This window comes from Micromonospora sp. NPDC047187 (assembly GCF_040643355.1).
GTDB lineage: Bacteria > Actinomycetota > Actinomycetes > Mycobacteriales > Micromonosporaceae > Micromonospora > Micromonospora salmantinae.
Genome location: NZ_JBEYUF010000001.1, coordinates 435,192 through 549,070, shown reverse-complemented (window position 1 = coordinate 549,070; position 113,879 = coordinate 435,192). Strand labels below are relative to the sequence as shown.

Sequence of the window (113,879 nt, the reverse complement as noted above, 5' to 3'; positions counted from 1 at the left end):
GGTTTTCCCCCATCCCACCCCCCAACGCAATGGGCTAGGGGGGTTTTTGGTGGCATTGGGCGGCGGGCGGCCCCTATCTTATTAGGCCCCCCCGCCGATCGGATCCGCCACGGCACACCCGGTCCTACCGGGGCGGATACTGACAAGGAGTTGGCAGATCAACCGCGGTGGGACGGGTCACGAAAGGACCTCGAAGGTGAAGGTCTTGGCGCCTGAGCTGACGGTGGCGCCGCTGGAGGCGAGTTTGCCGGTGACTTCGAAGGTGACGGCGTAGGTGCCGGCGGCGTCGAAGCCCCAGTTGGCGTGGGCATGGGTGTTGTAGGTGACGTTGAGGCTGTCGGGCAGGCCGTTCCCGCTGTCGAACAGCACGGTGGGGGTGCCACCGGAGACGGTGTAGATGCTGAAGCCCGCGGGGCCGGAGACGCTCGTGAGTTTGAAGGTGACCCGGTTGTTCTGGAAGATGCCGCTGGGCACCTCGGTGGTGTTCCACCCGGCCCAGAGCAGCCCGGCGCTGCTGGACTGCGGCAGGACCCACGCTTGGCCTCCGGTGCCGAGGAAGGACCAGGCCGCGCCACCGGGCACTGTGATTTTGCCGGTGTTCGGCACCCGGAAGAGCACGTCGGCGGGGTTGCGTTCGACGCTGGTGGTGCCGGTTCCGTCCAGGACGTTGACGGTGAGCGCACCGGCGGCGTAGTCGACGTCGATCACGTCGACATGACCGCTGGAGAGCACCACCGGCGCCGCGCGACGGGCGTAGCGGTGCCGACGAGGAGTGCGGTCGTCATGATGAGGCCGGCGAAGAACCGGTTGCGGGTACGCATGGCGTTCATGCCTTGACCGTGAAGCGGAGCGTGGCGGGGGCGGAGGTCACCTGCTGGCCGGTGGCGGCCAGGGTGCCGGTGGCGCGCACTGTCACCCGGTAGGTGCCGGCCTCGTCGAACGCCCAGTTTGCGTGCGTGTGGTCACCGGCGGTGACCGTGATGGCGTCCGGCAGACCGTCGCCGCTGTCGGCCAGGATGGTTGGCTGGCCGACAGCGTTCTCGGTGTAGATCGCGAGCTGGCCGGGACCGGTAACCGACGTCACGGACAGGGTCAGTGCGTCGCCTGCGAAGACTCCGGCGTCGATCTCCTCGGCGGCGATGCCCGGCCAGATCAGGTTGGTGTTCTCGATCTGCGGCAGGACCCAGACCGGGGACACGCCTGGGGTGCCCAGGAAGGAGAAAGCGGGGTCGGCGGGGACGGTGACCTTGGCTTGGCGCTCGACGATCAGCCTGACCTCGTCGGCGCCGTACTCGATGTCGTTGCCCTCGTCATGGACGCCGACCTCCAGCGTGCCGGCCTCGTAGGCCAGGTCGACGAGGTCGAGATGGCCGGTGTTGAACACCACGGCAGACGTGGGGCCGGCCTGGGCGGGCAGGGCCGTGGCGACCAGTGCCACTCCCAGGACACCCGACGCCAGTAGATGACGGATGGTGCTGCGCACGAAGAGACTCCTCTCCCGCGAAGGTCCCGAGTGGACCAGCGCTTAATGGAAACGATAGTCGTTTTACTTTGCTTGCGATAGGGCTGGACGAGGGCTCGGATGCACGTCGCCGCCGAGTTCCTGCCCGCCGGGGCGTCGCCACCGTCGGGTCAGGAGGCCGTGCCGCGGGGCGAACAGCCAGGCGGCCAGGAAGACCGCGGTGGCGACCAGGACGATGGTGCCGCCGACCGGTGTGTCGTAGCTCCAGGACAGGTACAGCCCGACGGTCGCCGCAACGCCGCCGATCAGCGGGGCGAGCAGCATCATCACGCCGAGTCGGTCGGTGAGCAGACGGGCCGCCGCCGCGGGGGTTATCAGCAGGGCCAGGACGAGGATGTTGCCGATGGTCTGCAGGGAGATCACCACGGCCAGAGTGACCAGGACGTAGAGCACGATGTCGAGCCAGAAGACCGACAGCCCCATGGACCGGGACATCTCCCGGTCCAGGCAGACCGCGACGAATTCCTTGTGCAGGGCAAGCACCAGGCCGAGGATGACCAGGCCGGTGCCCCCGACGACGTACAGGTCCCGGTCCGGGATACCGGTGATCGAGCCGAAGAGGAACTGCTGCAGCGACCCGGCGTATCCGGGGGCCTGCGAGATGATCACGATGCCGAGGGCGAACGCGCCGACCAGGAAGACGCCGATGATCGAGTCCTCCTTGACCCGCCGGTTCTGCGAGAAGATCGCGATCAGCAGGGCGGTGGCGACACCGGCGACGGCGCCACCGAGCACCAGGCTGCCCTGCAGAACGAAGGCGACCGCGATTCCCGGGAAGACCGCGTGCGCCACGGCGTCGCCGATGAACGCCATGCCGCGCAGGACGACGTAGCAGCCGACGACTCCGCAGACGATGCTGGACATGACCGCGATCGCCAGCGCCTTGGGCAGGAACGCGAGGTCGGGGTTGAGCAGGTCGGTGAGGAAATGGGTGATCGACATCAGGTTGCCCTCACGAGCTTCAGTAGCGGGGAGGTTTCACTCACTCCGAAGGTCTTCGTCCACAACTCGGCGTCCTGCAGGTCCGCCGGCTGCCCGTCGGCGATGATCCGGCCGTTGAGCAGGACCAGACGGGTGCAGGAGTCCACTGCCGCGACGAGATCGTGAGTGGTCATCAGAACCGCGCGATCCTCTGCCGCCAGGCTGGTGAACAGGTCACCCAGTAGTTCCTGCGTGGGCATGTCGAGTCCGGTGAACGGCTCGTCCAGCAGCAGGATGCGCGGCGCGAGCGCGAGGGCTCGGGCGACCAGGACGCGTTGACGTTGCCCGCCGGACAACTCACCGACCGGCCGGCGACGCAACCCGGTCAGCTGCACGCGGTCCAGTGCGTCGCCGACTGCCCGCCAGTCAGCGACGCCAGGCCGGCGGAGCAGGCGGATGCGGCCGGTCCGACCGCTCATCACGGCCTGTTCGACCGAGATGGGAAAATCCCAGGTGAACTCGTGGCGCTGGGGAACGTATCCGATTTCGGAACGGCCGGGACGCGACGGCTTACCCTCCACAGTCACGGTGCCGCCGCGGGTGCGGGTCAGTGCCAGGACGGCGCGGAGCAGGGTGGTCTTCCCGGCGCCGTTGGGCCCGAGCAGCCCGACCAACTCGCCCCGGTCCAGGTGCAGCCGGATGTCCCGCAGTACCGGCCGGCCGCCGAGGTCCACGTCCAACCCTTCGATGTCGAGCGCTCTCACCGCTGGCCCTCCGACACCGTGGCGGCACGTTCCTGTTCGGCTCGGCGCTTCGCGCCGCGTCCGCGTAGCAGCAGGAGGACCAGTCCGACGGCGAGCAGGGCGGCCGCGCCCGCCAGCGCGATGAGCAGCAGTGGCGTGGGCCTGCCGGCAGGCTCGTTGTCCGCGGCTCGGTCCTCCCCGGTTGGTGCCTGCCCGGCTGCTGTGGGGAGGTCCGCGGTGGCGGCGAACGCCTCGTCGGCGCTGGTGGTGTCGCCCACGGCGATGCGCAGCGTACGGGTCGCCGAAACCGTCTCACCGTTGACCAGGTCGGCCGACGCCCGCACCGCGACCAGGTAGACGCCGGGCGCGGTGAACACCCAGTTGGCATGGGTGTGGGTGTTGACCTCGGCCCAGAACGGCTGCGCTGTGGAGTCGGCGGAGCGCCACAGCGGTTGGGGTGCGGCTAAGTTGCCCGACTGCAGATACGTCGTCAGATTCCCCGGTCCGCGTACGCCGAGCAGGGTCAGGGTGACGCCACGGTCGATGGTCTGCATCACCCTGGGGTCCTGGCTGTTCCAGCCGAGCCAGACGACGTTCTGGTTCTGGGTCTGCGGCACCACGTACACCCGCTTGCCGGCGTCGACGCCAAGGAAGGCGTACGTCGGGTCGTCGGGAACGGTCTGCAGCGCGGCGTCGGAGACCCGGAGCAGGACCTCGTCGGGGTTGCGCCACACCGGTCGCGCCTGCGTGCCGTCGTGGATCAGCAGCGTCCACTGGTTGTCGACGTAGCGGGGGCCGAGGTCGACGTGCCCGGTGGCGAGTTCCGCCCGGCCGGTGGCCAAGGGTTGGTCGGCGGCGATCGACTGGTTGAGGCCCGGTGTCGGCTCCTCGGCGCGGGCCGGGGTCTGCGTCGTGGCCAGCACGATGAGCGTGGCCACCGCGCATCGCAGGATGGCGCTGGTCGTGCGGGGGCGGCTTCGCGCCCGTCCTGCCGTCACTGGCTCCTCCATCACTTGTCCGTGGTCAGGCAGTCGTGCAGCGATTCGGCGTTGAACCGCATCATGTCGAGGTAGGTGGTGACGTCCCGGTCGAAGGTGTCGCCGTAGATCGGGCAGACCCGCAGCCCCTCCTCGCGGGCCACCTCGGTGAGGGTGGTGGATCGGGCCGCCAGGTTGGGCTCCAGGAAGACGGCGGGGATCTTCAGGTTGCGGATCGTCTCGGTGAGCCGGCGGCGGTCGGCGAGGCTCGGCTCGGTGGCGGGGTTCGGGGTGACGAAGCCGGAGATCCGGATCCCGTACGCCTGGCCCAGGTAGCTGAACGCGTCGTGGGTGCTGACCAGGTGGCGTCGTGACGGCGGGATGCGGGCGATGGTGTCGCGGACCTGGGTGTCGAGCGTCTCCAGTTCCCGGATGTAGGCCGAGGCGTTCGTGCGGTAGTCCGTCGCTCCTCGCGGGTCGACGCCGATCAGGGTGTCCCGGATCAGCTCCACATAGAAGATGGCGTTGCGGACGTTCTGCCACAGGTGCGGGTCGATCTCGCCGTGCACGTGCTTGCCGAGCACAGCCTGCGGAAGCTGGTAGACCTGGGTGCCGGGCCGGCCGAGGAACCGGAACCTGCGGTCACCGGGCACCTCCAGCAGTGCCTTGTTCGGCACCTCGATCACGGTCCTGGCCGGGTCGTACACCCGCTGGTTGGCTTCGCCGCTGCCCTCCGGGTCGGCGAACAGGTAGAGCCGCCGCTCGTCGAGGTCGACGGTGACGTCGGCGTGGCCGGAGTTCAGCACCTCCGCGCCCGCCATCCCTGGCACCGAGTGCGGGTCCACCCCGACGGCGAAGGTGAACACCTTCTCGCCCAGGGGCACGGGCGCGGTTTCGGGGGTCACCGCCAGGTGCGCCCGCATGGTCAGCCGGTAGACGCCGGGCTTGGTGAACGCCCAGCTCATGTGGGTGTGGGCGTCGGGTGGCAGCGTGGCGGTGTCGTCCCGGTAGCCGTTGGCGGCGTCGAACCCGTCGCCGGAGTCGACGTAGAACGACGGATTGCCGAACGACTCCGTCAGGTACGCCCGCACCCGGCCCGGCCCGTCCGCGGCGATCGCGGTGAGCAGCACGTCGGAGGCGCGGTTCGCCCCCTGGGCCACACCGGTGCCGCGTACCCGCATGCCCAACCAGATGGTGTCCAGCGACACGTCCTCGACCAGGGGGATGATCTCCGCGGCGTATTTCACCGCGCCCTCGGCCAGCGAGATGTTCGGTACGCCGTCGCGCAGGTTCGCGTCCAGCGCCTTGATGACGGACTGCTCTTCCAGGAGCAGGTAGTTGCTGAACGCCACGTCGGCGTAGACGACATCCCGGACGTCCCGCAGCGACGGCTCGTAGCTGTGCGGGTCGGCGTTGTCGGGCACCAAGGAGGTGACGGTCACCCGCCCCCCGCCGACGTTGCTCACCAGGTCCCGCAGGATGCCGGTGGTCGTGATGACCTGGACCCGGTCGTCGTCGGCGGTCAATGCCACCTCCGACCGGCAGCCGGCGATCAGCCCCACGATCACCAGCGGCAGGATCGCCTGCCGCAGCCGCGCCACGACCAGCGGCCTCATGCGTCCGCCGTCGCGAGGCCGGCGCGGCGGCGACGGGTCAGCAGCACCAGCAGCACCCCGACGGCGACGAAAACGATGCCAACCGCTCCGGCCATCAGCACCCAGCCGGCACCGGTGCGCGGGAGACGACCAGCACCGCCCTGGTTTCCCCCGTCATTGTCGCCGCCATCCCCCGTGCTACCGCCAGAGCCGAAGCCGCTGTTCGGGTCGGTGCTGTCGCCGACGGCGATGGTGAGCGTCTTCGTGTCGGTGACCGCCTTGCCGGCGCTGGTGGTGCCGTTCATCTGCACGGCGAGGCGGTACAGGCCGGGCTTGGTGAACGCCCAGTTGCCGTGCGCGTGGGTGTTCAGCGGAACGCTCAGTTGCTGCGGGAACGCCTTGGCGGAGTCGAACAAGACGTCGGCCTTGCCGAACGAGCCGGTCAGGAAGAGGGCGAACCGACCGGGCCCGTTGACGCCCTTCAGCGTCCACGTGACGTTTCCCTTCACCCCCGAGACGACGGACTCGTGCTGGGTGTTCCAGCCAGGCCAGACGATGCCCGCCTGTTGGGACTGCGGTAGCAACCACACGGCGTCGCCCTGCTTGCCGAGGAAGTCGGCGCCGGCGGGCACCGTGATCTTCGCGTTGTCCTTGACCTGGAGGACCACGTCGGCGGTTTCCCGCCAGACCGGAGGGCTGGTCCGGTCGTCCTTGATCCGGATCGTCCAGTTGTCCCCGGACAGTTGGGGGCCCATGTCGACGTGCCCGTCGGCAATCACCTGACGGGCACCCGTGGCGGTGGTGGCCGCCGCCTTCGGGGCCGCCGGTGCGGCCGCGGCGGGCTTCGGCGTGGAAGCGGGCTTCGACGCAACCGGGGGTGCGGCGAGTGCGCGCGCTGCCGACTGCCCGTCGGGGCGCGTCGCCGACTTGGCCGGAGCAGGTGGCGGTGCCTGCTCGACCGGACTGATCGCGGGGACCCGAACCTGATAGGTCGCTTCGGCGCTGATTTTCTGGCCGGAGCGCAGCGTGGCCGAGCCGGTCAGGGTCAACCGGTAGTCACCGGCTGCGTCGAAGGCCCAGACCACCCCGCCGGTACGCGTCGCCACCGGCAGCCGCACCGTCCGCTTCAACCCCGGGCCGCTGCCGAAGAGCGGGGTCGCCGCGCCGAGGCCGGACAGGGTGTACGCGGTGAACGTTCCCGGACCCTCGACCGTGCGCAGGGTGAGACCCACCGTGTCGTCGGTGACGACGCCGGGGCGTACCCCGGTGGTGTCCAGCGCGGGGAACCCGCTGTCGCCGGCGGACAGTGACCACACGGCGTGCCCCGGCGAACCGAGGAAGGCGAAGCCCTTGCCTGCCGGCACTCGGCCGGCGAGCCCGCCGGCCGGGCCGAGCACCACCTCGGCCGGGTCGTGTCCGGCCACGTCGCGGGACACCTGCTCGGCGTCGCGCAGCCGCAGCGACATCGAGCCACCGTCGAGCGCGACGGAAACCAGGTCCGCGCCGGCGGCGCTGACCGCGGCCGGTTCCGCGGCCGCCGGCGCACCCCCAAGGGCCAACGCCAGTACGGCTGTCGCAAGACCGGCGGCACCGGCACGCATGGTTCTCATCCTCATTGCCTGCTCCCCAGACGGCTTCGTAGTAGTTCATTCATTGACGTCGTGCCCGGCGGGGACCGCGGCCTCGCGGCCGTCCGAGGTCCGTTCGGTCTGCCGGCTGGCCTCGGCGCGACCCTCCTCCCGGGCGACGGCTACCGCCCGGGCGATCTGTCGGGCCCGCCGCCGCCGGGCGGCGACCAACGCCCAGCCGACGAAGGCGAGCAGGACCAGCAGGACCAGTTGGGGCAAGGGCACCGCCCAGACGGAGGCCCGCGCCGTGCCACTCTGCGGCGGCGGATCGAGGACCTGGTCGCCCACGGCGGCAGGCGTGACAGCGGCGCTCGCGCTCAGCCGGAACAGTGGGGGCACGCCCGTCATGCGGACGGTGGTGGTCAGTTCGCCGCCGGGCAGGATCTCCGGCAGGGCCGGCGCGTCGATCGCCTGCCGGCCGAGGCCGAATGGGCTGGCCGCGGCGAGCGTGGGCTGCCCGGTGAGCCGGACGTTGCCGGTGTTGCGGACGGTGAAGGTGGCGGTGAGCCTGCCACCGGCCAGGGGGTTGAGCGAGCCGGTGTGCCGTACCCGAAGGTCCTCGACGGTCAGCGCCGGTTGCAGCTCGCCGCTCACCCGCAGGTAGATCCGCGCGCCGACGCGGTGGTCGACGGCGACCTGGTTGCCCTGCGCGTCCGGCGCCGTGGCGGCGAGCGAGGCGACGATCCCGCCGGCGTGGTCCCCGGGCGTGGCGTTGTTGGGCACTGTAAGCGTGAACGGGATGTCCAGGCGGGACGTGGACGGGATGGTCACGGTGCCACCGGTGAAGCGGACCCAGGCGCCGACATCGGTGGGCTTCTGACCACCGGCCAGCAGGTCGAACCCGCCCTGCGCGGTGGTGAACGCGTCGCTGGCGTAGAGGTTCAGGGTGAGCGGGCGCGCCGAGTGGTTGGTGACCGCGACGTAGTCGGTCACCGTGGCGCCGGGATCGAGCTTGTAGGTGAACGCCGGCCGACCGTTCGGGCCCTTCGCACTCGACGGCGCCACCCCCCACGTCGCGGCAGACGTCGGCGGTGCCGGGGGCGCCGGCGTGGGCGGTGCCGGAGCCGCGCCGAGCAGGGCGATGCCGGTGGCGATGGCGGCGAACAGGCGCATGGTGGGGATGGGTTCCGTTCCTGGGTACGAGGGATGAAGCGGGGTGGGCGGGTCGCGGCAACGGCCCACCCACCCCGCGACCGCCCGGTGGCACGGTTCAGCGCCGGGCCACCGGACGGGTTCGGGCGATCAGATCGCGGTGAGGGTGAGGGTCGCGGAGTACGTCCCCGCGGCCGTCTCGGTGGGCAGGCTCAGCCGCAGACCCGCGCCCAGTTGCGCGGTGCCCCGCCCGGCACCGCCCGGCGCCGCTCCCAGCACCGCGCTGTTACCGAGACCGCCGCCGGACCCGACGACGTACGGCGTGACCTCCGGACCAGCGACGACACCCTGCCCGGAGCCCTGAGCGACAACCCGAGGGTTCCAGCCGAGGTAGCCGGAGCTGAACGTCGCACCGTCCGGCCCGGCGAAGTCCGCCGGGATCTGCCCGGACGCACTCCACCCCGGTCGGCCGGCGCGGGTGTCGGTCACCGTGACCGGGCGGAGCTCACCGTTGCTCTCCCACCGGTCACCACCGGCGGTGAGCTGCGCGGGCGGCAGCACCACGGCACGGTCGTCCGGGTTGACGCTGATCACCAGAGAACCCTGCGTCTCGTCGATCGACGCGGTGATCGTCTGCGAGGTGCCCGGCTCCTCCGGCGGGAACGCCACCCAGAGGGCGACCGGTTCGCTGGTCGCCACCACCTCGTGGGCGTCGCCGTACAACTTGACCACGTACTCGCAGGCGTTCAGCTCCCGGGTGGCCGTGAACGAGTACCTCGCTCCCGCCTCCCCCGCGATGATGGCCCAGTCGTCCGTGCCGGGGCACCTGCTGAACCAGTGGTAGTGGTCCAGCTCGCTCTGCGGCGTCTGCACCGCGTTGAGCGTCACCGTGTCGTTGGGCTGGTACTCGTCGGCCATACCGCTGACCGACAGACCGACCTCCGGCCCACCGCCGGACAGCTCGCCGACGACGAACGAGTAGTCGACCGGCCCGGTGCTGACCGTCGTGCCGTTGGTCAACGTCGCGTCGGCCTGGAACGTCAGGGTGTAGCTACCCAGCGCGCTGAACGCCCAGTTCGAGTGCGCGTGGGTGTGCACCGGCACGTCGATCGCGTCGGGCAGGCCGTCGTCGGCGCGGAACTTGATGATCGGACCGCCGAACGAGTCCTGCGTGAACAGCGTGACCGCGCCCGGCCCCTGCACATCGACCAGGCTGAGCCGCACCGTGTTCCCCTCGAACACCCCCGAACTGAGCGTCGTGGTGTTCCAACCCGGCCAGAGCAGATCCGGATCCTGGGTCAGCGGGAGCAACCAGACCTGGCTGCCCGCCGGCCCGAGGAAGGCGAACCGCGGATCGTCCGGAACGGCCATCGCCGCCTCCGGCAGAACCTGGAACGTCACGTCCGCCGGATCCCGCGTCACCGAAGGGCTGACCGTGTCGTCGTGCACCTTCAACGACAGCGCGCCATCCTCGTAGTGCACGTCGACAGCATCGGTGTGCCCCTTGGACAACACCACCTTCTCGGCCGCCGACGCAGCGGTCGGCGCCAGCACCGTGCCGGCGACCACCACCGCCCCGGCAACCAGGGCCGCGAAACCGCGAGCCCTCAGAATCGCATTCATACCTCCCCTTTCAGCACCGCGCCTACCTGCGCGCGGTGGTACATGTGCTGACATCACCAGGACGCCTTGCGCACCCCGGGCATCTCGCCACGCAGAGCCAGCTCGCGGAACCTCACCCGGGACAACCCGAACCGGGTGAGCACCCCGCGCGGACGGCCGTCGATCTGGTCGCGCGAGCGCAGCCGCACCGGGCTGGAATCCCGCGGCAGCCGGCTCAGCCGGCGCACCGCGTCGGCGCGTACCTCCGGGTCGGTGTCCGGATGGGCGACCAGCCGCTTCAGCTCCGCCCGCCCCTCGGCGTGCCGGGCCACCAGCTCCTCGCGACGCGCCTGCCGATTGACCAGGCTCTTCTTGGCCATCAGCGGGCCTCGCGGAACTCGACGTGCCGGCGGACGACCGGGTCGTACTTGCGCAGGACCAGCCGGTCCGGGTCGTTGCGACGGTTCTTGCGGGTGACGTACGTGTAGCCGGTGCCAGCGGTGCTGCGCAGCCGCACGATCGGTCGCACATCGGTCTGGCGGGCCATCAGAGCTTCACCCCCTGGGCGCGCAGCTCGGCGACGACCTTCTCGATGCCCTTGCGGTCCACGGTCTTCAGCGCCTTCGTCGTCAGGGTGAGGCTGACCCATCGCCGTTGCGACGGCAGCCAGTAGCGGTGGTTCTGCAGGTTCGGGTTCCACCGGCGGCGGGTGCGCCGATGGGAGTGGGACACGGCGTTGCCGAAGCTCGGCTTCGCGCCGGTGACGTCACAACGTCGGGACACAGTGCACGCTCCCTTGCTCAGGACAAACGATAACGACAACGGTTTTCAGTTCTACATCACCCGTTCGGTCAGACCCACCCCGGGTCGCTGCCGACGGCCTCGGCCAGGACCCGCCGCGCCCGTCGGGACCACCGTTCGCCTCGCCAACCTCCGTGTGCTTAGAATGACAATCGTTTTCAGTTAGCCTCGAGAGGAGTGCGATGTCGTCGTCACCACAGGCCCCGACCCACGTCGTCAGAACGGACGCGGACACCCGCCCGTCGTTGACGGTGCTGTCCGGGTTCTGGCCAGCGGCGACCTTCGCCGTCGCCCGGGCGTTGCTCGCCGCCGACGAGTCACTGCTGCTGGTGCGGCACGACCTCACCGGGATCCGCGACGGCGTCGTGCGTCGGGTGGTTCGCTCCGGCGCAGGCATCATCGAGGATGAGCAGGTCAACCTGAGGCACGGCTGCGCCTCATGCACACTGCGCGAGGACGTGCTGCCCACCCTCGTCCGACTCGCCCGCAGCCATCCAGGCCGCGACCTGGTGCTGATGCTGCCCGAAGTGGTCGAACCGGAGGCGGTCGCCGCCGCCTGCGCCCACTGCCTCGTCGACGGCGCACCGATCACCGCGCTCATCCGCGTCGACTCCTACGTCACCGTCCTCGACGCCGAACACCTCCTCGACGGCCTCGCCAGCACCGACGACCTCACCGCACTCGGCATCCAGGCCGCGGACAACGACGACCGCGCCCTCGCCGACGTCGTGGTCCGCCAGATCGAGTACGCCGACACCCTGCTGCTCTGGGGCCAGTCCCGAGAAGGTGCCTTCGACACCAGCCGCTTGTCAGTCCTGCTGCAGCGCATGGCGCCCTGGGCGGTGCACATCCGCGTCGACGGTGACCTCGTCGACGCCAGCACGCTGACCCGCCAACTACGCCACACCCACCGGCACCGACCGGAGACCCCCGGGCTGCTCGCCCGCGGCCTACAGGGCTACACGCTGGGCACACACGAGCCGGAATCCGACTGCGGTGTGGTCTCCACCGTCTTCCGCGCCCGCCGCCCGTTCCACCCGCAACGCCTGCACGACGTCCTCGAAGACGTCAACGCCGAGATGGTCCGCTCCCGAGGTCACCTCTGGCTGGCCACCCAACCCGACACCGTGGTGGCCTGGGAATTCGCCGGCGGCGGTCTGTCCATGGGCTCGCTCGGACACTGGCTGGTCAGCCTGCCCGAGGACCGCTGGGAGCACGTCGAAGACCAACGCCGCCTCGCCGCCGCCCTGGAATGGGACCCCTACTACGGCGACCGCCACCAACACCTGGTCTTCATCGGCCTCGACGTCGACCCCGTCGAGCTGCACCGCACCCTCGCCCACTGCCTGCTCACCGACGCCGAACTCGCCGACGGCGAAGAAGCCTGGCGCAGCTACCACGACCCGTTCGCCGGCTGCTTCCCCCTCCACACCGAGGAACTGGCCGACACCGACACCGAAGGAGCGCGACCCGCATGAAGCCCGGAATCCACCCCGACTACCGACCCGTCATCTACCGCGACAGAAGCGCCGACTTCGCCTTCCTCACCCGCTCCACCGCCACCAGCGACCAGAGCATCGAATGGACCGACGGCAACACCTACCCCGTCATCGACGTCCAGATCTCGTCTGCCAGCCACCCCTTCTGGACCGGCAAGCAACGCCTGCTTGACACCGCAGGCCGCGTCGAGAAGTTCCGTCAGAAGTACGCCCGTCGCGGGCCGCAGGGCACGTGACCATCGGAGTGCCGGTCGACTGGACCGACCGGCACTCGCCCTGGCCTAGAGAAACGATCCGTTGATCGCTCAGCGCACGCACTCGGCACAGGTGCCGAAGATCTCCAAGGTGTGACCGACGTCGACGAACCCGTGTTGCGCGGCAACCTGGTCGGCCCACCGTTCCACGGCCGGCCCGGCCACCTCGACCGTGCGCCCGCAGTCGCGGCAAACCAGGTGGTGATGGTGTTTGCTCTGGCTGCAACGGCGAAAGAGTTGTTCGCCGCCTGGCAGCCGAGTCGAGTCGATCTCGCCGGCATCTACCAGCAGCTGCAACGTCCGATAGACGGTGGTAAGGCCGACCCCTGCCTTGCGCGCCAGCAGCATCTGATGCAGTTGCTGCGCCGAGTGGAAGCCCTCCACCTCGCGCAACAGTGCCAGCACCTCTGCCCGCTGTCGGGTGTTCCGGGTTACATTCGGCATCGCCTGGTTCACCGTGGCCGCCATCCTCCCGTGATTTCGGCCGCCGTCGGCCTGCCGCTTCCGACACGTCGCCTCGCTGCCGGTCGGACCATTATGCGTCGCCGGGCGCCACCGCCGCCGTGCCTGCTCCTGACCTGCCGATTCGCCCGCCGCGAGGCAGTACGGATCAGCCCGTTGCGGGGAGCGCCAGCTCCAAGTGCGCGATAATGAAAACCGAATTTGGTACCGGTCGGCAGACACGACAGGCAGTCGCCACGACCGACAGTGGGCGGCTAACGACGCCTCGATCGCGCGGACAGCGACGACGGCCGAATTGGTCAGGGAAGCGGGCGCGGCCACGGCGGCCGATCTCGTCCCCACCAGCAGGGGCACGCCGACGATGTCACGGACAGATCACAACGTCGTGGCACCTATCGACAACGACTACCAACACCACGAAGGATTTGGTCACGGGTGCCCTGCCATCCCCTGATCCTCGCCACCACGAATGCCCGCCTCCCGTGTCTGGGGATCGACGGCGAGATCCCGGCAGGTGGCACTGGCGCCCGTCACATCCACATGCCCAGAGCAGAGAAGGGGACGGCGTGGCCGCATCCGAGCCCACCACCTCGTCGAGCGCCAGCACAGCCGCCGATGACCCGGCAACCCTCGACGCGCCCGGCGACGCACACGCCACAGCGCCAACCCTCGACGCCGCTCAGCACGACCGCGCTCAGCCGTCTCGGTTTCCCTTCGCCGGCCGGATCGGTTCGGTTGAGATCCTCGCCGCCGTGCTGGTGCTGCTCATCTTCCTGCGCGATCCCCTGGCGAGACTGCTGTCCGCGCCATCGCTGGCGACCTGGACGACGGTATTCGTCTCGGTGATGGTGCAGGCCGTACCATTTCTCGTCTTCGGAGTGCTCCTCTCCGCGGCGATCGCGGTCTTCGTACCCCGCTCGTTCTGGGCCCGGGCTCTGCCCAAGCACCCCGCCCTCGCGGTCCCGGTCGCCAGCGCCGCCGGTGTGATCCTCCCCGGCTGCGAGTGCGGGGCCGTGCCGATCGCGGGCTCCCTGATCCGCCGCGGCGTCACACCGGCGGCGGCGCTGGCTTTCCTGCTCGCCGCGCCGGCGATCAACCCGATCGTCCTCGTCGCGACGGCCGTGGCCTTTCCCAACAACCCTGAGATGGTCCTCGCCCGCGCGGTCGCCAGCCTCATCGTCGCCATGGTCATGGGTTGGCTCTGGCTGCGCCTGGGCCGCGCCGACTGGATCCGCCTCCCCCGCCGACCCGACCTTGACGGGCTCCGACGCGGGGAAGCGTTCTGGTCCGCCGTACGCCACGATGTGGCTCACGCTGGCGGGTTCCTCGTCATCGGCGCGATGGCCGCAGCCACCATCAACGTGGTCGTCCCGGAGCAGTGGTTGCAGACCCTTGCCGACCAGCCGGTGCTGTCCGTGCTCGCCCTGGCCGGGCTCGCCGTCCTGCTGTCGATCTGCTCCGAGGCGGACGCCTTCGTCGCCGCCTCACTGTCGCAGTTCTCCCTCACCGCCCGACTGGCCTTTCTGGTGGTCGGTCCGATGGTCGACCTGAAACTCATCTCCATGCAGGCCGGTATCTTCGGCCGGCGCTTCGCCGCCCGATTCGCGCCGGCCACCTTCACGGTCGCCGTCGCGGTCGCCGTCATCACCGGGATGGTGCTGCTGTGAACCAGATGGCCCAGGCCTGCGTCATGATCTTCTTCGGAGCCGCGGTGCTGCGTGCCAGCGTCACGGACCTCTACCTGCGCTACGTCAAGGAGGGGCTGCGACCGTTCCTCATCGCCGCCAGCCTGTTGCTGATCGCCGTCGCGGTGATGACCCTCTGGTACGAACTACGCCCCTACGCCGATGCGCCCGAGGACCGGAACGACGCTGAGGACCCTTCGAGCGGGAATCGGCGGCAAAGCGACGAGCAGAGCACGAGCGGATCAACGGCGGAAGATCTTCACGACGAACACGCCCACCACGAGCCACGAGTCGCCTGGCTGCTCCTCCTTCCCGCTCTTGGACTGTTACTTCTGGCTCCGCCCGCCCTCGGCTCGTACGCCGCCGGCCAGGCGGGCACCGCGCTCACCGCTGAACAGGACTACGGCTACGACTACCCTCCCCTGCCTGCCGGCGATCCGGCGACGACCAGTGTCTTCGACTACGCCGCCCGCGCCCTGTTCGACAAGGGCCAGTCGATCGGTAACCGGCGGGTCCAACTGACCGGCTTCATCACCCCGGGACCCGACGGACAACCGATTCTGGCCCGCATGATCCTGTCCTGCTGCGCCGCCGACGGCCGACCCGTCAAGCTCGGGTTGGCCGGTGACGTGCCCACCGGTCTGGCCAACGACACCTGGATCCAGGTCACCGGCCGCTACACCGACCGCGTCACCCGCGACCCCATCAATGACGAAGAGATCCCCTATATCGACGTCGAATCCTGGCGACAGGTGACCGCCCCCAAGGACCCGTACGAGTAGTCCTCCGCATCGCCGGGCACGGCCCCAGGCGAGTGGGCCGCCGAAGCGGCGCGGAGACCAGGGCTCCGGCGAGTAGAACGGACGAGCACGCGCAAGCCGGTCTCGTTTCCTACCGGCGATCGGTCACCCGCCAGAGCCCTCGGCCGCGCCGTCGGGAGTGAAGGCGCCTCCGCCGGGACCGGTGTCCAGGTAGACATGCTGATGGCCTTGGCCGGCATCAATGTTGACCTGATCGAGCTGGGTGGCCGCGATGGACCAGGCGGCCGCCGCTTGGACTGCCTGCCGCTTCGCCAGTTCGGTCAGAGCCGCCCGTTGAGTGGCCGGCCCGGTGACCGCGAGGAGATACGACTCGACAGCCAGGGAAGCCTGCTCCACTGCGCTACTCAGCCCCCCACGCGCCACGTTGGTCGCGGTAGTGCCCGACGGAGGATTCGCGAAGGGCTCCGCCGCCCGCAGCATGGTCTGTCGCCACTGGCGCGCCTGCTCAGGGCCTGGCTGCTGACCGGTTGGTGTCTCCGCGCGCAGAGCGCTGAGAATGGGAGAGATCTCCGCACGGAGGCTGCGGGCCGTTGCCGTCAGCTCGACGATTTGCTGACTATCGCGCTGCGCCTCGGCCTCGCGTAGGTCAGCGACAGCCGCGTCGACGCCGTCCGGTTGATTGGCCGTGTAACCGGCGGCACCTCCCACGAGAGCAGCCGCGAGCCCGATCGTCGCTGCGACGACGGCAATACGCGCCATACGACGGCGGCGCGTGTCAGGCGCGGACAGCTGATAGGAGGGCTTACCGGTACGGGGCGACACCACATCTCCAAGCCTCGATGAAAGCCTGGGCGAAGCCTAACCTTCCGCTCCGATGCCAGTCGATAGTCCGCATCGGTCGCGCAACCATTGCGCGGTAACGCAGGGCGGCCGGAAGCGACGTCGCGGATGAAGACGGTCGCACCCCAGGCGCTCCTGGCCGCCGACCGGCCGCCGCCGTCAGCGGCAGATCTGCGCACGGACCTCTGCGACAGCGTCGGCGAGGGCTGCCACCCCGTCGGTGATGGAGCGTTCGGTGAGGGTCGCGTAGCCGAAGATCAGCCCGCCGGGTCCGGCGGGGCTCAGCCGGTACCGGGAGACGCCCTGCACGACCAGTCCGCGCCGGGCGGCGGCAGCCACGACCAATGCCTCGTCGAGGTCGCGCGGTAGCCAGGCGACGACGTGTTGTCCCGCCGCGACACCGACCGGTTCCAGCTCGGGCAGGCGTGCGCGCAGCGCGGTCAGGAGTACGTCGCGGCGGCGGCGGTAGACCGGGCGCATGCGCCGTAGGTGCCTGTCGAATTCGCCGCGGGTGAGAAAGTCGGCGAAGGTCAGCTGATCGATGACGGGAGAGCCGCGGTCGGCCCGTACCTTGGCCGCCGTGATGTCGTCGACCAGGTGTGACGGCGCGAGCAGCCACCCGAGACGCAGCCCTGGCGCCAGGGTCTTGCTCGCTGTGCCGCAGTAGACGACGGAGTCGGGTGCCAGCCCTTGCATGGCGCCGACGGGCGAGCGGTCGTAGCGGTACTCCGCGTCGTAGTCGTCCTCGATCACCACGGCGCCGCGGCGCTGCGCCCAGCCGATGACCCGGGCCCGTGCGGTGGCCGACAGGACGCCGCCGGTGGGCCACTGGTGCGAGGGCGTCAGCACGACGGCGTCCGCGTCGGCCCGTTCGAGCTTCTCGACGAGGATGCCGTCTGGGCCGACCGGGACGCCGATCACGTCCAGGCCGAGGGCGGCCGCGGCGAGGCGGGCGTCGTCGTCCGCGGACGGGTCCTCGACGGCCACCCTGCGCGCGCCGCGCGCCGCGAGCACCTGGAGTATCAGCGCGACGCCTTGGCCGTAGCCACTGCAGATCACGACGTTCTCCGGGCGGGCCGATGTGCCGCGGACCCGGTTGAGGTAGTCGATCAGGGCTGCGTGCAGTTCGGGTACGCCACGCCCGTCGAGGTAGGCGAAGCGTTCGTTCGGCGTGCTGGTGAGGACCGTTCGCACCGAACGCAGCCAGGCGGCCCGGGGAAATGACGACACGTCGGTCCGGCCGTACCCGAAGTCGATCCGGGCCGCCGGCCGCTCCCCGCCGCGCCGATCCGCCGACGGCGGAACCGGCTCCACCGCGACCTGGGTGTAGCCGCCCGCCCGACTGGTGAGGTAGCCCTCGGCGACGAGTTGCTGGTAGGCCTCGACGACGACGCCACGTGAGACGCCCAGATCGGCTGCGATGGTGCGGGTGGGCGGCAGGGACGTCCCGAGGCGCAACCGGGCGGCCCGGATGCTGTCCCGGATCGAGGCGGCGATCTGCCGGTGCAGCGGTTCGGCCGCGGACCGGTCGACATGGATGAGCAGGTCCTCCGCCGTGCTCGAATTGGTCCTGATTCGACCCATGGAATCGGACCTTACCGGGTGTACCGATTTCCGTCAGGCTCAGACGTATGCCCACAACGACCAGTCCCCGCTTCGACGGCCGCCTCCTCAACCCGGGTGACCCGGGTTACGACGCGGCCCGCACCGTCTGGAACGCCATGATCGACCGTCGCCCGCAGATGATCGTGCAGGCCGCGAGCGTCGCCGACGTGGTGGCCGCGGTGCGCCTGGCCCGCGAACTCGACCTGGAGATCGGGGTGCGCTGCGGCGGGCACAACGTGGCCGGCCTCGCCGTTCCCGCGAACGGCCTGATGATCGACCTGACCCCGTTGAACGGCGTTCGGGTCGACCCGATCCCGCGACGCGCCCAGGTCCAGGGTGGCGCGATGCTCGGCGCACTCGACCGGGCGTCGCAGCCGTACGGCCTCGCCACGACCGCCGGCAACGTCTCGCACACCGGGGTCGGCGGCCTGACCCTCGGCGGCGGCATGGGCTGGCTCGCCCGACAACACGGGTTGTCCTGCGACAACGTCGTCTCCTACACGATGGTCACCGCGGACGGGGAGGTGGTGACCGCGAGCCGAACCGAGAACCCCGACCTCTACTGGGGCCTGCGTGGCGGGGGCGGCAACTTCGGCATCGTCACCGACTTCGACTTCCAACTGCACCACACCGGAACGCGGACCCTGGTCGCCGAGTTCGACTTCCGCGCCGAGGACGCCGTACCGGTGCTCGAAGGTTGGCGGGACCTCAACGCCGTCGCGCCGCGGCAGGCGACCTTCACCGCCGACGTCCACGGCACGGGCAGGGGTCCTCTCGCCACCGTCGGTTTCGTCTGGGTCGGCGACCCGGCACAGGGTCACCGGTTGCTGCCGGCGCTGCGCGCGCTCGGCCGCCCGGTCGCCGAACGGGTCACCACCCCCTCATATCTGGAGCTTCAGCAACGCGACGACACCGTTGGCGGCCACGCCTACCGCCGGTACTCCAGTGCGCACTACCTGCGGCAGTTCCCCACAGCGGCGATCGAGGCGTTCCTGCTGCGCGGCGCGTCGGACCTGCACACCGGCGCCCACCTGGCCAACGTCGGTCTGCAGGCGCACGGCGGCGCCATCGCCGACGTCGCGGACGCCGACGCCGCGTTCAGCCACCGCGGCACCATGTTCGAGTTCGGCGCCGGCTCCCGTTGGGCCGAGCCATCCGAAGACGACATCCGGATGGCAGCGGCCCGCGGTGCCGCAGCCGCGCTCGACCCGTATGCCGACGGCGTCTACGTCAACTCGCTCGCCGCCGACGAGGGACAACGCGGGGTACGCCGCGCATACCCGGCCGCCAAGCTCGCCAGGCTCACCGCACTCAAGACGATCTGGGACCCGCACAACGTGTTCCACCTCAACCACAACATCCGGCCCCACAGCCATTAGCGCAGCCGGCTGCTCCTGCCCAGCCTGGTTGCGGGCTGTTCTCGGCCCAGGAACGCGTCAGACCGTCCCGGCCACCAGCCCGACCCCGAGCAATGCGGCTGCCGCCCACGGGGTCAGTCGTCGTCGCCCTTCTTCTTGTCGCGGTTCATGGCCAGGTCGAGCGCGAGGACGCTGCCGATGATGAGCAGCGGGTCGACGCCGGCGGTGACCTGCACGGCGTAGGTGTCCCGGATCGTCAGCCACCGCTTGGAGACCGAGGCCACCTCGGTGCCGCCGCGCTCGATCACGTACTCGTGGTCGAGCAGGTCACCCTTCATCTCCAGGTCGTCGGGCCCCGGCACGTCGATGGTGAACTTGTCGCGGAACGGCGTGAGCAGCTTCTTGCGGACCTCCGCGGCCTTCTCGCCGCCGATCCGGATCTCGTACGTGGGACGCAGCGCCACCAGGTGCCGGTGCAGCGTCGCGACCTCGTGGCCGGAGGCGTCCTCGATGACGACCTTGTTGCGGACGCTGAGCACCTTGCCGTCGACGTGGAAGACCTTGGTGCCGTGCTCGTCGAGCACGTCGAAGTCGTCGCCGATCGAGAAGAACCGCTCCTTGATGACAAACATGATTCGATTCTCCCCCACCCCACACGGAAGTGCTGGCCGAGCACGGCCGACCCTTACCGCCGCTCTCAGCTGCTGCCGTTGCAGTACCAACCCGGTCGACCGGGCGAGGGCTGGTGACGCGGGTAGGGCCGAAGGGACGGCCGCTGACCAGCGTCGGATTGGACCGACATGCCGCTGGGAGTCCACTCTGGCAAGCTGTCCCAGTGATGGTCGGTGATCTGTTGGACGACAGGTATCAGGTCGAGAGCCCTCTCGGCACTGGTGGCATGTCGGCCGTCTGGCGGGCGTGGGACCGCGTCCTCGAACGCGCGGTCGCCGTCAAGGTCCTGGCCGGCGCGCAAGCTACCGCCCGAGGCGCACGACAACGCATCCAGGCGGAGGCCAGGGCCGCTGCCGGCCTCTGGCACCCGCACGTGACGAGTGTGTACGACTACGGCGAGCACACCGACGCCGCCGGCCGCCAGGTCTCGTACGTGGTGATGGAACTGCTGCCCGGCCAGACCCTGTCCCAGCGACTTGCCGCCGGTCCGCTGCCACCGGCCGCCGCGATGCGGACGTGCGCGCAGGTCGCCGAGGCGCTCGCCGCCGCGCACGAACGTAAGCTGGTGCACCGCGACATCAAGCCGTCCAACGTAATGCTGACACCGGCCGGTGTGAAGGTGGTCGATTTCGGTATCGCCACCACTGTCGGTCGGCCGGAGCTGGAGGCGGACGGACGACTGTTGGGCACCGCGGCCTACCTCGCGCCCGAACGGCTCGCCGCTGGCACTGTCCTGCCCGCCTCCGACGTCTACGCGCTCGGACTGTTGCTGTACCGAACGCTGACCAACGAACTGCCCTGGTCGGCGGAGACCCCCACGCAGATGTTGACCGCTCACGTGTACGTCGATCCGGCACCGTTGCCTGATATCGAGGGAGTGTCACCGGAGGTTCACCGCCTCCTCGACCGTTGCCTCGCCAGGGATCCCGCCGATCGACCGGACGCCGCAGAGGTGGCCACGGCCCTGCACGGTTTGGCCGATGACGCCGAGCGGCGGGCGAAACAGGCGGCGCAGCCGGCACCCGTCCCGCCGGTGTCGGCGCCCACCCCCGCCGGTCCCTCTCCCGGTCGGCGCCGCCGCATCCCCAACGCCGTCCTGATCCCCGTTCTCGTGGTGACGGCAGGGACCATTTCGCTCCTGCTCCCCCAGTTCATACCCGCCGATGGCAGATCGGGCGGGGTCGCCACCCGTGACGGTGCCACCCCGCCCGACGCCGCCTTCGACGTGTCTGCCACTGCGGCACCTGCTCCCCGGCAGACGTCCGCGGAGCCCGCACCAGTCTCACGACCAAGCCGCACGGGGACCGCTCCGGCTGGGCCGGCTGAACCGGTCGCCAGAGCCGGTTCCACGGCCGGCCCCGGCGCTACAACGTCACCCAGCGCCGAACGGCCGACCGGGCCCTCCAGTGCCGCGCCGGCGCCGACCTCCCCCAAGCCTGCTACACCCATTCGGGCACTCGGTGGTGTGGTGACTGTGCTCTGCACCGGCGATCAGGCTCGCGTTGTCGACGTCGCTCCTGCCCCCGGCTACCGCCTCAAGGACTACAACGCCGGGCCCGTCAAGGAGATCCAGGTGGTGTTGCTGTCCGCGGGCAACAGGAGCGAGATCAAGGCGCGGTGCGACGACGGCACGCCACTGCCGAAGATAAGGGAGACCCGTCAGTGAGCGGACGACTCCCGCTCTGAGGTTCATGAAGGCCCACCGGGTTGGCGTGTTCGCTTCCGACGGCTGTCCTCAGCCGAGGATTTCCCAGGCAGGCGGTCAGGAAGTACAGAACGACGCCGGCTCGGTCAGGCCGAGGTCCTTGCACTCCCATCCGGTGCCCTGGTCCTGAAATCGCCAGCCCGTGCCGGCCGTGTAGTGGAACAGGTAGATGACGCCACTGGCGTCCGGGCGCTGCACGTCGGCCGCCGCCCACGTCTCGACGCACTCCACTCCCCTGGAAGCGAAAGACCAGCCCGCCGGCAGCTCGACCAGGGTCCCGAGGGCCTGCGTCGACGGACAGGTGGGATTCTGACGTCCGTCACTGGTGGGGGTGGATGCGGGTGCCGTCGGAGGGTCGGGCCGGTGGCGGGTGGCGAGGGCGACCGTACCGCCGATGGCGAACACCACCGCCGCGGCCGCGGCGCCGGTGGTGAGCGCCGTGCGCCGTTGTGACTGCCGCGATTTGCGTAGGGCGCGCTCGTACATGTCGGCGGTGCCGCCGTGCTCGCTCAGATCGGACAGGGCCTGACGCAGGGGCCCGAGGTTGTCGGTCATCAGGCCTCCTCCATCACGGCCGAGAGCAGTTCGGGCGCTATCTCCCGCATGCGGGCCAGCGCCTTGCTGGTCTGACTCTTGATCGTGCCCACCGAGCATTGCAGCAGATCCCCGGTCTCGGCCTCGCTGCGGTCCTCGAAGAACCGCGCCACCAGCACGGCCCGTTGCCGCTGGGTGAGTTGGGCGAGAGCCTGGTGCAGGGCAAGCTTGAGATCGGTACGGCGAGCATGGTCGCTGCCGGGCTGGACCACGTCGGCCAGTTCGCCGGGCAGGGACTCGGCTACCTTGCGGCGCCGCCACCAACTCACGTGCTGGTGGTACATGGCTGTGCGGGTGTACGCCTCGAAGTGCCCGGGATCATTGAGCCGGCGCCGGCCCCGATGCGTGCGGGCCAGCGCATCCTGCACCAGGTCCTCGGCGAGGTGCCGGTCGCCGGTCAGCAGGAACGCCGTCCGCAGCAACGCCGGGGAGCGGGTCCGCACGAACTCACAGAAAAGATCGTCTATGGAGTCCGCCATGCCGTGCTCGTCCCCCCACCGACCCCAAAGTCCTTCAGGCAGCGGCGGCGTCGATGCGGCCCGTTGGCTGTGGCGCACACCATAGCTGGTGTGCGTCACAGCAACCGACCGCGGTCAACCCGTCAGGAGATGCAGAACGGCGCCGGCTCGGTGAGGCCGAGGTCCTTGCAGTCATATCCGCTGCCGTCGCCGTAGTACTTCCAGCCCGTGCCGGTCACGAAGTGGAACAGGTAGGCGCCGTCACCGGCCTTCGGGCCCTGCGGGTCAGCTCCCGCCCAGTCCTTGACGCACTCGACACCGCCGAACGTCCAGCCCTTCGGAAGCTCGACAAGGCTCTCGAGAGTCTTCGCCGAAGGGCACGTGGCATTCGTGGCCGCGCTGTTCACCGGCTTGGTCGTCGTCGTCACCGGATCCGAGATGCAGAACGGCGCCGGCTCGCTGAGGCCGAGATCCTTGCAGTCCCACCCGCTGCCCTGGTCGTAGTACTTCCAGCCCGTACCGGTCACGTAGCGGAACAGGTAGACACCGTCGCCGGCGGTCGGGCCCTGCGGATCGGCCGCCGCCCAGTCCTTGAAGCACTTCACTGTCGTGAGAGACGAGCCCTTCGGCAGTTCGACCAGCGTCTGGAGGGTCGTCGCCGAGGGACAGTCGGCCGCCGTGGCAGCCGCAGCGGCCGACGCACCGGGGGTGCCAGTGGCCGCAGCGGCCGACGTCGGAGCAGATGCGGTTGGGCCAGGCCCAGAAGCCGGCGAGGAGCTACAGGCAGACAGTCCAAGAAGGACGGTGGCAACGGGCAGCAGCAGAAGAGGACGTGCAGACATTTCCGGGCCCCTATGGATCGTGGCGATCATCGCTTACATCCGGGTACATGCGATCCACCGCCCGCAGGTTGCCGCCAACCAGAAAGATTCTCCAATCTTCCGGCGACCCGCGCCCAACGCCACCTGGCTCACCGTCCTCCGGGCGTCGCCGGCCATCCCTTCGCGGCGTCGCTGACAGCCCACCCACCAGCGACGACAAGGACAACGAGCAGGAGTGGGTCCCTGGCGGCCCGAAAGACGCGCTCGGCGCGCTCCTGGAGTTCAGCGATCATCATCGTGCTGACGACAACGCGTCGTTCTGCATCACCGATCGCGACAAGGGACTGATCCTCTGGCTCGACCACGGGATCGTCGCACGGGTCAGTGGGGGGCAGGATCCGACGACGTTCTCTTCGATTGCCGCTTGGTAGAAGAAGCGGGCGAGGCTCGCGACGAGCTGCTGAGCCTGATCCAGGCCCTCGGGCTCGAGCGCGGCGAACCCGACAGTGCGCTGACAATGGTCTGGGACTTCGCCTGCACACATCCCGAAGAGCCGCCGGGCGGCCGACCGGAGCCAGGTGTCCAGCCCTGTCCAGCCGTGTCCAGCCGCGTCCAACATCCCACTCGCGGCCCCCTCCCGATTGCGAGGATTGCCGTCCGGTCCGGGCCGTCCGGCTCCTGACCTGGCCGACCAGTCCCCTCGTGATGGGAGCGGTGAATGTCAGAACGTGTCGTCAGCCACCCGCGTAAGAAGAGGCCAAGCCGCAGGTCCCTGCTCGCGATGGCGCTCGCCGTCGTGGCGTCGGTGGCCTTCGTCCCGACGGCGGCAGCGGCCGGGCCGGTAGACCGACCGGCCCAACCCGGGGGCGCGGCGGATCCGGTCCGCACCGATGGCCGGGCAGCCCTGGCTTTCGGCGGCGGCGTCGCCAGGGACCGGGCCGGCGGGGCGGCGGACATGGCCGAGGCGATCGCCGCACAGCGGGGTATCAGCCGCGATGCCGCCGAGAGGCTGATCAGCGCCGAGAACGCCAACGTGCGACTCGCCAACCAGCTGACCACCGAGCTGGGTGCCAGCTCGGGCGGCGCGTACCTGTCCAACGGCGACCTCGTCGTCGCGGTCACCGACGCCGCGGCTGCCGCGAAGGTGACCACCGCTGGCGCGAAGGCGCGCGTCGTCGCTCGTGGCGAACGGCAACTCCAGTCCATCCAGCGGACGCTGGAGGCCGCGGCGAGTGAGCCGAACACGACCTGGGGGGTGGACCCGGCGACCAACCAGGTGGTGGTGAGCCTGCCGGCGTCGGGGGCGAAGAACGCCGTGCAACGCTCGGTGGCGCGCAAGTTCGGCGCGGCGGTGCGGTTCGAGACCAGCGCCGGCCAGATCCAGCCGAACGTCGGGATCTCCAGTGGGGACTCGTTGGGCGGCTGCTCGGTCGGGTTCACCGCCACCGACTACACCTTCAACTACATCATCACGGCCGGCCACTGCACTCAGGGCTACCCGCACTGGACACTGCCCAACGGGCAGGACGTCGGGCCGTCGCTGGAGAGCAACTATCCGGAGAACGACTACGGCCTCATCTGGATGAACGGTTCGTCGGTCTGGGCGACCGGCGTCATCAACCTGTGGAACAACACAAGCCGCAGCATCCACGGTTGGGCGACGGCAGTGAGTGGGCTGTCGGTCTGCAACTCGGGCAGGACCACCGGATTCAGGTGCGGCTCCGTGCTCAAGACCAACGTGACGGTCAACGGCGCCGGCGGCACCGTACGCCAGATGGTCGAGACCAACATCTGCACCCTCGGCGGCGACAGTGGTGGGCCGCTTTTCGCCACCAACACCGCGTACGGGCTGAACTCGCACGCCAACCGGAAGGGCAGCCAGTGCAACTCCACGCCGCGCACCTGGCATCAGCCGGTGGGAGAGGCGATCAACGCGTACCAGGTCGTCATCTACGGCGCGCCGTGACGAGCGGCGACGAGCGAAGGAGACAACGATGAGAACCGCATTCACCAGAGCCGTACGCCTCACCGCCGCGGCTGTCATGGCGACGGCGGTGGCCCTGACCGTGGCCGTCGGCCCCGCTCAGGCGGACCTCTGGCAGCACACCGACGGGTTCGAGGGGAACCCGGCAGCGGTGTGGGAGTTCCATCGCTCCGGGGCCGGAAGCGGAGCTTTCGAACTGGGCACGGGGACGGCCCGGTCTGGTTCGAACAACGCCATTCTCACAACCTCGACCGGTGGCTGGTCCGGGGTGGGCAAGCTGCTCACAGTGGGGCCGCGTACCGCCGGGCACTCCACCACCTGCGGCGGCGGGTTCTTCGTCCGGGCGGTCAGCGGGCCGGCGGTGCTCAACGTCGAGGTGATCGATCCGGCGAGCTGGACCTACCTCGCGCTGCGCACCGTCCGGATCACCGACACCGTCTGGCGGCGGCATGACGTGGCCAGCTACGCGAACGGTCCCAACAAGGTGTTCGTCCGGGTCTCCCTGCTCGGTGGCAGCGGTGCCGTGCGGGTGGACGACTTTGCCTTCCAGTGCACCTTCTTCCGCGCCTGACCAGGTCGACCACAGCGGGGCCGGCGCTCTTGGCACCGGCCCCGCACTGCCGGCCCGCCCGGTCGTCGTGGCAGCGACGGCCGGTCGACGTTCGCTTCACTGTTGTGGCCAGGGCGGCATCGTTGAAGCGGACAGGTGACCAGGTCCGCCCACCCAAACGGGACGGACGACGGATCATCTGCTACGGTAGCCGTGTTGCAGTTTTGATTTCCGTAGACGTTTTCCAGCGCCTGATGGGTCATCTGAGCCCACCCAGGCGCTTCTTCGTTTTTCGTGTCGTTTCGACGCGGGTGATCAACGCGGCGGCGTAAGGGTCCGCACAGTGCGGTCTCCAACAGCCTGCGAGGAGCAGACATGACTACAGGTACCGTGAAGTGGTTCAACGCCGACAAGGGCTTCGGCTTCATCAGCCCGGACGACGGCGGCGCCGACGTCTTCGCCCACTTCTCCGCGATCTCGGCGAGCGGCTTCCGCAGCCTCGACGAGAACCAGAAGGTGGAGTTCGACATCACCCAGGGCCAGAAGGGCCCGCAGGCGGAGAACATCCGCCCGCTCTGATCCACAGTTTGCGAACGGCGGCCCGACTGATTCAGCGGGCCGCCGTTCGGCGTTTCATGCGCCCACCACAGCATTGCAAATCGTCTGATCGGCAGGGGCCCGGCCAGCTCGGTGGACCTACCTTTACGGCCGCCTCCCAGCGTTGATCTTGCCGTCTGACTGGTTGTCGGATCCCGCCGCGCAGGCTTGGCCCTGCCGAGTGGTGCTCGTCGGGTGACGGTGGTTCGTCGGCCATCCCCAAGCTGCCCGGGGTCCAGGGGGCGGGCAGCCTGGTTACCGGAGTCGGATCCGGTCTGGAGCGGGAGGTATACCCGCCGGAGGCAATCACACTCATCAGGCGAACGCAGGGCGAATCGGCTGGCGCAGGCAGAGCAGAATAAACGCATGGGAGAAGCGCAAGATCGAGCGGTTGCTATCGTCCAACGTGCCGCTGGAAACACCGTGGCACCTGCGGTTGCAGCTCTTCTAACAGTCGCAGCAGCTGTGCTCCAGAGACCAGAGCTCGGCGTCGCAGCCGTTCCCGCCAGCGCGCTTGCGGGCTCCATGGTGGAGGAATCGGTGTCGCTGGTCTACCGTCTCTGGGCCGCGGAGGGTGTACAGCAGTTTACCGACGCCGTTGAATCGGAGAGCGGGTCAACTGTGGATGACCTCGCTGCGGGAGAGCAATCTGATCGGAAGACACGGCAGTTGCTGGGCGAGGCCGTCGGAGCGTCGACCGCCACAGCCGACGAGTGGAAGATCAGAGTGCTTGCTCGAGCTTTCATTCTGGGAGCCAAGGATGGATCCAGAGCTGATGAGATGCGGATTCTGATTTCACTCTTGGAGGATTTCGAAGGAGTTGATGCGCGATGCTTGTCGGTGGCAACGACGGAAGCTGAGCAGTTCCGAGTAAAAGACATAGCCAATCGAGACATAGGCATTGCTCACGTTGTGCAAATCCTTGTTCAGAAGTTGGTGAAAATGAATTTCGTCGAAGCGGTTGAACGTAGCCAGCAACACCTTTCCGGCGAGGAAGAGGATGAGTTGCACAACGCGCAAAACACAGTTGGCGTGCCTGAACCGCGGTTCCCGACGAACTACCGCCTTACGGACTTGGGACAGACCGTCGCTCACCTCCTTGGTCGGATTGGGGCGCTCCCTGGTCGACACTCTGCCGACAGCCGCGACTCGTGAAAGTGACCTGAAACCGGACCGCCCGGCCCCTCAGGTGCTGGCTCAGGCGTGTCTGGCAGAGACTGCTGCGGGAGCCAAGCTCCACGTTGGTCGTGATGGTGTCCAGTTTGGTGAGCAGCTCCGGCCGAACGTCGATGTGCAGCCGGACGGACAGCTCCTTCGAGAACGCCCTGCTGCACTGAGACCGGCGGCGTGGCGATCACCGTCCCGGACGCACCGCGGGTTTCGCGCGTACGTCGCCCGATCGCCCAGGTCAGTCGCCGCCATCCGGCGCGGAATGTAGCTCTTGTCCCCCGTGCGAGCTACCCGCAAGTGTCCACCGTGCGGTGACGATTGCAGCGGCGGAAAACCATAGGTTTCTTCGTGTCCGCTGGCGCTCCGGCCACGGTCTACGAAGGAGTCGCCATGCGATTCGTCAAACAGTTCCTAGCGGTCGCCGTCGCCGCCCTCGTCGGCTGGCAGTGCGTCGCCGCCGTCGAGGGCAACTTCTTCCTCACTCTGGTGATGGGCGCGTTGACGGCAGTGCTGGGCGTGGTCGTCTACCGGTGGGTCGTGCGGCGCACCGAGCGCCGTGAGCCGACCGAGCTCGGCCTGGACGGCCGGGGCGGGAAGCTGGGCCGTGGGACGCTCATCGGCTTCGCCATGTTCGCGGCCGTCATCGCCACCATCGCATTCCTCGACGGTTACCGCGTCGAGGGCTGGGGTTCGCCGACGGGAGCGCTGGGTCTGCTCGGGTTCATGGCGGCCGCCGCCGTCACCGAGGAGCTGCTGTTCCGGGGGGTGCTGTTCCGCATTGTCGAGGAGCGGACGGGCACCTGGATCGCTCTCGCCCTGACCGGCGTGGTGTTCGGCGCGATCCACCTGGCGAACCCGGACGCCACCCTGTGGGGGGCGACCGCCATCGCCATCGAGGCCGGGTTCATGCTGGCCGCCTGCTACGCCGCCACCCGGAACCTGTGGGTCCCGATCGGCCTGCACTTCGGCTGGAACTTCGCCGCCGGCGGCATCTTCAGCGTCGTGGTCTCGGGCAACGGCGAGTCGAAGGGGCTGCTCGAGGCGTCGACGTCGGGGCCGGTCGCGCTGAGCGGTGGCGACTTCGGGCCGGAGGGCAGCCTGTACGCGGTGCTGGCCGGCGTGGTGCTGACCGTGGTGTTCCTGTGGCTGGCCAAGCGCCGCGGGCACATCATCGCGCGCCGCCACCGCTCGGCGCAGGCCCCGGCAACCGCTACAGTCACCCGGTGATCAGGCTCCGGAGGCTCCCGGATCTGTGGCAGCAGTGGCCGATCACGGTCCGGGATCTCCCGATCGCCGTAGCCCTCGCCCTCGCGACGGTGGTCCCGGCCCTGGATCGGCAGGGTACGCAGCTCGGCGACCTCCCGGACCGCCCGTACGACGCGCTGACCATCGGTGTCGTCGCCCTGGAGTGCCTGCCGCTGGCCGTGCGGCGTCGGTGGCCGGCCGCCTGCCTCATGCTGGTGTCGCTCGGCTTCGCGATCGACCAGCTCCGCGGCTACCACACCATCGCGGGTACGGGACTGGCCATCGCGCTCATCAGCGCCGGCGCCCACCTGGAACGGCGCCGCTGGGCCGTCGCGGGTCTCGCCTCGGCGGCGTACGTGCCCCTGGCGGTCTCCCTCGACCGGCTCGGATCGGGTGAGGGCATCGCGGGGTTCACCACCTTCTACCTGCTGCTGGCGCTCGCGTGGGGCATCGGGGCGTGGCTGCGCCAGAACCGGGTCACCGAGGCGGAACGCCGCCGCCATGTCGAGGAGACCACCCGTACTGCGGAGCGCACGCGCATCGCCGGGGAGCTGCACGACGTCGTCACCCACCACGTGACGGCGATGGTCGTGCAGGCCGAGGCGGCGCGCTACCTGATGGACGCCCCGGACAAGCTGGACCAGACGCTGACTGCGATCACCGGGACCGGCCGCCGGGCCGTCGGCGACCTGCGGCAGCTGCTCGACCTGCTCAACCCGGATCACAACAGCACAGGCGATCCGCGTACGCCCTTCGTCGGCGACCTGGATGCCCTCATCGCCCATTCCCGGCAGGCCGGACAGCCGGTCGAGTTCGTCCGGGAGGGCACGCCGTCGGTGGCCATCAATGGCGCCGAGGTGGTGGCGTACCGGGTGGTGCAGGAGGCGCTGACGAACGCGCTGAAGTACGCGCACGGCAGCCGGACCAGGGTTCGCGTTCACCACGGGGAAGGAGAGACGACCGTGGAGATCAGCACCGACGGCTCCGGGGGTGACAGCGCGTCCCCGGGCGGCAGCGGGCGCGGCCTCGCCGGGCTCCGCGAGCGGGTCACCGTCCTCGGTGGTGACTTCAGCGCGGGTGCGCGGGCCGGCGGCGGCTTCCTCGTGCGGGCCCGGATCCCGGCTGGGAACCCGTCGTGACCGCGCCGGTCCGGGTGCTCGTCTGCGACGATCAGGAGCTGATCCGCGCCGGATTCGCGACGATCATCGACGCCCAGCCCGATATGGAGATCGTCGGCGAGTGCGGCGACGGACGCGCGGCAGTCGACCTGGCCCTTCGGCTCCGGCCGGACGTGGTGGTGATGGACATCCGGATGCCGGTGCTCGACGGCATCGAGGCGACCCGCCTGCTGGCCGGTGCCCGGGTCCCCGTGCCGGTGAAGGTCCTCGTGGTGACGACGTTCAACCTCGACGAGTACGTCTACGAGGCGCTGCGCGCGGGTGCCAGCGGCTTCCTGCTCAAGGACGCCCCACCGGCGCAGCTGCTCCACGGCATCCGCACGGTGGCGACGGGCGCCGCGCTGCTGGCCCCGGAGGTGACCCGGCAGCTGGTGGGCAGGTACGCGGCCCGCATCCGCCCGGCCGAGGGTGGCCCGCACGGCGGCGCGCTGACCCCGCGCGAGCTGGAGGTGCTCCGGCTCATGGCGGAGGGCCTCTCCAACAGCGAGATCGCCGCGGCCCTGGTGATCAGCCAGGAGACGGTCAAGACGTACGTGTCCCGCATCCTCACCAAGCTCGACCTGCGAGACCGGGTGCAGGCCGTGGTGTACGCGTACCGCCGGGGCCTGGTGACCTGAGCGGACCCGCTACTTCTTCGCGATCATGGCTACTAGGTCCGGCGGTTGCAGTCGCGCGCCTTGTTCGCGGAGTCTGTTGCCAGGACTTCTCGGCGGCCCTGCGCGTCTTCTGCAGCAGACGCGGTAACGACCTCACGGTCCCGGTGGTGAACGTCGGTGCCATATCGCGCAACCATGGTTCGGACGGCTTCTTCCACAACCGCGGTCGTGCGGGTAGGGGTCACCGTCCAGTCCGGGAGCAGAAGGCTCGGCCAGAACAGGTAGTTCGAGATCATCCCGAGGAACTGCGTAGCGGCCATCTCCGGGTCAGCGATGTCGGCGGCTCCCGCGTCGCGCTCGGCCAGGAGGTAGATCCGGACGGACTCGAAGTACGGCAGTTTTCCCTGTGAGAAATGCGCCTTGGCCAGTTCAGGAAAGCGTGGCAGTTCGGCGATGACGATGCGGAACAGGGCGGTCATCTCCGGCTGGCTCAACAGCGTCGCGTAGCGCCTTCCCAGAACCGTCAGGCCGGCCGTCAGGTCACCGGCGGGCGGCACGTCTTCGACGTCGTTCTCGGCCCACGAGTCGATGACGATGGCATCGAACAACGCTGCCTTTGTCGGAAACTGCTTGAACAGCGTTGCTTTCGACACGCCAGCACTGTCGGCAACACGCGCCAGTGATGCCCGGTCGTAGCCCACCTCGAGGAAAAGCTCGGTGGCGGCCCGCACGATGAGCGCGCGCTTCTCCTCCGCCACGCGCTGGTGATAGGCCGACGGCGCTGGGGTCATGCGGCCATCATAGCGAGGTGAGTGGGTTGACTCACCACTCGCAGGAGAGGTAGCTTCGACGTGGTGAGTCGGTCGACTCGCCACCCGGTTTCGGGTTGTCATCCCTCGCACGCACCCGGAGGATCTTTTGTCCCGCTTCGCCAATCAGACCGTTCTCGTGACCGGCGGCACCGGTGGGCAGGGGGCCAGCCACGTTCGCGCCCTGCACGCCGAAGGCGCCAACGTCGTCATCGGTGGCATCAATGCCGAGCGTGGTGCTGGCCTCGCCGCAGAGTTGGGAGATGGGGCGCGTTTCGTCTGCCTCGACGTGTCCCAGGAGGAGTCGTGGGCCGCCGCCGTCGCGGAGACCGAGAAGGTCTTCGGCGCGCTCACGATCCTGGTCAACAACGCCGGGGTGCAGAACCCACCGGCCCTCATCGAGTCCACCCACCGGGCTACGTGGGCTCGCATCCTCGACATCAATCTCACCGGCACTTTCCTCGGCATCAAGGCAGCCGCCCCGGCGCTACGGCGCGCGGGAGGAGGAACGATCATCAACATCGCCTCCACAATGGGCATCGGCGGTACGGCCTTCTACGCGCCCTATGTCGCCAGCAAGTGGGCGGTTCGGGGGCTCACTCAGACCGCTGCCCTCGAGTTGGGCCGCGACAACATCCGCGTCAATGCAATTCACCCCGGCGTTGTCGCCACTCCGTTCATCACCGAGCCGGCGGCCGGCAGCGACACCCCGATCGCCGACTTCTACTCGCCCGAGCCGTTCGCCGTCCCGCGACTCGGGCAGCCCGCCGACATCACTGCGCTGCTGTTGTTCCTCACATCGCCGCACGCGGCCTTCATCACCGGCGCCGAGTATGTCATCGACGGAGGGCTGCTCCTCGGCCCCGCACTGCAGAAGGAAACCGCCTGAACCACGCAGACCAGCATGGTGAGCGCGGACAGATGACCCCTGCTGTAGAAAAAGCCTGACGCCCAGGCCGACGATCGCATCCAGCACGCGTGTGGTGAGGTGCAGGCAGGTCAGCATCACGTCACCGGAGGACATCATCTTCACCGTCAACGCCATCGCCGCGCCTTCTGCCACCGAACCGCTCGTGCGTACCACGATCGAACGGCGGGACCTGGGCCCGCACGATGTTCTCATCGAAATCCGCTACGCCGGCATCTGCCACTCTGACATCCACACCGTGCGCGGCGACTGGGGCAGTGTTCCCTACCCGCTCACCGTTGGCCACGAAATCGTCGGCCGGATCACCGAGGTCGGCCCCGACGTCACCCGCCACGCGGTCGGCGACCGTGCTGGTGTTGGCTGCATGGTCAACTCGTGTCGCGAGTGCGAGAACTGCCGCACCGGAAACGAGCAGTACTGCCTCAAGGGCAACACCCAGACGTACGCGGGCGTCGACCGGGACGGCACCGTGACCCAGGGCGGGTACTCGACCCACGTCGTCGTGAACGAGGACTTCGTGCTGCGGGTGCCGGAAAGCATCCCGTACGAGGCGGCCGCGCCGATGCTGTGCGCGGGCATCACCACGTACTCTCCGTTGGCGCACTGGAACGCCGGTCCAGGCAAGAAGGTCGCCGTGGTGGGCCTGGGTGGTCTGGGCCACATGGCTGTCAAGATCGCCGCGGCGATGGGCGCCGAGGTGACGGTGTTGTCACAGACGCTGGGCAAGAAGGACGACGCCCTGCGCTTCGGCGCCGAGCACTACCACGCCACCAAGGACCCGGTGACGTTCGAGGCGCTCAAGAACAGCTTCGACCTGATCATCAACACGGTCAGCGCACCGATCGACATGGCCAGCTACCTCGGCCTGCTGCGTCTGGACGGCACGCTTGTCAGCGTGGGTGCCCCGCCGGAGCCGCTGCCGGTGCCCGTCTTCGCGTTGTTCGGCAATCGACGTTCGTTCGCCGGCTCCAGCATCGGCAGCATCGCCGAGACGCAGGAGATGCTGGACTTCTGCGCCGAGCGCGGCATCGCTCCCGAGGTCGAAGTCATCGGCGCCGAGGCAGTCAACGACGCGTACGAGCGGGTCCTCGCCTCGGACGTGCGGTACCGGTTCGTCATCGACATCGACACCCTGCGCTGATCTTCTGTGTCGCGCGCCAGGGTCCGCCGAACGGCGGGCCCTGGCGCACAGCCGGGGCGACCGGTGGCCGGCGGTGGTCCACGTTCGACGTCATCGACGCGCGGCGTCGTCCGGCGACGCCTGCCCAGCACTGTCTGCACGTCGGCGACGATGTTCACCGGCACCCCCAGCGGTCGCCGAGGTCGAGTGGCGAGGACGCCGATGGGCCGCCAAGGCGCAGAGCGCGCATCGGCGGCCCACCGTCTCAGCCGTTGTCGATCAGGCTGGCGATCTCGTTGTAGATCAGGTGCGCCTTCGCGCCCTGGTTCGACGGACAACCGCCGAGGTGGTGCAGGGCGATCACCCGGTGGCTGGCGTTCAGCACTGGTGAACCCGAGTTGCCGCCGGAGGTGTCACAGCTGTAACTGATGTTCCAGGTGTTGTAGTTCGCGTTCCGGACGGCGCAGGTCGCGCCGTTCTGGGTGTCCTCGTAGATCGACAGCCGCTTCGCGGTGCCGTCACCGTGCCCGGGGACATAGATCCGGGTGCCGGTGCTGGTGGCGGTGGTTGCCAGGTACAGCGTGCCGAACCCCTGGATGGCGGCGAAGTTGTTGACCGAGAACAGGGCGTAATCCAGCTGGTTGGAGCCGCCGCTGCTCACCCTGTAGAGGGTGGCACCGCTGACCTTGGTGCCGGCGCCGGGATTCGCGCCGCCACAGGTGGCGCACTGGTAGTTGAACTGCATCTCGCTGCCGCTCACGGCGGACTGCGTCGAGAAGCAGTGCTTGTTCGTCAGCATCCGGTTGGTGTTGCCGACCCGCCAGGTGGTGCACAGTCCACCGCCGCTGATCAGCAGCCGCGCCACCGCCCTGCCACGGGCGTACTCGGTGGGGTGGCTGTTCTGGTAGCAGACCACGTCCCGGCGGGCGTCGGTGCTGCACACGGACTGGGTGGAGAAGTTGTGCGCGGCGATTTCCGTGCGGTCGTATCCGCGCCAGAACCGGTCAATGGTGGCGGCGCTGACACGTGAGGGGCGGCTGCTGTGCAGTGTCACCACGGCGGTGTCGCCCTCCACCGACATCGCCCAGAAACCCGGCTGTCCGTCGGTGGTGTAGTCCGAACCGGTCGCCCGGTTCAGGTGGCGGTCGTACCGGTAGCTCTCCTTGCCGTCGCGGCTCGAGACGGTGACGTAGTCGCCTTGGGCCAGTCGCAGTGAACTGAAGTGCACCTTGACGTAGGTGGCACCGGGGTGCTGGATGATCTGTGTCCCGCCGTTGGGGGCGTAGGACAGCGAGCTGTTGACGGTGCGGAGTTCACCGATCGTGGTCACACCCTCTGCCGAGAACTGGTTCGATTCCGGTGCTCGCTCGGATTGTGGCGCGAGAGGGGCAACCGAGTACGCCTCGGCGGCGGGTACCGACAGTAGGCTCAGCCCAAGTGAGCAGGCAGCGAGCGCGACCGCCCCCGTTCGTAGGCGGCGCAGTGCATGTTTCATCTGTCGCTCCTTCTCAGGAATCAGCACCGAGACGTGCCTTCGGCCTTCATACCTGAGTTCACGCTAGACATGTAATCCCATCTATGTCATAGCTGCCTGCCGCGCCGCTTCGTCCGCCTCATGTCCGGATCACGGCCCGGACTGGGCGTACCGCACGTTCTCCGGCGACCCGGGCACCGTCGCCGCGATCGGGCAGGCCATGGCGCTGTCCCGGCAGGCGGTCACCAAGGGCCTCTACATCGGTCCGTACGCCGACCGGTCGGTGCGGGCGCTCGGGCTGGAACCGCCGCCCATGATGTGGATCTTCGAGTGGGACATCCCGACCGGCGACTCCGCGGCGCTGGACAGCATCTACGCGGTCACCGGCGGCCGCGTCGACGAGGCGATCGAGGAGGGCACGCAGGCCGTCGTGCTGGCCCGGCGCATGCGCGACCTGGTCGCCGCGACCGAACCGGCGACCTGGCGGGACGCCGAACTGCGCGGGCGTGACTGGCGGCTGGCCGCGGCGGCGTACCACGACGCGCGCGACGCGCACCGGCAGCGCTACGGCGCCGACGTGGACCTGCCCGCGTACAACTTCACCGCCGCCGACCTCGGGGCGCGGCGCGCCGACCGGGACCCGGCGATGGCCTGGGCGGCCCGGGCGTTGCTCGGGTCGATCCTGCTGGTGGTGCTGCTCGGCCTGTACGGGCGCGGGTTCGGCTCAGCCGCCGCGCGCGGGTTGCTGCTCGGCGCGCTCCGGCCGTGGCGGGTCGCCGCGCTGCCGACGCCCGTGACGCGGGCGGACCGGGTGTTGGTGTGGTTGATCCCGGCCGTGGTGCTGGTGGCGAGCCGGCTCGTGTTGACCTGGTTCGCCGCGCCGGCGCACCTGCTGGTCACCCTCGGTGGGTGGGCGCTGTTCACAGTCGTCGTACGCCTCGTCGTCGGTCGGCGGGATCCGTTCCACCTGTGGGCCGTGGTCGGTGGCGTCGCGCTGCTGCGCAGCGTGCTGCTGCTGGCGGTACTCGCCGGGCGCGGACCGGGCGGTTACTGGTTCGCCTTCTGGACTGCGCCGAGTCTGCGCGCGGCGTACGTCACCGTCGCGTTCGCGGCGTTCTGCTGGCTGTTCGTTGCCGTCGCCGTAATCCTGCGGGACCGGTACGGCCTGCGCCGCCGAAGCGCCGTTCGGGCTGACCCTCACCGCCGCGGGTGTGCCCCTCGGCGTGCTGTCCGCCCCGGTCTCGGTAGTGGGCCTGGAACGCGCGCTGACGGTGTGGAATGACCAGCTCGCGCTGCTGCCCTGGGCCTGTCCCGCATCCTCGGCATCACCGTCCACCTCGGTATCCCCGCCCAACTTCCCGCCTACACCGCCGCCGGCAATCCGCCTGATCGCCCGACCCCCCACCAACGACTTGGCGGGACAGCTGGCAGGCAGGAAGGCACCGTCGATAGCTCGGCCGGGCGGCGTTGGGCTTCTGAGTCATCAGCCGATCGGACAGCCAAAGGCGATGATCGGCTATTTCTATGTGCGACGGACACCCTGCGACGCCTAGGAAGGAGGCATGACCAACGAGGTGACCGTTCCCCTGCTGCCGTGCGCATCCATTGACGACATCGAGGCCTTCTACGGAGTTCTCGGTTTCCGCACCACGTACAAGCAACGCAAGCCCTACTCGTGTGTGGGGGTGCAGCGCGAAGACCTGCGTCTGCAGTTCTTCGAGATCGCCGGATTCGACCCGGAGCAGTCCTATGGCTCCTGCCTGGTACTCACCGCGGACGTCGAGGGACTCCATCGGGCATTCGCGGCCGGCATGCGCGCCGCGTACGGCAAGGTACTGGTGTCCGGAACGCCGCGGATGACCCGGCCCAGGGCGCGGAAGAACGCCGACGGGTTGGGCGGGTTCAGCGTCATCGACCCGGGCGGCAACTGGATCCGCGTCTTTCGGGACGCCGCCACCGCGCCCATGCCGGCCGCCACGCCTGCCGGGCGGCTGGCCAAGGCCCTAGCGAATGCTGTCGTGCAGGCGGACTCCAGGGGAAGCGTCGGACAGGCCGTTCGGATCCTCGACAGCGCGTTGGCCCGCCCGCAAGCCGACGACGACCCGGTCGAGCAGGTCGAGGTCCTGGTCTACCGCGCCGAACTCGCGATGGTGCTGCACGATCCAAAGACCGCGGCCGAGATGCTGGCCCGCGCCCAGTCCGTCACGCTCACGGAAGACGAATCCGAAAGGGCGGCACCCGCGTTCGACAACGCCGCCGAACTCACAACAGCACTGCGGTGACTCACCAGACGAGCGCCTCCCGCACCGCCCGGGAGGCATACCGACAGCAGCAGGACGGCCCGGAGCGGTACGTCGATGGCGCCGACTCTCTTCAAATGAGCGCCTGAGGCCCAGACGTGAGTCGGGCGCCAACCGCGCAAACTGCGGCTCCGCGAGGGCCACCACGGTGAAGGGGACGCCCTCGCGGAGCCGCAGTTCGCTCCGATCCGATCCCGCTATGCCTCGTGCACTGTCATCGGCAACCCGCCGCGAACCCGCAGCGACAGCATCGGCTCGGGCACCACCCGGTATCCCGGCACCTTGGCCAGCCGCAGTTCCCGCGCGACCATCGCGACCACGAACGCCGCCTCCATCATCCCCAGGTTGTTGCCGACGCAGAACCGCGGGCCGGCGCCGAACGGGATGTAGGCGTACCGGGGTCGCGAGGCCGTACCGTCCTTGTCGAACCGCTCCGGGCGGAACCGTTCGGGCTCCGGCCAGAACTCCGGGTTACGGTGCAGCGTGTACGGGCAGATCAACACATCGACCCCGGCCGGCACGTCGTACCCGCCGATGGTGTCCGTTTTCTGCGGAATGCGGGAAAGCATCCACACCGGCGGGTACAGACGCATCGCCTCCTCGATCACGGTCGCCGTGTAACGCAGGCGGTGCAGGTCGTCGAACGTCGGCTGTCGGTCTCCGAGCACCGACAGCGCCTCCGCCCGCAGCCGCTCCCAGACGGCCGGGTTCTCGTCGAGGAGGTGGAACGTCCAGCTCAGGGTGCTGGCCGTCGTCTCGTGGCCGGCCAGGCAGAGCGTGACCAACTCATCGCGCAACCGCCGCTGCCCGACCGCGACGTCGGGCTCGGCGTTCGTCGACTGGATCAGCCGGCTCAGGGCGTCGTCGCCGTCGAGCCGGCCGCCGCGCGCCTCGACCAACTCGTTGACAACCGTCTGCAGGTGACGACGGGCGCGGCGGAACCGCACCTGGTGCGGCAGCGGCACCCACATCGGCACCGCGCTCATCGTGACCATCTCGAACATCGCCTGGTCCTGCATCGCCTCGAAGGACCCGCCAACGTCGCCGAGCCCGCCGAGGTCCGCGTCGAGCAGGGTACGGCCGAGCACACCGAGGGTGAGCCCGGTGGCGGCGCCCGCGATGTCGACCGGACCCCGCCCGACGTGGCCACGCAACCGGTCCACGAACCGACCGGCCTCCTCGGCCACCACGTCGGCCTGCCGGGCGATCCGTTTGGGCTGGAACACCGGCTGGATCACCCGTCGCTGCTTGCGCCACAGATCGCCCTCGCTGGTGAGCAGCCCGTCGCCGAGGGCCCGCTTGGCCTGGGCCAGCCCGACGCCCTTGTGGTAGTTGTCCGGGTTGTCGGCGAGCACATGCTTGGCGTGGTTGGGGTGGTTGAAGAAGAAGAGAACCTTCGGGCCGATCGCGATGCGGGCCGCGTCACCGAAGGTGTCGGCTGCCGACGACATCAGCCCGAGCCGGTCCCGGCCGAGCTTCCACAGCAGCTTCGGCGCCGCCCAGAACGGTGGTCCGGGCGGCCGCCGCCGCGACGCGGTGAGTGTCATGTCGCCGCCTCGCTCGGCTCGGGCACCTGCGCCGGCTCGGTCATGCCGCGGAACTGCCCGTTGACGAAGACCAACACGTCACCGGTGCTCTCCCAGCGCAGCGACACCACGCTGCTCAGGAAGATCGTGTGATCACCGCCGTCGTACGTCCGCCAGACCCGGCACTCGAAGTGAGCCACCGCGTCGTCGATCAGCGGGGCGCCGGTGACGCTGCCCGGCGTCCACTCGACCGAGCCGAACTGCGCCAACCCCAGTGGCCGCCACCGATCGGCGAAGTGGCGTGCCACCTTCTCCTGCCGGTGCCCGAGCACCGAGATGCCTAGGGTGCCGGCCTCGGTGAGGATCTGATGCATGATCGCGTCGCGGCTGACACAGACCAGCACGAGCGGCGGGTCCAGCGAGACCGACGCGAACGAGTTGGCCGTCATGCCGTGTGGTGTGGCGCCGCCGACCGTTACGACGGTGACGCCTGTCGCGAACGTCCCGAACGCCCGCCGCAACAGCTTCGATCCGGCCACCTCGCTCGGAGTGAGCAGTTCGTCGCTCATCTCGCCTCCCCGTTTGCGTACGGTTCGAGTGCGCGGGCCAACGCCTCCGGTACCCGCGCCGGCAGTGTCCGGTTGTTGGGGCCACGCATGCACGCGACCCGTTGCCGACCTCGGGCGACGAGCGTCTCGCCGCCGTCCGGGTCGAGCCGCACGTAGTCGAAGCCGAACTCGATCTGGGTCTGCGCCAGTTCCACGAGCCGCATCCGGACCGAGAGGTCGTCGAACGCCGTGATCTCGGCGAAGAACTCGCAGTCGACCTTGAGAGTGAAGAGCTTGAGGTCGTCCTGCAGGTCGGCCAGCACGTCCGGTGCCCGCTGCTTGAGGAACATCTCCCGGCACCGCCCCTGCCAGCGCAGGTAGTTGACGTAGTAGACGTTGCCGACGAGGTTGGTCTCCTCGAAGCCGACCGTGTGGGGGTACTCGAAGTACTTGCTCATCGAAGCGACCACCCGTCGGTGAGCACCGCGACGACGACCGGGTCGGCGTGGTCGCGCAGCCGGGTCACGAGCACGGCGATCCGCAGTGTGCCGGAGGCCAGGGTGAGCCAGCCGTGCGGACCGACCGCGCTCAGCGTGATCGGGGTCTGTACCGGCAGTCCGACCTTGCGGAGGCACTCGATCGCCGTCCAGACCCGGGTGCTCGCGGTGTCGATGTCCTCGTCGGTGTCCCTCGTGAGCTGGCCGACCAGGCCGTCGTGCGGGCCGAGCAACGCCGACCAGGTCCCCGCGTCGCGCTCGGAGACCGCCTCGATGTCGCAGCTCAGCACCCCCCGACCGCCGACGCAGACGGTCACACCGGCACCGTGTGCCGCCGAGACGACCCGGTCGTCGTCAATCTCCGGCCGGCCGTCGGGCCGGTAGCGCACCTCGACCGGGCGGCCGAACACCCGTCCGGCCGCGAGGCCGGTCATGGCGCGTCGGGGCGGGTCGTCCGAGCCGTGTGGCTCGACCGCCACCGCGACCTGGGCACCGAGCAGGTCGTCGAGCGACCGTTCGAGGTAGGGGCCGAGCAGCGGCGCCGCCCACGGGCCGCGCCCGTTGCCCTTGCGCACCGCCTGCAGGCGCAGGCCCTCCCACCGTTCCACCACCTCGCCGCCCGGCGTGCGGACGGCGATGTCGTAGAGGTAGGTGTCGCCGTCGCGGCTGCGCTCGGTCGCCGTGAACCGGGCCTCACCCTTGTCGGCGAGGACCGGGCCAGCGGCGTGTACGCGTTCGATGCCGGCCGGCAGGAGCGTCGCGTGCGGTACGCAGACCTGCAGGCCGTGCATGAGCGCGTCCCGCATTCCGGGGTCACCGAGCAGCAGGTCACCGCCGAGGAAGCTGGCGAACCAGTCGTCGGTCGCGACCGCTGACACGTCGACGTCGACGTGCCGTGCCGCCGCCCGGTGGTAGCCGCGCAGCCGCTGAAACCGCTGGCCCTGGAAGAGGATGCCCCCGTACAGGTCCGTGGCCGGGTCGAGGGGCACCAGCGGTAGGCCGGCGCCGGTCTCGTCCGGTGGGCCGTCGAGTTCTCCGCGGTCGCCGAAGCGCAGCCGCGCGCGGAAGTGGTCGACCGCGAAGCCGGTGTCGGCGGCCCGGATGGCGACGTCGACGTCTTCGTCGCCGGTCACCACCGCCGCGATCCGGATCGTGGCGCTGCCGTCGACGGGTACCACGATCGGCCGGAGGAACTCGACGTCCTCCATCGCCGGCACCTCAGCGCGCCCGGTGAGCGCGGTGGCGGTCTGCGCCATGGCCTCCATGCCGAACACCGCCGGAAACAGCAGGTTGCCGTCGAGCAGGTGGTCGGCGAGATACAGGTCGGTACCGGCGTTGAGTTCGACCTCGGTCACCAGTTCGACACCGTGGTAGTGCACCAGCGGCGTGCCGACGAACCGCAGCAGCGGCAGCGTCGGCGTCTCCCGACGCACTGTGTCGATGCCCTCGGTGCGGCCACTGATCACCACCACCGGCGGGGCGTCGGGGTCGGCGATCAGGCGACGCATCAGGCGTACGCCCTCGTCGGGCGAGATCGGGACGATCCCGTCCCGCTGCAGACCCTCCACGACCGAGAGCCGCTCGCCCATGCCGACGCCGGACCAGACAGACCACTCCAGGCAGAGCGTCCGGCATTCGGGGTGCGCCGCCGCGAAGTCCGCGGTGATTTCGGCCAGCCAGTCGTTGGCGGTCGCGTAGTGCGCCTCACCGCGCAGTCCCGCCCGGCCGATGATGCTGCCGAAGGTGACGAGCATCCGCAGCGCGCCCGGCTCGACGGCGTCGAGGACGGCGCGCAGCCCGTCGATCTTCGGGGCGAACGTCGCCCGGAAGGCCGCCGCGTCCAGGTTGGCCAGGGTCGCCGGCTCGTTGCGGCCGGCACCGTGCAGGACCGCCGTCACCGGGCCCAGCTTCTGGCGTACGCCGTCGACCGCGGTCCTGACCTGCGCCGGGTCGGTGACGTCGGCGCGGGCGTAGTGCAGGCGCACCCCGGCGGCCGTCATCCGGTCGAGGTTGGCGGCCAACTCCGCGTCGGTCGCCGGGTCGCTGCGACCGAGCACTGCCAACGCCGCGCCGGTGTCCTGCGCGACGGCGAGCGCGCACTCGGCGGTGATGCCCTTGCCACCGCCGGTCACGAGCAGCACGTCCGACGCGTCGAGCGGCATGATCTCCCGGGCCGGTCGCACCGGCATCGCCCGCAGGGTGGGCACCAGCCGCACGCCGTCGGCGTCGTAGCGCACCTCGTGGAACCGCCCGGTGGCGGCCACCTCCGCGACCAGCAACGCCGGGTCGTCGAAGTCGGCGGGTACGCGAACGATGGTGGTCCGGATCCGGGGCATCTCCAACCGCAGCGACTTGGCCAGCCCGGCGGCGCCCCGACCACGTTGCACGACCACGAACCGGTCGCGCTGCTTGTCGGCGATCGCCGCCTTGGCCCCGTCCAGTGCGAGCGCCAGGTCGGCCTCGGTGCAGTCGGCCGGCAGGCAGACCAGAACCCCGCCACCGACGCCGCCGTGCTCCAACGCCTGCCGCAGAGACTCGGCGAGCGAGTCGCCGTCTCGCGACCAGCGCCGCCAGGGGCCGTTGGCCTCCACCTCGACGCGCGGTGGCAGCGGCAGGGCGTCGAGGTCGACGGAGAACGCCCGGGACCAGGCGGCCGCACCGGCCACAGTGGCCGCCGTCGCCGCGTTACCCTCCCCGGCGGAGCTGGCCAGGTCTTCCAACGCCTGGGCCAACTCCCCTACCGTGGCGACGGCGAAGTTCGTCGGCGTCTGGGCACTCGGCACCGAGAGCAGTTGGGCGGCCTGGTTGACCACCTGTCCCACAGTGATCGAGCTGAGGTGCAGATCGTCGAGGAGGTGGCTCTCGCCGCGTACCATCTCGATCGGAAGCTCGGCGCGGTCGGCCACCAACCGACGCAGCAGGTGCAGCGGCGGCTCGGAGGCGTCGGTGTCGGCCTCGATCTTCTTCGCCTCGACGGCCCGCCGCACGGGCTGCACTGTCAGCGGCGGCGCGGCCTCGCAGGGGCTCGCGAAGAAGCTGAACTTCGCCCCGAGTTGCAGCGGCCGGGTCAGGCGACCCTGGAACAGCCCGTCGTCGACCCGGAACGCGCCGACGACGTACGCGGCACCGACGGCGTTGAGCAGACCGGCGACCGACTCGTCATCGGTGTCGAGCGACACCGACGGCACGTCCGTCGCCGCGGTCGCCAACGCTCCCAGCACCCGACCGGGGCCGACCTCGATGAACAGGTCGAGGTCCTTCGCCGCGAAGGCCACCGCCTGGGTGAAGAGCACCGGGTCGGTGATCTGGCGGCGCAGCAGGGCCGGCACGTCGGTGTCGACCGGGAGGACATCGCCGGTCACCGTCGACACCACCCGGCGCGACAGCGGGTCGAACTGCTCATCGGTCAACCGATCGCCGAACGCGTCGGCGGCCGGTGCCACCAGCGGTGAGTGGAACGCGTGCGAGACGCGCAGCCGGGTGGTGGCGAAGCTCGCTTCGCCGGCGCGGCGGCAGGCCTCCTCGATCCCTTCGGCAGTGCCGGCGATCACCGTCTGTTGTGGACCGTTGAAGCCACCGATGACGACCGGCAGGTCGGCCAGCAGGGGCCGGACCGCCTCGGGTGCCGCCGCGATGCTCGCCATCGTCCCCGACGAGCTGTGCTCGGCCATCGTCTGGCCACGGACCATCGCGGTACGCAGCAGGGCGTCCTCGTCGAACGCGCCCGCCCAGTGCAGGGCGGTGATCTCGCCGAGGCTGTGCCCCACCGCGGTGGTCGCCTCGATGCCGAGCGCCGACAGCACGCGCAGGCCCGCCAGCGAGCCGGTGACGATCCGGGGCTGGGCCACCGTCGTGGCGACCATGTCGCCCGAGGTGGGCAGGGCCGCCTTGGTGTAGACCTCGTCGACCTCGCTGAACCGGCGGCGCAGGGCACCGCCGCTCGTCCCCTGCCCCGAGCCCTGCCCGGGGAAGAGATAGCCGATCCGGCCCGGACCGCCGACGTGGCCCAGGAAGCAGCGCTCGTCGGCGCTGACCAGGCTCGTCTCGCCGGCGTCCAGTACGGCGCAGAGACGTTGCAGCCGCGCGACCGCGTCGGCCGGTGACGAGACCACGACGGCCGCCCGGTAGGGCAGGTCGCGCAACTCCCCGTGCAGCGTCGCGGCCAGGTCGCCCAGCTGGGCGTACGCGACGCCGTCGACGAACTCGACGAGCCTGTCCAGCCGCTCCCGCAGCTTCTCCCGGGAGGCGGCGTCGATCAGCAGCAGCTCGACGTCCTGGCCGGAGGAGGCCAGCCGGCTGGTCCGGCTGTCGAACCCGCGCCGACGTCGGGAGGGGCCACCCTCGAGCACGATGTGCGTGTTGATGCCGCCGAAGCCCATCGCCGTGACCCCGGCCCGGACGTTCGGCAGGTCGGGCCACGGCTCCGCCTTGCGCAGTGCGCGCAGCGCCGGGTCGTTGTCGTCGGCCAGGATCTCGTGCGGCATGACGCAGCCGATGGCCGGGGGCAGCACCTGGTGGTGCACGGCAAGCGCCGCCTTGATCAGGCCGGCGACACCGGCGGCGGCCTTGGTGTGCCCGATCATGCCCTTGATCGAACCGATTGCGGCCGGAGCCGCGGTCGGGTCGGCGGAACGACGGGCGAGGGACAGCGCGGTCAACTCAGTGGCGTCACCGACCCGCGTACCCGTGCCATGTCCCTCGAAGAGGCCGACCGTCTCGATCCCGAAGCCGGCGCGCTCGTACGCCCGGTCGAGCGCGAGTCGGTAGCCGCTGACCTCGGGTCGGGTCATCCCGCCCTTGCCGTCGGAGGAGATCCCCCATCCGGCGATGGTGGCGTAGATGCGGTGGCCGGCGGCGCGAGCGTCGTCCTCGCGCATCAGGACGACCATCCCGCAGCCCTCGCCCGGCCAGAAGCCGTTCGACCCACGGTCGTAGACGCGCATCTCACCGGTCGCCAGCGCGCCGGTCTTCGCGAACCCGATGATCTCGAAGGGGTCGATCGACAGGTCGACACCACCGGCGACGGCCACGTCGACGTCACCGTCGATGAGGGTCTTGCTGGCGGTCGCGACCGACAGCAGCGACGACGAACAGGCGCCGTCGACGGTGTAGCCACCGCCCTTGAGGTCGAAGTGGTTGCAGATCCGGCCCGCGATGGTGTTGGAGAGCCCGCCGGCCAGTGTGTCCTCGTCGACCTCCGGGAAGGGACTTTTGAAGGTCGCCTCGAACGAGTCGAGGAAGGTCATCAGGTGGTCGTCGTCCCAGTCCTGGTCCTTGAGCGCCGCGGCGACCATGCGCCGGACGAAGGGCCAGCGCAGCCGCAGCTGATTCGCGCGGGTGAACTCACCGGTCAGGGTGTTGCCGACCACCACGCCGGTACGGTCCCGGGGCAGTCCCTCGGCCATCGGGAAGCCGGCGTCGGCCAGGGCCATCGCGGCCATGTCGAGGGCGAGCCAGTGGGTCAGGTCGGTCGAGCGGTAGGTGCTCCCGGCGACCTTGTAGGCGATCCGGTCGAACTCGTACCCCTCGATGACGGCGGCGTTGCGGGCGTAGAACTTGTCGGGCGTGTTCGGGTCCGGGTCCCAGTAGTCCTCGAGCCGCATCCGCTCGTCGGGGAGACGGCGGAACGCGCGCCGCCCGGCGAGGGCGTTCTCCCACAGCTCCCGGGGTGACGTGGCGTCCGGATAGCGGCACGCCATGCCGACTATCGCTACACGAGTCATGCGGGGACGACCTCCTTGCCGGTGTGTTCCTTGCCGTTGCCGTTGCCGGTGCTCGCTGGCACCGGCATCGCGGCCGTGTCGAGGCTGGGTGCCCGGTCCGCCTTGGACTTCTCGATGAAGTGCAGGGTCCAGTGGAAGCCGCCGCGGATGAGGCAGACGGCGGCGGTGGCGAAGAAGATGCCGTACGCGATGCCGAAGCCGGTGAGCAGGCCGTAGACCACGGCCACGCTGGCACCGAACGCCACCTGCGCGGCCGGCGCCGATGGTGAGGTGCCCGGGTCGGTGACCATGTAGTTGGTGAACAGCACGAACGCGACGCCGGTCATCATGCCCAGGGCCGCCGGGATCGACGTGTCGAGCAGCACCCCACGCACGATCGCCTGCAGAGCGAATGCGGACAGCCAGCCCATGATCAGCCACATCCGACCGGTCAGCTTGCCGTTGATCATCGTGCCGCCGACGATGATGATCGCCGGGATCAGCCAGTCCCAGAAGCCCGAGATGTACTCGGTGAAGTGGTAGGGCGGTGCGACGCTGGCCCACGGGAACACCATCAGGATCACCGCGATGCCGAAGTTCGACGGGTTCATGTAGTGCCGCATCCGGCCCCGGATGGGGGCCTGCAGGACCCACTTGGCGCCGATGGCGACCGCGACACCGAAGAGCATCGTCCAGAGCTGGTCGTTGACGTAGATCAGCATGTTGAGCGCGAGGCTCGTAATGTGCGCCGGATAGAGGAACTCGATCAGCCCGCGCAGCCCTCGGCCGCTGAATCGCGGGGCTCGGCCCTCGACGCGGGCACCGATGGCCTCCAGGGCGATCTCGATCGTGTAGCCGGCGAAGACCGCGATGAGGGGCCAGGTCCAGGGCTGCTCGAAGCCGAGGACGGTGAAGCCGAGGATGTTGAAGACCGTGATCGAGATAGCGAAGTTGCGAAGTGCGATGTTGACTTTCGGGTCGTGACGTGGCGGGGTGACGGTACTGGTTGCCATGTCGCTCACCTCTCCTGGGCCTGGGCGCCGAGCTCGAGCGAGTGCCAGCCCGGGGTCATCGAAAGCTCCTGTTGATGCGGCTGACCGGTGCGATCACGCCAGTTCAGCTCGACCCGCACCGGGCCGGTCACGTTCTTGCCAAGTCCGATGTGGACCTCGCTGCTGCGCTTGCCGGAGTGGCCGCTGCCACCGTCGACACGGCCGAGCAGCACCCGACCGTCCGCGGTCGTGACCTTGACCTGGGCGCCGACGACTGGCGAACCAGCGGTCCCGGTCGCGGCCGTCGCGCCGGCCGGGGCGGGATGGGTCAGGCGGAGGCCGAGGAAGGCACCGGGGTTCGGGCTCTGGTTGTGGTAGAAGACCGGCTCGTCCCACTGCCGGGCGACCGCGAAGTCGAGGCGTCCGTCGCCGTCGGCGTCGCCGGTCGCGATGCCGCGAGTCGGCACCGGCGCGTCGAGGCCCAACCGCGGCGCGATGTCCACGTAGCGGCCACCGTCGGACTTGACGAAGAAGTGCAACCGCTGACTGCCGCCGATGTCGTCACCGGGGCGCACGTGCGGCCACCAGGTGGTGTTGGTGAGCAGGTTGTCATTGGACATCGCGAGTTCCTGCAGCTGCGGCCACCTGTTGACCTCGCCCTTGACGAAGCCGGTCGTCTGCGCCACGACCAGGTCGCCGCTGTTGTTGAAGTCCGCCATCTTCACGTCCCAGCCCCAGCCGGACCAGGCGAGCCCGAGCGGCGCGCTCTCGTCCTTGAACGGGGCGGTGCCGTCGTCGAGGTGGGTGCGAAGGTCCTTGTGGTCCTTCGCGGAATTGACGAAGGCGAAGTGGCTCTCCTCCAGGCCGAACGTGGTAGCGATGTTGCTGACGTACATGTCGTAGAGGCCGTCGCCGTCCAGGTCGCCGAAGTCGACGCCCATGCCCTTGAACGAGTCGGCGCCCACCCGCTTCGACTTGGGGACGAGCGGGTCACGGACGGCCTTGACCGGAGCGAACTCGATCTTGCCGGGGGTCGACCTGTTGTAGAGCATCCGGTCGGGGCCGAAGTCGTGGGCCACGTAGAGCTCCGGCAGAAGGTCCCCGTCGACGTCGTTGGCGGCCGCAGCGAGGGCCCAGCCCTTCGACACGGCGCGCGGAAGAACGTCGCTGACCAGTTCGAAGGTTGCCGTCGGCTCGGCGCCGGCGGTGGCGCCGGTGCACCGGAAGAAGTAGTCCTCGCCGCCGTTGAACGCCTGCGACATCGAATGGTTCATCGCGACACCGTCCTTCTTGGTGTCGTCGAGGACCGGGCCGTGCGGGAAGTAGTTGCCGACAAAGATGTCGACGTGGCCGTCACCGTCGAAGTCGTCGACCGCGACGGTGTTGGTGTTCCACTGCGGGCCGTCGTAGCGGTCACCGGGCGACTGGGGCAACACCTCGACCGGCCGGAAGGTGTCCATCGTCAGGCCGACCGCGCCGGCCTTGGCGAGGTAGAGGATCGGCGTACGTCCCCAGAGGTAGACCAGCACGTCGGTGCGACCGTCCTCGTTGAAGTCGCCGGGGACGCACCCCATTGGCGCCATCGTGTCGCTCATCGGCAGCGGCGCCGGATTGAGCGCGAACGGCGCGTAGCGGGGGGTGCCGGGGCGGGGCACGGGGGTGACCACCACCTGGTCGATACGGGGATCGGTGATGCACAGGTCGTTGGGCAGCCCGTCCCCGTCGAGATCGTTCATCGCGACGCCCGAGCCGACCGACGAGATCCACGCGTTGATGTCCTGGTACTTCTGGTTGACCTTGCGGACGGTCTGCTGCGGGTAGCCCCCCGGCATCGCGATCGAGGCCGGCTGGAACGCGAACCCGCTCGCGGTCCGCGCCAGCTCGGATGCCGAGGCGGAGGGCAACCGCCCCAGTTGGAAGAGCAGGGCGACCAGGGCCAGCGCCACGATTGCGGGTAGCCGCCGATGCAGCCATGAACCCTTCTGCGACATCTACTTGACCTCCGATTGTGACGGACGGGTACGGGGCCGGGAATCCCATTACCATCGGTTTGGTAATGGCATTTCACCGATTCCTGGACGGCTCCACGGAACGGGCATCAGCACCGATAGCCGCGAGCGCGAGTTTCCAGTTCCGACCCCTTCGAACAGGGAGTTTGGCGACGGACTATCACCACACATCCCGACTCACCGATTTCGGTGAACACGCTGGATAGAGCGTCGCAGGGGCCTTTAACGATGTCTTCTTCGTCTGTGCTGGGGGCTTCTTCGTTCGTGCGGTGCGCCCAATACCCGGACATACGTCAATATTCTCGGGGCACCGCCCCGGGTGATAATTGTGATCTCCGGCCGACTACCGAAGGTGTCGGCTGCCGACCGCCAGCGCGGTGGCGAAGCTGGCCCAGGCGACCGTCTCGACCAACACGGCGTCGCCCTCGTGCCAGGCCTGGAACTCCGCGACGGTCTCCTCGTCGACCTGATACGACGCGAAGGCCGCCAGCAGGGCGAGCCGGCCCGCGGACCGGTCGGGCTCCGGCAGGTCGGCGATCGCCCGCTCGCACCACTCACGACTCAGGCCGGTGTCGGCACCCTGCCAGGCGTCGAGATGCGCGGCGACGAGCGCGCGCACCCGCGGAGGAACCGACCGCTCCCCGGCAGCGGTGAAGGCCGCGTTGGCGCGAGCCACCGCGTCCGCCACCGACGCGCTGCCCAGCGCCCAGCCCGCCTCCGGCGGCAGGTCGGCCGCGGGTAGCAGGGACAGTGAGCGACCGGCCGGGTGCTCCTCGCGCAGGATGGGGTGCAGCAACCGGCTGACGCCGCGCTTCATCCTCCGCTTGGCCCGGGAGCCGAGCTGCGGTGGCAGCAGGAAACTCGACAGGAAGACGTTGACCATGCGGCTCAGGTAGTGGAACCCCACCACGACGCCCACCAACTCGGCGCGCTCCGCCGGGGTGAGCGTCAGGTCGAACGCCGGGAAAGCCGCCGGCTGGTGGGCGGCCCGCGCCCAGCCGGCGAGCGTACGCACCCGCGGATCCACGACGTCCTCGACCCGGTCGGCGACGATCGCCTCGGCGTCGTGCTCGGTCGACAGGTCGTACATGCCGGTGCTGTGCATGTCGACGCAGTAGGGGCAGATGTTGGCAACCGACACCGCCGACGCCACCGCCTCCTTGGCCAGCCGGTCGACGGCGCCACCGGTCATCAGCGGCTCGCGCATCAGCATCCAGTAGGCGGCGAGTGTCCGGGGGGCCGGCGAGTGCAGCAGCAGCGGCGGTACGACCAGGCGCATCTCGTCGGTGGCCTGCCGGTAGACCTCGGCCACCAGACCGTCGGCTGCGGTGGGTGCGACAGGCGTCACGTACTTCACCTGGCGCTGAACGACCGACGAGACGACGCGGGCGGCGACCATGGTTACCTCCGTTGAGGGTGTGGACGTCGCACTAGCATCACGCCGGTAACGCCGCCGACCCCACTCCGAGCGTGCCGACCCGCAGCGCCGCCTTCATCGCCGCCCAGGAGGTGACCTCGATCAACTCCCGGTCGCCAACCCCCGTCGCCCGAAGCGCGTCGAAGTCGGCGTCGATCGACTGGTAGGAGCCGAACGCCGCCAGCAGGGCCAACCGGCCGGCGGGTTGGTCGGCCGGCGCGAGCGCCGATACCGCCTCGCTCAACCAGCCGCGGTTGGCCCCGGGAGGCCGCCCGTCCCAGGCGTCCAGCCGAGCGGTGACCAGCGACCGCACCGGGCCGGGCACCGAACGCAGGCCCGCGCGGTCGAAGGCGGCACCGGCCCGCGCGAACGCGTCGCCGATGCTCGGACTGCCGGCGGCCCACTCCGGCACCGCTGTCGCCGCCGCGGCGGGGAGCAGCGCCAGCGCCGCCCCCGGCTCGGGCCCGCTCCCGCGCAGATCCATCAACCTCCCGAACACCCTCCGGACCGTCGTCCGTGCGGCGCCGGGCAGCCGCGGCGGGAACGGCGACTCCGGGAGGAACAGGTTGACCATGCGGTTGATGTAGTGGAACACCACCGCCACGCCCAGCACCTCGGGGACCGCCGCGGCCCGCACCGGGACCGCCGCGGCGACGTGCCCGCTGTCGCGTGCCCAGCCCGCGACCGCCCGAAGGCCCGGATCGACGAGTTGGTGGAGGTTGCCCGAGGCGATCTGCGCCGACTCCCGCCCGCGAGCCAGGCCGTGCATCGTCGAGCTGTGCACGTCGACGCAGTAGGGGCAGGCGTTGCCGAGGGAGACGGCGGTCGCCACCGCCTCCTTCGTTCCCCGGTCGACGACACCCCTCGCGACAAGCGTTTCCCGCAGGATCATCCAGCACCCGGCGAGTGGCTCGGGGGCCGGTGAGTGCAGGGCAACCGGCGGGGCGAGCATTCCGAAGTCGCGTTCGACGTGCTCGTACACAGTGGCAACCAGTCCCTCGGCCACGGCGATCGGCACCGGCGTGACGTGCCGTACCGTCCCCGCGGCCCGGCGGGTGCCTCGAATCATGATCATGCCCACGACGCTCTCCCTTCGACCGCAAGCCCAAGGATGTCGATATCGACGGGCCGGGGCCGTCTCCGAACTTGCGGTATCGGGTCGATCCGCACGCGCACCAGGCGGTGGCCGCAGAAAATCGGCCGGCCGCCCGGGCCCGGGTCGGGGCACAAGAGCACGTCGAAAGAAATCCTTCCGTCACCCATTGATTACCGTAAACGCCGGGCCACGCCCTCTGACGAATGGAGTGTCCATGTCCGCTGTTGCGGCCCCACCGAGGTCGGGTTTCCTCGCGTCCCTCAACGGCCGGCACCACCGCGCCGCCCTGAACAGCTTCATGGTGATCGTGATCGCGCACTGGGCGGAACACCTCGTGCAGGCGTACCAGATCTTCGTGCTCGACATGCCCCGGCCCGCGTCGCGTGGCGTGCTCGGACAGTTCTGGCCGTGGTTGGTCACCTCGGAGTACCTGCACTACGGCTACGCCATCGTGATGCTCGTCGGTCTCTTTCTGCTCCGGCCGGGCTTCGTCGGTCGGGCCCGCACCTGGTGGACGATCGCTCTCGCCATCCAGTTCTGGCACCACATCGAGCACCTGCTGCTCCTCATCCAGGTGCAGGCCGGCTTCAACCTCTTCGGCGCCGCGGTGCCGACCAGCGTCCTGCAGCTCGTCATGCCCCGCGTCGAATTGCACCTGTTCTACAACTCGATCGTCTTCATCCCGATGCTGGTCGCGGTCTACTACCACCTGCGGCCGAGCCGGGTCGAGGTCGAGGCGATGCGGTGCAGCTGCGCGCCACGTCCCGTAGCGTCGCTGGCCTGACGTGGTCCGCCGAGGTGGGGCGCTGCTGCTCATCGTCCTCCTGCTGTCCAGCGTCGCGTCGTCGGCCTCCGCCGACGGCGGTCTGATCACCAGCGACCCTGCCGCGGGTGCCGCCGTCTCGGTGGCACCCGCGGCCGTCGCGCTCACGTTCTCCGACGCGCCGGACCTGGCGCTCTCCCACGTCGCCGTGCTCGACGACGCGGGCAACCCGATCCAGTCGGGCGACGCGCGACAGGGCCCGGAGCGCACGGTGACCGTGCCGATCACCGTCGCCCGTCCGGGCAACCTGACGGTCGCCTTCCACATGGCACTCACCAACGGGGGCGAGGCCACCGGAAGCCTGCGGTTCAGCGTGGGCACCGGGGTGGCACCTCCGGCGCCGTCCGAGGTCGTCCGGCAGGCCACCGCCGACGCACTCACCGCGCACCAACACTCGATCGACCCGATGAGCGCCTTCCTGCTCTTCGTCGACGGGCTCGCCGTGGTGGTCGTGCTGGCACTGCTGTACCTCCGCCGGCCCTACCAGGCCGCGCCCGACACGCCCGACCCGCGTCCGTGATCATTCCGGCGGCGCCGGTGACCAGTCCACAAGGCCACCGGCTGAGTAGGTGACCGGCGGCTGCACGTCACAAGCAGAAGGGGCCCCGCCGGACGGCGGGGCCCCTTGCCGCCGGTCAACTGCCGAAGTTGGCGACCATGGCCGCGGCGATGCGCTCGCGCCAGACCGCGAACGCCGGGGTCTGCCCGTCAGCGGGCAGGTCGACAAGCGCCTCGTCGGTGACCTTCGAGGCGCTGGCCGGCGACATGCCGCAGAGCAGCTCGGTCGCCAGCTCGGTGTGAGGCTGCACGAGGTCGGCCTTGACCCGGGACGCCGCCGCGAAGGCGACACCCTGCATGAGCTGGGGGCGGTACGGGCCGGCCAGGTCCCGCAACCGGCGCAGCTCGGTGTCCGACGCGCCGCCCGCGTACCCCGCGGCGAGGCCGGTGCCCGCCCACAGGTCGGGTCGCCGCGCCACCGGGAAGCGGTTGAGCAGGCCGGCCACCGTCTCGGGATCGGTGCCACCGACGAACCACGACGCCCGGCCGATGCCCTGGTCGATGGCGTTGTTGGCGTACGGGTGGCCCGGCCACGGGAAGCGTTCGTCGCGGAACTGCTGGTGCACGTAGCGTTTGGTGACGAAGTAGGCCTGGTGGAACCCGTACCCGTCGAGGACCAGCCAGCGCAGCAGCGGGTCCGGGGCGTACAGGGTGGACCAGCGGAAACGGGGAAGTCGGGCCATCGCCCAGCCCACCCCGACGTAGACCATGTAGACGTGGTGTCGGGCCCGCCCGTCGAGGAAGTCGGCGACGTGCCGGGTCCCGCCGCCGGGCAACCCGTCGCGCATCGCCAGGGCCATCGCGGCGCCCTCGTAGGCGAAGCCGCGATAGCCGGTCGGCACCTGTTCCAGCGACGGTTCGGCATCCGTGGGCCGCTTCGCCTCGGCCGCGAACGCGTACCCGGCGAGGAATGTGCGGCCGACGGTCTCCAACCGCTCCCGCCCGGCGGCGGACTTCACATGGAAGCCGCGGACGTCCATCCTGGTGGCCGCGACGTCGGGGGTCAGCACCCTGCGTCGCAGGCTGCGCCAAACGCTCATCGAACCCTCCTGTCCTCATCGTGAATGGCGGCGAGGCGGGCCCGGATCCGGTGGCGCCACACCTCGTAGTCGGGTTCCTCGGTGTCGGCGAAACCCACGGCCGCGACCTCGTCGGCCAGTGCCGCGGCCTTCTCGGCGGGCAGGCCGGCGAGGATGGTGACACCCGCCTCGCTGTGTTCGGGCAGGTAGCCGGCGAAGGTACGCGCCTTCGCGGCGAAGACCGAGCCCTGCCCGAGGTGGTCGCGGTGCGCACCGGCGGCGGTGCGGAGGTGCCGCAGCCCTTCGGGTGTGGTGCCGCCGGCGAACGTCGCGGCCAGACCGACCCCGCTCCACAGGTCGGCCCGCCGCTCCGGGGCGAACCGTTCGACGGCCGCCGTGACGTCGGCGGGTTCGCCGCCGTGAATGAACCACAGCGCACGACCGATTCCCTGGTCGACGGCGCGCGGGAAGTAGTCGGCGCGGCCGAGCCACGGGTACGGCGCCAGCCTGCGCTGCTGCCCCACCCACCGGTCGGTCTCGAAGTAGGCGCGGTCGAAGCCGTAGCCGTCGACAGCCAACCAGCTCATGGTCGGGTAGTAGGGGGTGCCGGTCAGGTCCGGCAGCACGTTTTTCCACAGTGGACGGGGCAGCCGGGCCATCGCGAAGCCGATCCCGATGTAGGTCAGGAAGGTGTGTGGCAGGCCGGGGCCGCTCAGCAGGTCCCGGGCCTGGTGGCGCCGCCCGCCCGGCATGACGTCGCGGACCGTCAGTGCCATGGTGGCGCCCTCGTAGGCGAAGCCGCGCTGCTCCTGATCGACCAGCTCCAGGCGTCGCTCCAGTTCCCACTGGTCACGCGCCTCGATACCCCACTCGAAGCCGCAGATCACCGCCTGTGGGATCGCTTCCAGACGCTCGGTTGTCGGGCTCGGCCTGACCGGGAAGCCCCGGCCTTCGAACGTGACGTCGGTCAGCGACGGCGTCAGCGCCATCCGGCGGATCGCACCCAGCATCGGCATGTCGCTCGTACCTCCCAAGTTTTGTTCCATCGTGCGCGCGGGTGCCCCGGCGGTTCGTCTTCAGGCGTGCGCGGTCGGCCGACGGCACGACGGAAGAACGGCACGGATCGCGGCGGGAACACAATGTCCGCAGCGATGAATCTGCGGCCTGGAGGCATTTCGTGGAAGTTCCAGACAAGACCATCACGATCGAGGCTTTTGCCGACACGATCATTCCAGGAGAGAAACGCTGGCCGGGCGATCGCGCGATCGCGGGCGCCGCAACCGGCGCCGGCGCGGTCGCGGCCGGCGCGCTCGCACTACTGGAGCTGCCCGCGGGCGGTCTGGCCGAAGCGCTCGATTCCCTCGCGGTGACCCTGAACGAGCACGCCGACGATTACGCGCACGAAACCGGGCTCAGCCTCGATGCGTCGGTGCCGTCGTTCGTGGCACTGCCCTTCGACCACCGCACCGCGCTGGTGCGCATCCTTACCGACCCCGGCCATCCCGAGAAGCAGATGTGGGTGAGCCTTGCCCTCTTCTGCAACATGGCCTTTGACAGCGCGGCCCACATGAGCACGCCGACGGCCTTCGCGAGCGGCCATCCAGGGCTTCTCACCATCGGCTATTCCCAACCGAACGCCGACGGCATCTACCGGTTTCCGGAGTTCAGCTACGGACGGCAGCTCGCCGACCACCATCCACAAACGACAGCGACGGGGAGCCCCGCATGACCGCAACGGAATCGACCGACATCCTCGTCATCGGCAGCGGGTTCGGCGGCGCGATCGCTGCCTATCACCTCGCCGCCGGCGGCGCCTCGGTGGTGGTGTTGGAGCGCGGGCCCTGGCTGCGCGCGGACGAGTTCGACCACGACTTCGAACTCGGTAAGTCGTACACCCGGATCTTCGACTTCGTCGTGGGCGACGGGATGAGCATCCTGGGCGGCAACTGCGTGGGTGGCGGCAGTGTCGTCTACTTCGCGACCATGCCACGGGCGCCCCGGTTCGTCTTCGACCGGCAGGGCAGCATCGGCCGCCGGATGTGGCCGGCGGCGATCAACCGCGACACGCTAGACCCGTGGTACGACCGGGTCGCGGAGGCGCTGCCGATCACCCAGCAGACCTGGGACCGCATCCCCTATGCCGGCGGGCTCTGGGGGGCGGCGTGCCGGCACGCCGGACGGACCGCCAACCCGGCGCCGGCGGCGATCGACGTGGATCTCTGCACGAACTGCAACTGGATGATGGCCGGCTGCCGGTTCGACGCCAAGCGCTCGCTGTTGCTCAACTATCTACCGGCAGCTCTCGACCACGGTGCCGAAATCCGCCCGCTGCACGAGGTGCAGCATCTGTCCCGAAATTCCGACGGTGGCTATCGCGTCCATTACCGGATTGTCGACGGGGAGGACTACAGAATTCTGCACGAATCCGGCGAGATCGACGCGAAGATTGTCGTCGTCGCCGCCGGATCCGGTGCCACTCCAGTCATTCTGCAACGTTCGGAGCCACACCTCGGGAAAATGCCACACGCAGTTGGTCGGTATTTCTCGGGTAACGGCGAAAGGCTGAATACCGCTATTTTCGACGAAGAAAAGGTACGCGACGTGCTCGGCCTGAGCCGACCCGACGGACGCGCGTACTCCGCTTATCAGATCGGACGCGGCCCCACTGTCGCTTCCTGGGATAAGCTCGACGGCTCACTTCCCGAATACGAGCGTTTCTCCTTGGAGCAGCTCTACTTCCCGCCCGGTCTCGGCACGATTCTGGCGCAGGTTCCGGGCGCGACCGGGCCGAGCTGGTTCGGCCTGGAGAAGAAGGAGATGCTGCGTCAGTGGCAGTCGTGGTTGACGATCTTCACGATGTCGGAGGACGACAACGAGGGGATCTTCGGGCCGCCACCGGAGACCGGCAACGCGCATCGGCTGTCGCAGCAGATGCTCGGGGTGGGCTCGCTGCGCTACGAACCGACGAAGAACACGTGGCGCGGATGGTCGCTGTCCGACGCCGAGGTAAAGGACATTCTCGAACGGGACGGGCTGGCCCGGGTCGCCCCCTGGACCAACGACCTGGTCGGCGCGTACACGGTGCATCCACTCGCCTCCTGCCGAATCGGCGACGACCCGGCGACCTCGGCCCTCGACGACCGGCACGAATTGCGTGACCACCCGGGCATCTTCGTCACCGACGGCTCGGCGGTGCCCGGCGCCCTCACCGTCAACCCGGCCCTGACGATCGCGGCGCTGGCCGAGCGGGCGATGCCGGGAATCGTCGCCGCGGCCCAGGCGCGAGGGGTTCCGGTCAGCTACAACGGCACGTTGCCCGCCCCAGCCACGGCGCCCGCCGTCGCCGCTCCGGCGGGTTGATGCTCCGGGCGAACATTGACAATGCGGAAGATTGAACTTTACGCACCCTTTGAGATGTCTCGACTCCTGGACGTGTATTAGAGACTATCACTATCTACCACGGAGCCGCCCCTACTCCACGATTGCGCTCCGTATCCAAGCAAATCTGCAGTGTTGCGGCCGAGGGCGGGATCGACTAACGTCGACATGGATCTCGGTGGATCACCAACCGGACACCGGCGGTGACCGAGAGGCGTATCTCAGAAATTGATTTACGTCTTTGGTGAGACCGGCAAGCTGTTCTCACGAATTGCTGGGGAGGAATCGTGGGGGACGCGGTTGAGGAAGCAGCGAAGCGCGCAATTGAGACAATGCGCGAGAACCTCAGCGAGCAAATTACCGTAAGCGACATGGCCCGAGCGGCGATGTTCAGCAAATTCCACTTCACCAGGATATTCCAGCGCGCAACCGGAGTGTCGCCAGGTCGTTTCCTGTCGGCACTCCGGTTGCAACGCGCCAAGGATCTGCTGGTCTCGACGTCGCTCAACGTCGCACACATCAGCGTGCGAGTTGGCTACAACAGTGTCGGAACGTTCAGCTCCCGTTTCAGCAAGAGCGTTGGAATGTCACCGACGGCGTACCGCAAGCTGGCCGGGTACGCCCCGCACATTCCGGTGGCGCCGACGCCGGCCGCAGGCACACCATCGAAGGCCAGCATCCATGGCCAGGTCCACGCGTCCAGCCAGGCCAGCCCGGGCCTCGTGTTCATCGGTCTCTTCCCGGACCGCATACCCGAGGGCCGGCCGATCCGATGCACCATCCTGTCCGGTCCCGGGTTGTTCCACTTCACCGGCGTGCCGCCGGGCACCTGGTACCTGCTGTCCCAGTCGGTCACCGGCGATCCCACGGAGATCGCCACCGACCCGCACAGTCGTCCCGTCTTCGTCGCCACCCACGGGCCACTCGCCATCGCCCACGACACCGTGCTCACGGTGGATGTCGATCTACAGCCCGTGACGGCCCTGGACCCGCCGGTCCTGCTCGCTCTCCTCGACGCACGCAAGGTGGCGCTCAGCGTCGTGGCCGCCCAGGAGAAGGCTCGGGCAGCCACCATCCTCTCCGCACGCTTTCCGGCCCGGTCGGTCGACCGTCCGGCCGCCTGACCGGAATCACCCACCCGTGCCCGTGCCCCGCTTCCGGTGTGCACGGGCACGCGGTCGTGATTCAACGACACCGGCTCATCGAAGAGTGGTCGACATGACGGGTTTACCTGGGGGAACCGATGCGCATTTCCTATCTGAGCAAAGAGACGGGCCTACCCGTCGCCACAATCAAGTACTACCTCCGGGAACGGCTCCTTCCCCCTGGTAGACCCACCGGTCGCAACCAGGCCGACTACGACGACCGTCATCTGCGCCGCCTGCAACTCATCCGTGCGCTCACCCACGTCGGGAAGCTCGACCTGTCGACCGTCCGGCAACTGCTCGCGAGCATCGAGGACCGCCAGCTTCCCCTGGCCGGGCTCTACGAGGTGGCGCACTCACTCAGCGGCGGAGCCGCCAATCTGTCCGACGCCACCGCCGACGTCGACCAGTTCATCGACGAGCTGGGCTGGGCGGTGCACCCCGACGCGGCCGGGCGCGCCCAGCTCGCGCAGGTCGTCACCGCGCTGCGCCGGCTCGGCTGCGACTGCAGCATCCAGTTCTTCGCACCGTACGCGGCGATGACCGAGCAGCTCGTGGCACAGGAGATGGCCCTGCTGCCCGCCGACCACGCGGACGTCGATCGGGCGGCCGCGGTGGTTCGAGCGGTGCTGCTGGAGGTCGCCCTGACCGCTGTGCACCGGATGGCGCGCGAGCACTACGTAAACCAGTGGCTCGGCAAGGGCTCGTCCGAGCACCCCGCTCGCGCGGAGGCCACCGCGGACCGGGCGTGAGCCGCCGCGATCAGGGCGTGAGCCGCCGCGGAAAGGGCGTGAGCCGCCGCGGCGTGCGGTGAGCAGCCCAGGCGCGGGCTGACCGGGTGGAGCGCTGTGGTTGTCGTCGTCCACGACGAGGCCAGAGATCACGCGACAATGCCCGGACACGGGCTGTCCTCCTGTCGAAGCCCCCGATCGGATTCAACCGTGGTTGTCGTGGCCATCCGAGCATGCCGCTAACAGCGGTGCGCAGTCTTCTTTGAGAATGCCGAGTTGGACGCGACCAACGCGCACTCCAGGAGAACGGAACGGCCCCTGCCAGCACTAGCCTCGGCAACGTCGGGATGCAACACCGACCGACCTCCTCGCCACCATCCAAGAATCGAGGACCAGCGATGACCACCAGTTCTTCCGCACCGTTGGTGACTGGCATCTCCGGCGCCGACCAAGTGGCCATAGCGGCGGTACCCGGCCGCCTGGTCAAAGCGTGGGCGGCTCAGGACGCGCAGGCGTTCGCGGACATCTTCGTCGACGACGGGTCGATGTTGCTACCGGGTGTCTACCGCCAGGGCAAGGACAACATTCGCGATTTCATGTCGACAGCGTTCGGCGGCCCGTTCAAGGGCACCCGGGTCACCGGCACGCCGGTGGAGATCAAGGCGCTGGCCCCGGGTGCGGTCGCGCTGATCACGGAGGGTGGTGTCATCCCGGCCGGCGAGACGACGCTTCCCGACCGGGCGGCCATCCGCGCGTCCTGGATTCTCGTCAACCGCGACGGCGAGTGGCTGCTCGCCGTCTACCAGAACTGCCCGCGCGACCGCGTCGCCTGACCCGACCGGCACCCCAAACCGAACGACGCCGATGACTGCGAGAGTCATCGGCGTCGTTCTTGGCCGGCCGGTCAGCCTCTTGGCGGATCGAACAGGGTGGGGAACTTCGCGGTCAGGGCCAGGTCGCCCTTGGTCTTGAGGCGACCGCGCATCACCAGCGCCACCGCGTGCGCGTTGCCAGTGACGAGGTTGAGGAAGTCCACCCCACCCAGCGAGAGCGTGAGATCGGGGTGTCGACCGTTGCCCGGTGTGCTGACGCAGGCACCGTCGGCGATGACCATCTCGTAGACGTCGACGCCGCCGTCGGGCCGGTCGCCGATCCGCCAGTGGATCACGGCGGTGAGCGCGCCGGCACGATCGGCGCGAAACACCTGGGGCATGTTGGTGAAGATCTCGTCGATGACGTCCGTCCGCCGCGGGCCGTGCATCAGCCGGCGCAGCTCGCCGTTGGGGGTCTGCTTGACGAACACCGCGAGCTCGCGCGGGCTCATCGTTGTGGGGTCGCTCATAGGGATTAGGTTGGCCGATCGGCCACCGGACGGACATCTCCGAGAGTGCGTTCAGTGGCGGATCCGCGCAGGTCGCGCACGTAGCGAGACGACGGCGCGGGGGTGACCGTCCAATGATTGATCCGACCTGCTCCACAGGCGCGCACCGCGCACCAGCCGTCCGGCCGCGGGAACACCGGTGTCCCCTTCCGCGGCACGACACGAGCCCTGTAGCGGAAGGAAGAACCACATGTCAGCACAGCCCGATGTGTTCGCCGATCTGGTCAGCGAGGGCGATGCGTTCGACACGCTGATCGCCGACCTGGACGACGCCGGTTGGCGCACCGCGACGCCCGCCGTCGGCTGGACGGTCGCCCACCAGGTGGCCCACCTCTCCGCGGTGTTTCGCCTGGCGGGGCTCTCGGCGTCCGACCCGGACACGTTCAGCCGGTTCCTCTCCTCCATGAGCGGCAGCTTCGAGTCCAACGTCGCCGCCGCGATGGCCCCGTACCTCGCCGCCCCACCGCCGGCGCTGTTCGCCAAGTGGCAGGAGGAGCGGTCGACAGCGGAGAAGGCGTTGGCGGCGCACGCGCCGACCGACATCGTGCCGTGGCTGGTCCGTCCGATGCCGGCCGCCATCCTGGCGGGCGCCGGCATGATGGAGCTGTTCGGCCACGGGCAGGACGTCGCCGACGCACTCGGCGTCGAGCGCCGGCACACCGACCGGATCCGGCACCTGTGCGGGTTCGCCGCACGCACCTGGGACTTCGGTTACCTGGCCCGCGAGGAGGACGTTCCGGACGTGGAGTTCGGCTACACCCTCACCGCCCCGTCCGGCGCCACCTGGACGTTCGGCCCGCCGGACGCGGACCAGCGGATCAGCGGCCCGGCTGTCGACTTCTGCCTGCTGGTGACCCGCCGACGGCACCGCGACGACCTGCGGCTGAGCGCGGTCGGCCCGGACGCCGAGCACTGGCTGGACATCGCGCAGGCGTACCGGGGTCCGGCCGGATCGGGCCGCCAGCCCGGCCAGTTCGCCGCCGCGACGCGCTGACGACGGGGGTACGACGATGACGGCACCGACCCTGCGGGCGATCCGGGGCGCGATCCAGGTCGACCGGGACAGTCCAGATGTGGTCGGGGCCGGTACGCGGCTCCTGCTCGACGAGGTCGTCCGGCGCAACGAACTGGCGCCGGACGACCTCGTCAGCATCCTGTTCACCGCCACACCCGACCTGGTGAGCTGTTTCCCGGCGGTCGCCGCCCGGCAGCTCGGTCTGCACGACGTACCCCTGTTGTGCGCCGCCGAGATCGACGTGCCCGGCGCGCTGCCCCGGGTCGTGCGGATGCTGGCCCACGTGCTGACCGCACGGCCGCGAGCGGCCGTGCGGCACGTCTATCTCGGGGGCGCCGAGGTGCTGCGCCCCGATCTGTCAGCGATGCAGCTCGCCGGCGTTCACGTCGAGACACTGCCCGGTGATGGCGCTGGCCAGGTCTGACGCGAGGAAGACGACGGCGTTGGCCACCTCGTCCGCCTCGGGCAGGCGACGCAGGTCGAGGCTCGCCGCCGTCTCGTCGTAGACCTGCTTCTCGGTGATGCCGCGTTCCTGGGCCAGGTAGGCGAAGTAGCCGCGGAGCCCGTCGGACCAGACGTAGTTGGGCATCACCGTGTTCACCCGCACGCCTGATGGACCCAGCTCGGTCGAGAGGCTCTGCGCCAGCGCGAGCAGACCGGACTTCGACATCCGGTACGCGCCGAACGACGGCTTCGACTGCCGTACCACCATCGCATTGATCATGACGATGGCGCCGTTGTGCTCGGTCAGCGTCGGGGCCAGCCGTTGGGTGATCCGCAGCGCCCCGAACACGTCGGTTTCCAGGCTCGCCCGCACGGCGTCGACGTCGATCGCTGTGAGGTCGGCGAAGGCCGGCACCGCGAACGCGTTGTACACCAACACGTCCACCCGCCCGAACGCCTGCAGCGCCGAGTCGGCCAGGGCGGCGACCGCGGCGTCGTCGGTCAGGTCGGTCGGTGCCGCGAGCGCCCGCCGGCCGAGCTGTTCGACCTCCTTGGCGACCTCGGCGAGGACCGACTCGTTACGCGCGGCCAGTACGACGTCGGCGCCGGCCCGGGCACAGGCGAGCGCGATCGCCCGTCCGAGCCCGGGCCCCACACCGGCGACCACTGCGACTTTGTCCTGCAACATCAGCGCTCCTCACGTCGAGAGATCGTTGCGCGCCCACCGCAGGTGATCGAAGGACGCGAGGTCCGGCACGGTCCAGCCGTCGATGTCGTACTCGCTCATGCACTCGTCGACGAACCGCTTGTAGCCGTCTATCTGCCCCGAGGCGAGTTGCGCGAAGTACATCTCGACCCGGGTGTTCTCGTGGTTGCCGGAGTAGTTGCGCTCGTAGAGCTCGTGCCGTCCGCCGAACTCGGTGCCGACCGCGTCCCACAGCAGCTTCATCAGCTTCACCCGCTCCATCGCGGTGCTGCCGTCGGAGCCCCGCATGTACTGGTCCAGGTATCCGCGGATCGCCGGGTTCTTGAAGTCGTCGGCGCTGGAGTTGAGGTAGATGAGCCCGCTGGCCACGTCCTGCATGATGATCTCGCGGACCCGGGGATAACCCACCTGCATGAACCACCGGTACGCCTGCCCGTACTCCGGGTTCGGCAGCACCGCCCCGTTCTTCCACGGCACGGGGTTGCGCGCGGCGGCGTCGGACAGCGCCCAGAAGAGATTGCGCCAGGCCAGCACCTCACCCAGGCGGCTCTGCACCCCCCGGAAGTCCTTCGTGCCGGTCATGTCCAACGCCTTGGCCAGCAGGCCGGCGATGAATTCGAGTTTCACCGCCAGCCGGGTCATGCCGTGGAACGTGAACCGCTCGGTGAACCCCGAGCGCCCGCCGAACATCTGCACCTTGCCAAGGTCGCCGTAGACGAACACGTTCTCCCACGGGATCTCGACCTTGTCCAGGATGAGCACCGTGTCGTTCTCGTCCAGCCGTGACGACAGTGGGTAGTCGAACGGGCTGCCCATCACCGCTGCCGTCGCGGCGTACGACGGCCGGCAGATCAGCTTCATCCCGCGGGCGCCCATCGGCACCGTGGCGATCAGCGCGAACTCCCGCCGTTTGACAGGCATTCCGTGGTGCGAGATGAAGTTGAAGTGGGTCAGCGCGGACCCGGTCGCGACGACCTTCGCGCCGCTGACGATCAGGCCGGAGTCGGTCTCCCGCTCGACGTGGACGAACACGTCGCGTACCTCGTCGGGCGGCCGGTTACGGTCGACCGGTGGGTGCACGACCGCGTGGTTCCAGAACTGCACCTGCTCCTGGGAGCGGCGGTACCAGGCCCGGGCGTTGTCCGCGTACTCGCCGTAGAAGTCGGCGTTCGCGCCGAGGGTGCCGAGGAAGGATGCCTTGTAGTCCGGACTGCGCCCCATCCAGCCGTAGCTCATCCGGGCCCACGCCGCGATGGCCTTCTGGTCGGCGACCAGGTCCTCGGCGCTGTGCGGCGTGGTGAAGAACCGGTGGGTGAAGCCCGTGCCGCCGCTGTCCACCGGTGCGGTGAGCACCGGTGCGGTGGCCGGGTCGTGGAGCGAGTCGTAGAGCCGCGCGGTCATGCGTACCGCGTTGGCGAACGCCGGATGCGTCGTGACGTCCTTGACCCGGTCGCCGTAGAGGTAGATCTCGCGATCGTCACGCAGGCTCTCGATGTACTCCGCGCCGGTGTAGGGCCTGGTCACCGTAGGTCGCTCTGCTGAGCGCTCGCGGCAGCGGCGGCGAACTCACCGCGGGACAGGGCGGCGGTGACGGTCTCCAGGTCGTCGGCCATGTAGCGGTCGCGGTCCAGAGTCGGCACCATCGACCGGACGTGGTCGTAGGTGGCCTTGGCGACCGGGCTCAGGTCGCCGTACCGCTTGGAGATGTCGACGGCCTGCGCCGCGGCCAGGTACTCCAGGGCCAGGATCGTGTCGTTGTTGCGCAGCACCCGGCGGGCGTTGCGGGTGGAGATCAGCCCCATGCTGACCACGTCCTGGTTGTCGCCGTTGGACGGGACGCTCTGCGTGCTCGCCGGCCCGATGGTGCGGTTCTCCGCGATCAGGGCGGTCGCGGGGTACTGGGCGCCGGCGAAACCGCTGTTCAGGCCCGGATCACCGGTGACCAGGAACTCCGGCAGACCGTAGCTCAGGTGCCGGTTGAGCAGGCGGTTGGACTGCCGCTCGGAGAGCACGCCGAGCTGGGTCAGCGCGATCGTGAGGAAGTCCATGACGAACGCGACCGGCTGTCCGTGGAAGTTGGCGCCGTGGAAGATCTCCTCGCCCTCGAAGAAGAGCGGGTTGTCGTTCGCCGAGTTCAACTCGATGCCGATCTTGTTGATCGCGTGGTAGAGCGTGTCCCGCACGGAGCCCAGGATCTGCGGGATGGCCCGCAGTGAGTACGCCTTCTGCAGGTAGACCTTCGTCCGCGTGACGTCCTTGCCGGACTCCTTGCCGGCGGCCACCTCCTTGCGCAGCTCACTATGCTCCACAGTGGACAGGCTGCCGCGCATCAGCGTCCGCAGGTTGGCCGCCGTGTCGATCTGCCCCTGGTGCGGTCGCGCGATGTCGTGCCCCTCGGGCTGGAACGGGCTCATCGAGCCCCGCAGCGCCTCGATCACCAGGGCGGTGACGATCTCCGCCTGGCGTACCTGCGTCATGGCCCGGTCAGCCACGAGCGCGCCGACACCGGTCATCGCCGACGTGCCGTTGATCAGCGCGAGCCCCTCCTTGAAACGCAGTTCCAACGGCTCGATGCCGTGCTTGCGCAACACCTGACCGGTGGGCACCTTGCCGGTGCCGTCGAGCACGTAGCCCTCGCCGATCACCGTGGACGCGATGTGCGACAGCGGCGCGAGGTCGCCGCTCGCGCCGAGCGAACCGATCTCCGGAATGGCCGGGGTGATGCCCAGGTTGAGGTAGAGCGCGAGCCGCTCCAGCAACTCGGGGCGTACCGCGGAGTGGCCCTTGGCCAGCGCGTTGAGCCGAGCGGTCACGATCGCCCGCGACTCGTCCCGGGCGAACAGCGGGCCGACGCCGGCGCTGTGGCTCCGCACCAGGTTGGTCTGGAGTTCGACCTCCTTGGAGGGGTCGACCAGCATGTAGATCATCTCGCCGTATCCGGTGGTCACCCCGTACACCGGGATGTCCTGACGCACGATGTCCTCGAACATCGCGCGGCTCTTGCCCGCTCGGGCGAGCGCCGACGGCGACACCTCGCAGGTGGCGTCGTCCTCGGCGATCCGGCGAATGCCCGGAATGTCGAGAGTGTCGCCGTCCAGCACGACAATGTTCTCGTTCGTTGTCACTGTCCTCACCTCATCACAGCCGTGGTGCCGGGTCGGGTCTGGTGGGCTCGCCGGAATGGGCGACGCCCGGTGCCTGCCGTCGTGGTCCGTCCTCGTCGCCGGCGACGCTGACAGCGTTGGCGAGGGTGCGGAGCGACGGGTTGGCGTAGAAGTCGCGGATCGGCACGTGCACGCCGAACCGTTCGGAGACGCGGTGGAGCAGAGCCGGGATCAGCGCGGAGCGTCCGCCGGCCGTGAAGAAGCTGTCGTCGAGGCCCGGTACGCCCGCGTCGACCACCTCGGCCCACAGGGCCGCGAGGGTCTGCTCGGTGTCGGTCAGTGCCACCGTCGCCGCAGCCCCCATCGGGCGCGCCAGCTCGGGCAGCCGCCGCCGGTCGACCTTGCCCCCGATGTTGCGGGGAAGCCGGTCGTGCACGGTACGGAACACGACGGGGATCACCTTGCCGAGCCGCTGGCGCAGGTGGGCCCGCCACACCTCGGGCGAGCCCTCTCCGGCTCGGATCGGCACGACGTACGCGTCGAGGCGGTTGACCATCCCGTCCGGTCCGCGGACCGCGACCACGCCGCACTCACGTACCGAGGAGTGCGTCTGCAGCGCGGCCTCGACGTCGCCCAGTTCGAGGCGCACGCCGTACACCTTGATCTGGAAATCCTCGCGGCCCCGGTATTCCAGGGCGCCGTCGAAGCGCCAACGGCCCAGATCACCTGTGCGGTAGGTGCGGATGTCGGACTGTCCACCGACCGGGGCGAACGCCGTGGACGGATCGACCGCGCCGAGATAGCCGGCGGCCACGAAGGGACTGCGGATGACGATGGCGCCTGTGACACCCTGCGGACAGGGCCGCTCGTCGGCGTCGAGGACGAGCACCTGCCGGCCGGGAATCGCCCGTCCGATCGGCGTCGAACCATCCACCGGTCGGTCGATCGGCTGCCAGGTGGCCGCGATCGTCTCGGTCGGCCCGTAGAGATTCGCCAGGTGCACGTCGGGCAGGCTGCCGTGCAACCGGTTGACCAGTTCGCCCGGCAGCGCCTCACCCATCAGCAGCAGGTGCCGCAGGGCGCGCATGGGCCGGTCCGCGCGGCTCGTGACCACCCGCAGCAGTTCCCGGGCGAAACTCGGCACGGTCTGCAGGTGGGTGATCTCCCGGTTGGCCATCCAGTCGACGAGCCTCTCGCCGTGGATCCGGATGTCCGGCGCGGGCAGGCACAGCGTGCCGCCGCTGGTCAGGGTGGCGAACACCTCGCACAGGGCGGGGTCGTGGTCGGGTGCCACCCACTGCGCTACCCGGGCGCCGCCGCCCATCTCGAACTGCGTGCCGAGCCAGGTGACGAACTGGCCGAACGCCGAGTGCGGCTGGGCGATGCCCTTGGGCCGTCCGGTCGATCCGGAGGTGTAGGCGACGTAGGCGACCGCGTCAGCGTCGACCGTCGGCAGCGCCCCGGCCCCGGTCAGGGTCGCCACGTCGTGCACGGCGATGTCGAGTTCGATGCGTGCCCAGCGGGCCAGCTCGTCGTCGTCCGGGTCACCGGCGACCAGCAGACACGCGGGACGCAGGTCGGCGAGCACGGCGCGACCGCGATCACCCACGTCCCCGGTGCCGAACCAGCACAGGTGGTCGCCGGCGACGAGCACCCCGAGCAACGCGGCGATCTGCTCCGGGCCGGAGGGGAGTCGCACCACCACCGGCCGTCCGCCCGCACCCCGCGCGAGCAGGGCGGCGGCGATTTCCCGGGCCCGCGACCACAGCCCGGCGTACGTGAGACCGCCGCTGTCGGTGAGCACCGCCAGGCGCTCCGGGTGGGCGTCGACGATCCGTCGCACCAGTTCGTGCACCGGCGCGTCGACCGGTGGTCCGTCGGCGATCCGGTCGTCACCGCCCAGCTCATGGGCGGAGGGGGTCGGCTGGTCCATCGGCAGGGCGGTCGCCGGCGTGTCCGGCGTGGCGACCCCGGCGGCGAGGACGGTCAGCACCTGGTTGGCGATCCGTTCGACGGATTCGTCGTCGAACAGCTCGGCGCGGTAGGCGAAGGTGCCGATCGTCGCCGGCCGGGTCGCCACCCGCAGTTCCAGGTCGGCCATCGTCGCCGGCGGGTCGACGTCCTGCCGGCTGGCCGTGGTGTGGGCCAGGCGCAGGGTGGAGTGTTCCTCGGCTGCCTCGTCGACCAGCACGTTGACCAGCGGGATCGTGCGCGGGTCCCGGGGTGCGCCGAGCAGTTCGACGAGACGGCCGAACGGCAGGTGCCGCTGGTCGGACAGCGCGTCGAGACGGCCGGCGACCTGGTCGACAAGCTCTCGGAAGGTCGGCGCGCCGGTCAGGTCGACATCGATCAGGGCGAGGTTCTCGAACGGCCCGACCAGCCCGGTCGGTGTGGTCGCGAGCCGGGTGCCGACCCGGGTGCCGACCGCGATCCGGCGCTCCCCGCTGTAGCGGGCCAGCACCACCTCCAGGGCGGCGAGCACGACCGCGAGCGGAACCGTGCCGGCGTCGAGCGCGAGCCGGTGTACGTCGGCGGTCAGCTCGACACCCCAGTCGAAGTGGTACACGCCGGCCCGCCAGTCGACGTCGGCGCCCCGGTGCCGGTCGGTGGGCAGCTCGACCGGCGCCGGCGGGGTGGCCTCGCGCCACCATTTCTCGGCCCGTCGGGCGGCGGCCTCGACCGCGCGTGCGGCGCGCACGTGCTCGGAGAACCGCGGTGCGGCATCCGCGCCGACCGGGCGCGCCGGTGTGCCGCCCAGAGCCTCGGCGTAGTGCCGACCCAGCTCGTCGATCAGGGTCGACATCGAGGTCTCGTCGGCGACGATCTGGTGCACGACGAGCACCAGGCAGTGCCGCAACGGGGCCAGCCGGGCCACGGTGAGCCGGGCCATTGGGCCCCGGTCGAGGAGGAACGGGGCCGCCACCTCGGCGGCGAGGAACGCCTCGACCGTCGGTTGGCCCTGGCGTCCGCCGGTCGAGCAGTCCACCACGGACATCACGGCGGGCAGGCTCTCGTCGAACACGGCGCGGCCGGATTCGGTGAAGCGGACGCGCAGGATCTCGTGCCGGTCGACAAGCGTCGTCCAGGCCGTCCGCAGCGCGGCGACCTCGAGCGGACCGGCGATCCGGTACGCCCGGTAGCGGTGCAGCGCCGGGGACCGGGGCGTCAGACGGTCGAGGAACCAGAGGCCGTCCTGTGCCGCGGAGGTGGGAAGCACGCTCGTCGTGTCGTGAATGGACATCTGCGACCGCCCCCTTCTGCTCGGAAAAGTATGTCAATGCAGGGTTCCGGCCCTCAACTTCCGAATTGCGGTGTTGAAGGGGTTACGTTCTCGGCGCGCAGGCGCTACGCGGCGAGCGACGCCAGGCTCTCGGCCCGGCTGGTGTCCTCCCAGGTGAAGGTGGGCAACTGCCGACCAAAGTGCCCGTACGCCGACGTCGCTCCATAGATCGGGCGGAGCAGGTCGAGGTCCCGGATGATGGCCGCCGGGCGCAGGTCGAACACCTCCGCCACTGCCTTCTCGATCCGCTCCGGCGCGACGGTCTCGGTGCCGAACGTCTCGATCGACAGGCTCACCGGCTCGGCGACGCCGATCGCGTACGCCACCTGGGTCTCGCACTTCCGGGCCAGGCCGGCCGCGACGATGGTCTTCGCCACCCACCGCATCGCGTACGCCGCCGAACGATCCACCTTGGACGGATCCTTGCCGGAGAACGCGCCACCACCGTGGCGGGCGTACCCGCCGTAGGTATCGACGATTATCTTTCGGCCGGTCAGTCCCGCGTCACCCATCGGGCCACCGATCTCGAATCGCCCGGTGGGGTTGACCAGCAACCGGAAATTGTCCACGTCGAGGTCGAGCGGTTCCAATTCCGGAAGCACGACGCTGTCCCGGACCTCCGGGCTCAGCATCGACTCCAGCGAGATGTGGGGGGCGTGTTGAGCCGAGACCACCACGGTGTCGACCCGCACCGGACGCCCGGCGTCGTACTCGATGGTGACCTGGGTCTTGCCGTCCGGCCACAGGTACGGCAGCAGGCCGTCCTTGCGCACGGCGGTGAGCCGGCGGGACAACCGGTGGGCCAGCGCGATCGGCAGCGGCATGAGCTCCGGCGTCTGATCGCACGCGAAGCCGAACATCATCCCCTGGTCGCCCGCGCCCTGCGCGGCGCCCGCCTGGTCCACCCCGAGGGCGATGTCGCGCGACTGCGCGCCGATCGACACGCTGACGCCGCAGGACGCTCCGTCGAAACCCTTGTGCGACGAGTCGTACCCGATGCCCAGGATCGTCTCCCGGACGATCGTCGGGATGTCGGTGTAGGCGCTGGTGGTCACCTCGCCCGCGACGTGCACCTGACCTGTGGTGATGAGCGTTTCGACGGCGACCCGGCTGTGCGGGTCCGCGGCCAGCAGCGCGTCGAGAATGCCGTCGCTGATCTGGTCGGCGATCTTGTCGGGGTGACCCTCGGTCACCGATTCGGACGTGAAGAGGTGGCGTCCCATGGCTTCCCCGTTTCAGGGTGGTCGGATCACTTGATGGCGAGCGGGTTGATCGGCGAACCGACAGCGCGGGTGATCTTGAGCGGCGGCGCCGCGAAGAAGAACTCCCACACCCCGTCGGCTCGGCAGTCCTCGGTCAGCTCCTCGAAGTCGAGGATCTCGCCGAGCGTCAGGCCCATGTCCCGGATCAACACCATGTGCACGGCCAGGAAGGCGCCCGGGTCCTCGCCCGGCAACGCCTCGACGGCCCAGTTGTCGGCGCAGACCGCCGCGACGTCGCGGTCCCGCAGCCACTGGCAGCTGGCCAGCCCCAGGCCGGGTTCCCCGGCCATGAATCCGGCGTCCTGCCCCTGCTCGACGAACTTGCGCCGCCAACCGGTACGGACCAGCAGGATGTCTCCCGGACCGACGTCCACGCCGCCCTGCCGGGTGATGGCCGCGTCCAGATCGGCGGGGGTGATGACGTCGCCGACCTCCAGCCACGGCACGCCGCGCACCGCGGGGATATCGAGCAGCACACCCCGACCGGCGATCCCCTTGCCCTGCCGGTCGATTCCGCAGCGGGCGGCGCCCTTGACGGTCAGCTCGTCGGCGGGAAAGCCGTTGTAGAACTGGCCGTCGTAGAAGACGTGGGCCAGCGCGTCCCACTGCGACGATGCCTGGATCGGCATGAACAGGAAATCGTCGGCGTACCGGAAGCCACCGGGAAACACCTGCTCCGCGCCGGTCTCCGACATCAGGTGTACGGGGTTGCTGCGGAAGCGGCCGTTCTGCGGCCCCTTGTCGTCCAGGTTGATCCCCAGGTCGAAGGTCCGTCCCGCGCGAATCAGTCGGCCGGCCGCGACCAACCGCTCCGGTGTGATGAGGTTGATGGTGCCGCGCTCGTCGTCCGGGCCCCAGCGACCCCAGTTTCGCAGCCGCTCCCCCACCGCCCGGAAGTCGTCGACCCGGGGTTCGGTGTGGGTCACGAGCCGGCCCGCACGACGCGGGCGAACGCCCGCACGTCGCCGACGAACAGGTCGGGCTCCTCCAGGGCCGCGAAGTGGCCACCACGGTCGAACTCCGACCAGTGCCGCAGGGTCGGGAAGTCGCGCTCGACGAACCGGCGGATCGGTAGGAACACACCCTGCGGGAACACCGCGACGCCGAGCGGCTGCCGGATCGGCGCGTAGCGCACTGTGGGGTTCGAGATTGGCAGGTAGTCGACGGTCTCGTAGTAGAACTGCGCCGACGAGCCGGCCGTGCCGGTGAACCAGAAGATCGAGGCGATGGCCAGGATCCGGTCCCGTTCGACCGCGTCCTCGGGCACCTTGCCGGCGTCGGCCCAGTCCTTGAACTTCTCCACGATCCAGGCGAGCTGGCCGACCGGCGAGTCGCTCAACGCGTACGCGATGGTGTGCGGCCGGGTCGCCTGCAGCTTCATCGAACCGGCCAGCACGTCGAGGAAACGCTGCGAGCGGGCCAGGCGCCGCCGATCCTCGTCGTCGAGCACGTCCGAGCCGTCGGCCGCCGGCGTGGTCACCAGCGTGTTCAGGTGAAGACCCACGACGTGCTCCGCGTCGATCTGGGCCAACGCGTACGAGATGCCGGCGCCGAAGTCGCCGCCCTGCGCGAGATAGCGGTCGTAGCCGAGCCGGCTCATCAGCTCCGCCCAGGCCTTGGCGACAGTGAGGTTGTTCCAGCCGGGCGCCGGCATCGGCCCGGAGAACCCGAATCCCGGCATCGACGGGATCACCAGATGAAAGGCGTCGGCCGCGTCCCCGCCGTGCGCGACGGGGTCGGTCAGCGGGCCGATCACGTCGAGGAACTCGGTCACCGAGCCGGGCCAGCCGTGCGTGATGATCATCGGACTGGCGTTCGGCTCCGGTGAGCGTACGTGCAGGAAGTGCACAGGCGAGCCGTTGATGGTGGTGACGAACTGTGGCACCTCGTTGATGCGCCGCTCCATCGCGCGCCAGTCGAACTCGTCGCACCAGTAGTCCGCGAGTTCGCGTAGGTAGTCGACGGGCACGCCGCGGTCCCAGCCGGCGTCGAAGAGCACGGGCCAGCGGGTCTCCCGCAGTCGGCGGCGGAGATCGTCCACGTCCTCCTGAAGAATGTCCACTCGGAACCGTTCCATATCGGAAATCCCTTCGACGACGGGCGCAGCAAAGTCCGCTACGACGGAAGTCAATATCACCTGCCTGAACCGGAACGGCGCACCTTCCATATTGCTCCGGTTCGGCTCTTGCCCCGGCCGGGAGCAGCGCACTCCGGAAGATGCGTGACGGCAGCGGTGGTGCAAGGGTCATATGGGCGTCCGCCGTCAGTTCCGACGCGCAATTCACGGACTCCCCAACCCTTCGAGGAGGATCGATGTCGATCACCGACGCTCCGCCCCGCGCCGACCTCGTCCGCGCGGCCGCCGAGCTGGTGCCGTTGCTGGCCCGGCACGCCCAGTGGAGCGAGGACAATCGCCGACTGCACGACGAGGTCGTGGAGGCGTTGAGTGACGCGGGCATCCTGCGGATGCGGGTGCCCGAGAGGTTCGGCGGCTCCGAGTCCGACACTCGCGCCGTCGTCGAGGTCATCGCCGAACTGGCCCGTGGTGACGGCTCAGCCGCCTGGACCGTGGCGGTCTGGCACATCAGCAGCTGGATCACCGGCCTCTTCCCGGACTCGGTGCGGGAAGAGGTCTTCGCCGACCCGTCGGTCCGGATCAGTGGCATCCTCAGCCCGACCGCCGTGGCCGTCCCGACCGAGGGCGGCTACCTGCTCAACGGCAAGTGGTCGTTCAACACCGGCGCGACGCAGAGCCAGTGGAACGCCAACGCCGCCGTGCGGCCCACCCCCGACGGGGGCTACGAACCGATCATGACCCTGATCCCGATGGCCGACCTGCAGGTCATCGACGACTGGCACACGTCGGGCCTGCGCGGCTCCGGCAGCGTCTCGACGGTCGCCGACGGCGTGTTCCTGCCCGAGGAGCGCGTCATGTCGATGGTCCCGATCATCATGGGTCAGCACCCGCTGCAGCAGGACCCGAACACCACGATGTGGGGTGGCCCCTTCATGCCGGTGGCCTGCGCGACCGTCGGCGCGACCGCGCTGGGCCTGGCCCGCGCCGCCAAGGAGGCGTTCTTCGAGCGGCTCCCCGGCCGAAAGATCACCTATACCGACTATCCCGACCAGAGCCAGGCGCCGCTGACCCACCTCCAGGTCGCCGAGGCCGAAATCAAGATCGACCAGGCAGAGTTCCACGAGTACCGGGCCGCCGACCGGGTGGACCGCAAGGGCAAGTCGGGCGAGGAGTGGACGCTCGAGGAACGCGCCAAGGCACGCCTCGACCTCGGCGCCGCCTGCCAGGCGGCCAAGGACGCCGTCGACGTGCTCCGCACGGCGAGCGGAGGATCCTCGGTCTACCAGCATGTGCCGATCCAGCGGATCCAGCGCGACGTCCAGACGCTGAACCTGCACGCGATCATGCACCCCAACACCAACCTCGAACTGTACGGCCGGATTCTGTGCGGAATGGGGCCGAACACGCAGTACCTGTAACAGGGGCGCACAGCGCGGCCGGGTCCGGATGCGGCAATCGCTCCGGGCCCGGCCGTCCGTTTGTCTGGGCTATTCGAATGAGCCCGACGAGAGCGCAATAGCGAAGAACACATTCGGCGATATCACCGACATCATATGCGGTGGGGGTCGCCGAATTCGCCGGCCGACCCGTGCGGCAACCATCAGCTCTTATCTCGGGAGGATTCCCATGCCGATCGACCCACCTGGCACGCTGACCGTCACCGATATCGAAAAGCAGGTCGAATCCATCTGGCGGGACGTTCTCAACGTACCCGCCGACCAGACCGACGGAACGTTCTTCGAGCTGAATGGGCAGTCCATCTCCGCCGTGCGGATCGTCGCCCGCGTACAGGAGGAGATCGGCGTCCAGATGGACCTTGGTGACCTCTTCGAAGACCCCGACCTGGCCACTTTCACGCGCGACATCGTCGCGAAGGCCGAAGCCCGAGGAAGGTAGTCCGACCATGGTGGAGTTCGTCCGGGTGACGTCCGATGCCCCCCTCGACGACGTGGTCACCGTGCTGGAGCGCGACGGCTGCATCATCATCGAGAACTTCGTCGACCAGACCACGCTCGACGGCCTCTGGGAAGACCTGGGCCCCCTGCTCGACGGCACGCGCTACAGCAAGAGCGGGTACGACGGTCACCTGACCCGACGGGTCTCGTCGCTGTTCCGGCGTACCAGCCACCTGACCCCGATCTTCCTGCACCCGCTGTATCTGGGCGCGGCGCGGCAGATCATGGAGAAGCCGGTGCACATGTGGGTCGGTCAGGCCCGCATCGAGATGACGCCCAACATCCAGATCAGCGCGACCCAGGCCATCCAGATCGACCCGGGGCAGGGCCGTCAGCCGCTGCACCGCGACGACTCGCTGCACCTGCGTCGACACCCGGGCCCGACGACGCGGGTGCAGTTGATGCTCGCGCTGAGCGAGTTCACCCAGGAGAACGGCGCCACCCTCGTGATCCCGGGCAGCCATCACTGGGACGACGAGCGTGCCCCGCGCTACAACGAGGCGATCCCGGCCGCGATGCCCGCCGGGTCGGCGCTGCTCTGGCTGGGCGGCGTCTACCACGGTGGCGGCGGCAACGTCTCCACCGAGTCGCGGACCAGCCTCACCGTCTCCTACGACCTCGGCAACCTGCGGCAGGAGGAGAACCAGTTCCTGGCGGTGCCGCGCGACGTCGTCCTCACGCTCCCCGAGGAGGTCCAGCGCCTGCTCGGCTACGACCGTTGCCCGCCTGGCGTGGGCTGGTACGAGATGGAGGACCCCCACATCCTGCTCACCGACCCGGACGCCGACCCGGCGGTGCTCGAGAGCCCCGCACGGACCTGAGCATGTCCGACGTGGTGGACGAAGCGGCCGCCCCGCCCGCTGTCGGTGGGGCGGCCGTCCTGTTCGCACGATCAGAGATGCGTCCACCGGCCGGCGGATGTGAGGGTCTGATGGTCGTCGCCCAGCGGAGGGACCCACCCACATGACCGACATCCTGCCCGACGACCCGCGCTACGCCGCACTCGTCGAGGGATACAACCACCGCTTCACCGGCCGCCCCGATTACGTCCGTCAGGTCCGCACCACCGCCGAGGTCGCCGCCGCCGTGCGGGAGGCCGTCGACTCGGGGCGGCGGGTGGCGGTGCGCAGCGGCGGCCACTGCTTCGAGGACTTCTTCGCCAATCCCGAGATCCAGATGCTGATCGACCTCGCGCCGATGAGCGCGGTGTCCTACGACGCGCACCGGCGGGCAATCATGGTCGAGGCCGGCATCACTCTCGGGGCGCTCTACCCGATCCTTTACGACACCTGGGGCGTCACGATCCCCGGCGGCACCTGCTTCGAGGTCGGCGTCGGCGGCCACATCACCGGCGGCGGCTACGGTCACCTGTCCCGCCGCGACGGACTGGTCGTCGACCACCTGTACGCGGTGGAGGTGGTCGTCGTCGACGAGTCGGGCACCGTCGACGTGGTGGTCGCCACCCGGGAGCCCGACGACCCGCACCACGAGCTGTGGTGGGCGACCGCGGGCGGCGGCGGCGGCAGCTTCGGCGTGGTCACCCGGTTCTGGCTGCGCAGCCCGGGAGTCGACTCCGACGACCCGTCGCGTCTGCTGCCCACGGCGCCCCGCCGGATCCGCCGCTGCGACGTGCTGTGGTCGTGGGACGGGATGACCGAGGACGCACTGACCCGACTGATCGCGAACTACTGCGGCTGGCTGGAGCGGCACAGCGCCGTCGACGCACCGGAGACCCAGCTGTGGAGCAACCTCATCGTCATGCACCGCTCGGCCGGCATCGTGGCGCTCACCGCTGTTATCGACGACGCGGTCGAGGGTGCCGCCCGGATGCTCGACGACCAGCTCGCGGCGATCGGGGACGGCACCGGGTTGACCCCCCGGTCCGTCGACCGGAACGTGGTCGACTGGATGGCGAGCTGGATGCCCTCATACAGCTGGCCCAGCGACCCGAAGGGGCGCTACAAGAACAAGGCCGGCTATCTACGCCGGGGCTACACCGACAAGCAACTGGCCACGATCTTCCGCTACCTGGCCGACCCGGAGTACGCCAACCCGGCTGCCGGCATCGTGCTCACCGCGTTCGGCGGACAGGTCAACGCGGTGCCGTCGGACGCCACCGCCGCGGCACAGCGGGACAGCGTGGTGAAGGCGTCGTACAGCGCGGGCGCCTGGCAGTCACCCGACGACGACGCCGTCAACACCGCCTGGGTCCGCGCGTTCTACCGGGACGTCTACGCCGAGAGCGGCGGCGTCCCGGTGTCCGGCGACGTCAGTGACGGCTCCTACATCAGCTACCCCGACGTCGACCTGGCCGATCCGGAGTGGAACACCTCCGGCGTGCCCTGGCACACCCTCTACTTCAAGGACAACTATCCCCGCCTCCAGCGGGTCAAGCGCCGCTACGACCCCCGGGACATCTTCCGGCACGGTCTGTCGGTGCGGCTGCCCGATTGAGCGGTCCACACCACCCAGGGAGCCACGATGGCAGGCGAGGTGTACTTCCCCCACGATCCGGCCTACGAGCACGCCACGACGGTGTTCAACCTGCACGGAGCACCCCGACCGGCCGCCGCGCGCACCGTGCGCACCCTTACCGAGCTGCGGGACGTGCTCACGTACGCCCGGACGACGTGCATGCCGGTGCGGGTGCACAGCACCGGCCACGGCGCCGCGGCGGCGCGGGAGATGAGCGGGTCGGTGCTGGTGCGTACCGAGATGGACGGTGCGGTGCAGATCGACCCGGCGCGCCGGACCGCGCTGATTCCCGCCGGCACCCGCTGGGGCGCCGTCGTCGACGCGGCGGCACCGTACCAACTGGCCGCGCCGCACGGCTCGTCGGCCGACGTCGGCGCGGTCGGCTACCTGCTGCGCGGCGGCGTCAGTGTCTACGGGCGGCTGGTCGGGCTCGCGGCCAACAGTGTGACGGCCGTCGACCTGGTCACCGCCGACGGTGAGCTGCACCGCGTCGACGCCGACCACGATCCGGAGCTGTTCTGGGCCCTGCGGGGCGGCGGCGGTGGGTTCGGGGTGGTGGTCGCGGTCGAGATACGGCTGTTCCCGGCCCGGCCGGTGGTCACCGGTTCGGCGTACTGGCCGGTGGTGCACGCGGCGGAGCTGCTGAGGCGGTGGACCCGCTGGGCCGCTACCGCGCCGTGGGAGGTCACCAGCGCGTTCCAGGTGCTCAACCTGCCCGACGTACCCATGGTGCCGGTCGAGCTGAGGAGCGGAACGATGATCGGGGTGGCGGCGACCGAGGTGCGAGCCGACGACGCGCCGAGCGGGCTGACCGAGCTGTTGGACGAGCTGCGCGCGGTGGCCGCCCCGGTGGTCGAGTCGTGGCTGCCGTGTACGCCGGCCGAGGTGGTCCGCGCTCAGCTCGGGCCGGACGAGCCGGTGCCGATCGTCGGCGACCATCTGCTGCTCGCGGACCTCGACGAGCGGGCGTCGGCCGCGTTCCTGGCGGCGACCGGCTCGGGATCGCCGCTGATCACGGCGGAGCTGCGCCAGCTCGGTGGGGCGTTGGCAGTGCCGGACCCTCGGGGTGGGGCGCTCGACCACTACGACGCCCGCTACTCGTATCTGGGCAACGCGATCCCCGACGGCCCCGAGGCCACCGCGACGATCGAGAAGCACTGCGCTGTCGTCCGGGCGGCGCTGGCGCCCTGGGACACCGGCCGCACCGCGCCCACGTTCGTGGAGAGCTGGCAGCAGCCGCAACGGCACCTCGACCCGGAGCAGATCGACCGGGCGGACCGCGTCCGCACCCGCGTCGATCCCACCGGCCTGTTCCGCCTCGACGCCAGCCCCGGTACGACGATGCTGCGCTAGGCGGCGGACGGACCAACGGCGGTCGCCCGGGGGGATGGGCGGCCGCCGTTGGCGTATCGGGGTGTCCGGCCTAGACGGCACCGGTGGTGGGCACGGTCTCCGACGACGACGCGGACGCGGGCGACGAGGCAGGCGCTGACGACGCCGTCGGGTCGGACCCGGGCGTCTGCGGGGCGGGCTTGTTCCGCAGCGTCACCGCCACCAGCACGATCAGGGCGATGACCAGCAACGCCTCGACGCCGGCCACCACGTTCGTCGCCGTGGTGAACGCCTCGCCGGCGACGTCGCGGAGGGCGGTGGCCAGGTTGCCCGGCAGCGAGTCGGCTGCGGCGGTCGCCGCGGCGACGTTCTCCCGGGACACGTCGGCAACCTCCGGGGGTACGTCGGTCAACGGCGCGTCGGCCATCCGGTCGCGGTAGACGGCGGCACCGACGCTGCCCAACAGCGCGAGGCCCAGCGTCGACCCGAACACGTTGCTGGTCTCGGAGAGCGAAGCGGCCGAGCCGGCCTTCTCCGGGGCTACGGAGCTGACCACCATGCCGGTGCCCTGGGTGAACAGCGGACCGGTGCCGAGCGCGACGAGCGCGACCGCGACGACGATCGCGATCAGCCACCCGGAGCTGCCGGCCTGGGTCAGCACCAGCATCGCCACCAGGGAGATGCCGAGCCCGATCATGATCGCGGTGGCCGGCTTGAGCGACTTCATCAGCATCGGCGTGGCCATGCTGCCGATCGCGATGCCCAGACCGGTGGGCGCCTGCCAGAGGCCGGACGCGCCAGGCGAAAGGCCCTCGACGCTCTGGATGTACTGCGTGCTCATCAGGCTGATGCCGGCGAGCGCGGCCGAGGCGAACATCATCGTGACGAGGGTGCCGCTGAAGGCGGCGTTCCGGAACATCGCGAGATCGATCAACGGGTGCTCCAGCCGGGACTGGCGGCGGATGAAGATCCAGCCGACCACCAGGCCGAGCAGGATCGCGCCGCCCGCGACGGCCGGGTTGTCCGAGTCACTCGCGGCGAACTCCTTGACGCCGTACACCACCGGCAGGATCGCACCGAGCGACAGCACCACGCTGAACAGGTCGAACTTGCCCGCGCTGGGGTCGCGGTACTCGGGCAGCAGCACGAACCCGGTGGCCAGCAGCACGATCATGAACGGGACACCGAGCAGGAACACCGAGCCCCACCAGAAGTGCTCGACCATCACGCCGCCGACGACCGGCCCGATCGCGGTGCCACCGAAGAGCGCGGAAGCCCAGATCGAGATCGCCACGCCCCGCTGCTTCTCGTTGCGGAACATGTTGGTGATCAGCGCCAGCGTCGACGGCGACAAGGTCGCGCCGGCGATGCCCAGCAGGGCCCGCGCGATGATCAGGGTGGTGCCGCTGTTGGCGTACGCGGCGAGCACCGAGGCCACCGTGAACGCGACCGCGCCGATCATGAGCAGTCGACGGCGCCCGACCCGGTCACCGAGGGTGCCCATGGTGAGCAGGAAGCCGGCCAGCAGGAAACCGTAGATGTCGATGATCCACAGCTGCTCCACGCTGGTGACGCCGAGGTCCGCGCTGAGATGCGGCAGCGCCAGGAACAGCGCTCCGATATCCATCGCCACCAGCATCGCCGGCAGTGCCAGCACCGCCAGCCCGATCCATTCCTTACGTCCCGCCAGGTCGTTCGCTGGCGCCGACGTGGAGTTATCCATCGTGTCGATCCCTTCTCGGCCTCATGAGCCTGCGACGGCGGTCTTCGACGCCCCGAGGCCCCTCTACCGCCATGTCGAAGCCGACGCGCGGTTTTCGACATGTCTTTCCGGCGTACCCACGTTCTGCCGCGAACGGGTGCTCGGGACGACTTCCGTCGTGCGCAGTCGCCGCCCGCCGCGCGGCGTAGCACTCGCGGAGATGACCGCTCCCCGCATCGGCGGGCAACCTTTGGGCGACCCCCATCGAGATGCCGGAGGACTGTTGCGTGAGGACGGACGCCGAGCCCATCAGCATCGACATCTGGCTGCCCAGCTACCCGGCCGTGCCCGACTACGTGGGCGGGATCCGGGCCCTGGCCGCGAGCTTCCACGACGCCCACCCCGGCTACCGGATCCGGGTTCGCGAGTCGAGCTACAAGACGTTGCCCGCCGATGTGGACGCCGCGGCCAGACGCGGTGCCGCCCCGGCCCTCGTGCAGTACTTCCACACCTCCACGCAACTGGCCCGGGACATGCGCGACGTCCACGGCGCACCGCTGTTCCGGCCGGTCGCGACGACGCTCGCCGACCGCACCACGGTGCTCGGCGAGCCGGTGGTCACCGACGACATCGTGGCCCCGGCACGGGGGTACTACTCGGCGGACGGCCTGCTGCTCGCGGCTCCCCCGCTGGTCTCGACCACCCTGCTGTACGCCAACACCACGTTGCTCGCGGCGGCGGGAGTGACCGCGCTGCCGACCACCTGGGCCGAGGTGACGGCCGCCTGCAAGGCGGTCAGCGCGCACACCGGCGGGCCGGCGATCACCTGGCCCAACCACGGCTGGATCTTCCAGCAGGCGGTCGCCCAGCAGGGTGGCCTGCTCGCCGACCACGCCAACGGCCGCGACGGTCGCGCCGAGAAGGTCGACCTCGCCGTGCCGGAGATGGTGGCCTTCGCGCAGTGGTGGCGCGGTCTGTACCGCGACGGTCACTACCACTACACCGGCGGGCAGGCGTACGGCGAGAACACCGGCCGGGCCTGGCAGGAGAACTTCGCCGCGTTCGCCGAGCAGCGGGTGGCGTTCGTCCTCAGCTCCTCGGTCGAGGCGGAGTGGCTGATCCAGGCCGGCCGCGACCACGGCTTCACCGTCGAGGTCGGCCGGATGCCGCACAACGGCGAGGTCCGCTACGCGGGCAACATCGTCGGCGGTGACGCGATCTGGCTGACCGACAGCGTGCAGCCGGCGGTCCGGGACGGCGCGCTCGCGTTCCTGCAACACCTGCTCAACCCGCGGGCCGTCGCCGAGCGGCACAAGGCGACCTGGTTCATCCCTGTCACCACGACGGCCATCGACCTGCTGGCCGGCGACGGCTGGTTCGACGAGCGGCCACATCAGAGGGTCGCCATCGAGCAGCTGCTGGCGACCGACGGCTCACCTGCCGCGCGGGGAGCCGTACTCGGCGAGTTTCCCCGCATCCAGGGCCTGATGACGCACGCGATGGAAGACATCCTGCTGCACGACGCGGACCCGTCGGGCCGCTTCGCCCGCGCGTCCGAGCAGGCCCAGCATCTGCTCGACGACTACAACGCCGACTGCCTCGGCCTGCGGGCGGGTGCGCCCGGGCCGCGTCAGTTCGTCGTGGACTGACTCCGCCCAACCCCCCGTGAGGAGCGCTCATGACCATCTCGCAGCAACCACCCCCGGCGACCGCTGATCTCCCGCTCTCCCTGCAGCAGGAGTTCCTCCTGCTGTTCGACACGGGCGAGACCACCGGCCCGTTCGGGCCGCACTACCTGATCGCCGACGGTTGGCGAGTGCACGGCCGGATAGATGTGGACGTTCTCGATCTGGCGCTGGCGGACGTGATCGGGCAGCACGAGGCCCTCCGGACGTCGGTACTGCGCGGCGGCGAGCACGGGCAGCGGGTGTTGCCGGTGACCTCGCCGAAGGTGGACGTCCGCGACCTGCCCGGGGTCGACCCCGCCGACCGCGAGCGCCGCGCCGAGGAGCTGATCAACGAGATCGAGGCCGGCACGCTCGACGTGCACGACCTGCCCCTGCTGCGGGCCACGCTGGGGCGCTTCGACGAGACGGACTCGGTGCTGGTCCTCACCACGCATCACTCGGCGGCCGACGCCTGGTCGATGCAGATCATCCTGCGTGACCTGGCTCGCTCGTACGCCCAGCGGGCCGCCGGGGAGACACCCACCGCGGGCACGGCCCCGCAGTACCGCGAGTACATCGCCGCCCAGCACGACGAGGCGGACGCTCCGCCGCTGGCGGCGGCCCGTGAGTACTGGCGGGACAAGCTGGCCGGCGGGCGGATCATGGTGACCGCGGCGGACCGGGAGTTGGCGGCCGACACCGTGCCGACCACCACCTGGCACCGCTTCGTCACCGACGCCGAACTCCGGTCGGCGACCACGGCCCTCGCGGCCGACACGCACACCTCACCGTTCATGGTGCTGTTGGCCGCCTTCTACGTGCTGGCGAGCCGCTGGACCGGCAGCACCGACCTGACCGTGCCGACGTTCACTCCCGGACGCGGGCACGGTCGGTTCCAGGAGACGGTCGGCTCGTTCTTCAACTTCGTTCCGCTACGGACCGACCTGTCCGACGCCACCACCTTCCGCGACGTGGTCACCCGGACCCGCGCCACCTGCCTCGGCGCGTACTCCCACGAGGTGCCGCTGCTGCACGTCCTGCAGGAGGCGCCCGAGCTGATGGCGTCGGTCGGGCCCGGCGTCGTGCCCTGCCTCTTCCAGGTCATCCAGCCGCCGTTCGTGATGGAACGCGAGCGGGTGGGCGACCTGGAGTACTCGGCGGTGTGGCGGCGGGTCATCTCCCAGCCGGTCGGTTCCGACATGCCCGACGGCATCCTCTGGTCGCTGCATCTCGGCCCGTCCGACGACATCGTCGGCGCGATCGGGTTCAGCGCCCACCTGTTCGATCAGAAGACGATCGACGACCTCGTCGACCGTTACCTGCACCTGCTGCGCGAGCTGCTGACCCGGCCGGACGCGGCACTGACCACGATCGGGGGAGAACGGTGACAACGGGCCGGAAGGTGGGCGACCGTGTGGTCGTGCTCGGCGCCAGCCTCGGGGCGCTCCTCGCGGCGAAGGAACTAGCCGAGTCGTTCGACGACGTGGTGCTCGTCGACCGCGACGAGGTCGTGGACAACCCGACGTACCGGCGGGGAGTCCCGCACGGTCGGCACGCGCACGGACTGGTCGCGAAGGGCCAGCAGATCTTCGAACGGCAGTTCCCCGGCCTGATGGCCGACCTGGTCAACGCCGGCGTCAAGCCCGGTGACTTCAACGGCGACATCCAGTGGATCTTCGGTGGGCAGCGGCTCAAGCCGTCGACCTCCGGGCTGCTCTCGGTGCCCGCCACCCGACCCGTGCTCGAGTACCACCTGCGCAAGCGGGTGCAGGCCATTCCCAACGTCCGGTTCCTGCAGCAGCGCGACGTCCTCGGGCTGGCGGTCACCGCGGACGGCGCGACAGTGACCGGCGCGCGGATCCAGGCGCAGACACCCGGCAGCACTCCCGAGGTGCTCGACGCCGACCTGGTCATCGACGCCACCGGCCGGGGCTCGCGCACGCCGGCCTGGTTGGCGGAGCTGGGGTACGCGCGGCCCACCGAAGACAAGGTGAAGATCGACCTCGCCTACACGACGCGGCACTACCAGGCACCGTACGACCCGTTCGGCAGCGATCTGGCGATCATCCCGGCGGCCACGCCGGCGCAGCCACGCGGCGCCTTCTTCTACCGCCTGCCCGGCGACGACAACCGGCTGGAGCTGTCGCTGACCGGCATTCTCGGCGACCATCCGCCCACCGATCCGGAGGGTTTCGCAGAGTTCGTCCGCTCGGTGCCGGTGCCCGAGATCGCCAAAGTGCTCGCCGACTGCGAGCCGCTCGACGACCCCGTGCAGTTCCGCTACCCGGCGAGCGTCCGACGCCGCTACGAGCACCTGACCCGGTTCCCGGATCGGTTCCTGGTGCTCGGCGACGCGGTGTGCAGCTTCAACCCGATCTACGCCCAGGGCATGACCGTGGCCGCTGTGGAGTCGGTGGTACTCGGCGGCCTTCTGCGCCAGGGCGCGATCCCGCACTGGCGGGAGTTCTTCCGTCGAATCGCCGCCGAGATCGACTCACCGTGGGACTTCTCGGCCAGCGCCGACCTCGGTTACGCGGGAGTTCAGGGTCGTCGCACCGCGAAGGTCCGCACGATCAACGCGTATGTCGCCCGGTACCAGCGGGCCGCAGTACACGACGCGGAACTGACCAACGGCTTCATCCGGGTGGCCGGGCTGATCGACCCGCCGACCAGCCTGCTCCGCCCCGACCGGATCGTCCGTGTGCTGCGCAAGGCCGGTCGGCCCGTACCGCCGCCGGCGCCGACCCTGGCGGCTGCCCCGGTCAGCCGGCCACAACCCGAGAGGTAGGACGATGCGCCCGTACCAGATCGACGTTCCACCGTCCGACATCGACGACCTGCGCCGACGGATCGCCGCGACCCGGTGGCCGGACGAGATCCCCGACGTGGGGTGGAGCCGTGGCGTGCCGGTCGGCTACCTGCGGGAGCTGGCCGAGTACTGGCACTCCGGTTACGACTGGGCCGCCACCCAGCGTCGGCTCAACGAGATACCGCAGTTCGTCACCGAGATCGACGGCGCCCAGGTGCACTTCCTGCATGTCCGCTCGCAGGTGCCGGGCGCCACGCCGCTGCTGCTCACGCACGGCTGGCCGAGCACCGGCTTCGAGTTCGTCGACATCATCGACGCGCTGGTCGACCCGGCCGCTCACGGTGGTGACGCGGCCGACGCGTTCCACGTCGTCGTCCCCACCATCCCGGGATACGGCTTCTCCGGGCCGACCCGGCAGGCCGGCTGGGACACCGAGCGCGTCGCCCGGGCGTGGACCAGGCTGATGGCGGACCTCGGCTACGACAGGTACGTGGCCCAGGGCGGCGACTGGGGCTCACCGATCTCGCTGCGCGTGGGTCTGGCCGACCCGGAGCACGTACGCGGGGTGCACCTCAACATGTGCGTGACGTTCCCACCGCCGGACTTCACCGAGTTCGCCGAACTCAGCCCCGCCGACCAGGCGAAACTGGGCTTCGCGCTGGATTTCCAGCAGGACGGCATGGGCTGGCAGAAGATCCAGTCGACGCGACCGCAGACGCTCTCCTACGGGCTCACCGACTCCCCGGTCGGGCAGCTCGCCTGGATCGTGGAGAAGTTCAAGGAGTGGTCCGCCGCCGACAAGGCACCGGAGGACGCGATCAGCCGCGAGCACATCCTCACCACGGTCACGATCTTCTGGTTGACGGCGACCGCGGGATCGAGCGCGCAGCTCTACTTCGAGTCGACGCACCGCGACGCCGACTTCGCGCGGACCTGGGGTGGCCCGTGGCCGCTGGCCATGCCGGTCGGCGTGGCGGCGTTCCCGGAGGACGCGGTACGACCGGTGCGGCGCTTCGCGGAGGGCATCCTGCCGACGCTCGCGCACTGGTCGGAGTACGACCGGGGCGGTCACTTCCCCGCCCTTGAGCAGCCGGCTCTCCTGGTCACCGACCTGCGGACGTTCGTCCGTGGGCTGCCCAACTGACCAGCGGCGTCGGCGAGGGCGCGGGCCGGGCCACAGCGGGGTGGCCCGGCCCGCAGTCCCACCTCACATCTCGGTTCCGCCGATGTCCATGATGGGCCGAACCTCCATGGCGCCGCCCTCACTGGCGTCCGGCCACCGGGCCGCGATGTCGATCGCGCGCTGCTCGCTGTCGGTCTCGACGATCAGGTAGCCGGCCAGGTGCTCCTTGGCCTCGACGAACGGGCCGTCGGTGGTCACCGGGACGCCGCCGGTGACGCGGACGACCTTCGACTGCGACACGTCGGCCAGGACCTCGCCGCCGATCAGCTCACCGGACTCGGACAGCTCCTTGGTGATGGCGTCGATCTCGGCGTAGACCTTCATGGTCTCGGCTTCGGACCGTCCCGTGACAGTTGCGGGGTTCGCGTGGATCAACAGCATGTACTTCACGGAAGAACTCCTTCGCAGAGGCTGTGCCGGATCGGCATCCTTCATAGTGCAGTCGGAGCCGCGCCGCCAAATGTGTCATCGATCCACGGTCTTTCCCACTTTTCCCGCGAGCGGGCCGGTGTCCGGAGGGCTCAGACGAACGCCTCGTCGGCGAGTTCGGTGACCCGCTGCACGATGTTCATCTCGATCGGGTTGAACCGGTTCTTGGTCACCGCGACGGTGACTCCGGTCGCCCGGTCGGCGAACGCGGCGCTGCCGCCGATGCCCACCATGCCGAAGACCGTCGGTCGGTCCGACGGGTCGGAGGTGCCCGGCCAGCCCAGGCAGTAGCCGAGCGCCCAGGTCGAGGTGCCGCCGGTCATCTCGTCGTCGAGGCCGGCGGTGGCCAGCGTGGTGGCCTCGCGCAGCCGTTCCGGGGAGATCAGCCGTACGCCGTCCACCTCACCGGTGAGTGCCGCGTACATCTTCGCGATCGCCCGGGCGCTCATCGTGCCGGCGAACGGCATGTCCGAGGTCAGCACGTCCACCCTGTTGCCGAAGTCCGCGTTCGGCACGATCGCCGGCGGAACGGCCTTGAACAGCGGAAAATCCGGTGGCATCGAGGCGAACGCGGCTTTGCCCCCCGGGTCGTCGGTCAGTCGGGCCACCCGGCCGAGCTGCTCCTGCGGCACCCCGAAGAACAACTCGTCGGCCATCCCGATGGGCCCGGCGACGCGTTCGGCGAGCACTGTCGAGATCGGTTTGCCGGTGGCCCGGCGGACGACCTCGCCGATCAGGTAGCCGAAGGTGGCGGCGTGGTAGCCGACCCGCTCGCCGGGCGCCCACCAGGGCTCCATGTCGGCGATGAGCTGACACATGCCGTTCCAGTCGGTGAGCTGCTCGATCGTGGTGTCCGCGGGGACCGCCGGCACACCGGCCGAGTGTGTCAGTACGTGCCGGATCCGCACCTCGCCCTTGCCGTGCGCGGCGAACTCCGGCCAGAGGTCGGCGACCCGGGTGTCGTAGTCGAACACACCGTCGTCCACCAGCGCGTGCGCCACGGTGGAGGCCGCCGCCTTACCCGTCGACGCCGAGTAGAAGAGGGTGTCGGGCCGAACAGGTTGGCCGGCAGCCGTGTCCGCGACCCCTGCCACCACGTTGACCACCAGGTCACCGTTGCGATAGACGGCGACCTGCACGCCGTCCTCGACACCGTCGTCCACCAGCCCGTCGACCAGCACCTGCACCTGCTTCTGAAGATCGCTCATCGTCTGCCTCCTACCCGGTCGTCATGGCACTCGAAGCGTGCCCCTCACCTGTAGGTCGGAGCCACTCCCGGCATTTTGCCATCAAAGCCACTTTCTACTCAGATCCGACTCTCCGGAAACACGACAACGAAGGCCGGCCGTACTGACGTACGGCCGGCCTTCGGGTGTTGCGGGGGTCTCAGGTGCGCGGGCCACCCAGGCGACGCACGATGTCCTCGCGGAGCCACTGCTTGGAGATCTTGCCGATCGGGGTACGCGGCAACGCGTCCACGAACTCGATCCGCTCCGGCCACTTGAACCGGGCCAGGCCGAACTCCTCCAGGTAGTGCCGGACGTCGTCGAGCGTCGGCAGCGGTCCGTCCGGGCGACACACCAGGTAGGCGCAGGCGCGCTCCCCCAGCCGCTCGTCCGGCATCGCCACCAACGCCGCGTCGACCACCAACTCGTGACCGAGCAGGATCCGCTCCACCTCCTCGGCGTTGACCTTCTCGCCGCCCCGGTTGATCAGGTCCTTGACCCGGCCCTCGATCGAGTAGGCGACCAGACCGTCCAGGTGGTGCGCGCGGACCAGATCGCCGCTGCGGTAGAACCCGTCGGGCGTGAACGCCGAGTCGGTGCCGACCGGCACGCCGAGATAGCCGGGCACTGTGTACGGACCGCGCGCGCACAGCTCACCGATTTCCCCCGGTGGCGTCGGCCGCAGCGTGCCGGGCTCCAGCACGACCACCTCGTCCAGCGGACTGATCGGCACGCCCACAGTTGAGGCGCGCAGGTGCGGCGACGCGTCGCGTGGCGTGAACAGGAACAACCCCTCGGTCATCCCGAACGCCTGGGTGACGTGCACCCCGCGCGCCTCGATCGCGTCGAACAGCTCCCGGGGCACCTTCGCCGCGGTCAGCACGCAACTGTGGACACTGGCGAAGGCGCCGTCGAACCGTGGATGCCGCAGGTACTCGTTCATCAGGCCCGGCGGGCTCATGAACCAGGTGGCCCGCTCGTCGTCCATCAGGGCCAGCAGATCATCGGCGACGGGTGTGGCGAGCAGCAGCGCGGCGCCCACCGAGTGCGCGGCGTGCAACGCGTTGGTGGCGCCGGCGTTGTGCACCAGGGGCAGGCCGAAACCGAGCCGATCCTGCGGGGTGAAACCCCACCAGCGGGCGGTGGCGACCGCGTTGTACCAGTATTCCGGGTGCAGCCGGGGGATCACCTTGGGTACGCCGGTGGTGCCACCGGAGAGCTGGAAGACGGCGGGCGCGTCGAGGTCGGTGTTCGCGTCGATCTGCGCCAGCCGGGCCGCCTGCGCGTCGGACAGTGGGCGGTCGACGAGATCCTCGATCCGTTCCTGACCGGACGCGCCGGGACGGCCCCCGATGGTGGCCAGCAGACGGATGCTCGGCACCAACCGGCGGATCTCGTCGGCGAACGCCACCAGGTCGAAGCCGCGCAGATCGGCCTGCACCAGGTGGGCCGAGGCGCGGGTCTGCCGCGCGATCTCCTCGATCTCGTGGCGCCGGTGGATCGCCAGCGTGCACACCGGGATCAGGCCGGCCTTGAGCAGGCCGTACCAGGTGGCCACCGCGAGAGCGCTGTTGGTGATCTGCAGGATCACCGACTCGCCCGGATGTAACCCGGCATCCAGCAGACCCGCGGCGATCACGTCGGAGTGCCGGTCGAGGTCGGCGTACGTCCACCGAACGCCCGGCGTGACGACCGCGACGCGGTCCGGGTGGGCGCGTACGGTCTCCCGCAGCGCCGCCGGAATCGTGCGTGGCTGCCACAGACCCTCGGCGCGATACCTGTCCGCGGCGGCAGCCGGGTACGGCACGGTGTCCCACCGCTGACGCGCGTCGGACGGCGGCAGTCTGTTGTCCTGCTCTGTGGTCATCGGTTCTCCTGAGCGCTACACGGGGACGGCGACGAGCAGACCGGTCGAGGCCGAGACCTCGCGTGTTTCGGCGAGCCGGAATCCGGCGCGGTCGAACACCGCCCCGAACTCGCGCTCGGTGCGCTCGCGCCCCGGATGCAGCGCGAGCATGATGATGTCGCGCAGCTTGCCGTCGTGCGGCTGGTCGTCCTCCGGGATGACGGCGTCGACGACGAACAAGCGGCCGTTCGGGTCGATCACCCGGCGCACGTTTGTCAACACGGTGACGACCTGCTCGTCGGTCCAGTCGTGCAGGATCATCGACAGGAGGTACGCGTCGGCGCCGCCGGGCACCGCGGTGAAGAAGTCCCCGCTCTCGACGGTCACCCGGTCGGCGACACCGGCCGCGTCGAGCACCGCGTCGGCGTGCGCGACCACCGCCGGCCGGTCCAGGAGCACCGCGGTCAGCGTCGGGTACGACCTCAGCAGAGTGGCCACCAGACTGCCGGTGCCACCGCCGACGTCACAGATCCGGCGCACACCGGAGAAGTCGTACGCGGCGACCGCCTGGGCGTGGAGTTGGCGGGAAAGATCACCCATCGCGTCGCGGAAGACCGCCGCCTGCTCGGGTCGCCGTTCGAGGTGGGCCCACCAGGACAGGCCGTAGATCTGTTCGAACGGTGGACGTTCGTCGCGCAGGCCGAGCGTGAGGGCCGTGAGGGCTGCCTGACGCTCGGGCAGCCCCCACAACCGGGCCCACGCGTCGAGCGAGCCCGGTGCGTCCGTGCGGAGGGTGTCGAGCAACGGCGTCGGACCGTAGACGCCCGGCGCAGGTTGCGCGACCACACCGACGCCGGCCAGCGCCCGCAGAATCCGGTGCAGGGCCTCCGGACGGGCGTCGACCTTCGCGGCCAGTGCCTCGACCGGCTGGGGCCCGTCGGCGAGCTGGTCGGCGATGCCCAGCTCGGCGACGGCGACCACCATCTGCGTGATCAGCGGCGCATGCAGGATCGCCATCATCCTGGTGTGCGGATCAGGCTCGGGCACGGTGGTCGTTCCCCTCTGTGGCTGCTACTTGACGTCGGCGGTCAGTTCGTCGGTCAGGTACTCGGCGACCGCCGCCACTGTCGGTCGGTTCCACAGCAGCGTCGACGGGACCGGCGTGCGGAACCGCCGCTCCAACCGCAGCTGGATAGCCACCGTCATCAGCGAGTCCGCGCCCAGCTCCGCCAGCGGCCGGTGCACGTCGAGGTCCTCCAACGGCAGGCGTACCTCACCGGCGGCCACCTCGCGGACCGCGGCGAGCACGAAGTCGCGCAACTCCGGACCGGACAGCGTCTGCCAGACCTGTTCCTCGGCGGTCTGCTCCTCCTCGGGACCGAGATCGATGAGCACCTCCTTGCGCACCGCCCCGAACCGGACGCCGGTGAACCGGGCGGCCAGGTCCCCGTCGAGGGTCCGCACCTCGACGTCGACCTCCACCTCGTCGTCGGACCCGGCGATCAGCCGTACCGCGATCAACGCCTTCGGGGGCGGCGGCAACACCAGCGTGGCCTCGGTCAGCCAGCCCGGCATCCGCAACAGCGGGTCGCCGGGGAAGATGACCGGCGCCACCGAGAGCGCGGCATCGGTGAGCGAGGCCCAGGTCCGCTCTGACTGACCGCCGGTGGGGTCCGCGACGACCGTCGCCAGCATCCCGGACGGGTGTCGGCGTACGGCTTCGACCTCCCACGGCCAGCCGATACCGACCACCCCGATCGCGGCGAGCCGGTCCCAGACACAGGAGGGGTCCAGCGTCTCCGGGTGAGCGGCGCGCAGCGTCTCCGGGTCGACCCGCTCGGCCGTCGGCGCCGCGTCGGCGATCTCGGCGCTGGCGTGGGTGAGCCAGGACTTGTCGTCCTGCTGAGTGGTGAGCCGGGAACTGAGCCGCACGGTGCCGTCCTGCCGGACGACCTGGATCTCGTGGGGCACCATCACGCCGATCGGCACCCGCAGCGCGACGTCGCGCAGCGGCGCGTTCTCGGCCGCCTGGAACAGTGTGTTGAGTGTCGCCGCCGCAGGGATCACCTCGGTGCCCAGCACCGCGTGCCCGCCGGGGTACGGCCGGTTCGTGTCGTCGAGGAACGTCCGCCACATCAGCACGGGCGTGGTGCCCTGCACGGCGGTACGGGCCCCGAGCAGGGTGTGGGTCTCGACGTCGTGCTCGAGGTTGGCCGCCGCGGGCCGGGCGCTGTCGATCCAGTATCGACGGTGCTGCCACTCGTTGGTCGGGGCGTCGACGAGGTCACCACCGGGTTGCAGGCTCGCCCAGTCAACCGGCACGCCCGCGCAGTGCAGGGTGCCGAGGTTCTCCAGCAGGGTCGGTCGCTGCGGGCGTTCCCGGCGCAGGCTGTGCGCGATGACGCCGTCCTCGACGCCGACCACGGCGAGGATGTCGATGACGGAGTGCTGCACGATCGGGTGTGCGGAGATCTCCAGGAAGACGCGGTGCCCGTCGTCGACCGCGGCGCGGATCGCCTGCTCGAAGCGCACCGGGTTGCGTAGGTTGGTCACCCAGTAGTCGGCCGACCGCTCCGCCGTGGAGCGCACCTCGGTCAGGGCGGTGGTGTACACCGGCACGGTGGCCGGCCGGCTGACCAGGTCGGCGAGGTCGGCTCGCAGGTCGTCGACCAACCCGTCCATCTGCGGGCTGTGGAAGGCGACGTCGGAGTTGACCCGCCGGACGACCAGGTTCTCGCTCCGCCAGCGGTCGGCGATCTCCTCGACAAGTGCGGACGGGCCACTGATCACGGTCGACGTGGGGGACGCCGCGACCGCCGCCGCGACCCCGGGGACGTCGGCCAGCCGGGCCGTGACCTTGTCGAACGGCAGGTTGACCATCGCCATGCCGCCCTGGCCGGCGACCCGACGCAGCAGCCGGGACCGGCGACAGACCAGGTGTGCCGCCTGCGGAAGGTCGAGCATGCCGGCCGCGACCGCGGCCGCGATCTCGCCGATCGAGTGCCCGACGATCGCCGCCGGACGCAGGCCGTAGCTCTGCCAGATCCGCGTGAGACCTACCTGGATCGCGAAGGTCATCGCCTGCACCCGGCCGACCTCGGTGAAGTCGTCCTCCAGCAGGGCTTCGTGGGGATCGAAGCCCAGCTCGGCGCGGAACACCGGCCCCAGCTCAGCCATCGTCTCGGCCATCGCCGGCTCACTGTCGAGCAGTTCCCGGCCCATCCCGACCCATTGCGCCCCGTGCCCGGAGAACACCCAGACCGCGTCGGCGGCGGCGCCGCGCGCGACCGTACCGGTGGCCACGCCCGCGGCGGCCGTGCCCGTGGCGAGCTTGCGGAGTCGGTTGACGAGTTCGGCGCGGTCCGCGGCGACGACCGCGGCGCGGGCGTTGAGCGGCTGCCGGCGGTGGGCCAGCGTGTGACCGATGTCGGCGAGGTCCGCGTCGGAACGCTCCACCCAGTCGGCCAGCGCGCCCGCGTTCGCGGCGACGCCGGCGAGGGTCGCGCTGGAGAGCGGATAGACCCGCTCGCTCTCGTCGACACTCGTCGGGACGCTCGGCTGCGCAACGGCGCTCGGCTCCTGCGGAGCCTCCTCGAGGATGACGTGGGCGATCGTGCCGCCGTAGCCGTAGTTGCCGGTGCCGGACCGCCGGGGGCCGTCGTTGTCCGGCCACGGCGTCAGCCTGTCGACCACTGACAGGCCGGAGGTCTCCCAGGGAATCTCGGTGTTCGGCACTGTGGCGGACAGCGTGGCCGGGATCGCGCCGTGCTGCATCGACAGCACCATCTTGATCAGTCCGGCGACACCGGAGGCGGCCTCCAGGTGCCCGATGTTGGTCTTGACCGAGCCGACCAGCAGCGGAGCCTCCGGTGAACGGTCGGCCCCGGCAACCGCGGACAGGGCGCCGATCTCCACGAGATCACCCAGCCCGGTGCCCGTGCCGTGCGCCTCCACGTAGTCAAGCGAGGCGGGCGACACACCGGCAGCCCGGCAGGCCCGGCGCACCAACTCCTCCTGCGCTTCCTGACTCGGCGCCATGATGCCGTTCGTGCGCCCGTCCTGGCAGACCGCGCTGCCTCGGATCAACGCGTGGATCCGGTCCCCGTCGCGCCGCGCCTGCGACAGCCGCTTCAGGGCGAGGACCCCGCAGCCCTCGCCTCGGCCGTAGCCGTCGGCGGACGCGTCGAACGCCTTGGACCGGCCGTCCGGCGCGAGCGCGCCGGCAGCCTCGAGCACCAGCAGGTACGCCGGACTGGCCACCAACATCACGCCGCCGGCCAACGCCAGGTCCGTCTCGCCGAGCCGGAGCGCCTGGCATGCCTGGTGAATGGCGACCAGCGAGGCTGAGCAGGCCGTGTCGACAGCGACGCTCGGGCCGCGCAGGTCCAGCACGTACGACAGCCGGTTCGCCACACCGCACATGGACGAGCCGATGCCCATCCACGCCTCCAGCCGGGGTAGGTCCTCCAGCATGCGGCGGCCGTAGTCATCGGTGCAGACACCCATGAACACGGAGGTGTCACTGCCGGCGAGCGACTGCGGCAGGATGCCGGCGTGCTCCAGCGCCTCCCAGGCCACCTCCAGGGTGATGCGCTGCTGCGGGTCGATCAGCTCGGACTCGCGCGGGGAAACCCCGAAGAACTCGGCGTCGAAGCCCGCCACGTCGTCGAGGTAGCTGCCGTACTTCAGGGCCCGCCGGGTCGCCGCGGCGTGCGCCGGGCTGATCGCTGCGTAGCCGTCCCACCGTTCCTGCGGCGCCTCGCGCAACGCATTGCGCTCGGCGACGAGGAAATCCCAGTACGTCTGCGGAGAGTTGATGCCGCCGGGAAAACGCAGACCCATCCCGACGATCGCAATCGGTTCATTGCGGTCGATGTCGACGGAACTCATACCCACCACTCACCCCTTTCGGGTCCGACCGAATCGGGTGGTCCCGGGAATCGACCGGATGAGGAGATTCCCGGGACCGCACTTCATCGTCACAGCCGATGGGAGACGCGCCATCTTCGAGAGTGCGGGCTGCACTCCGAAGGTGCGGTTTTTCGGCCCTTTACTTCAGGAGGTACGCGTGGATAATCGTGAGTTCCGTCTTGTTGCCGAGGCTGTCGGTGGCGCTGGCCCGCAGCGACACGAATCCGGTCGTCGCCGGATGCGTGACCGTCGCGGTGAAGCCGGCGGCGGTCTTCACCACGGGCGCCGACTGCCAGGTCGCGCCATCGTCGTACGACGCGTCGAGTGTCACGTTGCCCCACTCACCGAGGACAGCACCCTGCTGCGCCTGCAGGTACAACGGGATCTTGAACCGCTGACCGGCTGCCGCCCGGTTCTGCTGATCGAGCGCGGGCGCGAAACGCAGCGCCGCCATGGGTAGCGCCGCCTCGTTGGCCGGGCCGCCCGCGACGTGCCCGGACCGGAACGTCCAGGCGCCCCGCACCTCGGTCGAGAACGGCGAGGTGTCCCGGGTGGACCGGGTCTCCAGGCGGTAGGTGGCGGTCCCCGGTGGCACCGTGAAGATTCCGAACTCGGAGTCCTGGGAAATCAGCGGCTGCCCGTTGCGGAACATCCGCATTTCCTCGGCCAGGGTGCCAGAAAATCCGAAGTGGTCGGGATTCTGGTCGGAAAAGTGCGGAATTTCGAAGTTCATCTGGTCGCCGAAACGGCCACACCACACCACGGGCAGCACCGGGCTGGTGGCGAAGGCCGGCCCGAATGGCCCGACGTTCCACTTCTCGGTACGGGTGCTGCCGGCGATGCCGGCTTGTCGGGGCAGGTCGGCGATCTGCCAATTGAGGTTGTTGTCCGCATCCAGTTCGTACACGTCCTCGAAGAACGCCGCGCCGGGTGAGGTGAATTCGGTGATGGTCGCCGGTGGCTGCACGTACGCCGAATAGAGCTTGCGGTTGACAGCGCCGGGCACCTGCGCGGCGATGACGTTTCGCACCTTGGCCAGATCGGCGTCGTGGAACACGCGGTGCAGGTTCGCCGGTACCGTGCCGTCCTCGCTCCACTGCAGGTGGTACTGGTACGGCGAGCCGAGGAAACCACCGTTACCGTCCGGTTTGCCCAGGTGCGCGGCGACGGTGAAGGTGAACTGGCCGGCGGCGGCCGTCCGTGACGGGCGGACGCGGATCTCATCCTGTGGGCCGTGCACAGTGGAGCCGGCCGCCGCGGCGCCGGTCTGGCGGCTGGGCATCACGTCGAGGATGCCGGTGGCGCCGCGCCGGTCCAGGCCGAACGTGAGCGGTTTCGCGTCGCGGGCGTCGAAGGTCAGCGCCAGGTCTCCGGTCGCCGCGATGTCCGGCTCCACGAAGAAGTCGAACGGCACCACGTCGGTGGTGCTGGCACCGCTGACGCCCGCCTCCAGGTAGTAGTGGCCGGCGGGAACGGTCACGGTGGTGGTACCGGACTCGTGGTAGCCGCTGTATTCCTGCCGCGAAACCGTGTCGAAGAGGCTGACGAAGTAGTCGGCCGTCGGGATGCCCCGCCGGTCCAGGAAGGTGAACGTGAGCGTGACACCATCCGTGGCGACCGCCTGGCGCTTCACGGCGCGGCGCGGCAGATCGGCGGCGCGGGCGTCGGAGACCCCGGACCGGGCCAGCGCCGACACGGCGAAGAGTCGCTCGTCGAGCCGCCCCGACGCGACCCGCGCGAGCTGGTCGGCGGGCACGACGTACAACTCGCCGTCCTGCCGGTACTGCCGGAACGGGGTGCCCACGCGCCCGGGCGCCGGGGTGATGGCGACGACGCGCTCCCGGTCGAGCGCCACCTTGTCGCCGGTCACCAACGTGACAGTGCCGGTGCGTGCGGGCGAGGGCGCCGGGGTCGACCGCGCGGGCGCGGCCCGCCCAGGCCCCGGTACGCCGAGGGCCAGGACGGTGCACAGGGCGACACCGCCCGCACCGAGCCGTGAGATCAGTCGGTTCATCGTTTGGTGCTCCTTTGCGTCGCGCTGACGTCCTGCGGCTCGGCCCGGTCGGCGGAACGGGCGTCGTCGGCGGGCGCCGTGGCGTACCCCAGTTCCAGTGCGGAGATCGGAGCGTTGAAGACGTGCCGCAGGCGCAGGGCCGGACGCTCGACCACGTAGTAGCTGACCAGCGTGAAGAGCGCCGTGCCGACGATCACGTAGAGGACGAAGCCGACCAGCTCGCCGAAGGGCAGCGTGGGTCGGGCGTCGTTGAGCCCGAGCGGTTGGTTGCCGAAGATCGTCCCGTACTGGAAGTAGTAGTACATGACCGGGACGTTCCACAGGTAGACGCCGTACGAGAGGCGGCCGATGTAGCGGATCGGCGGGTTGGTGAGCACGGCGTCCATGAACCGTGAGCGCACCTCGGGCACTGTCAGTGGGACGACCGCGAGCAGGCCGAAGGCGAAGAACAGGACGTACTCCACCAGGTGCTGAGCCATCGCGGGCCAGGTGCCGACCACGACCTGCGGGGCGAACGGCTTGGGGATGTAGAGCAGCAGTGCCGCGAGAGCGCCCAGCCACCACAGCATCGGGTGCTTGGCGACCGCGCGGTGCAGGGTCGGCACCACGCCTGTCACGTCCCGGTACGCGGAGAGCGTCGCGAGTGCCATGCCGGCGGCGAAGAACCCGGCGTAGCCCAGCGGCCAGAAGACGAAGTAGTAGGTGTGCTCGGCCTGCGACGGCAGGTAGCAGAAGACCGTCCAGGCGGTGCCGATCACGGTCATGAGCACGAACGGCACGATGATGCGGCGGGCCCGCGCGGCCGGGTCGGCGCCCCGGCGGGCGCTTCGGTTGATCAGCCAGGCCAGGATCGGCAGGGCAAGGTAGTACGACATCTCGACCGGCACGGTCCAGGTGTGCTCCATGCCCGGCCACCACTGTGCCATCTCCGGCGTGAACCAGTAGTGCAGCAGGATGAACGGCTTGATGACCTCCCACGCGCCGTCGACGGCGGAGAGGTTGAGGGTGAACATGACCACGAGCGTGAGCAGGTAGAAGGCGGGCAGCAGGCGCAGCGCCCGGCCCACGATGAACGGGCCGGCCGCGGGGCGGGGGGTGCCCGCGATGATGGCGCGCGCGAACGGCCGGTAGAGCAGCAGGCCGGACAGGACGAAGAACGGCGGAAGGAAGATCCGGAACGCCGGCACGAGGCTTCCCAGGATGGGAACACCCTCGTGGCCGGGCAACTCGCTGATGCCGGACTGGTAGCCGATGTGGTAGATCACCACGAAGATCGCGCAGATGCCGCGGAGGCCGTCGTATCGCGCGTACCGCCGCTTGTGCTGTGTGCCGATTTCGGCGTCGGAGTGCGTCGCCTCGGTCGCTGTCATTACACGCTCCCCTCACGATTGCCTGACAAACGCCCTACGTGTTGCGTGGGCCATCCGCGGCGCAGCCGAAGATCGCCCACCGGCCCGCCCCCCCTGACCGGACGGTGGGTGGAGATGATCGAACGCCTCCATGCCCGGACGCCGCCGGGCATGAGGTCGTGAGTCGTTCGAGAGCGGAAAGTTCAGGCAGTTATTTTTCAGGCGATCATCCGCGGCTGCATCTTCCAGATTGCTGGATTCCCAGCAACCTGTCCGAAGTGGACGACGGATCGCCGCTGGGCGTGTGCAGCGCAACGTCAGAGGTGCTTCGGCCCCGCGCCGGGTGGCAACCTGTCGGGCAGCCGGCGCGTACGCGCCTTGCCGCTGACCTGGACACGGCCGAGACGGGACGGGCACATGACCGAAACCGCGGAAATCACCTTCAACGAGCTGCTCGGCTCGTACCGAGACGCAGCTCCCCACCGGATCGACGACGCCTTCCACGACCTGGTCGACGCACTCTGGACCGACGGCGCGGCCCGGCCCGCGGCGGTGTCGGCCGTACCGGAACTGATCGGCGCACTGGACAGCGTCGACGCCGACCGGCGGGGCTACCTGCTGGTGCTGCTCGGGCTGCTCGCCGAGGCTGAGCACCCGGCGACGGACGGGCCGGTGACGACGGCGGTGCGCGAGGGCATCGACGGCTACCTCGACGCGGCCCGCGGCGCCACCGAGCCCGACGCGCCGCTCACCCTCGCGCTGCTCTACCTCCTGGCGCACTTTCCCACCGACCGGGCGCGGATCCTCGACGCAACCCGGCACCTCGGGCTAGACGCCCCCGACCGCACCCGGCTGGAGCGCGCCCTCGACACGCTCGACGAGGCTGACCCGAACATCGGGCGGGCCTGGCCGTCGCCGGCCGAGTGGAACATCAGCGAGGCGGAGCGCGAGTTCGACAGGCGGTGGATCCGCGCCCTGACCCCCACCCAGATCCGGACGACCTGGGACGGCGACACCCGCTCGGTGCTGGCCACGATGGGGGCCAAGGCGCTGTGGGCGCAGGGCAACGGAAAGCCCGCAGCGGCCGTCGACCCGAGCCCGCACAACCTGGTCGTGGACACCAACCCCCGCGACCTCGACCCGGCCGCCTTCGAACGGCACCGCGAGGTGCTGAAATGCCCGGCCTGCCGGGGGTCGCTGACCTTCGACACCACTGTCGCGCGGTGCGGGCAGTGCGACGCCGCCTACGGGATAACCCACGGCGTGCTCGACCTGTCCCAGCGGCTGCGCCCCGGCGCCGGCAAGAGCGACTCCAGTGACGACGCCGAGGCCGACGTGCTGCAGAACGCGGCGGTGCTCGCCGGCATCGGCTTTCACTACGAGCAGGGCATGCGTCCGAACTTCCTGCGCATCATGGGCCGCAACTGGTCCGGGGAGGTCACGCCGACCGACGAGGACGAGTACATCGCCGCCCACCTCTGGCATCGGGGCGGCACCGTGCTCGACCTGGCCGCCGCCGCGGGCCGCTGGACCGCCGTCGTCTGCGAGGCGGTCGGCAGCGAGCGGGTCCTCGCACTGGACCTGAACGAGGCGATGCTCTACGACCTGCGCAGCAGGTTGACCGAGGTGCCGGCCGTCCGCGGCGACGCGCTCGACCTGCCGTTCCCCGACGCCAGTCTCGACGCTGTCAACTTCTGGAACGCGTTGCAGGCGGTGCCCGACGCCGGTCGGGCGATCGCCGAGATCGGCCGCTGCCTGCGCCCCGGCGGCACCCTCACGCTCATGACGTTCCGCTGGGACGACTCACCGGTTTACCGCTACTACCAGCGGTCGCACCACTTCCCCGCCCGCCCGGACGGGTTCGTGCTCTTCGAGATCGACGAGATCAAGCAGTGGCTCGACGACGCCGGCCTGACCATCATCGCCGAGTCGTACCCGGGCACGTTCGTCTTCGTCACCGCCGAACGCCGCCCGTCCTGACGGTCGGCGGCCGACATGGAAAGTGGGAGAGGGATGGAGAACACCACAACCGCGCCGATCGACATCGCGACGATGTACGACGAGTCGACGCCGATGTCCAACGCGTTCAACGACGGGCAGGTTCATCTCGCGTACTGGTACGACGCGGTGGACGAGGCGTCCATGCGGGAGGCGTCACAGCGGATCACCCGCCGGGTCGGCGAATCCCTCGGCCTGCGTCCCGGCCAACGGGTCCTCGACATCGGCTGTGGCCTGGGCACGCCCGCGCTCGAATTGGCGAGCGACTACGGCGTCACAGTGGTCGGCATCAACATCAGCACGGTGCAGGTCGAGGAGGCGACCAAGCGCGCCGTCGCGGCGAACCTCGGTGACTCGGTCACCTTCCAGCACGGCGACTGGAACACGCTCGACTTCCCCGACGCGTCGTTCGACGCGATCGTCGCGATGGAAACCCTGCTGTACGCCACCGACCTGGACCGGGTGCTACGCGGTCTGTTTCGCGTCCTGCGGCCCGGGGGCCGGCTGACGCTGACCGAGACGACCCGTGAGAGCAGCATGGGGATCGAGGAGGCGGCCGAGTTCGCGGCGACGTTCAACGCGCAGTTCCTCAAGTCGACAGCGGAGTGGGTCGAAGCGTTGACCGTCGCCGGGTTCGAGTTCCACGAGTACCTGCAGTGCGGGCCGCGGGTCTTCGGCAAGGGACCGAAGTACGTGGCCGAGGCGGAGAGCCAGCGCACCCACCTCACCGAGAAGTTCGGCGCCGAGGCGGTCGACGAGCTGGGCAAGGCGCTCGGTTACTACTTCGAGGCCGGGGCGGGCAAGGTCGGCTACGCCGTCATCACCGCCGGACGGCCACTCGGATGAGGAGGCCCGCGTTGACCGATCCAGGATTCCCCCCGGTGCCCGAGCCGGATCTCACGCCGGCCGACCTGATCGCCCGTGCCGAGGCGATGGTTCCCCAACTACTGGCCCGGCAGTCCGAGGTGGAGCGTCGGACGTTCTACGGTGAGGACGTCCACGAGATGTTCCGGGACGCGGGCTTCTACCGGATCACAGTGCCCCGGCGCTACGGCGGGTACGAGTTCGAGTTCGAGACGTTCCTGCGGGTGGTGATGATCCTGGCCCGAGGCTGCCCGTCGACCGCCTGGATGTTCTGCCTCGGCGCGGCCCACTCGCTGGTGACGGCGATGCTGTTCGAGGAGAAGGCGCAGGACGAGTTGTTCCGGGGCGGTGACTTCATCGCACCGGCGGTGATCGCCCCCGGCGGGACCGCCACCCGCTCCCCCGACGGTGGCTGGATCATCGACGGCACGTGGAACTACTGCTCCGGCATCCCCTACGCCACCCACTTCATCGGCCACGCCATGGTCGCCGGCGACGACGGCGAACCACCCCATCCGCTGCTGTTCATCGCACCGCGGGGCACCTGGACCCGTCTCGACGACTGGGGCGGGCAACTGGGGCTCAAGGGCAGCGGCTCGCACAGCGTCCGCTTCGACCGGGCCGAGATCCCGGACCACTTCGGCCTCGAGCACACCCACCTGGGCGAGGTCTCGGTGACGTCCGGGACCAGTGGGAGCGCGCTGCACGCCCACCCGCAGTACGGCGGGGCGCCGATGAGCTCGATGTGTCTGGAAGGCGCCACACTCGGGGTCGGGATCGCGCAGGGCGCGCTGGAGGCGTACGGCGAGGTCCTCTCCACCCGCAAGACCTCGACGCCACCGATCACCCTGCGCGTCGACGATCCGGACTACCAACGGTGGTTCGGTCAGGCCACGGCCATGATCTCGGCCGCCGAGGCGATCACGTTGAGCGCGATCCGCCAGTGGCACGACCTGACCACCCGCGAACCGGCCGCCTTCACCCTGGAGGAGGACCTGCGGATCGCGATGATCTGCCGCGAGGCGGCGGAACTGGCCTGGCGCGGCGTCGAGGCCGTCATCCAGCCCACGGCCGGGACCAGCTCGGTCACCGGCGACGGGCGCCTGGAGCGAGTCTGGCGTGACCTGTCCACCTGTCACAGCCACGCGGGCTTCGCGGTACTCCTGACGACGGCTCTCCCCCGCGTCTACACCCAGGCGCACTTCGGTCGGCTCACCGCCTGACCTCCCCACCGACGAACGACGAATGGCCGGACGCGTCCGGCCATTCGTCGTTGCCGCCATCGTCGACCACCAGCCGCCGGAACGGGCCCGCCGGACACGACGAGAGCCGCCCCGGGGGTCGGGGGGCGGCTCTCGTCGTGGGTGGGTGCCGGGCCCCTCAGGCGGGAGCGGGGTACGTGACGACCTCGGTGCCGTCCGGCGTGTGCCGGCGCTTGGCCATCCGTTCGATGATCCAGTGTGCGACCACCAGGTTGAGGACCCAGCCGAGCCAGTTGGCGAGTTCGACGATCACGCTGATGGCCAACGGCATCGTGGGCCAGATGGTGAACATGCCGACCAGGATGCGGCCCCAGGTGGTGCCCAACGCCAGCGCGAAGCTGTACGCCATCCAGCGGCGGTGCTCGGCGTAGCGTCCCTTGCGGACCATCACCAGACCGGTGATGGTCGTGGCGAGCCAGGCCACGCCCATCGTGACGATGCCGATGCTGCCCTGGTGGTCGGCACGCAGCGGGATCAGGGTGAACACGCCCAGGGCGGCCGACGGGAGAGCCCCGCCGAAGATGTAGACGCGGCCGCTGATCCGGTGGACCTTCGGGTGGTTGCGGCGCAGCCAGCCCCAGAACTGGAGGAACACCGTGATCATCGCGATGTTCCCGGTGATCACGTGCGCGACGACCAGGCTGTAGTGCACCGGGACGCCGGGGTCGAGGATGCTGCGGCTGTTGGCCGAGTCCGTGCTGAAGTAGCGCGGGAACGCGTACAGCAGGTTGAAGACGACGGCGCCGGCGAGGACGACGAGCCACAGGTAGGGCTGACGCCAGATCGACGACGACGGGGCCGACGGTGGGACCGATGGTGATGGTTCGGTCGCCTCGTGCGTCGGCGACCGGCCCACCCGAATGGTGGCTTTCTCCGCGTTCTGCGTCATGGAGGGGTCCCTCGGGTCGTAGGTCGTCAAGGGGTTGGCGGATCGCCTGATTCACGGGATCGCCGGCGCTCCCCGAGGGGGCGGGGAACGCCGGCGAATCTTCCACCCGTTAATCGCCTACGACTCTGGCACCCGTCGAAATCGGTCGTCATCTCCGAGGATGCGGTATGCACGACCGCTCGTGTGGGTTGCTCAGGAGGGCGAGATGTTGCCGTTGAGCTTGAACAGGTTATTCGGGTCGTACGTGCGCTTCAGCTCCACCAGCCGCGCGTACGTGGCGTCGGGGTAGGCCTCGTGGATGCGCTCGGCGGCATCGTCGTAGAGGAAGTTGACGTAGCTGCCGCCACCCGGCTGCTGAACGACCTTGGCGAACTCGTCGACCCAGGCGCGGTGCTCGGCGGCCTCCTCCGGCTTCTCGAACACGACAGCCGCCGTGAACATGATCTTACGGTCGCGGTGCGCGAACGCGGTCGCGTCGGACGGCACCCGGGCCATCGCCCCACCGAGCGGACGCAGCTGGGCGACGGGCATGCTCGCCGACGAGGTCTGCAGCGTCTCCAGGATCCGACCGGCCGTGGCCACGTCGACCTCGTCGACGAAGTTGGTCCGGCTGAACGTCAGCGGGTGGTAGTTCGGGTCCTCCGGCTGGTAGATGCCACTGAAGGGCATCGGCTGGACCATGTCGACCAGCACACCCAGCTCACGGATCGGCGCCAGGACCTTCGCGCCCTCCTCCGGGTCACCGGCGTAGACGATGATCGCGAGGATCACCAGCTGACCGACCGCCTCCTCGGGCACGCCGGGCATCGGGGGCGCCGGCATGATGTTGATGATGCTCGACAGCTCGTCGGGCGCCTCCAGCGAGATGCGCAGGTATTCCGCCACGACCTCCGGCGTCGCCGGCAGCACCAGCAGGCCGCCGAGCACCGTCGGCACGGAGTGCAGCCGGTAGCGGAACTTCGTGACGACACCGAAGTTGCCGCCGCCGCCACGAATCGCCCAGAACAGGTCGGGGTGGTTGTCGGCGTCGACAGTGAGGTGCCGGCCGTCCGCGGTCACCACGTCGGCGCCGATCAGGTTGTCGATGGTCAACCCGTGCGCGCGGACCAGATAGCCGATGCCACCGCCGACGGTCAGGCCGCCCAGGCCGACCGAGGCGGTGTCGCCGAAACCGGTGACCAGGCCGTGCTCGGCGGCCGCCTCGGTGTATGCGCCGGCGAGCACACCGGGCTCCGCCCAGGCGGTACGACTGTCGGCGTCGATCTCCAACGCGTTCATGTTCGAGAGGTCCAGGACGATCGCGTCGTCCCAGACGCCGTAGAGGCTGTGGCCGCCACTGCGAACCGCGAGCGGCAACTCCGACCCGCTGGCCACCGAGACGACATGCGCAACGTCGGCGGCGTTGACCGCCTTGACGATCACGGCGGGTCGCCGATCGACGCCACCCTGGAAAATCGTGCGGGCCTGGTCGTAACCGGGGTCGCTCGGCTCGATCACCTCGCCGACGACGCCCGCACGCAGCTGCGCGGCCACGGCGGTAGCCGTGTCGGTCGGCGCCACGATCTCGTCCTGCATGGAAGATACCTCCTGGTTATGGCGGTGCGGTCCCACCAGGGCCGCGTACCCTTTCGCAGTGAAGTCGGAGCCGTACCTCGTTTTTCGACATTGCCGCCGGTAATCAGCAACGTTCTCGTCCACACGCTTCGCCCACGGGTTCGCCGCCCAGGGCACTGGAGGAACCCCGGCACCGTGGCTGATGAGGGTAACGTGGCCTCCCGCTCGGAGGTCGAAAGTCTGCTGCGCCAGCTCGCGCCGCAGGTCCTGGGCGCGCTCTACCGTCGCTACGGCAAGTTCGAGGCGTGCGAGGACGCGGTGCAGGAAGCCCTGCTGGAGGCGGCGCTACGCTGGACGGACCAGAAGTTGCCGGACAATCCCCGCGGTTGGCTGCGCACCGTCGCCACCCGCCGGTTGGCTGATCAGTGGCGCAGTGACCAGGCCCGGCGCAATCGCGAGGTGATCGTCGCGGTGATGGGCCGCGCCGACGAGGCGGTCTCCGCCTCCGTCGACGACCTGCCCTACCAGCACGACGACACGCTGATGCTGCTGTTCATGTGCTGCCATCCCGCGCTGTCCGCGCCGTCACAGATCGCGCTGACGCTCCGCGCGGTCGGCGGCCTGACCACCAGCCAGATCGCCGCGGCGTTCATGGTGCCCGAGTCGACGATGGTGCAGCGGATCAGCCGGGCCAAGCAGCGGATCCGGTCGACCGGCACCCGGTTCCGGATGCCACCGCCGGCCGAGCGACGCGAGCGCCTGCGGGTGGTGCTGCACGTGCTCTACCTGATCTTCAACGAGGGTTACACCGCCACCTCCGGCCCGGACCTGCAGCGCGGCGAGCTGACCAGGGAGGCGATCCGGCTGACCCGCGAGGTGCACCGGCTGCTGCCCGACGACGGTGAGGTCGCCGGGCTGCTCGCGCTCATGCTGCTGACCGACGCCCGGCGCGACGCCCGTTCCCGCCCGGACGGCACGCTGGTACCGATCGCCGAGCAGGACCGGCGACTCTGGCACCGGGAGTCGATCCGCGAGGGCATCGCGCTGGTCACCCGCAGCCTGAGCGACGGGCCGGTGGAGTCCTACCAGATCCAGGCGGCGATCGCCGCGCTGCACGCCGAGGCGGCGACCGTCGACGACACCGACTGGCCGCAGATCGCCGCGCTCTACGAGCTGCTGGAACAGCTCGATCCGAACCCGATGGTGACGCTCAACCGGGCGGCCGCGACCGCCATGGCCAAGGGTCCGGAGGTCGGGCTGCGCCTGCTCGACGGCCTCGACGACCGCATCGCCAACCACCGGCTCGACGCGGTACGCGCCCACCTGCTGGAAATGGCCGGCGACCGGAGCGGGGCCCGGGTGCGCTACCTGCGGGCGGCGCAGCGCACCACGAGCCTGCCCGAACGCCGCTACCTGGAGTCGCGCGCGGCCCGGCTCAGCGACCCGCGCTGACCGCCGGCGGGGCCAGCCACAGGTGCACGACCTGGTCGGGCTGCTCGACCCGGCTGATCGGCAGCTCCACCTGGCCGTCGTGGTTGCGGTCGAACAGCCGCACCCCGTCGCCCATCAGCACCGGGACCACGTGCAGCACCAACTCGTCGAGCAGGCCGGCGCGCAGGCACTGACGGATCACGCTGGCACCCCCGAGCACCGACACGTCGCGGCCGCCCGCAGCGGCCAGCGCGCGGCTGACGGCACTCTCGACACCGTCGGGTACGAACTCGAAGCGGGTGCCGCCGGCCAGCTCCAGAACCGGTCGGGGCTCGTGGGTGACCACGAACACCGGGAGCCCGAACGGCGGCTCGTCGCCCCACGGCTTCTCCCCGTGGTCGTACATCCGCCGGCCGATCACGTGGGCCCCGACGGACGTGAACCCCTCGTCGAGGATCTCCGCGTCCCGGTTGGCCCGGCCCCCGTCGCGGCCGACCCGGGCCCGCCAGGTGGCCAGGTCGTAGATCCACTGGTGCAGACGGTGGCCGTCCACGCCCATCGGCAGGAGGCGACTGTCATCAGGGCCGGTCACGAAACCGTCCATCGACACCGAGATGTCGGCGGTCACTCGCGCCATCGGGGACTCTCCATTCCCAGGAGCACGGGCAGCCAGGCGGGCGCGTTCATGGCGAACGTCCCCTGGGAGGTCAACTCGGCGTCGGGCACCGCGAGGCGCAGCCCCGGGAAGCGCCGGAACAGGGTGTCCAGACCGATCTCCACCTCCAGCCGGGCCAGCGCGGCCCCGAGGCACCGGTGGATGCCGTGGCCGAACGACAGGTGCCGCTTGTCGGCGCGGCCCGCGTCGAACCGGGCCGCCTCAGGTCCGTGCACCGCCGGGTCGCGGCCCGCCCCGGCAAAGTGCATCAGGATCGGTTCGCCCTTGCCGATGCGTACGCCGGCGATCTCGACGTCCTCGACCGCGAACCGGAACGGCAGGTGCGCGACCGGCGCGTCCACCCGCAGCGTCTCCTCGATGACGTCGGCCCAGCCGGCGTCGCCCGAGCGGACCCGGCGCAGTTGCTCCGGCGCGTTCAGCATCGCCCGGACGGCGTTGACCAGCAGATTCATCGCGGGCTCCGTGCCGGTGTTGAGCAGCAGAAGCAGGGTGCTGACTATCTCGTCGTCGTCGAGGCGTTCGCCCTCGTCGCGGGCGGCGATCAGGTCGCTGGTCAGGTCGTCGGCGGGTTCCCGGCGCTTGCGGTCGATCAGGTCGTGCATCTGTGCCCGCAGCCGGGCGAAGGCGGCGGCGGCCTCCTGCGGGGTGATCTTCGCGCTGGCGGTGGCGTAGCCGCCGCCACCGCCGACGATGCCCACCCGCTCGGCGACCGGCAGACCGATCAACTCGCCGATCACGTGAGCCGCCAGCGGGTGCCCGAACCCCGCCTTCAGGTCGACGATCTCCGTGGGCGGGTGCATGGCGAGGTCGTCGAGCAGGTCAACGGCCAGCCGTTCGATCGCCGGCCGCATGGTCTGCACCCGACGCGGCGTGAACGCCGTACGGATCAGCCGCCGCTGGCGGGCGTGTTCGGGCCCGTCCGAGCTGGTGAGGTTCTCCATTCGGGCCCAGGCGATCAGCGGGAAGTCGGGCCCGATCTCGCCGTTTGCGTACGCGATCCAGTGCTGACGCGGGTCCTTGGAGAACCGGTCGTCGGCGAGGATCTCCTTCGCCGCGTCGTAGCCGGTGACCGACCAGGCCGGCACCCCACCCGGCAGCATGATCCGGGCCACCGGCCCGTGCGCGCGGATACGGGCCGACTCGGCGTGGATGTCGGCGCCACTCAGGTCGAGCCTGACGGGTGATCCGTTGTCCATGGCTGACTCCTCGACGGGTTTCTCAGACCGCGCGGACGGCGAAGGTCAGGTGCAGGTCGGTGTCGGCGAGTCGACGCTCCTGGGTGTCGGTGACGTCGAAACCCCGCTGGCGCAGCAACGCCTCGATGTCCCCGAGGCGGCCGTCGATGTCGTGCACCTCGACAACCAGCTCGCCGATCTTCGCCCAGTCGTCGTCGGCGATGCCGGCGATCACGTCGGCCTCGGCCTTCTCGACGTCGATCTTCACGAGGTCCGCCCGTTCGGCGCCGGAGTCGCGCAACAGCCGGGAGAACGTCATCGTCTCGCATTCCACATAGGACAGCTGGTGCCGGGACGTGGCCAGGTGCTCCGCATCGCGTACCGGGACACCGCCCTCGATGAGCAGTTTCCTGGCGAGGGCGGTCTCGAGGTCCTGCTCGGTGTACAGCCCGGACTCCGCGGGGGCCTTCGGGTAGTAACCGAACCGGGCGTGCCCGTCCGCCGCGGTGATCGCGACGTTGCGGGCCAGCCCGTCCGGAACGTGCCGCGCGAAGTTCTCCTCCAGCGCGCGGTAGGTGTCCGGGCCGGGCTCGGCCGCCACGATGAACGCGGCCGGGTAACGGGACTTGAAGAACATCGAGGCCAACCCGATGTTGGCGCCGATGTCGAAGATGACACCGGGTGTCGGCCGAGCGCCACCGGGACGACGGTAGGACTCCTCGACGAAGATCTCGCGGTAGAGCAACGCCGCCTCGGCGGCGTCGACCTGGGTGACATCCTGCCCGTTGGGCAGTCGACGCCGGATCAGGCCCATATCAACTCCTCGCGCTGGTCGGGGACACCACCTGAGAATGGGTGCTGACCACCGCCGCGGTCACCTTCCCGGTTGCGCAGGCCGCGCCGCGAAGCGTCAGGTGGCCAGTCGGACCATGAAACTCCGTCAACGGGTCAGACCGCCGTCAAGCATTGACACGTCCCGCTATCCATTCCATGGTCGATGGACTCATCACTGCGTCGAAGGGTCACAGGATGGTCGGCAACGAGCACAGGTACGTCATCGTCGGGGCGGGGCCCGCCGGGCTTCAACTGAGCTACTACCTCCAGCAGCACGGTGCCGATTACCTGACGCTCGAAAGTGGTGCCGAACCGGGCGGGTTCTTCCGGCGGTTCCCCCGGCATCGCCGGCTCATCTCGCTGAACAAGGTGCACACCGACAGCACCGACCCCGAGATCCGCCTGCGCTGGGACTGGAACTCCCTGCTCAACGACTCCCCGGAGCTGCTGTTTCCGAACTTCAGCGAGGAGTACCTGCCCGCAGCCGACGACCTGGTGCGCTACCTCGCGGAGTTCCAACGGGTCCACCAGCTCAACGTCCGGTACGGCACGACGGTCGAGCAGATCACGCGGACGGGCGACGGTTTCACCGTACGCACCGGCCAGGATGAGCTCCGGGCTCGCTGCCTGGTCGTCGCGACGGGTTGGGGCCAGCCGTTCGTGCCAGCCATCAAGGGCATCGAACATGCCATCGGGTACGAGGACATGGTCGTCGACCCCACGGCGTACGAGGACCAGCGGGTTCTGATCATCGGGAAGGGCAACTCGGCCTTCGAGACCGCGTCGGCCATCCTCGGCCGGGCCTCGATGGTGCACCTCGCCAGCCGGCAACCCCTGCGGCTCGCGTGGAACACCAAACACCCCGGCGACGTCCGTGGCCAGTACGGCGCGATCCTCGACAGCTACCAGTTCAAGACACTGCACTCGGTGCTCGACTGCACGATCGACGAGATCCGGCCCGTCGACGGGCGCTTCCAGGTGTCGATCACGTACACCCACGCCGAGGGTGAGACCGCCGTGCTCGACTACCACACGGTGGTGCGGTGCACCGGCTTCCGGATGGACACCACCGTGTTCGACGAGACGTCCCGTCCCGACATGGTGCGGGACGGCCGCATGCCCGGCCTACGTCCCGACTGGCAGTCGAGCAACATCGACGACCTCTACTTCGCCGGCACGATCGCCCAGGCCCGGGACGTCAAGCACGCGTCGTCGCCGTTCATCGACGGCTTCCGGTACAACCTCCGCACCCTGACGCGGATCCTGCGGGAGCGGTACGACGACGTGCCGTTGTCGTACACGACGACGGCTGCGGACGCCGCGTCGCTGGCCAAGCTGATGCTCGACCGGGTGAACTGGTCCTCGGCGCTGTGGACCCAGTTCGAATACCTCTGCGACGTGTTCGTGCGCGACGACGCCACGGGCGACTTCCACCACTACGAGGACCTGCCCGAGGACTACGCCGTGGAGCGTTTCGCGTCCGCCACCCAGTGGTACACGCTCGCACTACGGTGGGGCCGCGACGACTACGGTGACGTCTTCGCCATCGATCGGCACCCGACCCCCGACCGGGCGCGGGAAAGCGCCTTCATCCACCCGGTGATCCGGCGGTACCGAGGAGCGGAACTGCTCGCCGAGCAGCACCTGCTGGAGGATCTACTGGCCGAGTGGCGGCGCCCGGACCGGCACGTCGAGCCGTTGGTCGAGTTCCTGACCAGAGACCTCACCAGCGGATCATGACCTCGTCGAGGGGCTTGCGGGTCAGGTCCGGGACGTGAGCGTCCGGCGTGGGATACCCGACCGGCATGACGACGTACGGGCGCTCCTCCGGCGGCCGCTCACACACCTCGTTGAGGAATCGCATCGGGCTGGGCGTGTGGGTCAGTGTGACCAGGCCGCAGTGGTGCAGAGCGGTGATCAGCAGACCGACGGCGATGCCCACGGACTCCTTGACGTAGTACGGCTTCGGGCTGTGCGGCCCCTGGTGTATCTCGAACACGACGATGACGGCCGGTGCGGTCTCCAGGAACGGCTTCCGCCAGTCGGTGCCGAGCCCGGCAATCGCATCCAGCCACTCCGGGGAGGCGCGGCGATCGTAGAACGCACGTTCCTCGGCCTCTGCCGCCTCGCGCAACCGGCGCTTGCGGGCCGGGTCGGTCAGGACGACGAACCGCCACGGCTGGACATTGGCACCACTGGGTGCGGTCGAAGCGGCCCGGATCGCGGCCTCGATCACCCCGTCGGGGACGGGGTCGGTGGCGAACTCTCGCACGGAACGGCGCCGCGCCATCCGTTCCGCGAACGCCTCCGCCTCGCGCACCATGTCCGCCGGCCTCATACGGCTGTGCTGGATCGGAACCCTGGATTGCAGGTCTGCCTCGGTCACCTGTGGCCTCCACTGATCAGGTGTGCCGGGTGCCGTGGCAGGGCCAGCCGGCCGCGGCGTCCGGTTCCCCCAGCATTTCCGAGGTCGGCGGTTCGGTGTTACGCCTTCGTGCTGTCTTCAGGAGAAGGCACGTTCGGGGCGGTCCGGTTGGCGATCTCATCGACCACGTCGGTCAGGCGGCCGCGCAGTGCCGCGGCCGCCCGCTGGCGGGTCGCTCCGTCGCCGTTCGTGGCGAGGTGTGTCAGCCAGTCCTCGACCCGCTCGCAGTCGCCCGCCTCGTGCAGCGCCGGCCGGGCGAGCTCGACCAGCCGACCGGCGAGCGCCGCGGCGGGCAGCAGCCGGCCGGTGACGACGTCGACGCCGTGCCCGCCCATCCCGTCGCGGGCGGCACGCCAGTACGCGAGCCGCATCAGCTCGGGGACAAGTTCCGGTCCCTCGTCGCCCCGGTCGACGGCCTCACCGGCGACGACCACCAGCGCCCGCACCAGGGCGGCCAGTGCCGCGGACTCGGCGGCGGTGACGGGCACGTCGGCCACCCGCACCTCGAGGGTCGGGTGGTTCGTCGACAGGCGGAGATCCCAGAAGATGGTGCCCCGGTCGACCAGTGCGCCCACCTCCAGCAGCATGTCCACGTGGTCGTCGTACTGCTGCGCGGACCTCAGCAACGGAGGCGCGCCGGCCACCGGCCACCGCCCCCATGTGACGCTGCGCCAACTCGCGTATCCGGTGTCGCGCTCGGACCAGTAGGGCGAGTTGGCGGTGAGGGCGAGAAACACCGGCAGGTGCTGGCGCAGGTGGTTGCCGATCAGCACGGCGCGGTCCCGGTCGGGCTCCTCCACGTGAACGTGGACGGCGCAGATCGCCAGCTCGTCGTGCAACCCACGGAAGGTGGCGGTGCCGCGATCCTGGCGCGGCCCTTCGGTGATGGGCGGCGGCACGGCACTGCCGAGTACCGGCGAGCCGCTCGCGATCACCCGCAGACCTGCCGACAACGCTGCGGCCTGGACGACGGCTCGACCTTCGACGAGCTGCGCGCTCAGTGCGTCCAGGCTCCGGCACGGGTCGGTGCGGGTCTCGACCTGAAGCTTGGTGATCTCGCCACCCACCCGGGTGCCGAGGGCCGGACGCGCGCGGTCGACGACCGTGGCCGCCTCCGGCACGACCTCACCCCGGTCGACGTCGACGACGAGGAACTCCTCCTCGACTCCGAGCAGGGGAATGGACGATCCCGAGCGCTGTCCCGTAGTCATACCGACGCCGACCCCTCGCTGCCGGTCGTTCGCCGGCGCTGAGCCAGACTATGGGATGTCGTCGATGGGTTGCGGTCCGAAGCGCTCCATGGTGGACAGCACGTCGACGAGTCCGGCCAGAAGCGCAGTGCGCTCCGGCATCCGGTCGACACAGACGTACTCGTCGGCAGCGTGTGCTCCGCCGCCGACCGCGCCCAGGCCGTCGAGGGTCGGTACGCCCAGCGCGGCGGTGAAGTTGCCGTCGGACGCGCCGGCGGCGTGCGCACCGACGAGGTCCGGGATGCCAAGCTGGCGGGCGGTCGACTGGGCCAGTTCCAGGAGCGGCCGCGCCAGCTCGGGCGACATCGGGTAGCGGTTGATCCCGCCCTGCACGGCCAGCGTCGCCTCGGGCAGGAACGGCACCAGCCCGCGGATGGCGTGATCCACACGTTCGAGTTCGTCCCTGGTCCAGGCCCGGACGTCGACGGCCAGGCTGGCGCGTTCGGGCACCGTGTTCGTCGTGGTGCCGGCGGAGAGCAGGGTCGGCGTGACCGAGGTGCCACCGCTGTCCGCCGCGCCGAGCGCACCCAGCGTGAGGACCTGGTGGGCGACCTCGACCGTGGCGTTGACCCCGCGTCGTGGTTCGACGCCTGCGTGGGCGGCGCGACCCCGGACCGTGAGGCGGTACACCGAGCCGCCCTTCCTGGCCACCTTCACGTGCCCGTCCGGAGTGGCCGCCTCGCAGACGAGAACCGCACCCGAGCGCCGCGCCTCACGCTCGATCAGTGGCCGTGACGTGACGGACCCGGACTCCTCGTCGCAGGTGAGCAGCACGCCGACCGCCGAGGTGTCCTCGACCAGGCGCAGTGCCGTGAACATCTGCACGATGCCACCCTTCATGTCGCACACGCCGGGTCCGGTCGCGACGCCGTTGCGGACGGTGAAGGGCCGGGACCGGATCGTGCCCACCGGGAAGACCGTGTCGAAGTGGCCGAGGAGCAGCACCCGCTGGCTGGCGGCCGGCCACAGCAGGTGCGGCAGGCCGTCGATCACGACCCGCCGGGCGGGCCGGCCGAGAGCTTCCTCACCCCATCGGGTGAGCAGGTCGGCACAGGACTCGAGATGGGGCAGCGAGCCCGGTGCCGACTCGGACGCGACGAGCGTGCCCAGCCGGTCGACCATGTCTGCTTTGAGCTGCGTCGCGGCGTCGAGCAGACGGCGTGGATGGTCCATCGATCCCTCCAACCTCACGGGTGACGGGCCTGGCCAGGCGTGTCCGTCGACCATCGCAGGGGGATCGGGCTGTGGTCACCCTTGTTCGTGCTCAGGCAGCCGGTTCACCCGCCGGCTGCGGGACGGCCGATCCGTAGCCGAACTCGACGATCCGACGTGTGGACTCGGCGTAGGCGTCCTGCCCCTCGGGCGCGAAGGTGCCGAGCCCGTCGACGTACCGGTTGAACATGCAGAACGCCGCGGCGATCAGGACGGTGTCGTGGATCTCCAGGTCGCTGGCGCCCTCCGCGCGGGCGTTGGCGACCAACTCCGTGGTGACGTGTCGGCCGCTGATCTGCACCGCGCCGGCGATGCGCAGCAGCGCCCGCAGTTTGGCCGAGATCGGGGCGCTGTCGAGGTCGGCGCGCACCTGGTCGACGAGGGTCATGCCCTCGTCGAGCTGTGCCGCGGCGAACGCCGAGTGCGACGCGCAGCAGAAGGTGCACTCGTTGCGCCCGGAGACGTACGCCGCGATCAGCTCGCGCTCGCCGGCCGGGAGCGAGTGAGGGGCGCGCAGCAGCACCTCGGCCAGATCGTTGAGCGGCTTCGCTGTCTCCGGGCGGTACCGCATCGGACCGGATATGCCGGGAAGCTGCTTCTCGTCGATCCCCAGATCGATGTGCGCCATGGTGGTCATGCCTCTCAGCCGTGAGTCGTGGGCCGGTCGGGCGGCGCTCGTGCCGAAGACGACTGCCGGCGCCCCGGATGGCGCCGCCGCCGCGTCGCGCCGCCACGATCTCATTCCGTCCGCCGGGCGCGCTTCTTCAATCGTGCTCTGTTCCACTGACGAGCGCGCGTTCCCGCGGAGGACGCCTCATGGCTGCTGCGGGAGAGCCAGGAGCAGCGCGCACGCCAGACGCCGAATGCAGCGCCACTTCGCGGCTGGACCACCAGCCTGAAACGCAGACGGTGCCGCGCTGCAGTCGATCTCAGCGGACGTGAGGTGGGAGCGCCACGTTGGCGGTGGTCGACGAGCTCACCGCTCGTCCTCCTGTGGCGGCCGGCTGGCACGATGATCCGATGGCGACCGAGCCCCAGGGACCACGTACGGATACCGCCAGCTACGAAGCGGCTCCTCCGAATCCCTACGGCGTCTACCAGGCTGCTGACGGGTTGGGCGGGATAGCGGCACCTCTGCTGGCGGCGGCAGCGGTC

Annotated in this window: 97 protein-coding genes and 1 pseudogene (1 of these 98 only partly in view); 42 read left to right on the top strand and 56 right to left on the bottom strand. The window is 69.8% G+C overall.

What is annotated here, in order from left to right:
* Positions 1–177: 177 nt before the first annotated feature.
* The 12 genes and pseudogenes from ABZ794_RS02325 to rpmB all read right to left on the bottom strand — a co-directional run bounded on the left by ABZ794_RS02325 (position 178) and on the right by rpmB (position 10,863).
* A pseudogene (locus ABZ794_RS02325) lies at positions 178–830 on the bottom strand (choice-of-anchor M domain-containing protein).
* Positions 827–1,483 carry a choice-of-anchor M domain-containing protein gene (locus tag ABZ794_RS02320; protein WP_357513807.1) on the bottom strand — a complete coding sequence of 219 codons (657 nt, stop codon included), beginning with the start codon at positions 1,481–1,483 and terminating at the stop codon, positions 827–829. Before ABZ794_RS02320 ends, ABZ794_RS02325 begins: the two are co-directional and overlap by 4 nt.
* Positions 1,484–1,546: 63 nt before the next feature.
* Positions 1,547–2,464: an anchored repeat-type ABC transporter permease subunit gene (locus tag ABZ794_RS02315; RefSeq protein ID WP_357513805.1), complete on the bottom strand. Its 918-nt coding sequence runs from the start codon at positions 2,462–2,464 to the stop codon at positions 1,547–1,549.
* Entirely contained in the window at positions 2,464–3,207 is a 744-nt protein-coding gene (locus ABZ794_RS02310; RefSeq protein WP_210780540.1) for an anchored repeat-type ABC transporter ATP-binding subunit, read from the bottom strand. Before ABZ794_RS02310 ends, ABZ794_RS02315 begins: the two co-directional genes overlap by 1 nt.
* On the bottom strand, positions 3,204–4,196 hold the full coding sequence (locus ABZ794_RS02305; RefSeq protein ID WP_357513803.1) for a choice-of-anchor M domain-containing protein: 993 nt from the start codon (positions 4,194–4,196) through the stop codon (positions 3,204–3,206). The genes ABZ794_RS02310 and ABZ794_RS02305 overlap by 4 nt, the downstream gene beginning before the upstream one ends.
* Positions 4,196–5,779 (bottom strand): anchored repeat ABC transporter, substrate-binding protein, encoded by a 1,584-nt coding sequence (locus tag ABZ794_RS02300; protein WP_357513801.1) that lies wholly within the window; start codon positions 5,777–5,779, stop codon positions 4,196–4,198. Before ABZ794_RS02300 ends, ABZ794_RS02305 begins: the two co-directional genes overlap by 1 nt.
* On the bottom strand, positions 5,776–7,374 hold the full coding sequence (locus tag ABZ794_RS02295) for a TIGR03773 family transporter-associated surface protein (protein WP_247668660.1): 1,599 nt from the start codon (positions 7,372–7,374) through the stop codon (positions 5,776–5,778). Before ABZ794_RS02295 ends, ABZ794_RS02300 begins: the two co-directional genes overlap by 4 nt.
* A 30-nt stretch (positions 7,375–7,404) precedes the next feature.
* Positions 7,405–8,499: a DUF916 domain-containing protein gene (locus tag ABZ794_RS02290; protein WP_210780543.1), complete on the bottom strand. Its 1,095-nt coding sequence runs from the start codon at positions 8,497–8,499 to the stop codon at positions 7,405–7,407.
* 129 nt (positions 8,500–8,628) lie between these two features.
* Entirely contained in the window at positions 8,629–10,101 is a 1,473-nt protein-coding gene (locus ABZ794_RS02285) for a choice-of-anchor M domain-containing protein (RefSeq protein WP_210780544.1), read from the bottom strand.
* Between the two features lie 53 nt (positions 10,102–10,154).
* Positions 10,155–10,460 (bottom strand): 30S ribosomal protein S14, encoded by a 306-nt coding sequence (gene rpsN, locus ABZ794_RS02280; protein WP_210780545.1) that lies wholly within the window; start codon positions 10,458–10,460, stop codon positions 10,155–10,157.
* Positions 10,460–10,627 carry a 50S ribosomal protein L33 gene (gene rpmG, locus ABZ794_RS02275; protein WP_013287204.1) on the bottom strand — a complete coding sequence of 56 codons (168 nt, stop codon included), beginning with the start codon at positions 10,625–10,627 and terminating at the stop codon, positions 10,460–10,462. Before rpmG ends, rpsN begins: the two co-directional genes overlap by 1 nt.
* Complete coding sequence (gene rpmB / locus ABZ794_RS02270; RefSeq protein WP_210780546.1) at positions 10,627–10,863, bottom strand: 50S ribosomal protein L28; 237 nt, start codon at positions 10,861–10,863, stop codon at positions 10,627–10,629. The genes rpmG and rpmB overlap by 1 nt, the downstream gene beginning before the upstream one ends.
* Positions 10,864–11,063: 200 nt before the next feature.
* On the opposite strand from rpmB, the gene ABZ794_RS02265 reads away from it, so the two are divergent.
* Complete coding sequence (locus tag ABZ794_RS02265; RefSeq protein ID WP_210780547.1) at positions 11,064–12,359, top strand: GTP-binding protein; 1,296 nt, start codon at positions 11,064–11,066, stop codon at positions 12,357–12,359.
* Positions 12,356–12,616, top strand: coding sequence for a type B 50S ribosomal protein L31 (locus ABZ794_RS02260; RefSeq protein ID WP_210780548.1), 261 nt, complete (start codon positions 12,356–12,358; stop codon positions 12,614–12,616). The genes ABZ794_RS02265 and ABZ794_RS02260 overlap by 4 nt, the downstream gene beginning before the upstream one ends.
* Before the next feature lie 69 nt (positions 12,617–12,685).
* On the opposite strand, the gene ABZ794_RS02255 is transcribed toward ABZ794_RS02260, so the two are convergent.
* Positions 12,686–13,102 (bottom strand): transcriptional repressor, encoded by a 417-nt coding sequence (locus ABZ794_RS02255; RefSeq protein WP_203118058.1) that lies wholly within the window; start codon positions 13,100–13,102, stop codon positions 12,686–12,688.
* Between the two features lie 560 nt (positions 13,103–13,662).
* Between ABZ794_RS02255 and ABZ794_RS02250 the strand changes: the two genes are divergently transcribed.
* Together ABZ794_RS02250 and ABZ794_RS02245 are read left to right on the top strand one after the other, a co-directional pair.
* Positions 13,663–14,763 (top strand): permease, encoded by a 1,101-nt coding sequence (locus ABZ794_RS02250; RefSeq protein ID WP_210780549.1) that lies wholly within the window; start codon positions 13,663–13,665, stop codon positions 14,761–14,763.
* Positions 14,760–15,563: a TIGR03943 family protein gene (locus ABZ794_RS02245; protein ID WP_210780550.1), complete on the top strand. Its 804-nt coding sequence runs from the start codon at positions 14,760–14,762 to the stop codon at positions 15,561–15,563. Before ABZ794_RS02250 ends, ABZ794_RS02245 begins: the two co-directional genes overlap by 4 nt.
* Before the next feature lie 123 nt (positions 15,564–15,686).
* Here ABZ794_RS02245 and ABZ794_RS02240 read toward each other — a convergent pair whose 3' ends face one another.
* Together ABZ794_RS02240 and ABZ794_RS02235 are read right to left on the bottom strand one after the other, a co-directional pair.
* Complete coding sequence (locus tag ABZ794_RS02240; protein ID WP_210780551.1) at positions 15,687–16,364, bottom strand: hypothetical protein; 678 nt, start codon at positions 16,362–16,364, stop codon at positions 15,687–15,689.
* Between the two features lie 177 nt (positions 16,365–16,541).
* Positions 16,542–17,966, bottom strand: a complete 1,425-nt coding sequence (locus ABZ794_RS02235) for a PLP-dependent aminotransferase family protein (RefSeq protein ID WP_210780552.1) — start codon at positions 17,964–17,966, stop codon at positions 16,542–16,544.
* A 47-nt stretch (positions 17,967–18,013) separates the two neighbouring features.
* Between ABZ794_RS02235 and ABZ794_RS02230 the strand changes: the two genes are divergently transcribed.
* Positions 18,014–19,366, top strand: coding sequence for an FAD-binding protein (locus ABZ794_RS02230; RefSeq protein WP_210780553.1), 1,353 nt, complete (start codon positions 18,014–18,016; stop codon positions 19,364–19,366).
* A gap of 113 nt (positions 19,367–19,479) precedes the next feature.
* Here the strand turns inward: ABZ794_RS02230 and ABZ794_RS02225 are convergent, their stop codons facing one another.
* Positions 19,480–19,977 carry an LURP-one-related family protein gene (locus ABZ794_RS02225; RefSeq protein ID WP_210780554.1) on the bottom strand — a complete coding sequence of 166 codons (498 nt, stop codon included), beginning with the start codon at positions 19,975–19,977 and terminating at the stop codon, positions 19,480–19,482.
* 206 nt (positions 19,978–20,183) lie between these two features.
* Here ABZ794_RS02225 and ABZ794_RS02220 point away from each other — a divergent pair, with 206 nt between their 5' ends.
* Entirely contained in the window at positions 20,184–21,683 is a 1,500-nt protein-coding gene (locus ABZ794_RS02220) for a serine/threonine-protein kinase (protein WP_210780555.1), read from the top strand.
* Positions 21,684–21,779: 96 nt separating this feature from the next.
* Here ABZ794_RS02220 and ABZ794_RS02215 read toward each other — a convergent pair whose 3' ends face one another.
* From ABZ794_RS02215 to ABZ794_RS02205, 3 genes are all read right to left on the bottom strand, one after another.
* On the bottom strand, positions 21,780–22,277 hold the full coding sequence (locus ABZ794_RS02215; protein WP_210780556.1) for a hypothetical protein: 498 nt from the start codon (positions 22,275–22,277) through the stop codon (positions 21,780–21,782).
* Positions 22,277–22,795: a SigE family RNA polymerase sigma factor gene (locus ABZ794_RS02210; protein ID WP_210780557.1), complete on the bottom strand. Its 519-nt coding sequence runs from the start codon at positions 22,793–22,795 to the stop codon at positions 22,277–22,279. Before ABZ794_RS02210 ends, ABZ794_RS02215 begins: the two co-directional genes overlap by 1 nt.
* A 122-nt stretch (positions 22,796–22,917) precedes the next feature.
* On the bottom strand, positions 22,918–23,379 hold the full coding sequence (locus ABZ794_RS02205) for a hypothetical protein (protein WP_210780558.1): 462 nt from the start codon (positions 23,377–23,379) through the stop codon (positions 22,918–22,920).
* A 284-nt stretch (positions 23,380–23,663) separates the two neighbouring features.
* Here ABZ794_RS02205 and ABZ794_RS02200 point away from each other — a divergent pair, with 284 nt between their 5' ends.
* From ABZ794_RS02200 to ABZ794_RS02165, 8 genes are all read left to right on the top strand, one after another.
* Positions 23,664–24,026, top strand: coding sequence for a DUF6357 family protein (locus tag ABZ794_RS02200; RefSeq protein WP_210780559.1), 363 nt, complete (start codon positions 23,664–23,666; stop codon positions 24,024–24,026).
* 287 nt (positions 24,027–24,313) lie between these two features.
* On the top strand, positions 24,314–25,561 hold the full coding sequence (locus ABZ794_RS02195) for a S1 family peptidase (RefSeq protein WP_210780560.1): 1,248 nt from the start codon (positions 24,314–24,316) through the stop codon (positions 25,559–25,561).
* A 28-nt stretch (positions 25,562–25,589) separates the two neighbouring features.
* Positions 25,590–26,150, top strand: a complete 561-nt coding sequence (locus tag ABZ794_RS02190; protein WP_210780561.1) for a hypothetical protein — start codon at positions 25,590–25,592, stop codon at positions 26,148–26,150.
* A 354-nt stretch (positions 26,151–26,504) separates the two neighbouring features.
* Positions 26,505–26,708 (top strand): cold-shock protein, encoded by a 204-nt coding sequence (locus tag ABZ794_RS02185; RefSeq protein WP_013283833.1) that lies wholly within the window; start codon positions 26,505–26,507, stop codon positions 26,706–26,708.
* A 384-nt stretch (positions 26,709–27,092) separates the two neighbouring features.
* Positions 27,093–27,881, top strand: coding sequence for a hypothetical protein (locus tag ABZ794_RS02180; RefSeq protein WP_210780562.1), 789 nt, complete (start codon positions 27,093–27,095; stop codon positions 27,879–27,881).
* Positions 27,882–28,286: 405 nt separating this feature from the next.
* On the top strand, positions 28,287–29,123 hold the full coding sequence (locus tag ABZ794_RS02175) for a CPBP family intramembrane glutamic endopeptidase (protein ID WP_210780563.1): 837 nt from the start codon (positions 28,287–28,289) through the stop codon (positions 29,121–29,123).
* Positions 29,120–30,280, top strand: a complete 1,161-nt coding sequence (locus ABZ794_RS02170) for a histidine kinase (RefSeq protein WP_210780564.1) — start codon at positions 29,120–29,122, stop codon at positions 30,278–30,280. Before ABZ794_RS02175 ends, ABZ794_RS02170 begins: the two co-directional genes overlap by 4 nt.
* Positions 30,277–30,936: a response regulator transcription factor gene (locus ABZ794_RS02165; protein ID WP_210780565.1), complete on the top strand. Its 660-nt coding sequence runs from the start codon at positions 30,277–30,279 to the stop codon at positions 30,934–30,936. Before ABZ794_RS02170 ends, ABZ794_RS02165 begins: the two co-directional genes overlap by 4 nt.
* A gap of 32 nt (positions 30,937–30,968) precedes the next feature.
* Here ABZ794_RS02165 and ABZ794_RS02160 read toward each other — a convergent pair whose 3' ends face one another.
* Complete coding sequence (locus ABZ794_RS02160; protein ID WP_210780566.1) at positions 30,969–31,706, bottom strand: TetR/AcrR family transcriptional regulator; 738 nt, start codon at positions 31,704–31,706, stop codon at positions 30,969–30,971.
* Between the two features lie 157 nt (positions 31,707–31,863).
* On the opposite strand from ABZ794_RS02160, the gene ABZ794_RS02155 reads away from it, so the two are divergent.
* Both ABZ794_RS02155 and ABZ794_RS02150 read left to right on the top strand, forming a co-directional pair.
* Positions 31,864–32,613, top strand: coding sequence for an SDR family oxidoreductase (locus ABZ794_RS02155; protein ID WP_238688402.1), 750 nt, complete (start codon positions 31,864–31,866; stop codon positions 32,611–32,613).
* Positions 32,614–32,749: 136 nt separating this feature from the next.
* On the top strand, positions 32,750–33,793 hold the full coding sequence (locus ABZ794_RS02150; RefSeq protein WP_210780708.1) for an NAD(P)-dependent alcohol dehydrogenase: 1,044 nt from the start codon (positions 32,750–32,752) through the stop codon (positions 33,791–33,793).
* Positions 33,794–34,037: 244 nt separating this feature from the next.
* On the opposite strand, the gene ABZ794_RS02145 is transcribed toward ABZ794_RS02150, so the two are convergent.
* Positions 34,038–35,102 carry a serine protease gene (locus ABZ794_RS02145; RefSeq protein WP_307850419.1) on the bottom strand — a complete coding sequence of 355 codons (1,065 nt, stop codon included), beginning with the start codon at positions 35,100–35,102 and terminating at the stop codon, positions 34,038–34,040.
* Positions 35,103–35,466: 364 nt separating this feature from the next.
* Between ABZ794_RS02145 and ABZ794_RS02140 the strand changes: the two genes are divergently transcribed.
* Complete coding sequence (locus ABZ794_RS02140; protein WP_210780569.1) at positions 35,467–36,528, top strand: hypothetical protein; 1,062 nt, start codon at positions 35,467–35,469, stop codon at positions 36,526–36,528.
* Positions 36,529–36,808: 280 nt separating this feature from the next.
* Positions 36,809–37,528, top strand: a complete 720-nt coding sequence (locus tag ABZ794_RS02135; protein WP_210780570.1) for a VOC family protein — start codon at positions 36,809–36,811, stop codon at positions 37,526–37,528.
* Between the two features lie 215 nt (positions 37,529–37,743).
* Here ABZ794_RS02135 and ABZ794_RS02130 read toward each other — a convergent pair whose 3' ends face one another.
* From ABZ794_RS02130 to ABZ794_RS02095, 8 genes are all read right to left on the bottom strand, one after another.
* Positions 37,744–39,093, bottom strand: coding sequence for a cytochrome P450 (locus ABZ794_RS02130; RefSeq protein WP_210780571.1), 1,350 nt, complete (start codon positions 39,091–39,093; stop codon positions 37,744–37,746).
* On the bottom strand, positions 39,090–39,641 hold the full coding sequence (locus tag ABZ794_RS02125; RefSeq protein ID WP_210780572.1) for a flavin reductase family protein: 552 nt from the start codon (positions 39,639–39,641) through the stop codon (positions 39,090–39,092). The genes ABZ794_RS02130 and ABZ794_RS02125 overlap by 4 nt, the downstream gene beginning before the upstream one ends.
* Entirely contained in the window at positions 39,638–40,078 is a 441-nt protein-coding gene (locus ABZ794_RS02120) for an acyl-CoA thioesterase (protein ID WP_210780573.1), read from the bottom strand. The genes ABZ794_RS02125 and ABZ794_RS02120 overlap by 4 nt, the downstream gene beginning before the upstream one ends.
* Positions 40,075–45,840, bottom strand: coding sequence for a type I polyketide synthase (locus ABZ794_RS02115; RefSeq protein ID WP_210780574.1), 5,766 nt, complete (start codon positions 45,838–45,840; stop codon positions 40,075–40,077). Before ABZ794_RS02115 ends, ABZ794_RS02120 begins: the two co-directional genes overlap by 4 nt.
* Positions 45,837–46,832 (bottom strand): enediyne biosynthesis protein, encoded by a 996-nt coding sequence (locus tag ABZ794_RS02110; RefSeq protein WP_238688396.1) that lies wholly within the window; start codon positions 46,830–46,832, stop codon positions 45,837–45,839. The genes ABZ794_RS02115 and ABZ794_RS02110 overlap by 4 nt, the downstream gene beginning before the upstream one ends.
* Before the next feature lie 5 nt (positions 46,833–46,837).
* Entirely contained in the window at positions 46,838–48,802 is a 1,965-nt protein-coding gene (locus ABZ794_RS02105; protein WP_210780575.1) for a CRTAC1 family protein, read from the bottom strand.
* A 361-nt stretch (positions 48,803–49,163) separates the two neighbouring features.
* Positions 49,164–50,219, bottom strand: a complete 1,056-nt coding sequence (locus ABZ794_RS02100) for a carboxymuconolactone decarboxylase family protein (protein ID WP_210780576.1) — start codon at positions 50,217–50,219, stop codon at positions 49,164–49,166.
* A 37-nt stretch (positions 50,220–50,256) separates the two neighbouring features.
* Positions 50,257–51,312: a carboxymuconolactone decarboxylase family protein gene (locus ABZ794_RS02095; protein WP_210780577.1), complete on the bottom strand. Its 1,056-nt coding sequence runs from the start codon at positions 51,310–51,312 to the stop codon at positions 50,257–50,259.
* A 235-nt stretch (positions 51,313–51,547) separates the two neighbouring features.
* Between ABZ794_RS02095 and ABZ794_RS02090 the strand changes: the two genes are divergently transcribed.
* Together ABZ794_RS02090 and ABZ794_RS02085 are read left to right on the top strand one after the other, a co-directional pair.
* Positions 51,548–52,117 (top strand): hypothetical protein, encoded by a 570-nt coding sequence (locus ABZ794_RS02090; RefSeq protein WP_210780578.1) that lies wholly within the window; start codon positions 51,548–51,550, stop codon positions 52,115–52,117.
* Between the two features lies 1 nt (position 52,118).
* The gene (locus ABZ794_RS02085) at positions 52,119–52,676 is read left to right on the top strand and encodes a copper resistance protein CopC (RefSeq protein WP_210780579.1); all 558 of its coding nucleotides are present in this window, start codon (positions 52,119–52,121) and stop codon (positions 52,674–52,676) included.
* Positions 52,677–52,791: 115 nt separating this feature from the next.
* On the opposite strand, the gene ABZ794_RS02080 is transcribed toward ABZ794_RS02085, so the two are convergent.
* The gene (locus tag ABZ794_RS02080) at positions 52,792–53,754 is read right to left on the bottom strand and encodes a DUF1702 family protein (protein WP_210780580.1); all 963 of its coding nucleotides are present in this window, start codon (positions 53,752–53,754) and stop codon (positions 52,792–52,794) included.
* A complete protein-coding gene (locus ABZ794_RS02075) occupies positions 53,751–54,749 on the bottom strand; it encodes a DUF1702 family protein (protein ID WP_210780581.1) in 999 nt (332 codons plus the stop codon). The genes ABZ794_RS02080 and ABZ794_RS02075 overlap by 4 nt, the downstream gene beginning before the upstream one ends.
* A 161-nt stretch (positions 54,750–54,910) precedes the next feature.
* On the opposite strand from ABZ794_RS02075, the gene ABZ794_RS02070 reads away from it, so the two are divergent.
* From ABZ794_RS02070 to ABZ794_RS02050, 5 genes are all read left to right on the top strand, one after another.
* Positions 54,911–55,462, top strand: a complete 552-nt coding sequence (locus tag ABZ794_RS02070) for a DUF5987 family protein (protein WP_238688393.1) — start codon at positions 54,911–54,913, stop codon at positions 55,460–55,462.
* Entirely contained in the window at positions 55,459–57,093 is a 1,635-nt protein-coding gene (locus ABZ794_RS02065) for a GMC family oxidoreductase (RefSeq protein WP_210780582.1), read from the top strand. The genes ABZ794_RS02070 and ABZ794_RS02065 overlap by 4 nt, the downstream gene beginning before the upstream one ends.
* Positions 57,094–57,398: 305 nt before the next feature.
* Complete coding sequence (locus tag ABZ794_RS02060) at positions 57,399–58,235, top strand: AraC family transcriptional regulator (RefSeq protein ID WP_210780583.1); 837 nt, start codon at positions 57,399–57,401, stop codon at positions 58,233–58,235.
* Positions 58,236–58,354: 119 nt separating this feature from the next.
* The gene (locus tag ABZ794_RS02055) at positions 58,355–59,008 is read left to right on the top strand and encodes a MerR family transcriptional regulator (RefSeq protein WP_210780584.1); all 654 of its coding nucleotides are present in this window, start codon (positions 58,355–58,357) and stop codon (positions 59,006–59,008) included.
* Positions 59,009–59,385: 377 nt separating this feature from the next.
* On the top strand, positions 59,386–59,820 hold the full coding sequence (locus ABZ794_RS02050) for an SgcJ/EcaC family oxidoreductase (RefSeq protein ID WP_210780585.1): 435 nt from the start codon (positions 59,386–59,388) through the stop codon (positions 59,818–59,820).
* Positions 59,821–59,891: 71 nt separating this feature from the next.
* On the opposite strand, the gene ABZ794_RS02045 is transcribed toward ABZ794_RS02050, so the two are convergent.
* Positions 59,892–60,329 (bottom strand): SCP2 sterol-binding domain-containing protein, encoded by a 438-nt coding sequence (locus ABZ794_RS02045; protein ID WP_210780586.1) that lies wholly within the window; start codon positions 60,327–60,329, stop codon positions 59,892–59,894.
* A gap of 229 nt (positions 60,330–60,558) precedes the next feature.
* Between ABZ794_RS02045 and ABZ794_RS02040 the strand changes: the two genes are divergently transcribed.
* On the top strand, positions 60,559–61,362 hold the full coding sequence (locus tag ABZ794_RS02040; protein ID WP_210780587.1) for a TIGR03084 family metal-binding protein: 804 nt from the start codon (positions 60,559–60,561) through the stop codon (positions 61,360–61,362).
* 16 nt (positions 61,363–61,378) lie between these two features.
* Complete coding sequence (gene aroH / locus ABZ794_RS02035) at positions 61,379–61,807, top strand: chorismate mutase (RefSeq protein ID WP_238661001.1); 429 nt, start codon at positions 61,379–61,381, stop codon at positions 61,805–61,807.
* Here aroH and ABZ794_RS02030 read toward each other — a convergent pair.
* The 7 genes from ABZ794_RS02030 to ABZ794_RS02000 all read right to left on the bottom strand — a co-directional run bounded on the left by ABZ794_RS02030 (position 61,742) and on the right by ABZ794_RS02000 (position 72,256).
* Positions 61,742–62,518, bottom strand: coding sequence for an SDR family oxidoreductase (locus ABZ794_RS02030; RefSeq protein ID WP_210780710.1), 777 nt, complete (start codon positions 62,516–62,518; stop codon positions 61,742–61,744). The genes aroH and ABZ794_RS02030 overlap by 66 nt on opposite strands.
* 6 nt (positions 62,519–62,524) lie before the next feature.
* Positions 62,525–64,057, bottom strand: a complete 1,533-nt coding sequence (locus ABZ794_RS02025) for a 4-hydroxyphenylacetate 3-hydroxylase N-terminal domain-containing protein (RefSeq protein ID WP_210780589.1) — start codon at positions 64,055–64,057, stop codon at positions 62,525–62,527.
* On the bottom strand, positions 64,054–65,658 hold the full coding sequence (gene cmdF / locus ABZ794_RS02020) for a tyrosine 2,3-aminomutase (protein ID WP_210780590.1): 1,605 nt from the start codon (positions 65,656–65,658) through the stop codon (positions 64,054–64,056). Before cmdF ends, ABZ794_RS02025 begins: the two co-directional genes overlap by 4 nt.
* Positions 65,659–65,671: 13 nt before the next feature.
* Positions 65,672–68,878 (bottom strand): AMP-binding protein, encoded by a 3,207-nt coding sequence (locus ABZ794_RS02015; RefSeq protein ID WP_210780591.1) that lies wholly within the window; start codon positions 68,876–68,878, stop codon positions 65,672–65,674.
* 104 nt (positions 68,879–68,982) lie between these two features.
* Positions 68,983–70,140, bottom strand: a complete 1,158-nt coding sequence (metK, locus tag ABZ794_RS02010; RefSeq protein ID WP_210780592.1) for a methionine adenosyltransferase — start codon at positions 70,138–70,140, stop codon at positions 68,983–68,985.
* Between the two features lie 26 nt (positions 70,141–70,166).
* The gene (locus ABZ794_RS02005) at positions 70,167–71,105 is read right to left on the bottom strand and encodes a cyclase family protein (RefSeq protein WP_210780593.1); all 939 of its coding nucleotides are present in this window, start codon (positions 71,103–71,105) and stop codon (positions 70,167–70,169) included.
* The gene (locus ABZ794_RS02000; RefSeq protein WP_210780594.1) at positions 71,102–72,256 is read right to left on the bottom strand and encodes an epoxide hydrolase family protein; all 1,155 of its coding nucleotides are present in this window, start codon (positions 72,254–72,256) and stop codon (positions 71,102–71,104) included. The genes ABZ794_RS02005 and ABZ794_RS02000 overlap by 4 nt, the downstream gene beginning before the upstream one ends.
* 236 nt (positions 72,257–72,492) lie before the next feature.
* Between ABZ794_RS02000 and ABZ794_RS01995 the strand changes: the two genes are divergently transcribed.
* The 5 genes from ABZ794_RS01995 to ABZ794_RS01975 all read left to right on the top strand — a co-directional run bounded on the left by ABZ794_RS01995 (position 72,493) and on the right by ABZ794_RS01975 (position 78,039).
* The gene (locus ABZ794_RS01995; RefSeq protein WP_210780595.1) at positions 72,493–73,674 is read left to right on the top strand and encodes an acyl-CoA dehydrogenase family protein; all 1,182 of its coding nucleotides are present in this window, start codon (positions 72,493–72,495) and stop codon (positions 73,672–73,674) included.
* A 208-nt stretch (positions 73,675–73,882) separates the two neighbouring features.
* Positions 73,883–74,152, top strand: coding sequence for a phosphopantetheine-binding protein (locus ABZ794_RS01990; protein WP_210780596.1), 270 nt, complete (start codon positions 73,883–73,885; stop codon positions 74,150–74,152).
* Positions 74,153–74,159: 7 nt separating this feature from the next.
* On the top strand, positions 74,160–75,032 hold the full coding sequence (locus ABZ794_RS01985; RefSeq protein WP_210780597.1) for a phytanoyl-CoA dioxygenase family protein: 873 nt from the start codon (positions 74,160–74,162) through the stop codon (positions 75,030–75,032).
* A gap of 142 nt (positions 75,033–75,174) precedes the next feature.
* Complete coding sequence (locus ABZ794_RS01980) at positions 75,175–76,665, top strand: FAD-binding protein (protein ID WP_210780598.1); 1,491 nt, start codon at positions 75,175–75,177, stop codon at positions 76,663–76,665.
* Positions 76,666–76,692: 27 nt separating this feature from the next.
* Positions 76,693–78,039: an FAD-dependent oxidoreductase gene (locus ABZ794_RS01975; protein WP_210780599.1), complete on the top strand. Its 1,347-nt coding sequence runs from the start codon at positions 76,693–76,695 to the stop codon at positions 78,037–78,039.
* 70 nt (positions 78,040–78,109) lie between these two features.
* Here ABZ794_RS01975 and ABZ794_RS01970 read toward each other — a convergent pair whose 3' ends face one another.
* Entirely contained in the window at positions 78,110–79,741 is a 1,632-nt protein-coding gene (locus ABZ794_RS01970) for an MFS transporter (protein WP_210780600.1), read from the bottom strand.
* Between the two features lie 266 nt (positions 79,742–80,007).
* On the opposite strand from ABZ794_RS01970, the gene ABZ794_RS01965 reads away from it, so the two are divergent.
* Genes ABZ794_RS01965 through ABZ794_RS01950 form a run of 4 tightly spaced genes read left to right on the top strand, consistent with a single transcriptional unit; the run spans position 80,008 to position 85,340 of the window.
* On the top strand, positions 80,008–81,369 hold the full coding sequence (locus tag ABZ794_RS01965; RefSeq protein WP_357513777.1) for an extracellular solute-binding protein: 1,362 nt from the start codon (positions 80,008–80,010) through the stop codon (positions 81,367–81,369).
* Positions 81,370–81,398: 29 nt separating this feature from the next.
* The gene (locus ABZ794_RS01960) at positions 81,399–82,775 is read left to right on the top strand and encodes a condensation domain-containing protein (protein ID WP_357513775.1); all 1,377 of its coding nucleotides are present in this window, start codon (positions 81,399–81,401) and stop codon (positions 82,773–82,775) included.
* Positions 82,776–82,789: 14 nt separating this feature from the next.
* Positions 82,790–84,175 carry an FAD-binding monooxygenase gene (locus ABZ794_RS01955; RefSeq protein WP_247668661.1) on the top strand — a complete coding sequence of 462 codons (1,386 nt, stop codon included), beginning with the start codon at positions 82,790–82,792 and terminating at the stop codon, positions 84,173–84,175.
* A 4-nt stretch (positions 84,176–84,179) separates the two neighbouring features.
* Complete coding sequence (locus tag ABZ794_RS01950; protein WP_210780603.1) at positions 84,180–85,340, top strand: epoxide hydrolase family protein; 1,161 nt, start codon at positions 84,180–84,182, stop codon at positions 85,338–85,340.
* Between the two features lie 63 nt (positions 85,341–85,403).
* Here the strand turns inward: ABZ794_RS01950 and ABZ794_RS01945 are convergent, their stop codons facing one another.
* The 7 genes from ABZ794_RS01945 to ABZ794_RS01915 form a co-directional block, all read right to left on the bottom strand.
* Positions 85,404–85,760, bottom strand: a complete 357-nt coding sequence (locus ABZ794_RS01945; protein WP_210780711.1) for a YciI family protein — start codon at positions 85,758–85,760, stop codon at positions 85,404–85,406.
* A 140-nt stretch (positions 85,761–85,900) separates the two neighbouring features.
* Complete coding sequence (locus tag ABZ794_RS01940) at positions 85,901–87,016, bottom strand: serine hydrolase domain-containing protein (protein ID WP_210780604.1); 1,116 nt, start codon at positions 87,014–87,016, stop codon at positions 85,901–85,903.
* 178 nt (positions 87,017–87,194) lie between these two features.
* On the bottom strand, positions 87,195–88,901 hold the full coding sequence (locus ABZ794_RS01935) for an AMP-binding protein (RefSeq protein WP_210780605.1): 1,707 nt from the start codon (positions 88,899–88,901) through the stop codon (positions 87,195–87,197).
* A gap of 15 nt (positions 88,902–88,916) precedes the next feature.
* Positions 88,917–89,897: a methyltransferase gene (locus tag ABZ794_RS01930; RefSeq protein ID WP_210780606.1), complete on the bottom strand. Its 981-nt coding sequence runs from the start codon at positions 89,895–89,897 to the stop codon at positions 88,917–88,919.
* Positions 89,898–89,951: 54 nt separating this feature from the next.
* Positions 89,952–93,770, bottom strand: a complete 3,819-nt coding sequence (locus ABZ794_RS01925; protein ID WP_238688446.1) for a type I polyketide synthase — start codon at positions 93,768–93,770, stop codon at positions 89,952–89,954.
* A 160-nt stretch (positions 93,771–93,930) separates the two neighbouring features.
* Positions 93,931–95,805 (bottom strand): hypothetical protein, encoded by a 1,875-nt coding sequence (locus ABZ794_RS01920; RefSeq protein ID WP_210780608.1) that lies wholly within the window; start codon positions 95,803–95,805, stop codon positions 93,931–93,933.
* Positions 95,802–97,175 carry an acyltransferase gene (locus ABZ794_RS01915; protein ID WP_210780609.1) on the bottom strand — a complete coding sequence of 458 codons (1,374 nt, stop codon included), beginning with the start codon at positions 97,173–97,175 and terminating at the stop codon, positions 95,802–95,804. The genes ABZ794_RS01920 and ABZ794_RS01915 overlap by 4 nt, the downstream gene beginning before the upstream one ends.
* A 396-nt stretch (positions 97,176–97,571) precedes the next feature.
* On the opposite strand from ABZ794_RS01915, the gene ABZ794_RS01910 reads away from it, so the two are divergent.
* Genes ABZ794_RS01910 through ABZ794_RS01900 form a run of 3 tightly spaced genes read left to right on the top strand, consistent with a single transcriptional unit; the run spans position 97,572 to position 101,239 of the window.
* Complete coding sequence (locus ABZ794_RS01910; RefSeq protein WP_210780610.1) at positions 97,572–99,134, top strand: class I SAM-dependent methyltransferase; 1,563 nt, start codon at positions 97,572–97,574, stop codon at positions 99,132–99,134.
* A 33-nt stretch (positions 99,135–99,167) separates the two neighbouring features.
* Entirely contained in the window at positions 99,168–99,998 is an 831-nt protein-coding gene (locus tag ABZ794_RS01905; protein WP_210780611.1) for a class I SAM-dependent methyltransferase, read from the top strand.
* 11 nt (positions 99,999–100,009) lie between these two features.
* Positions 100,010–101,239, top strand: coding sequence for an acyl-CoA dehydrogenase family protein (locus ABZ794_RS01900; protein WP_238688384.1), 1,230 nt, complete (start codon positions 100,010–100,012; stop codon positions 101,237–101,239).
* A gap of 157 nt (positions 101,240–101,396) precedes the next feature.
* Here ABZ794_RS01900 and ABZ794_RS01895 read toward each other — a convergent pair whose 3' ends face one another.
* Together ABZ794_RS01895 and ABZ794_RS01890 are read right to left on the bottom strand one after the other, a co-directional pair.
* Positions 101,397–102,167 (bottom strand): DUF2306 domain-containing protein, encoded by a 771-nt coding sequence (locus ABZ794_RS01895; RefSeq protein WP_210780613.1) that lies wholly within the window; start codon positions 102,165–102,167, stop codon positions 101,397–101,399.
* Between the two features lie 192 nt (positions 102,168–102,359).
* Positions 102,360–103,742 carry an FAD-binding oxidoreductase gene (locus tag ABZ794_RS01890; RefSeq protein WP_210780614.1) on the bottom strand — a complete coding sequence of 461 codons (1,383 nt, stop codon included), beginning with the start codon at positions 103,740–103,742 and terminating at the stop codon, positions 102,360–102,362.
* 174 nt (positions 103,743–103,916) lie between these two features.
* Here ABZ794_RS01890 and ABZ794_RS01885 point away from each other — a divergent pair, with 174 nt between their 5' ends.
* Complete coding sequence (locus ABZ794_RS01885; protein WP_238688382.1) at positions 103,917–105,173, top strand: sigma-70 family RNA polymerase sigma factor; 1,257 nt, start codon at positions 103,917–103,919, stop codon at positions 105,171–105,173.
* Here ABZ794_RS01885 and ABZ794_RS01880 read toward each other — a convergent pair.
* The 3 genes from ABZ794_RS01880 to ABZ794_RS01870 are packed head-to-tail and all read right to left on the bottom strand — an operon-like array spanning position 105,157 to position 107,817.
* On the bottom strand, positions 105,157–105,789 hold the full coding sequence (locus ABZ794_RS01880) for a dihydrofolate reductase family protein (protein WP_210780616.1): 633 nt from the start codon (positions 105,787–105,789) through the stop codon (positions 105,157–105,159). The genes ABZ794_RS01885 and ABZ794_RS01880 overlap by 17 nt on opposite strands.
* Positions 105,777–107,024 carry a cytochrome P450 gene (locus ABZ794_RS01875; RefSeq protein WP_210780617.1) on the bottom strand — a complete coding sequence of 416 codons (1,248 nt, stop codon included), beginning with the start codon at positions 107,022–107,024 and terminating at the stop codon, positions 105,777–105,779. The genes ABZ794_RS01880 and ABZ794_RS01875 overlap by 13 nt, the downstream gene beginning before the upstream one ends.
* A gap of 22 nt (positions 107,025–107,046) precedes the next feature.
* Complete coding sequence (locus ABZ794_RS01870) at positions 107,047–107,817, bottom strand: FkbM family methyltransferase (protein WP_210780618.1); 771 nt, start codon at positions 107,815–107,817, stop codon at positions 107,047–107,049.
* A gap of 215 nt (positions 107,818–108,032) precedes the next feature.
* Between ABZ794_RS01870 and ABZ794_RS01865 the strand changes: the two genes are divergently transcribed.
* The gene (locus tag ABZ794_RS01865; protein WP_210780619.1) at positions 108,033–109,577 is read left to right on the top strand and encodes an NAD(P)-binding domain-containing protein; all 1,545 of its coding nucleotides are present in this window, start codon (positions 108,033–108,035) and stop codon (positions 109,575–109,577) included.
* Here the strand turns inward: ABZ794_RS01865 and ABZ794_RS01860 are convergent.
* From ABZ794_RS01860 to ABZ794_RS01845, 4 genes are all read right to left on the bottom strand, one after another.
* Positions 109,561–110,175: a nitroreductase family protein gene (locus tag ABZ794_RS01860; protein WP_238684297.1), complete on the bottom strand. Its 615-nt coding sequence runs from the start codon at positions 110,173–110,175 to the stop codon at positions 109,561–109,563. The two genes, ABZ794_RS01865 and ABZ794_RS01860, sit on opposite strands and share 17 nt — an antisense overlap.
* A 146-nt stretch (positions 110,176–110,321) precedes the next feature.
* Positions 110,322–111,473: a glutamate--cysteine ligase gene (locus ABZ794_RS01855; RefSeq protein ID WP_210780620.1), complete on the bottom strand. Its 1,152-nt coding sequence runs from the start codon at positions 111,471–111,473 to the stop codon at positions 110,322–110,324.
* Positions 111,474–111,521: 48 nt separating this feature from the next.
* Positions 111,522–112,685 (bottom strand): M20/M25/M40 family metallo-hydrolase, encoded by a 1,164-nt coding sequence (locus ABZ794_RS01850; protein WP_210780621.1) that lies wholly within the window; start codon positions 112,683–112,685, stop codon positions 111,522–111,524.
* A gap of 91 nt (positions 112,686–112,776) precedes the next feature.
* Positions 112,777–113,352, bottom strand: coding sequence for a carboxymuconolactone decarboxylase family protein (locus tag ABZ794_RS01845; protein WP_210780713.1), 576 nt, complete (start codon positions 113,350–113,352; stop codon positions 112,777–112,779).
* Between the two features lie 392 nt (positions 113,353–113,744).
* Here ABZ794_RS01845 and ABZ794_RS01840 point away from each other — a divergent pair, with 392 nt between their 5' ends.
* Positions 113,745–113,879 carry the 5' end (the start) of a hypothetical protein gene (locus ABZ794_RS01840; RefSeq protein ID WP_210780622.1) on the top strand. The gene runs 630 nt beyond the window's last position, so the window shows 135 of its 765 coding nt (coding positions 1–135); the start codon lies at positions 113,745–113,747; its stop codon lies beyond the right edge, outside the window.

Coding starts and splice junctions, on each gene's coding strand:
- ABZ794_RS02315 (WP_357513805.1), bottom strand. CDS start 2,464: ATGTCGATCACCCATTTCCTCACCGACCTGCTCAACCCCGACCTCGCG.
- ABZ794_RS02305 (WP_357513803.1), bottom strand. CDS start 4,196: ATGGAGGAGCCAGTGACGGCAGGACGGGCGCGAAGCCGCCCCCGCACG.
- ABZ794_RS02300 (WP_357513801.1), bottom strand. CDS start 5,779: ATGAGGCCGCTGGTCGTGGCGCGGCTGCGGCAGGCGATCCTGCCGCTG.
- ABZ794_RS02295 (WP_247668660.1), bottom strand. CDS start 7,374: ATGAGGATGAGAACCATGCGTGCCGGTGCCGCCGGTCTTGCGACAGCC.
- ABZ794_RS02290 (WP_210780543.1), bottom strand. CDS start 8,499: ATGCGCCTGTTCGCCGCCATCGCCACCGGCATCGCCCTGCTCGGCGCG.
- ABZ794_RS02285 (WP_210780544.1), bottom strand. CDS start 10,101: ATGAATGCGATTCTGAGGGCTCGCGGTTTCGCGGCCCTGGTTGCCGGG.
- rpsN (WP_210780545.1), bottom strand. CDS start 10,460: ATGGCCAAGAAGAGCCTGGTCAATCGGCAGGCGCGTCGCGAGGAGCTG.
- rpmG (WP_013287204.1), bottom strand. CDS start 10,627: ATGGCCCGCCAGACCGATGTGCGACCGATCGTGCGGCTGCGCAGCACC.
- ABZ794_RS02265 (WP_210780547.1), top strand. CDS start 11,064: ATGTCGTCGTCACCACAGGCCCCGACCCACGTCGTCAGAACGGACGCG.
- ABZ794_RS02260 (WP_210780548.1), top strand. CDS start 12,356: ATGAAGCCCGGAATCCACCCCGACTACCGACCCGTCATCTACCGCGAC.
- ABZ794_RS02255 (WP_203118058.1), bottom strand. CDS start 13,102: ATGGCGGCCACGGTGAACCAGGCGATGCCGAATGTAACCCGGAACACC.
- ABZ794_RS02235 (WP_210780552.1), bottom strand. CDS start 17,966: ATGGGTCGAATCAGGACCAATTCGAGCACGGCGGAGGACCTGCTCATC.
- ABZ794_RS02230 (WP_210780553.1), top strand. CDS start 18,014: ATGCCCACAACGACCAGTCCCCGCTTCGACGGCCGCCTCCTCAACCCG.
- ABZ794_RS02225 (WP_210780554.1), bottom strand. CDS start 19,977: ATGTTTGTCATCAAGGAGCGGTTCTTCTCGATCGGCGACGACTTCGAC.
- ABZ794_RS02220 (WP_210780555.1), top strand. CDS start 20,184: ATGGTCGGTGATCTGTTGGACGACAGGTATCAGGTCGAGAGCCCTCTC.
- ABZ794_RS02215 (WP_210780556.1), bottom strand. CDS start 22,277: ATGACCGACAACCTCGGGCCCCTGCGTCAGGCCCTGTCCGATCTGAGC.
- ABZ794_RS02210 (WP_210780557.1), bottom strand. CDS start 22,795: ATGGCGGACTCCATAGACGATCTTTTCTGTGAGTTCGTGCGGACCCGC.
- ABZ794_RS02200 (WP_210780559.1), top strand. CDS start 23,664: ATGCGATCCACCGCCCGCAGGTTGCCGCCAACCAGAAAGATTCTCCAA.
- ABZ794_RS02195 (WP_210780560.1), top strand. CDS start 24,314: ATGTCAGAACGTGTCGTCAGCCACCCGCGTAAGAAGAGGCCAAGCCGC.
- ABZ794_RS02190 (WP_210780561.1), top strand. CDS start 25,590: ATGAGAACCGCATTCACCAGAGCCGTACGCCTCACCGCCGCGGCTGTC.
- ABZ794_RS02185 (WP_013283833.1), top strand. CDS start 26,505: ATGACTACAGGTACCGTGAAGTGGTTCAACGCCGACAAGGGCTTCGGC.
- ABZ794_RS02180 (WP_210780562.1), top strand. CDS start 27,093: ATGGGAGAAGCGCAAGATCGAGCGGTTGCTATCGTCCAACGTGCCGCT.
- ABZ794_RS02175 (WP_210780563.1), top strand. CDS start 28,287: ATGCGATTCGTCAAACAGTTCCTAGCGGTCGCCGTCGCCGCCCTCGTC.
- ABZ794_RS02160 (WP_210780566.1), bottom strand. CDS start 31,706: ATGACCCCAGCGCCGTCGGCCTATCACCAGCGCGTGGCGGAGGAGAAG.
- ABZ794_RS02140 (WP_210780569.1), top strand. CDS start 35,467: ATGGCGCTGTCCCGGCAGGCGGTCACCAAGGGCCTCTACATCGGTCCG.
- ABZ794_RS02135 (WP_210780570.1), top strand. CDS start 36,809: ATGACCAACGAGGTGACCGTTCCCCTGCTGCCGTGCGCATCCATTGAC.
- ABZ794_RS02130 (WP_210780571.1), bottom strand. CDS start 39,093: ATGACACTCACCGCGTCGCGGCGGCGGCCGCCCGGACCACCGTTCTGG.
- ABZ794_RS02125 (WP_210780572.1), bottom strand. CDS start 39,641: ATGAGCGACGAACTGCTCACTCCGAGCGAGGTGGCCGGATCGAAGCTG.
- ABZ794_RS02120 (WP_210780573.1), bottom strand. CDS start 40,078: ATGAGCAAGTACTTCGAGTACCCCCACACGGTCGGCTTCGAGGAGACC.
- ABZ794_RS02115 (WP_210780574.1), bottom strand. CDS start 45,840: ATGACTCGTGTAGCGATAGTCGGCATGGCGTGCCGCTATCCGGACGCC.
- ABZ794_RS02110 (WP_238688396.1), bottom strand. CDS start 46,832: ATGGCAACCAGTACCGTCACCCCGCCACGTCACGACCCGAAAGTCAAC.
- ABZ794_RS02105 (WP_210780575.1), bottom strand. CDS start 48,802: ATGTCGCAGAAGGGTTCATGGCTGCATCGGCGGCTACCCGCAATCGTG.
- ABZ794_RS02100 (WP_210780576.1), bottom strand. CDS start 50,219: ATGGTCGCCGCCCGCGTCGTCTCGTCGGTCGTTCAGCGCCAGGTGAAG.
- ABZ794_RS02095 (WP_210780577.1), bottom strand. CDS start 51,312: ATGATCATGATTCGAGGCACCCGCCGGGCCGCGGGGACGGTACGGCAC.
- ABZ794_RS02090 (WP_210780578.1), top strand. CDS start 51,548: ATGTCCGCTGTTGCGGCCCCACCGAGGTCGGGTTTCCTCGCGTCCCTC.
- ABZ794_RS02080 (WP_210780580.1), bottom strand. CDS start 53,754: ATGAGCGTTTGGCGCAGCCTGCGACGCAGGGTGCTGACCCCCGACGTC.
- ABZ794_RS02075 (WP_210780581.1), bottom strand. CDS start 54,749: ATGCCGATGCTGGGTGCGATCCGCCGGATGGCGCTGACGCCGTCGCTG.
- ABZ794_RS02065 (WP_210780582.1), top strand. CDS start 55,459: ATGACCGCAACGGAATCGACCGACATCCTCGTCATCGGCAGCGGGTTC.
- ABZ794_RS02055 (WP_210780584.1), top strand. CDS start 58,355: ATGCGCATTTCCTATCTGAGCAAAGAGACGGGCCTACCCGTCGCCACA.
- ABZ794_RS02050 (WP_210780585.1), top strand. CDS start 59,386: ATGACCACCAGTTCTTCCGCACCGTTGGTGACTGGCATCTCCGGCGCC.
- ABZ794_RS02045 (WP_210780586.1), bottom strand. CDS start 60,329: ATGAGCGACCCCACAACGATGAGCCCGCGCGAGCTCGCGGTGTTCGTC.
- ABZ794_RS02040 (WP_210780587.1), top strand. CDS start 60,559: ATGTCAGCACAGCCCGATGTGTTCGCCGATCTGGTCAGCGAGGGCGAT.
- aroH (WP_238661001.1), top strand. CDS start 61,379: ATGACGGCACCGACCCTGCGGGCGATCCGGGGCGCGATCCAGGTCGAC.
- ABZ794_RS02015 (WP_210780591.1), bottom strand. CDS start 68,878: ATGTCCATTCACGACACGACGAGCGTGCTTCCCACCTCCGCGGCACAG.
- metK (WP_210780592.1), bottom strand. CDS start 70,140: ATGGGACGCCACCTCTTCACGTCCGAATCGGTGACCGAGGGTCACCCC.
- ABZ794_RS02000 (WP_210780594.1), bottom strand. CDS start 72,256: ATGGAACGGTTCCGAGTGGACATTCTTCAGGAGGACGTGGACGATCTC.
- ABZ794_RS01995 (WP_210780595.1), top strand. CDS start 72,493: ATGTCGATCACCGACGCTCCGCCCCGCGCCGACCTCGTCCGCGCGGCC.
- ABZ794_RS01990 (WP_210780596.1), top strand. CDS start 73,883: ATGCCGATCGACCCACCTGGCACGCTGACCGTCACCGATATCGAAAAG.
- ABZ794_RS01985 (WP_210780597.1), top strand. CDS start 74,160: ATGGTGGAGTTCGTCCGGGTGACGTCCGATGCCCCCCTCGACGACGTG.
- ABZ794_RS01980 (WP_210780598.1), top strand. CDS start 75,175: ATGACCGACATCCTGCCCGACGACCCGCGCTACGCCGCACTCGTCGAG.
- ABZ794_RS01975 (WP_210780599.1), top strand. CDS start 76,693: ATGGCAGGCGAGGTGTACTTCCCCCACGATCCGGCCTACGAGCACGCC.
- ABZ794_RS01970 (WP_210780600.1), bottom strand. CDS start 79,741: ATGGATAACTCCACGTCGGCGCCAGCGAACGACCTGGCGGGACGTAAG.
- ABZ794_RS01960 (WP_357513775.1), top strand. CDS start 81,399: ATGACCATCTCGCAGCAACCACCCCCGGCGACCGCTGATCTCCCGCTC.
- ABZ794_RS01950 (WP_210780603.1), top strand. CDS start 84,180: ATGCGCCCGTACCAGATCGACGTTCCACCGTCCGACATCGACGACCTG.
- ABZ794_RS01945 (WP_210780711.1), bottom strand. CDS start 85,760: ATGCTGTTGATCCACGCGAACCCCGCAACTGTCACGGGACGGTCCGAA.
- ABZ794_RS01940 (WP_210780604.1), bottom strand. CDS start 87,016: ATGAGCGATCTTCAGAAGCAGGTGCAGGTGCTGGTCGACGGGCTGGTG.
- ABZ794_RS01935 (WP_210780605.1), bottom strand. CDS start 88,901: ATGACCACAGAGCAGGACAACAGACTGCCGCCGTCCGACGCGCGTCAG.
- ABZ794_RS01930 (WP_210780606.1), bottom strand. CDS start 89,897: ATGGCGATCCTGCATGCGCCGCTGATCACGCAGATGGTGGTCGCCGTC.
- ABZ794_RS01925 (WP_238688446.1), bottom strand. CDS start 93,770: ATGAGTTCCGTCGACATCGACCGCAATGAACCGATTGCGATCGTCGGG.
- ABZ794_RS01920 (WP_210780608.1), bottom strand. CDS start 95,805: ATGAACCGACTGATCTCACGGCTCGGTGCGGGCGGTGTCGCCCTGTGC.
- ABZ794_RS01915 (WP_210780609.1), bottom strand. CDS start 97,175: ATGACAGCGACCGAGGCGACGCACTCCGACGCCGAAATCGGCACACAG.
- ABZ794_RS01910 (WP_210780610.1), top strand. CDS start 97,572: ATGACCGAAACCGCGGAAATCACCTTCAACGAGCTGCTCGGCTCGTAC.
- ABZ794_RS01905 (WP_210780611.1), top strand. CDS start 99,168: ATGGAGAACACCACAACCGCGCCGATCGACATCGCGACGATGTACGAC.
- ABZ794_RS01895 (WP_210780613.1), bottom strand. CDS start 102,167: ATGACGCAGAACGCGGAGAAAGCCACCATTCGGGTGGGCCGGTCGCCG.
- ABZ794_RS01890 (WP_210780614.1), bottom strand. CDS start 103,742: ATGCAGGACGAGATCGTGGCGCCGACCGACACGGCTACCGCCGTGGCC.
- ABZ794_RS01880 (WP_210780616.1), bottom strand. CDS start 105,789: ATGGCGCGAGTGACCGCCGACATCTCGGTGTCGATGGACGGTTTCGTG.
- ABZ794_RS01875 (WP_210780617.1), bottom strand. CDS start 107,024: ATGGACAACGGATCACCCGTCAGGCTCGACCTGAGTGGCGCCGACATC.
- ABZ794_RS01870 (WP_210780618.1), bottom strand. CDS start 107,817: ATGGGCCTGATCCGGCGTCGACTGCCCAACGGGCAGGATGTCACCCAG.
- ABZ794_RS01865 (WP_210780619.1), top strand. CDS start 108,033: ATGGTCGGCAACGAGCACAGGTACGTCATCGTCGGGGCGGGGCCCGCC.
- ABZ794_RS01860 (WP_238684297.1), bottom strand. CDS start 110,175: ATGAGGCCGGCGGACATGGTGCGCGAGGCGGAGGCGTTCGCGGAACGG.
- ABZ794_RS01855 (WP_210780620.1), bottom strand. CDS start 111,473: ATGACTACGGGACAGCGCTCGGGATCGTCCATTCCCCTGCTCGGAGTC.
- ABZ794_RS01850 (WP_210780621.1), bottom strand. CDS start 112,685: ATGGACCATCCACGCCGTCTGCTCGACGCCGCGACGCAGCTCAAAGCA.
- ABZ794_RS01845 (WP_210780713.1), bottom strand. CDS start 113,352: ATGGCGCACATCGATCTGGGGATCGACGAGAAGCAGCTTCCCGGCATA.